The sequence below is a fragment of the Limimaricola soesokkakensis genome (genome assembly GCF_900172345.1).
In the GTDB taxonomy this organism is placed as follows: Bacteria; Pseudomonadota; Alphaproteobacteria; order Rhodobacterales; family Rhodobacteraceae; genus Limimaricola; species Limimaricola soesokkakensis.
Genome location: NZ_FWFY01000010.1, coordinates 1 through 110903 on the forward strand (window position 1 = coordinate 1; position 110903 = coordinate 110903).

Sequence of the window (110903 nt, forward strand, 5' to 3'; positions counted from 1 at the left end):
AGCCCGGCCTCCTGTTCCTTCAGCATTCCAATGATCTGCTCTTCCGCGAAACGCGATCGCTTCATGTCCGTCTCCTGAGTTGGACGGACTCTACCCCAAACTGGAGGAGGAACAGGGTCTCAGGTCAAGAGCGAAGACGACGCGGAGGCGGTCGACGATCTGGAAGAGGAACTCCGCGAGATCCGTGACGAGTACAAGGATGCCATCCGCGAGTTGAAGGACGAGATCGCCGACGTCGGTGATGATGACGACGAGGCCCGCAGCGAACTCGAGGACGCCCTCGCGGAGATCGAGGAGGAGGAGCGCGAGGCTCTGGCCGAGCTGGAGGACGAACGCCGAGGCATCGATCGGGACTTTGCGGAGGCCCTGCGCGAACTCGAGCAGGAGTTGAGGGACGCCGATCCGGGCGACCGCGCCGACGTGGAAGAGGAACTTCGCGAACTGGAAGCGGAAAAGGCCGACGCCCTCGCCGAACTCGAGGAAGAGAGCGAAGGCATCCTGAACGAGAAGCGCGAGGCCATCGCGGACCTGACCGAGGAACTTGCGGGGATCGACGAAGACAACGACGAGGCACGAGCCGAACTGCGCGAGCGGCTTCGCGAACTGAAAAAGGAACAGCGCGAAGCGATCCGGGACCTCGAGGAAGAGGCCGAGGATGTTGATCGTGATCGCGAGGAGGACGAGGAGGACTTCGAAGAAGACGATCACGAGCACGACGAGAGCGACCACGACGAGGACGATCATGACGAGGACGACCACGACGAGGACGACCACGACGAGGATGAGGACGACCGCGAGGACGTCACTGATGGCTCGGGCGCCACGGTCGAGAAGAAGAGCAAGCGCGAGCTGAAGGCCGAGAGGCGCAAGCAGCGCAGGGCCAGCGAGGATGAGGACGACCGCGACGAGGACGAAGACGATCGCGATGAGGAAGTCGATGGCGACTCCGACACCAAGGTCGAAAAGAAGAGCAAGCGCGAACTGAAGGCCGAGAAGCGCGAGAAGCGCAAGGCCGCGAAAGAGCGGCGTGAGCTCAAGAAGGCGGAACGTCGGAACAAGCGCAAGCAGAAGGACAGCGACGACGAATAAGTCACCATCAAGCCAAATTAACTGCGGCGGCGCTCATGCGCCGTCGCCGTCGTTCGGAAGCGAGCAGCCACGCAGCCATGCCGCAACATGGCAGTGAGGAAACGGAAAAGCGCTCCATGGGAGGGGGCGCTTTTCGTATTTCGGCCAAGATGTTTGACCCACTTCGGACACGTGGTCCTAATAGGGACAATCCCGGTCCGGGGCCGCATGCTTCGGAGCCCTGCACGGTCACGCCGGGGAGCGGGTCGACGGTGGCGCCGACGCGTGCGAGGTTGGCGCGAAGCCGGCGCGTTCCGGATGACGGTCTTGGGGAGATGCGCGAGAAGATGAAGGACAGGGTGGTCGAACTCTATCAGGGCGCGACGCCGCGCGCGCATCGCTTTCGCTATTGGCTGCTCGGCTTCGACATCGTCGCGATCCTGTTCGTCGTGGTCACCTCCTTTACCGCCTATGGCCCATGGGTTCAGGGGCTCGACCTGCTCTTCGGCACGGTGATCCTTGCCGATCTTGCCGCGCGGCTGTGGATCGCGCCCCGGCGGTGGCGGTTCCTGTGCTACCCAACCACGCTGGCCGATCTTGTCAGCGCAGCCTCTTTCTTCGCGCCGCTGGCGGGCGAGGGCTTTGCCTTCCTGCGGATTCTGCGCACCTTGCGGCTCTTGCACATGTTCCAGACCAAGGACCGGCTCAGGGCCGATTTCCGGTTCTTCCGCGACAATGAACAACTGCTCGTGGCCGCGACCAATCTCGGGGTGTTCATCTTCGTGATGTCGGGCTTCGTCTTCGCGACCCAGCATCGGGGCAGCGCCGATATCGGCAACTACGCCGATGCGCTCTACTTCACCGTCACGGCGCTGACGACCACGGGGTTCGGCGACATCACCCTCTCGGGCACCGGCGGGCGGATGATCTCGGTCGCGATCATGATCTGCGGCGTCACGCTTTTCCTGCGGCTGGCGCAGGTTCTGTTCCGCCCCAGCAAGGTGCGGGTGACCTGCCAGACCTGCGGGCTTTTCCTGCACGATGCCGACGCGGTACATTGCAAGCATTGCGGCAACACCATCAACATCAAGACAGATGGCCAGGTCTAGCCTTTCCCTGATGGCGACGCTCAACCCTGCCGGTCGACCGCCAGGGCGTCGAGATAGATCCGCACCGCGTCCTGCACGTGCCGGAAGCGGTCGCCGCCCAGATGCTTGCCGCCATACCAGCGGGTCACGATGATGAGGTGGTCGTGCAGCCCCTCGCGCTCGAGCATGCGCAGGATCACCATGCCGGCCCCGCTCTCGCCGTCATCGTTCTTCAAGGGACCGTCCGCCGCCAGCAAGGCCCAGCTGTTATGGGTGGCCTTGGCGAATTTCTTGCGGCGCTGCAGTTCCTTCAGAAACAGCTTGGCCTCGGCGTCGGAGGTGCAGGGCGCGCCCGAGACGGCGTATTTCGAACCACGGTCGCTGATGATGTTCTCGAGGACGCGCATGGGTGGGGCCTAGTATGCGGGGACATCGGGGATCAAGCCGTTTCACCGGCGAGAGCCCGCTTCTGTGGGGCGCACGGCTCGCTCTTTCGGCGACCACCGGTGAACTGCTGCGCGACGCGGGCGGTCTCGTGGTGATCGCGGCGCATCCCGGTGACGAGATCCTGGGCTGCGCGGCGCTGATCCACGGCGCGGTCCGGGCCGGGCTGCCGGTTCGGGTCGTCTGCCTGACGCGCGGCACCGCCGTGGCGGCCCTGCAGGACGACTCGACCGCTCTATCGGGCCTTGCGCCGGAGGCGGTACTGCATTGCTTTGACGAGCGGGAGGGGATGTTGCCCTCGGGCGGGCGGCCCTTCGACCTCGTCGCCGCGAAGGTCGCGGCCTGCATTCCGGAGAAGGCCGCGGTGCTGCTACCTTGGCGCGAGGAGGCGCATCCTGACCGGCAAAGAAGCCATGCGATCGGCCGGGCCGCCATGAGCGAGGCGCATCGGGCTCTGGCCTATCCGCTCGCGGCGCGGTTTCAGGCGGCCGCGCCGGTGCCGCGTGCCATGCGTCTTCTCTCGGCGCCGCCCGCCGCGATCGCCGCCAAGCGCCGGGCGCTGGGCCTCCTGTCGACGATCCCGCTGGAGGAGATCGACGGCGACGTGCCACCGCTGAGTGAGCATTTCCTGACCCAGCCCGAGATCTTCATCCTCGATTGACGCGTGCGGACGACCCCGGTGCGCGGGGCCTGACCGGTTCACCCTGGACGGGACACGACGAGATGCACCGAGACATAGCTCAAAGCGAGACGGCCATCCGGCAAGGCATGCTCGGCGCGCCAGCGCGCCTCTGCGGTGCGCAGGGCGGCCCGCCCCCAGCCGGCGCGGGCGTTGCCGGTGACACCTGTGGCGCGCAGATGGCGCAGCAGCTGCGGCAGGTCGTTGAAACCCATCACCTCGCGCCGGGCTTCGATCGCGGCGATCCGCAAGCCGGGCGGCAGCAATTCCGGCCACTCCTCGGGGTCGGCATAGGAGAGCGGCGCGGGCGCGCCCAAGGCAGCGATCTCCGCGAAATGTCCGCGCCCGAAGCCGCCGAGCAACAGGAATCCGCCGGGGGCGAGATGCGTGCAGAGCCGCGACAGCAGCGCCGCGGGATCGGCGATCCACTGGATCGTGGCGCCGGAGGCGATCAGATCGAAACGCCCGTCGAGCGCCAGCCGCTCCACCGGCCCGGCGCAAAAGCCCGGGCGCAATTCTGGCGGCAGATGCGCCGCTGCCTCGGGAAGAAGGTCGTTGCTGCGGTAATCGCCGATCTCGAAGCGGGCGCGCAGCGCCTGAGTCAGCAGCCCGGTGCCGCAGCCGAACTCGAACACCCGATCAATGCGTGGTCCCGCCCCCTGCTCGGCCAGCATCTCGGCCAGGCGCGCGGCGCTGCGGGCCTGTACCCGCGCCTCGGCATGGTAGCTCGACAGCCCTCGGCGAAACGCCCGAGCGACACGCTCGCAGGACGGGGTCACGCGAGCACCTCGTCCCAACTCGTCCAGCCGCAAAATGGCGCGTGCGGCGCCTCGACCTCGCGCAGCGGCACATCGGCGAAGGCCCGGCGCAGATTGGGGGCCGGAAAGACATGGTCGCGCGTCGCGATCAAAGCCGCGTCCCATGCCGCAACAGGGGCCGGGCCGCGCGCCGCGACGGCGTCCAGCTCGGTGCGCAGGGCGTCGATGTCGGGGGCCGTCAAGGGAGGCGCACCGGCACGGTCGAGAAACGCCGCGAGCGTCACCTCGTCCAGGCTATCGCGGGTGCGCGCGAAGATCGCGGGCGGGATGCCGAGGCGGCGGTCGACCGGGTTCGGGCTGCCGCAGACCGCGACACGGCGATGGAACGGGTCCGCGCGCCCGGCCTGCCAATGGGCATAGGCCGCCACGCCGAACGACCATGCGACTAGGCTGCGCCGTGCATAACCCGATAGCGAAGGCAGCTCGGCGTCGAGATCGCGCCAATCCTCGACGAACAGGACGTCGCGGTCATCGCCGAGATGCCGGAACGGTGCCGCGCCGGCGGCCCAGCCGCCGAACAGCACCACCACCTGCCCTGCCCGGTCCGGTCCGCTGAGCCAGCGCCAGCGCATCGGCCTAGAGTATCTCCGCGAGGCGGATCATCGCAGCGCTCACCTGCCCGACCTCTTCCGGCGACAGGATATAGGGCGGCATGGCATAGATGTTGCGCCCGAAGGGCCGCAGCCAGACCCCGGTTTCGCGCGATATCGGATGCGCGCGGTCGGCGCTGACCTCGTGGTCCATCTCGATCACCGCGATCGCCCCCAGCACCCGCACATCCGCGACGCCCGGCAGCGCTTTCGCGGGCGCAAGCTCGACCTCCATCTGCCGGGCGATGCCGGCCACGCGGTCGCGCCATTCGCCATCCGCCAGCAGGTCGAGGCTGGCGCAGGCGGCGGCGCAGGCGAGCGGATTGCCCATGAAGGTGGGCCCGTGCATAAAGAGCCCCGGCTCACCGGAGCCGATGCGCCGCGCCACTTCGCCCGAGGCCATCACAGCGGCAAAGGACAGGTGCCCGCCGGTCAGCGCCTTGCCCAAGCACATGATGTCCGGGGTGACCCCGGCCAGATTGGCCGCGAACAATTCGCCGGTGCGGCCGAAGCCAGTGGCGATCTCGTCGAAGATCAGCAGGACCCCCAGCTCATCGCAAAGCTTGCGCGCACGGCGCAGATATTCGGGGTGGTAGAAGCGCATGCCCCCCGCCCCCTGCACCACCGGCTCCAGGATCAGACCCGCGATCTGGTCGCCATGCTCGTGCAGCAGCCGCGACAGCGCCGCGACGCCGTTGGCCTCGTCGTCCTCGGGCCAGTCCTCTGACATGGTCACCGGCGGCTGCGGTGCGAAATACTGGATGTTGAGCGCACCCTCGAACAGGTGGTGCATGCCGTTCACCGGATCGCAGACGCTCATCGCCTTCCAGGTATCGCCGTGATAGCCGCCGCGCGGCGTGGCAAAGCGGGTGCGTCCCGGATTCCCGGCGGCGAGCTGGTGCTGCACCGCCATCTTCATCGCCACCTCGACCGCGACCGAACCGCTGTCGCAGTAGAACACGTGGTCGAGCCCTTCGGGCGTCATCTCGACCAGCCTGCGCCCCAGCTCGACCGCCGGGCGATGAGTGAGCCCGCCGAACATCACATGCGGCAAGTGGTCGATCTGCGCCTTCATCGCCGCCGTGATCGCGGGGTGCCGATGGCCGTGGATCGCGCACCACCACGACGACATGGCGTCGATCATCCGCGTGCCGTCGTCGAGCGTGATCCACGCCCCTTCGGCGTGCTCGACCATGTAGGTCGGACCCGGCGCCATGACGTTGGTGTAGGGGTGCCACAAATGGCGGCGGTCAAAATCGGCGTCGGTCATGCCGCCCCCATCGCGCGGCGGATCGCGGCGATGTCGATCGCCGCGAAGGCATCCCGCAGGCTGTCGCCATCGAGCGGATCGAGCGGCCCAACCCGGCCTAGATGGGCCACCTCGCCCATCTCGGCGATGGTGCGCTCGACGCGGGGCGCGGCCTCGCCCGAAAAGATCAGACCGGCCACCGGCACCCCGGCCCCGCGCAGCGCCGCCAGCGACAGCAACGAATGGTTGATGGTCCCGAGCGCGGTGCGCGCGACCAGCACCACCGGCGCGCCCCAGCGGGCAAAGAGATCGAGGAAGGTGGTCTGGTCGTCGAGCGGCACCATCAGCCCGCCCGCCCCCTCGACCACCAGCGGCCGGGGGGAGTCGGGCAGCCTCAGCGCCTCGACGTCGATCCGCACCCCTTCGGCCTCGGCCGAGATATGCGGGCTGGCCGGGAGTTCGAGCCGCACCGCCTCTGACAGCACCGGCGCACCGGCGAGCCGCGCCACGATCTCGCTGTCGGTCTCCTCTTCAAGGCCCGACTGCACCGGCTTCCAGTAATGCGCGCCGAGGGTCTGGACGAGGCCCGCCGAGACCACGGTCTTGCCGATGCCGGTATCGGTGCCGGTGACGACGATCGGTTTCATGCGGCGGCCTTTCGGATGTCCGCGAGATCGGCGAAGAGCGCGTCAATCTCGTCCTTGCTGACATTGGGGGTGATCGAGACGCGCAGCCGTGCCGTGCCGCGCGGCACGGTGGGCGGGCGGATCGCGCGCACGTCGTGGCCGCGCGCCTGCAAGGCCTGGGCCAGCGCCAGCGCCTCGGCATCGTCGCCGATCAGCACCGGCAAGATCTGCGTACCGAACGCGCCGAAGCCGCCGCGCCGCGCGGCCTCATGTGCATGGGCAATGTTGCGCCAGGCCGCCTCGCGCAACTTGGGCCGCTCCGCGACGAGCCGCAGCGCCGCGCGCATGACAGCGGCGTCGAGCGGCGATGGCGCGGTAGAGAAGATGAAGTTGCGGGCGCGGTTGATCAGTGTGTCGATCAGCATCGGATCGCCGCAGATCAGCCCGCCGGCCCCGCCGAGCGCCTTGCCGCAGGTGTGCAGGCTGAGGAGATCGACCGAAGGGTCGAGCCCGTGCGCCCGGCCCTGCCCCTGCACTCCATAAAGCCCGGTCGCATGCGCCTCGTCGACGACCAATACCGCGCCGTCCTCGGCCGCGACGGCGGCGAGATCGTCGAGCGGCGCGAGATCGCCCTCCATCGAATAGAGGCTTTCGCAAGCGATCCAAGCCCGGCCAGTACCACCGGCGGCGCGCCATGACCGCAACGCGTCGCGCGCGGCATCGGCGTCGTTATGAGCAAAGCTCTGCGTCTCGGCCCGGCCGAGCCGCAACCCGTCATGGGCGCTGGCATGGACCAGCGCGTCGTGCAGCACGAGATCGCCCTGCATCGGCAGGCTCGAGAAGATCGCCACGTTGCCGGGAAACCCCGCCCCCATGTAGAGCGCAGCCGGCGCCCCGAAGAACGCCGCCGCCTCTTCCTCCAACGCCACGTGCTCGGCATCATTCCCGCGCAACAGCCGCGAGCCGCCTGAACCCGTGGCCACGCCCCGATCGAGCGCCGCGCGCGCCGCCGCGCGCAGCAGCTCGGAACTTGCCAGCCCGAGATAATCGTTCGAGGAAAAGTCCCGCCCCGCACGGGGCATCAGCGCCCGCCTGCGGCCGCGCACGCCGAGCGCCTCGAGCGCCTCGGCGTGGCGCGGAAAGCCGGGGCGGCCCCGTGAGGCCGCCGCGCTCATCGTGCCCCGGTCTCGCCCAGTTCCATCGGCTCCAAACCGAGCCGCCCGAACAGGACAGAATCCTTGTCCTCCCCCGGGTTCTCGGCGGTGAGCAGCACGTCGCCCGAAAAAATCGAGTTGGCGCCTGCGAAGAAGCACAGCGCCTGCGTCTCCTCGCTCATCGCGGTGCGCCCGGCCGAGAGCCGCAGATGCGCCTTGGGCATCAGGATGCGCGCCAGAGCGATCACGCGGACGAAGTCGATCCCGTCGACCGGCTCGGCCTCGGCGAGCGGCGTGTCGGGCATCGGCATCAGCTGGTTGATCGGCACACTGTCGGGATGCTCTGGCAGGTTGGCCAACGCCAACAGCATGTCGATCCGGTCCATCTCAGTCTCGCCCATCCCGAGGATGCCGCCCGAGCAAACCTTTATCCCAGCCTCGCGCACGCGGTTGAGCGTGTCGATCCGGTCGGCGAAGGTGCGGGTGGTGATCACCTCGGGGTAATACCGCTCCGAGGTGTCGATGTTGTGGTTGTAGTAGTCGAGCCCCGCGCCCTTGAGCCGAATCACCTGGTCGTCGTCGAGCATGCCCAGCGTCATGCAGGTTTCCATGCCCATGGCGCGCACGCCCTCGACCATGGCGACGAGCTGGTCCATGTCGCGCTCCTTGGGCGAGCGCCAAGCCGCGCCCATGCAGAATCGGGTCGAGCCCTGCTCCTTGGCGCGGCGCGCCTCGGAGAGCACGCGCTCGACCTCGATCAGCTTGGAGGCCGGCAAGTGCGAGCCGTTGCGAGCCGACTGGCTGCAATAGGCACAATCCTCGGCGCAGCCGCCGGTCTTGATGTTCGACAGCCGGCTGCGCTGAACCTTGTTGGGATCGAAGTTCTGCCGATGCACGGTCTGCGCCTGGAACAACAGGTCGTTGAACGGCTGGTCGAAGATCGCCTGCGCCTCGGCGCGGGTCCAGTCGTGGCGGATGGGGCTGGCGTCGGTCAAGGCAGTTCCCGCTCTTCTCGGAAGTGTTTCCGACTTCTAGGCCCCCCTGTGCTGCGGGTCAAACGGGTTCGACCCGCAGCACCCCGGCGCCCTGCCCGCCCCGGCGCCCACTGACGGCGCTGGGAAAGCCCCGCGGCCTGCGCTAGTGAGGCCCGAGGACCCACGCTGCGGTTGAAGAGCACGCAGAGATGACCCCCAGCATCGCCCGGCCATCGGACACCGCGCCGCTCTATGCCGCCCTGTGGATGATGGGCGCAGTGACGGCCTTCACCTCGATGGCGGTGGCGGGTCGGGCCGTATCGATCGAGCTCGACACATTCGAGATCATGGCGTGGCGGTCGCTGATCGGCATGGCGATCGTCGCTCTCGTCCTGAGCCTCGGCCGCCGCTGGCACGAGGTGACGCCGCGCCACCCCGGCCTGCATCTGGCGCGCAACATCGCCCATTTCAGCGCCCAGAACCTGTGGTTCTACGCGCTCGCTGCGCTGCCGCTGGCGCAGGTCTTCGCCTTCGAGTTCACCGCACCGCTTTGGGTGCTGGTGCTGTCGCCGCTGCTCCTGGGCGAAAGGCTGACGCGGCCGCGCGCCATCGCGGCGATCCTCGGCTTCCTCGGGATCGTGATGGTCGCGCGTCCCGGCGCCGCACCGCTCAGCCCTGCGCTTCTGGCCGCGGCGGGCTGCGCCGTGGGCTTCGCCTTCACTTACATGCTGACCCGGCGCCTTACGGCGGAGGCCCCGGTGGCCCGCATCCTGTGGTGGATGACCGCGAGCCAGACGGTGCTCGGCTTTGCCTGCGCCGGGATCGACGGCGCCATCGCCGCCCCGTCGCAGGCGGCCCTGCCATGGATCGGCGTGATCGCCGCGGCCGGGCTCGGCGCGCATTTCTGCATCGCCAACGCGCTGCGCCTCGCGCCTGCGACGCTGGTGATGCCGTTCGACTTCCTCCGCCTGCCGGTCATCGCGGTGGTCGGGCTGGTGCTCTACGGCGAACCCGTCGGGCCGCTGATGCTGATCGGCGCCACGCTGATCCTTGGCGGCAATTATCTGAATATTCGAGCCGAAGCGCGGCGCCCGACTAACGCCTAGGTAGATCCGAAGCACCCGGGCCGCGTCGCATCGAACAGCGCTCGACGATCGAGCCAGATTGGCAGCGGTCTGTCTTACGATAGATGGGGAAATGGCGCACCCGAGAGGATTCGAACCTCTGGCCTCTGCCTTCGGAGGGCAGCGCTCTATCCAGCTGAGCTACGGGTGCCGATGCGGGATCGATAGGGGAAAGCGGGAGCGGGCGCAACGGCTTTTCGCACCCGCCCCCGCGTCAAGCGATGCTCATGCAAAGAGCTCGTGGCACAGCTCCAGCGCCTCGACCAGGCGATCGATCTCGGCTTCGGTGTTGTAAAGGCCGAAGGAGGCGCGGCAGGTGGCGCCGAGGCCCAGATGCGCCATCAGCGGCATCGCGCAATGGGTGCCCGCGCGCACCGCGATGCCCTTCTTGTCGAGCACGGTCGAGATGTCATGCGCATGCGCGCCGCCCTCGATGCTCAGCGAGAAGATCGCGCCCTTCCCGGCCGATGTGCCTTGGATGTCGAGCCAGTTGAGCCCCTTGAACCGACCGATCGCATGATCGCGCAGGCGCCGCTCATGCGCGGCGATGTTCTCCATCCCCACGCCCATCATCCAGTCCAGCGCCACGCCCATGCCGATGGTCGAGACGATCGAGGGCGTGCCGGCTTCGAACTTCATCGGCGGCACGTTGTAGGTGACCGTGTCGCGCGTGACCTGGTCGATCATGTCGCCGCCGCCCATGAAGGGCCGCATCTCGGCCATGCGCTCGCGCCGCGCGTAGATCGCGCCCGAGCCCGAGGGGCCATAGAGCTTGTGGCCGGTGATCGCGTAGAAATCGCAGCCGATCTCCTGCACATCGACCGGCATGTGCACCGCCGCCTGGCTGCCATCGACCAGCACCGGCACGCCCTTCGCGCGCGCGCCGTCGCAGATCGCCTTCACGTCGACCACCGTGCCCAACACGTTCGACATGTGGGTGACGGCCACGAGCTTCGTCTTCGGCCCGATCGCGTCGATCACCGCCTGCGGGTCGAGGTCGCCATTGGCATCCACGTCCACCCATTTGATCACCACGCCCTGCCGCTCGCGCAGGAAGTGCCACGGCACGATGTTGGCGTGATGCTCCATGATCGACAGCACTATTTCGTCGCCGGGCTCCATGCGCGGCATCGCCCAGCCATGAGCGACCATGTTGATGCCCTCGGTGGTGCCGGTGTTGAGGATGATCTCCTCCTGGCTCGCCGCGCCGAGAAACTTGCGCACGACATCGCGGGTGCCCTCGTATCTCTCGGTCGAGATGGTCGAAAGCGTGTGCAGCCCGCGATGCACGTTGGAGTATTCATGCGCATAGCCGCGGGTGATCGCGTCAATCACCACCTGCGGCTTCTGCGCCGAGGCGCCGTTGTCGAGATAGACCAAGGGCACGCCGTTGATCTCGCGCGAGAGGATCGGGAACTGGGCCCTGATCTCTTCGACATCATACATTGGTCAGTCCTCCCTGGGCGGTCAGCCCGGTGAGCGCCAGCAGCAGCGCGAGCGCCGTACCGATGGCGATGAAGGCAAGAAACAGAGCCACCGTGGCGCGGCCGACGCTCTGAAAACCGTGCAGCACCTGAACGAAGCGCGCGAGGCACCAGAACAGCCAGACCAGCCCGGCCAGCCCGACCAGCCCCGCAAGCGGCGGCAGAACCAGGATCAGCACCCCCTGCACCAGCCGCAGCGCCATGGCCAGCACCTCGAGCCAGACCACGAGCGCCAAGGCGGGTCCGAAACTCCCGACCCCGCCCAGCAACCGGCCCGTAGCGGTCACGCCGCCGGCGAGCAGCACCAGAGACGCGCCGAGAAGCCCCGCATAGCCGAAGGGCGAGAGGCCGAACGCGCCCTCGGCGTCCATCGGCATCACCGGCATCGCGCCTTGGATGAGCGCGGTCACAACGACGCTGACGCAGGTGACGAGCACCAAGGCCTGCCAGGTGGCGGTCGAACCGGGAAACCCGCGCAGGAGCCGCGCCGCGGCTTCGGCCGGGGCGCGCAGGCTCAGCCGCAAAAGATCCGTCAGATAGCCCCACATGGTCTCAGCCCCGCCCCGTGACGGCAGCACGCAGACCCTGCGCCCAGAACCAGAAAAAGGCGGCGATCCAGATCGCGCCCACGAGCTGCGCGGCCGGCCCGAACCCGTTCAGGCCGGTCTGCAGCCCGTAGAGGAGCCCTGCCGGGGTGGCCGCGAGAAAGGCCCAGAACAGCGCAAGGCGCGCCGAGAAGCCAGAGATCCCGCGCCCCACGAACCGCAATGCGAGAAAGCTCAGCCCCGCGATGGCATAGAACATCAGGGGCCAGAAGAAGATCCAGGCCACAAGCTCGTAGGCGACGAGCTTCGACAGCTCGTCGCCCGTCTCATGCGCCACCCGCGCCAGACGCGGCCATTGCGCCACGAAGATCAGCCCGCAGCCCGCCATCAGGAAGGCGATGGCCCGATCCTCGCGCCGCCCCTGGTCGAGCAGGTCGGCCACGACCCGGCGCGGGTGGCGCCAGGTCCTCAGGATGTCCGAGGACACCGCCATCTCAGCGGCGCCGCTCGAGCCAGCCCGCGAGCTGCGTGCGCAGCGTCTCGGCCAGATCCTCGTCCTCGATCTCGGCCAGCGCCTCGGCAACGAAGGCCAGAACCAGCAGGTCCTGCGCCTTGTCCTCGGGGATGCCGCGCGACTTCAGATAGAACAGCGCCGTCTCGTCGATCGCACCCGAGGTCGAGCCGTGGCTGCACTGCACGTCGTCGGCATAGATCTCAAGCTCCGGCTTGGCGAGGAAGTTGGCGTCCTCGTCCAACAGCAGCGACTGGCTGATCTGGTAGCCATCGGTCTTCTGCGCGTCCGGCTGCACGAGGATCTTGCCCTGGAACACGCCGGTGGCACCGTTCCGAAGCACCTTCTTGAACACCTGACGGCTTTCGCAGTTCACCGCGTCATGGGTGATGAACACGGTATCGTCGTGGTGGAAGTCGCGCCCGTCGCCAAGCGCGGCACCGGCCACATGCGCCACCGCGTCGTCGCCCTTGAGCGTGATGATCACCTCGTTGCGGGTCATCATGCCATTGAGCGACAGCGTGAAGCTCTTGAAGGTGCTCTCTTCGCCCAACCGCGCGAACACATGAGTGGCGGCGCGACGCTCGTGGTCGCGGCCCTGCATCCGGACATGGTGGAACACGCCGCGATCGGCGATGTCCACTTCCAACCCGGTGTTGAGCCGCGAGGCCCCGACACCGCTTTCCAGAAGCGTCAGCTCGGCCCCGTCCTCGACGCGCACCATGTGCCGCAGCACCGCCTCTGCCGTATCGTCCGAACGGCGATACTCGACATGCACGGGCTTCGACACCTTGCCGGTGGCGCGCAGAACCACACCGTCCTCGGCAAAGGCGGTGTTGAACGTGGCGAAGGGCCGATCGACGCGATCCTGACCAGCCGTCTCAAGAACGCCCAGCAAACCCTTGATCCAATGAATGTGCTTGGTCACGGCATCGGCGAAGCGCTCGATCTCCAGACCTTCCTGCGATAGCGCGTCGGAGGCCTCGGCGTCGAACACGCCGTCGGTGAAGACCACACGCAGAACGTCCGTATCATCGAAGCCCGGCGCGTCGAGCGCGATCTCGGCGCGCGGCGTCTCGGGTTTCAGGAACTCCGCCGGGTTGGTGAAGCGCCAGTATTCGTCGCGGCGCTGGGGCAACCCCATGCCGGTCAGGCGGTCCAGCGCGTCCTGCCGCGCTGCGCGTGCCCAGCCCGCGCCGCCCTCGGGGATTTGCATCCCCGACAGGCGCGCCTCGGTGGCGTCGGATTTCGCTTGTGCGAGCGCCATTACTGCACCTCGTCCATCAGGTCGGCATAGCCGTTCTTCTCAACCTCGAGCGCCAGTTCGGGACCGCCCGACTTCACGATGCGGCCATTCGCCATGATGTGGACGACATCCGGCGTGATGTGGTCGAGCAGGCGCTGGTAGTGGGTGATCACGAGGAAGCTGCGGCCCTCGTTGCGAAGCGCGTTCACGCCGTCGGAAACGAGCTTCATCGCGTCGACGTCGAGGCCCGAGTCGGTCTCGTCGAGGATGCACATCTTCGGCTCGAGAACCGCCATCTGCAGGATCTCGTTGCGCTTCTTCTCACCACCCGAGAAGCCGACATTGACGGGACGCTTCAGCATCTCGGCGTCGATCTTCAGGTCCTTGGCTTTTTCGCGCACGATCTTGAGGAACTCGGCCGCCGATGCCTCTTCCTCGCCCCGCGCCTTGCGCTGAGCGTTGTAGGCGGTGCGCAGGAAGGTCATGTTGCCGACGCCCGGGATCTCGACCGGGTATTGGAAGGCGAGGAAGAGACCGGCGGCGGCGCGCTCCTCGGGCTCCATGTCCAGAAGGTCGACGCCTTCCAGCTCGGCCGAGCCCTCGGTCACTTCGTAGCCGTCGCGGCCCGACAGCACGTAGGACAGCGTCGACTTGCCCGAGCCGTTCGGCCCCATGATCGCATGCACCTGGCCCGCGCCGACCTCGAGGTCGACGCCCTTCAGGATCTGCTTGTCTTCTTCTTCAAGTTTGACCTTCAGGCCGCTGATCTTAAGCATCTAATTCTCCTTCCGCATCACTTCCTGCGGGTAAATGTCTCGAGGATCCAGGTCAGGTCACCTGCCGGGATCGGTGTGGGTTCGAGGGCGAACTCGGCCATGCGGCCATGCATCGCCACCGGGGCACCGTAGCGTTCGATCTCGTGGTAGATCGGCCGCTCGGCATAATCGTCGAAGAACAGCCGCACCGGACGGGTGATCCGGAACAGCGTGGTCAGGAAACAGGCCGCGCGAAAGCGCCCGTCGACCAGCACCACGTCGGGATGGACGAAATCGTCGCGGTCCCAGACCGTGGTCGGATAGCGGTGGAACCGCCGCCAAGTCGCGGCCTCGTCCGCCGGCTGGCCCCACTTGCCCGTGGGGCCGATATCGCCGTGATGCAGATGCACCGTGGCCTCCGGCGGGCTGGCCTCGAACCAGCGGTTCAGCCGGGCGATGAAGCCGCGATCGCTTTCAACGGCGAAGACGGTCCGTCCCGGCAGCAGCGCCGCCAGCGCGGTCGAGCCGCCCGAGCCGTATTCAAGGATCGTGGTCGCACCCTCATAGGCCGCGCCAAGGGCACGGGCCTCCGCCTCCGGAAAGGCGAAGTCCGGGGGCGCGACCAGATCCATCAGCCGACCGAGCCTTCCAGCGAGATCGCGACGAGGCTCTGCGCTTCCATGGCGAACTCCATCGGCAGCGCCTGCAGCACCTCCTTGCAGAAGCCGTTGACCACGAGGGCCACCGCCTCCTCCTCGTCCATGCCGCGCTGGCGGCAGTAGAACAGCTGCTCGTCATCGACCTTCGAGGTGGTTGCCTCGTGCTCGACGCGGGACGAGTTGTTCTTGACCTCGATGTAGGGGACGGTGTGCGCCCCGCACTTGTCGCCGATCAGAAGGCTGTCGCACTGGGTATAGTTGCGGCTTTCCTTGGCCTTGGGGTGCATCGAGACGAGGCCGCGATAGGTGTTCTGCGCCTGGCCGGCCGAGATGCCCTTGGAGACAATGCGCGACTTGGTGCGCTTGCCCAGATGGACCATCTTGGTGCCGGTGTCCGCCTGCTGGTGGTTGTTGGCGATGGCGATCGAGTAGAATTCGCCTTGGCTGTCGTCGCCGCGCAGGATGCAGGACGGGTATTTCCAGGTCACGGCGGAGCCGGTCTCGACCTGCGTCCACATCACCTTCGCCCGGTCACCACGGCAATCGGCGCGCTTGGTGACGAAGTTGTAGATGCCGCCCTTGCCGTTCTCGTCGCCCGGATACCAGTTCTGCACCGTGGAGTATTTCACCTCGGCGTCTTCCTCGACGATGATCTCGACCACGGCGGCGTGCAGCTGCGCGGTGTCACGCTTGGGCGCGGTGCAGCCTTCGAGGTAGGACACGTAGGAGCCCTTGTCGGCGATGATCAGCGTCCGCTCGAACTGGCCGGTGTTCTCCGCATTGATGCGGAAATAGGTCGAGAGCTCCATCGGGCAGCGCACGCCCGGCGGCACGTAGACGAAAGAGCCGTCCGAGAACACGGCCGAGTTCAGCGTGGCATAGAAGTTGTCGGACTGCGGCACCACGGTGCCGAGATACTTCTTCACCAGCTCGGGATGCTCGCGGATCGCCTCGGAGATCGAGCAGAAGATCACGCCCGCCTTCTCAAGTTCCTTCTGGAAGGTCGTGCCGACCGAGACGCTGTCGAAGACGGCATCCACGGCGACCTTACGCTCGCCATCGGCCGGTGCGGCGTTCTCGGCGCCTTCGACGCCGGCGAGGATCATCTGCTCCTTCAGCGGAATGCCGAGCTTCTTGTACGTCTCGAGCAGCTTGGGATCGACCTCGTCGAGCGATTTCGGCTTCACCTCCATGCTCTTGGGGCGGGCGTAGTAGAAGATGTCCTGGAAATCGATTTTGGGGTATTTGACCATCGCCCAGTTCGGCTCGTCGAGCTTTTCCCAGCGCGCGAAGGCCTGCAGACGCCATTCGGTCATCCACTCGGGCTCTTCGTTCTTGTCCGAAATCAGCCGCACGATGTCTGGGTTCACGCCCTTGGGCGCGTAATCCATCTCGATCTCGGTGTTCCAGCCGTGCTTGTAGGCACCCGACAGCTTCGCCACGGCATCGACAGTCTCCTGATCGACGCCTTCCTTGGCTTCCTTGGTCATGTCCTGCTCGAGGATCGCCATGACGGTCTCCTTTTCCATCTCACGCCGCGCGGGCGCGCATTTTCCTGTAGGCCGAACTCCAGGCCTCCGCGAAACGCGAAACCTCGTCCTCGGTCGTTTCCACTCCGAGCGAGACGCGGATCGCCGATCCTGCAAGCTCGCTGTCGTATCCCATCGCGGTGAGCACCCGGCTGGCGCGCACCTTGCCGCTCGAACAGGCCGATCCGGCGGAAATCGCGATTCCGGCGAGGTCCATCGCCATCACCTGGGTCTCGCCCTTCCAGCCCCGGGCCGCGAAGCAGCTCGTATTGGGCAGACGCGCGGCGCCTCTGCCCGCAAAGATAAGATCGGGCGCGGCGTTTTCCACCGCCCCTTCCAACTTGTCGCGCAGGGTTGAAACCCTGTCCCAGACACCGGTTTCGAGGTCGCGCTGCGCGGCCTTGGCCGCCGCCGCCATGCCGGCGATGCCGATCACGTTCTCGGTGCCGGCGCGCCGGCCCATCTCCTGCCCGCCGCCCCTGATCCGCGCCGCCAGATCGGTGCCGCGCCTGAGGATCAGCACGCCGACCCCCTTGGGTCCGCCGAACTTGTGGGCCGAAAGGATCGCCATGTCGACCCCCGACCAGTCGAAGGCGAAGGGCACGCGGCCGAAGCCCTGCGTGATGTCCGCCAGGGCGAGTCCCCGGGGCAGATCCTGCAGCACGCCGGTCTCGGAATTGGCAAGCTGCAGCACCGCGCGGCCGGGCTCGGCCACCTCGACATGGCCCTGCCCGTCCACCGGCAGCGCGTCCGAGACCCATGCCGCGATGGCATCATGTTCGACCGCCGCGCCATCGAGATCGCGCCCCTCGAGCGCCAGAGCCGCCGCCTCGGTGGCGCCGGAAACAAAGACGATATCGGCCGCGGCAGCGCCCGCCGCCTCGGCGATTTCCGCACGGGCGCGCTCCACGATTGCCTTGGCGGCGCGGCCCTCGGCATGCACCGAGGACGGGTTGCCGGTGACGTCCATCGCCGCGAGCATCGCCTCGCGCGCCTCGGGCCGCAGCGGCGCGGTGGCGTTGTGATCGAGGTAGATCCGGCTCATCCGTCCACCACCTGAAACAGGTTTGGCACGGCGGGACAGGGCGCGAGCCCGTTGCAGGTCACGTCCGAAAGCCGGGTCTGGTGCAGGAACACGTAGACATGCGCCGACAGCCCCTCCCACAACCGGTTGGTCAGGGACTGGGCACGGCTGCCCGAGGCGCCGCCGGAGGCGCCCGCGCCCTTGTGCATGGCGCTTACCGTTTCGTCGACCGCGGCGAGGATCTCGACCACGCGGATCTCCGAGGATGGCCGCGCCAAGCGATAGCCGCCACCCGGCCCGCGCACCGACTCGACCAGACCGTCGCGCCGCAGCTTGACGAAAAGCTGCTCGAGATAGGGAAGCGAGATGTCCTGACGCTTGGAGATCTCTCCGAGCGTGATCAGCGTGCCCGCAGGCTGGAGAGCCATGTCGGCCAGCGCCACCATGGCATAGCGCCCCTTGGTCGACAGCTTCATCGCGTACCGCTCCGTTCCGACACCCGCAGGGGCATTCCCGCCCCCCGCTGGGGCATATCTCACCCTCTAGAAGGGCAATCTCATTGACGCCGCTGGGGGGTCTGGTTAACTCCCAACAGCCGCTCCGACGCAACCGCTTTCGGAGTTAGAACCGTTCTAAGGTGCCCGATGGTTTCTGTCAAGAAACTGTCACAGGCACCGCAGCCGCAAGGGACGTCCATGCCCGAAGTCATCTTCCCCGGCCCCGAGGGCCGGCTCGAAGGCCGCTACCACCCGCAGAAAGACCGCGATGCGCCGATCGCCATCGTGCTGCATCCGCATCCGCAGTTCGGCGGCACGATGAACAACCGGGTCGTGTACAACCTGCACTATGCCTTCTACGAGATGGGCTTCACGGTGCTGCGCTTCAATTTCCGTGGCGTCGGCCGCAGCCAGGGCGAATACGACCAGGGCGTGGGCGAGCTCTCCGACGCCGCCTCGGCGCTCGACTACCTGCAGTCAATGAACAACAATGCCAAGCATTGCTGGGTCGCGGGCTTCTCTTTCGGCGCATGGATCGGCATGCAGCTCCTGATGCGCCGCCCCGAGATCACCGGCTTCGTGTCGGTGGCGCCGCTGGCCAACATGTATGATTTCTCGTTTCTGGCGCCCTGCCCCTCCTCGGGGCTGATCATCAACGGCTCGGCCGACCGCGTGGCCCCGCCCGCCGACACGGTGGGCCTCGTCAACAAGCTGCACGACCAGAAGGGCATCACCATCACCCATGAGGTGGTCGAGGGTGCCGGGCACTTCTTCGAAGACCCGCATATGGACACCCTCATCGGCTCGGTGAAGGGCTATGTCGGGCGGCGTCTGACCGAGAACACCCGCTGATGGGCATCACCGAGGATCTCGCCGACGCGCTGGCGCGCGACGCCATCGCTGCCGCCGAGAGGCTCGGTGACGACACGGTGATTTCCGAGGTTTCCGACGAGCTGGGCGCCTCCTCCACCACGGTGCAGGAGGCGTTCCTGACGGCGGTTCGCGTGCGTCTCGCCGAACAGCGGGCGCGACGGCATCTCGACGAGCGGCTGCGCCGCGGCCCCAGCGCATGAGCCGCCTCGACGCGCAGCTGGCCTTCCTCGCGGAGGCCGACCGGCTGAAATCGGTGCTGCGCGCCACCAGCCTGCACGACTGCTCGCGCCGCGAGAACTCGGCCGAGCACAGCTGGCACGTGATGCTGCACGCGCTGGTGCTGTCCGAGCACGCCGCGCGCCCCGTCGACGTGTCCCGGGTCATGACAATGCTGCTCCTGCATGATCTGGTCGAGATCGACGCGGGCGACGCGCCGATCCATGGTGACCACGATCCGGCCCGGCAGGAGGCGCTCGAACAGGCCGCCGCCGAGCGGATCTTCGGGCTGCTGCCCGAGGATCAGCGCGCCGAGATGCGCGCGATCTGGGAAGAGTTCGAAGCCGCCGAGACCGATGACGCGATCTTCGCGAAATCGATCGACCGGGTGCAACCGGTGCTGTCGAACCTCGCCAGCGATGGCGGCACTTGGCCCGAATACAACGTCACGCCGGAACAGTTGGAAACCCGTGTCGGCAGCAAGGTCACGCGCGGCGCGCCGGCAATCTGGACCGGGCTCAGATCCCGCATCGACGCGTGGTTCGACGGGCGCTGAACGCGTCCATCCGGTAGTAAAAAATCTTGAACTCCGCGCCCGGCCTCAGCCGCGCGGCGTCACGTCGCGCATCCCCGCCTCGGCCTCACGCTCCAGATGCTCGCGCAGGATCGCCGCGTTGCGCAGGTTCGCCTTGAAGCCGAAATCGACGAGGTCGCCGATCACCGGGATTGAGCCTACCACGTAGTCGACCCCGGTATTCACCGCCATCCGGCCGATCTTGCGCTTCGGCACGCCGAGCTGATGCGCCCGCCAGACCAGCCAGGCCGATGGCGCGAGCGAGATCGTGTCGCCGATGCCCGGGATCAGCCCGAGCAGGCTGTCATAGCCGAAGCGGAAGCCGAACAGCTTGAACCGCGCATCCATCAGATGCGCGAGACGGTCGAGCCGGGCCAGTTCCTCGGCGTGGCGGATCGCTCCGGTGGTATCCTTGGGCATGATCGGGCTCCTTTCGTCCCCCAACCCGCGAAACCGGGCGAAGTTCGACCGTATACGAGTGTATGCCGTCTTCCAAAGCGCCGCGAGACGCGTTATGCCCCGGCGCGAGACAGCATAACAATTGCGGAGGCCCCCGTGACCAAGATCAAAGTCGAAAATCCGGTCGTCGAGCTCGACGGCGACGAGATGACCCGGATCATCTGGGACTTCATCAAGCAGAAGCTGATCCTGCCCTATCTCGACATCGACCTGAAATACTACGACCTCGGCATCGAGGCCCGCGACGAGACCGACGACCAGATCACGGTCGACGCGGCCCACGCGATCCAGAAATACGGCGTCGGCGTCAAATGCGCGACGATCACCCCCGACGAAGCCCGCGTCGAGGAGTTCGGCCTGAAGCGGATGTACCGTTCGCCCAACGGCACGATCCGTAACATCCTCGGCGGCGTGATCTTCCGCGAGCCGATCATCTGCCGCAACGTGCCGCGCCTGGTGCCGGGTTGGACCCAGCCAATCGTCGTCGGCCGTCACGCCTTCGGCGACCAGTACCGTGCCACCGACTTCCGCTTCCCCGGCAAGGGCAAGCTGACGATCAAGTTCGTCGGCGAGGATGGCGAGACCATCGAGAAGGAGGTGTTCGACGCGCCTTCCGCCGGTGTGACCATGGCGATGTACAACCTCGACGATTCGATCCGCGACTTCGCCCGCGCCTCGATGAACTACGGCCTCGCCCGCGGCTGGCCGGTCTACCTGTCGACCAAGAACACGATCCTCAAGGCCTATGACGGTCGCTTCAAGGACCTGTTCCAGGAGGTGTTCGACAACGAGTTCGCCGAGGAATTCAAGAAGAAGGGCATCACCTACGAGCACCGCCTGATCGACGACATGGTCGCGGCGGCGATGAAGTGGTCGGGCGGCTATGTCTGGGCCTGCAAGAACTACGACGGCGACGTGCAGTCCGACACCGTGGCGCAGGGCTTCGGCTCGCTCGGTCTGATGACCTCGCAGCTGATGACCCCGGACGGCAAGATCGTCGAGGCCGAGGCCGCGCACGGCACCGTGACCCGTCACTTCCGCCAGCACCAGCGCGGCGAGCAGACCTCCACGAACTCGATCGCCTCGATCTACGCCTGGACCGGCGGCCTCAAGCACCGCGCCAAGCTCGACGGCAACGACCAGTTGCGGAACTTCGCCGAGACGCTCGAGAAGGTCACCGTGCAGGCGGTCGAAGACGGTCACATGACCAAGGACCTCGCGCTGCTCGTCGGCCCCGATCAGAAGTGGCTCACCACCATGGGCTTCCTCGAGAAGATCGACGAGTACCTCAACAAGTCGCTCGCCTGAGCGCGATGCGCCTGATGCGCAAGCTGAAATGGACTGCGGCGGCCCTTCTCGGGGCCGCCGTTCTCCTTCCCATGGCCCGGGACCGCCTCGGCCCCGAACGGCTGCCCGTGGCCGATGACTGCATCTCGGCGGTGCGCACCAATCGCTGCGACGTCGATCTCGTGGTACAGGCCGGCGACATGGCCACCGGACGCCGGATCTGGCTGCCGCCGGGCCGGACCCTGCCGCAAGGCGCCGAGCCGCCCTACCACGCCTGCGAGATACCGACCCTGCCCGCGCAACTGCCTCATCGCTTCATTCCCGCGGCCACGGTCTGGGGCTGCGAACTGCCGCCACGCCTCAAGGGCGACTGAGCCCACTGGACAGGTCAGCATTCCTGCCCTAGATGGCGCGCATGCGCCGCGCCTCCACACCCACCCGCCACTCCGCCCTCGAGGACCTTCAGGGTCTCGGCATCGGCATCTTCGCCTGCTCGATCGGGCTGCACGTGCTGACCCAGGTGGGGCTCATCACCGGCCAGACCGCGGGCGTCGCGGTGATCATCTCCTATCTGACGAGCTGGTCCTTCGGTGCGGTGTTCTTCGTCATCAACCTGCCCTTCTACGTCCTGGCATGGTTCCGGCTCGGCCCCGAATTCACGCTGAAATCAATCGTCTCGGTGACGCTGTTGTCGCTCCTGACCGAGCTGCTGCCCGCGCATTTCGAGATCGTCCGGCTAGACACTTGGCTTGGCGCCATTATCTTCGGCACGCTGACCGGCCTCGGCCTTCTGGGCGTGTTCCGCCACAATGGCAGCCTCGGCGGTCTGGGCATCGTGGCGCTGATCGTGCAGGACCGCTATGGCTTTCGCGCGGGCTACGTGCAGCTCGCGGCGGATGCCGCGATCTTCGCCACCGCGCTGGCGCTGTTTGACGCGGCGACGGTTCTGTGGTCGCTTCTGGGGGCCGTGATCCTCAACACCGTGATCGCCTTCAACCATCGCCGCGACCGTTACATCGCCACCTGAGGTGCCGCCCATGCCTTGGATCGTCCTGCTGTTCGCCATCGCCAGCGAAACCATCGCCACTACGGCCCTGCATGCCAGTCAGCAGTTCACCCGCATCGGCCCGGCCCTCGTGGCGGTACTGGGCTATTGCCTGTCCTTCTACCTGCTGTCGCTGGCCCTCAAGGCGATCCCGGTGGGCATCGCCTACGCGATCTGGGCGGGACTGGGCATCGTGCTGATCGCCGCGATCGGCTGGAGCCTGTTCGGCCAGAAGCTCGATGCGGCGGCGGTGATCGGCATGTCGCTGATCCTGTCGGGCATCGTCGTGATCAACGTGTTTTCCGGCGCCAACCCGCATTGAGCGCCGCCCGCTGCGCGCAAACCCGCCTTGATGCCGCAACGCGGCGACAAGGCTAGCCAGCGGCGGCCTTTTGCTGTAAAGGCGCGCTGACCCCTGAAAGAGTGAATTGAATGGATATCCGCAACATCGCGATCATCGCGCACGTTGACCATGGCAAAACGACGCTGGTGGACGAGCTCCTGAAACAGTCCGGCGCCTTCCGCGAGAACCAGGCCGTCTCCGAGCGCGCCATGGACAGCAACGACATCGAGCGCGAGCGCGGGATCACCATTCTCGCCAAGGCGACCTCGGTCGAATGGGGCAACACCCGGATCAACATCGTCGACACCCCCGGTCACGCCGATTTCGGCGGCGAGGTCGAGCGGATCCTGTCGATGGTCGATGGCGTGGTGCTGCTGGTCGACGCCGCCGAAGGCCCGATGCCGCAGACCAAGTTCGTGACCTCCAAGGCGCTGGCACTGGGCCTGCGCCCGATCGTCGTGCTCAACAAGGTCGACAAGCAGGACGCCGAGCCCGACCGCGCACTCGACGAATGCTTCGATCTCTTCGCCAATCTCGGCGCCGATGACGATCAGCTCGATTTCCCGGCGATGTACGCCTCGGGCCGTTCCGGCTGGGCCGACATGGAGCTCGACGGGCCGCGCAAGGACCTGACGGCGCTGTTCGACCTGATCGTCAAGCACGTCCCCGCGCCGAAGCAGCAGGCCGCCAAGTCCGAGCCGTTCCGCATGCTCGCCACCACCCTCTCGGCCGACCCGTTCCTGGGCCGGATCCTGACGGGCCGGGTCGAAAGCGGCACGCTGCGCGCCAACGAGACCGTCAAGGCACTGTCGCGCAAGGGCGAGAAGCTCGAGCAGTTCCGCGTCTCCAAGATCCTTGCCTTCCGCGGCCTCGGCCAGCAGCCGATCGAGGTTGCCGAGGCCGGCGACATCGTGACGCTCGCGGGCATGTCCAAGGCCACCGTGGCCGACACGATCTGCGATCTTTCGGTCGAGGAGGCGATCCCGGCCCAGCCGATCGATCCACCGACCATCACCGTGACCTTCGGCATTAACGACAGCCCGCTGGCTGGCCGCGACGGCAAGAAGGTGCAGTCCCGCGTGATCCGCGAGCGGCTGCACAAGGAAGCCGAGTCGAACGTCGCGATCCGCATCGACGACACGCCGGGCGGCGAGGCCTTCGAGGTCTCGGGCCGTGGCGAATTGCAGATGGGCGTGCTGATCGAGAACATGCGCCGCGAGGGCTTCGAGCTGTCGATCTCGCGTCCGCAGGTGATCTTCCGCGAGGAGAACGGCGTCCGCATGGAGCCGGTCGAGGAAGTCACCATCGACGTCGATGACGAGTACACCGGCGCCGTGGTCGAGAAGCTGACCGGCGCGCGCAAGGGCGACCTGGTCGAGATGAAGCCCGCCGGCGCCGGCAAGACCCGGATCATCGCGCATGTCCCCTCGCGCGGCCTGATCGGCTATCACGGCGAGTTCCTGACCGACACGCGCGGCTCGGGCGTGCTCAACCGGATCTTCCACGGCTGGACCCCGCACAAGGGCCCGATCCAGGGCCGTCGTCAGGGCGTGCTGATCTCGATGGAGAACGGCACCGCCGTGGCCTATGCGCTGTGGAACCTCGAGGATCGCGGCAAGATGTTCGTGCATCCGCAGGCCCCGGTCTACGAGGGCATGATCATCGGCGAGCACAGCCGCGACAACGATCTCGAGGTGAACCCGCTCAAGGGCAAGAAGCTCACCAACGTGCGGGCTTCGGGCACCGACGAGGCCGTGCGCCTGACGCCGCCGATCGAGATGAGCCTCGAGCAGGCCATCGCCTATATCGATGATGACGAGCTGGTGGAGGTCACCCCGAACGCGGTGCGCCTGCGCAAGCGGTTCCTCGATCCGCATGAGCGCAAGCGTCAGGCCCGCGCCAGCTGATCGCCACGACATAAGACATGAAAACGCCCGGTCGAAAGACCGGGCGTTTTTCGTTCCGTTTCGGCGGATTTCAAACCGGGGTGACGGTACCGCCCCGCTCCAGTCGCCCCGGCTCGACCACCTCGCAGCACCAGCCACCATGGCCGCGCATCGCGTTGTAACCGCCCTCACCCAGCGCCGTCTCCATCCGCGAGCACGGCGCGCAAGGCACGGAAAAGCGCAACAAGGCGGTCCCGACGCGCAGCAGCCGATGCCGCGCCGCCGTGAGGTTCAGCCCGGAGACGACGATGTTGCGGCGCAGGGTTTCCGGCGCGAGGGCGTCATGCCCCGACAGCGCGGCGATGACCGGCAGATGCTCGGCCTGGATTAGTGTCACCGCCCGCTTGCCGGGGCGGGCGTGATCGCCCGCGAGGCCGGATTCGGTGATCTCGGCGCTCTCGACATGGAGAAGGCCCGCGCGTCGCGCGGGCCTCAATCCGATCCATTCGATTCGACCGGGGCGCGGAAACCGCGCGGTCAGGCTTGCGACCGTCTCCAGCCTCAGACCTCCTCGACGATCACGAGGTCGCGCTCGGCCGCATTGCGGGCATAGCTCAGCGCCTCCTGATAGGCCGCGGAATGGTAGCAGTCATGCGCCGCCTGCAGGCTCGGGAACCGCGCCACGACATTGCGCGGGCGGTCCTTTCCCTCGAGCTGCTCATAGGCCCCGCCGCGCGCGAGGAAGACGCCGCCGTGATCGGCGATCGCCCCCGTGGCACGCGTGGCGTACTCCTTGTACGCCGCCTCGTCGGTGACCTTCACATGGGCAATCCAGAGCGCGCTCATGCCACGCCCTCCGCCGCCTGTGCCAGAACCGCCTCAGCGGCCTTGATCGCAGCCTCGGCGTTGTCGGCGCTCGCCGCGCCGCCCTGTGCCATGTCGGGACGGCCGCCGCCGCCCTTGCCGCCAAGCTCGGCCACCGCCGCGCGCAAAAGCTCGACCGCCGAGACGCGGTCCTTGAGATCGTCGGTGACGCCCGCCGCCACCGCCGCCTTGCCACCGGTATCGGCGATGAGCAACACCGCGCCGGAGCCGATCTGCGCCTTAAGCTGGTCGATCAGCGCCGGGAGGTCCTTGCCGGTCACGCCCTTGAGCACCTGGCCCTGGAACTTCACGCCGCCGACCTCGACCGGCTGGGCGCCGGCGCCGCCGGCGCTGCCGCCCATCGCCATTTCGCGCTTGAGCTGGGCGATCTCGTTGGCGAGGCGGCGGCGCTCGTCGGCCAGCGCCTTGACGCGGTCGAGCACCTCGGCCACCGGCGTCTTCAGGATCTGCGCCACTTCGGACAGGGTCTGGCCCTGCTGTGCGAGATGTTTCAGCGCCTCGCGGCCCGTCAGCGCCTCGACCCGGCGCACGCCCGACGAGGACGCGCTGTCCGACAGCAGCACGAAGGCGCCGATATCGCCGGTCTGACGGACATGGGTGCCGCCGCAGAGTTCGATCGAATAAGTCGCCTGGTCGGTGCCCTTGCCCGAACCGTCGAGCTTGCCCATCGACACGACGCGGACCTCGTCGCCGTATTTCTCACCGAACAACGCCTGCGCGCCCAGGCCCCGCGCCTCATCCGGGGTCATCACCCGCGTCTCGACGGTGGAGTTCTGCCGGATCATCTCGTTGACCTCGTCCTCGATCTTCTCGATCTCGGCCGGGGTCAGGGCGGCGCTGTGGCTGAAGTCAAAGCGCAGACGGTCATGCGCGTTGAGCGAGCCGCGCTGCGCGACGTGATCCCCAAGCGCGCGGCGCAGCGCCTCGTTCAGAAGGTGCGTGGCCGAGTGGTTGGCGCGGATGCCGGTGCGGCGGTCGTGATCGACTTTCAGCTCGGCGCCCTGCCCGCGATCCACATGGCCCTCGGTCACTTCGCCGACATGGACGAAGAGCCCGGCGATGCGGCGGCAATCCGAAACGCGCACGAGACCGGTCTCGGTGCGGATCGTGCCGGTGTCGCCGACCTGGCCGCCGCTCTCGGCGTAGAACGGCGTCTGGTTGAGGACGACCTGCACCTTGCGGCCGGCTTCGGCCTTCTCGACCTGCTCCGCGCCGTCGAGCACGGCGAGGATCTGGCCCTCGGCCTCCTCGGTGTCATAGCCGAGGAACTCGCTGGCGCCGTGCTTGTCGGCGAGATCGTACCAGTGGCTCGCATCGGCCACCTCGCCCGAGCCGGCCCATGCGGCGCGCGCCTTGGCCTTCTGCTCGGCCATGGCGGCGTTGAAACCTTCGGTGTCAACGGTCCGGCCTTTTTCGCGCAGCGCGTCCTGCGTCAGGTCGAGCGGGAAGCCATAGGTGTCGTACAACTTGAACGCCGCTTGGCCCGGCAGCGCCGCGCCCTCGGGCAGGTTCGACAGCTCGTCGTCGAGCAGCCGCAGGCCGCGATCGAGCGTCTGGCGGAACCGGGTCTCCTCGGCGCGCAGCGTCTCCTCGATCAGCGCGCGGGCTTGCCCCAGCTCGGGATAGGCCGCGCCCATCTCCTGCACCAGCGCCGGCACCAGCCGGTGCATCAGCGGGTCCTGCGCGCCGAGCAGATGCGCGTGGCGCATGGCACGGCGCATGATCCGGCGCAGCACGTAGCCGCGCCCCTCGTTTGAGGGCATGACGCCGTCGGCGATCAGGAAGGAAGTCGAGCGTAGGTGGTCGGCGACCACGCGGTGGTGAACCTTGCCGTCGCCGTCCGGGTCGGACGAGGTCGCATGGGCCGAGGCCTCGATCAGCGACCGCATCAGGTCGGTGTCGTAGTTGTCATGCTTGCCCTGCAGCAGAGCGCCGATCCGCTCCAGCCCCATGCCGGTGTCGATCGACTGCGCGTCGAGGTCGCGGCGGGTGCCGTCCTCGAACTGCTCGTACTGCATGAAGACGATGTTCCAGATCTCTATGAACCGGTCGCCGTCTTCCTCGGGCGAGCCCGGAGGGCCGCCCCAGATCGATGGGCCGTGATCGTAGAATATCTCGGAGCAGGGTCCGCAGGGCCCCGTGGGCCCCATCATCCAGAAATTGTCCGAGGTCGAGATGCGGATGATCCGCTCGTCCGGCAGGCCGGCGATCTTCTTCCACAGGTTCGCCGCCTCGTCATCGGTGTGAAACACCGTAACCAGAAGCTTGTCGGGGTTCAGGCCGAAATCGCGGGTCAGCAGCTCCCAGGAATAGCGGATCGCTTCTTCCTTGAAGTAGTCGCCGAAGGAGAAGTTGCCCATCATCTCGAAGAAGGTGTGGTGCCGCGCGGTATAGCCCACATTGTCGAGATCGTTGTGCTTGCCGCCGGCGCGCACGCACTTCTGCGCCGTGGTGGCGCGGCTGTAGTCGCGCGTCTCGACCCCGGTGAACAGGTTCTTGAACTGCACCATGCCCGAATTGGTGAACATCAGCGTCGGGTCGTTGCGCGGCACCAGCGGCGAGCTGGGCACCACGGCGTGGCCCTGCCGCCGGTAGAAGTCCAGGAAGGTGGAGCGGATATCGGCGAGGCTGGTCATGTCGTCTCCTTCGGGTCGCGGCGTCCACGTCCTATCCCCGCCCATGCATCGCGTAAAGTCCCGCGCGCATGCGGGGCACGCAAAGGCGAGGGGCCGAAGCTTGCGCCCCGGCCCCTTCCATCATCCCGTGTCACCCCGAAGGGGTGGCATCACATGTCGACGAGATCGTCGTCGCTACCGGAACCGCCATCATCGTCGGACATCACGAATTCAAGACCATGCGCGGCGCGGATCTTGTCCTCGATCTCGGTCGCGACGGCGGGGTTCTCCTTGAGGAATGTCTTGGCGTTCTCGCGGCCCTGGCCGATCCGCTGGTCGCCATAGGAGAACCAGGAGCCGGACTTGTCGACCACGCCCGCCTTGACGCCGAGGTCGAGCAACTCGCCGGTCTTGGAGATGCCCTCGCCATACATGATGTCGAACTCGACCTGCTTGAACGGCGGCGCGACCTTGTTCTTGACAACCTTCACGCGGGTCGCGTTGCCGACCACCTCGTCGCGATCCTTGATCGCGCCGATGCGGCGGATGTCGAGGCGCACGGAAGCGTAGAACTTGAGCGCGTTGCCGCCGGTCGTGGTCTCAGGCGAGCCGAACATGACGCCGATCTTCATCCGGATCTGGTTGATGAAGATGACCATGCAGTTGGAGCGCGAGATCGAGCCGGTGAGCTTGCGCATTGCCTGAGACATCAGGCGGGCATGCACGCCGACCGAGCTGTCGCCCATGTCGCCCTCGAGCTCGGATTTCGGCGTCAACGCCGCGACCGAGTCGACCACGACCATCGACACCGCGCCGGAACGCACCAGCGTGTCGACGATCTCGAGCGCCTGCTCGCCGGTGTCGGGCTGCGAGATCAGCAACTCGTCGAGGTTGACCCCGACCTTCTTGGCGTATTGCGGGTCGAGCGCGTGCTCAGCGTCGACGAAGGCGCAGACGCCGCCCTTCTTCTGCTCCTCGGCGACGGCGTGCAGCGTCAGCGTCGTCTTGCCCGAGCTTTCAGGGCCGTAGATCTCGATGATCCGGCCCTTGGGCAGGCCCCCGATGCCCAGCGCGATGTCGAGACCGAGCGAACCGGTCGAGGTCGCCTCGATGTCGGGAAAGGCGTTTTCGCCTCCCAGCTTCATGATGGAGCCCTTGCCGAACTGCCGTTCGATCTGGGCCAAGGCGCTGTCGAGCGCCTTCTGCCGGTCTGCCGTGCGCTTGTCGCTCATCTGGAGAAGATCTGCCATTGCCATTGTCCGCAATCCTTATCCCACACCCGCCACATGGCGGCAATCATTGCGTCGTTCATGTCTTGTTCACTACCCGCCATATGAGACCATAATGGGAACATTGCAAGTGAAACCTGCCGCCAGTTTCCCTCGAGAGCGGTTAATGTAAGGTTGAGGCGATCACGTCACGGAGAGCTCGATGCTGGTATTCTGGAAAGAGCGGCTGATCCTTCTGGCGGTGCCCAAGACCGGCACCACCGCGCTCGAGGGGGCGCTGGCGCCGCGCGCGCAATTCGTGCTGCGCGACCCGCCGCAGATCAAGCACGCGCCGCTCTACCGCGCCCGGCGCTTCGTGGTGCCGTTGATCGAGGCGGCGGGCGGATCGGGATTCGAAACCGTGGCGGCGGTGCGCGAGCCGGTGGACTGGCTCGGCAGCTGGTGGCGCTACCGCCAGCGCGACGATCTCGCAGGGCAGGTCAACTCGACGCGCGGCGTGGGCTTCGACGATTTCGTCGACCAGTTCGCGCGCGGCAAGCCCGCCCCCTATGCCGCCGTGGGCAGCCAGGCGCGCTTCGTCGGCGATGGCGAGGGCAATGTCGCGGTCGACCACCTGTTCCGCTACGAGTCGATGGAGCTTCTGGTGGGCTTTCTCGAGGAGCGGCTCGCGACGCGGATCGACCTGCCTCGGGTCAACGTCTCGCCGGAGCATCCGATGGATTTGCCGGAACACGTCGCCTCGAAGCTGCGCCGCAAACGCGCCGCCGAGTTCTCGGTCTGGGAGCAGGCGCGCGCCTAGGCGGCGGATTCGCTCTCCCCGCCCAGCGCCGCGCCCAGCGCCGCCGCCCGCTCGGGATCCATGCCGCGCTTGAGCGCGCTTTCATGCACCGCCTCGCGCAGCGCCGGGCTGCGCCGCAAGAGCCGCAGGAACCGCGCCTCGTCGAGCTCCAGCAGCACCCCGTGGCTGAGCGCCCGCACCTCGGCGCGGCGCCGCTTCGGGCTGAGTAGCGCCAGCTGGCCGAACATCTCGCCACGGCCGAGCCGGATCTTCTGCCCGGCGGTCTCGATCTCCACGGCACCCGAGGCGATAAAACTCACCGATCGAGCTGGCGCGTCGCGCGCCTGAAGCACCTCGCCCGCGGCCACGAAGCGGGTTACCAGCGCCTTGGCCAGCCGCTGCCGTACCGCCTCGTCGAGATCGGCGAAGAGCGGGAATTGCTGCACCAGCACCGCCTTTTGCACCGCGAGATCGAGCTTGGGCCGGGCTTCGGCCTCGCCGCGCTGCGCCTCGATCTGCGCCAGCAGCGTCGCGTGCAACTCTGGCCCGATCAGCCCGTCCTCGCGCAGCGCGGCGTATTCACGCTCCTCGATCCGGAGCGCAGTGCGACGGATGAACCGGCGCTCCAGCTCCTCGGCATAACCCGGATACTGGAGCCTGAGGCCGTCGAGAGCCTGTGCCACCTGCTCGGCCCTGCGTCCGATCAGCTCGTGCAGAAGTTCGGCCACGCGGCGGCCATGGATGCGGCGGATCCGGCTGTCGATGAAGCCGTCGAGATCGCGCAGCACCAGCCCTTGGGTCAGCAACAACTCGAAGCGGTCGGCGGTGAGCCGCGCCAACGGCCCCGAGATATGCAGCCGGTTATGCAGGAAGGCGGCCATGCGAACCTGCCCGCCCTGCCCGAGGCTTTCGCGCGCCGCGCGCCGATAGCCCGAGCGGCCGCCGGTGCGGGTTGTCTCGATGAGCCGGTCGGCCTCCGACAGCGCCCGCTCTGCCTGCCGGTTGGAGATCGCCCGGTCCCGGAACAATTGGAGAACATGCTCGCGCTCGGCACCGGCCAGCGCGATCAGCCCCAGCGTGATCCGGTCGCGATCCAAGATCGCCTCTCCCTCCTCGGCCCTCTCGACCGCCCGATCGAGCCGCTCGGCAAAGAGCTTGGCCTCGGAGCGCACCGTCTCGCGGGTCAGGCCGTAATTCTCGGCCGCCTCGCTCACGGCCTCCCGCACGCTTTGCAGCGCCACGGCGACCACCTGCCGGGCCAGCGCGGCGTCGAGCGGCGACAGCTTCTCCAGCCCCAATCGCTTGATCAGCGGGCGCAGCGTCACGCCCTGCACGATCAGCGTGAACAGCGTGAAGCCGGTGGCGAGGATGCCGGTGAGGCGGCGCACGTCTTCCGGCACGCGCAGGCTCTCGGTCACCGCCAGCGCCAGCGCCAAGGTGATCGCACCGCGCAGGCCGCCCCAGAGGATCGCGGTGCGGTAAGGCCGCTCCACCGGAGGCGACAGCTTCAGCAGGCTCAGCAGCGGCAGCAGCCCCCACAGGATCGCCGCGCGGGCGCCCAGCGCCGCCACGATGACGACGGCAACGAGGGCGAAATCCACCGGCCGCACCCCGTCGAGCAGGCGCGGGATCAACAGCGCCGCGAGCAGAAAGATGAAGGCCCCGGCCCAATGCGCCAGCAGGTCCCACACCTCGCGCATGTTGGTCCATGCCATCGGTGACAGCCGCCCCGGCGCCGCGAGGTTGAGCGTGAGCCCAGCGCCGACCACGCCGATCACCCCGGAGGCGCCGACCAGCTTCTCGGCCGCGACATAGGCGAGATAGGGCAGCGCCACCGAGATCGAGATCTGCGCCAGCGGGAACCGCCCGAGCCAGCGCATCAGCCGTACCGCGATCTGCGCCATAACCCAGCCGGTGAGACCGCCGGCGCCAAGCAGATAGGGAAACTGCGCCAGCCCCTGCAGCATCTCCGGGTTCGGCACGCCGCGCATCACGAAGCCCATGAACAGGCCGAACAGCGCGATCGCCGCGGCGTCGTTCAGAAGGCTCTCGCCCTCGATGATCCGGCTGAGCCGACGCGGTGCCGCGAGGTTGCGAAAGATCGAAACCACCGCCGAGGGATCGGTGGTCGAGACGATCGAGCCGATCAGCAGGCAGGCCATCAGCGGCAGAACCCCGGTAAGGAACAGCGCGTAGCCCACCGAGAGCGTCGCCACCACCACCGCGACCACGGCGAGCGTCAGGATCGGCACCCAGTCATCGAGCATCCGCCGCAGGTTCACCCCCAGCGTCACCTGGAACAGCAGCGTCGGCAGGAACACGTAGAGGAACACGTTCGAACGGATCGGCAGGTTCAGGATCGCCTCGGCCACCGGGTTCAGCGCATCGGTGAGCTGGGTGTTCAGGAAGAAGGTCGCGCCGGCACCCGCCGCCAGACCGAACCCCGCGAGGATCACGTTGTAGGGCAACCGCAATCGCGCGGCGAGCGGCTCACCCAAACCGATCAGGAAGAAGAAGACAGCGAGGATGACGGTGGCGATGATGATGTCCATGGCCATGCGATACAGCCTTGGCGCGGCTTGGGAAACGGGTCTCGGTCCGGGATCGGCGGCAAAGCGTCGCGCCAGCGGATCCCCCCTGCGAGGCGGTCAGGAAACATGACCAACGCGCTTGCCAGATCCGCCCCCCTCATGCAGTCTCCTGCCCAGCAGGGCGACCGGGGAGGGTCGTCGCAACGGGAGGATTTCATGACCATCAGCACCATTCTCAAGGGCGCCGCCGCAGCCACCGCGCTCGTCGCCACGCCGCTCGCCGCGAACGCGCAGGAGTTCATCAACATTCTAACCGGCGGCACCTCGGGCGTGTATTACCCGCTCGGCGTCGGTCTCTCGAACATCTATGGCGAGAACATCGAGGGCGCGCGCACGCAGGTGCAGTCGACCAAGGCCTCGGTCGAGAACATGAACCTGCTGCAGGACGGCCGCGGCGAGCTGGCCTTCGCGCTGGGCGACACCGTGGCGATGGCTTGGGAAGGCAACGCCGATGCGGGCTTCACCGCGCCGCTCGACCAGATCCGCGGCATCGCGGCGATCTATCCCAACTACATCCAGGTCGTGGCCTCGGCCGAGAGCGGCATCACCGAATTCGCCGATCTCGCGGGCAAGGGTCTCTCGGTCGGCGCGCCGGCCTCGGGCACCGAGCTCAACGCCCGCGCGATCTTCGGCGCCATGGGGATGAGCTATGACGATCTCGGCAAGACCGAGTACCTGCCCTTCGCGGAGTCGGTGGAGCTGATCAAGAACCGCCAGCTCGACGCGACGCTGCAATCGGCGGGGCTCGGCGTGGCCTCGATCCGCGATCTCGCCTCCTCGATCGACATCAACGTGGTGGCGATCCCGACCGAGACCGCCGAGAGCCTCGGCGCGCCCTATATCGCCGCGACCATCCCCGCCGGTACCTATGACGGGCAGGAGGAGGACGTCTCCACCGTCGCCGTGTCGAACTACCTCGTCACCCATGCCGGCGTCTCGGACGATCTCGCCTACCAGATGACCAAGCTGCTCTACGAGAATCTCGACACGCTCGAGGCGAACCACATGGCCGCCGCCGACATCAAGATCGAGAACGCGCTCGAAGGCATGCCGATCCCGCTGCATCCGGGCGCGGAGCGCTATTACCGCGAGCAGGGCATGATCGACTGATCGGCCAGACCCGCCCGGACGCCCCGAGACGGTGGCGTCCGGACCCCGATCCCGATCCCGCCCCGCCATCCCCCCGGATGACGGGGCTTTTCGCACCAGACCGAAGGCACGCCGCATGACCGCAACGCCCGATCCGCTCACCGACATCCCCGCCGAGGCGGGCGGCCCCGACCACCACATCTCGGGCTTTCCCCCCGGCGCGACCGGACGGCTCCTGTTCTGGATCGCCGTGGTCTTCTCCAGCTTCCAGATCGTGACGGCGGCGCATCTCGTCGACCTGCCGAGCCAGGTCACCCGCGCCCTGCATGTCGGCTTCCTGATGCTGATGACCTTCCCGCTCGTGGCCGCGGCGCGGGGGCGCGGCACGGGGCTCAAGACGGTGGCCTGGGGCTTCGCGCTCGCGGGCGTGGCCGTGGCCCTCTACCAGTGGTGGCAGTACGAGCCGTTGATCATGCGCGCGGGGCGGCCGTTGCCGATGGATTTGGTGATCGGCGTCGTGGCGCTCGTCACAGTCTTCGGCGCGGCGCTGGTGCTGATGGGCCCGGCGCTGCCGATCATCTCGGGCGTCTTCCTCGCCTACACGCTGTTCGGGCAGCTGCTGCCGCCGCCGCTCATCCATCGCGGCTATGATTTCGAGCAGGTGATCGACCACATGGCCTTCGGCACCGAGGGTATCTACGGCATCCCGATCTACGTGTCCTCGACCTATATCTTCCTGTTCATACTGTTCGGCGCCTTCCTTGAAAAAGCCGGGATGATCCGGCTCTTCACCGATGTGGCACTCGGGCTCTTCGGTCATCGTCAGGGCGGCGCGGCCAAGGTGGCCGTGGTCTCCTCGGGCCTCATGGGCACGATCTCGGGCTCGGGCGTCGCCAATGTCGTCACCACCGGCCAGTTCACGATTCCGCTGATGAAGCGCTTCGGCTACCGCGCCGCCTTCGCGGGCGGCGTCGAGAGCACCGCCTCGATGGGCGGGCAGATCATGCCGCCGGTGATGGGCGCCGTGGCCTTCATCATGGCCGAGACGCTGGGCGTCGAATATGTCGAGGTGGTCAAGGCCGCGATCGTCCCGGCCCTGCTCTATTTCCTCTCGGCGTTCTGGATGGTGCATCTGGAGGCGGGCAAGCACGGGCTGCGCGGGCTCTCCAAGGCCGAGCTGCCCTCGGCGCTGGGCGCGCTCAAGGAAAACTGGATGCTGATCGTCCCCTTGGGCATCCTCGTCTACCTGCTTTTCGCGGGATACACGCCGCTCTTCGCGGGGACCGTGGGTCTCGGCCTCACCGTGCTGCTGATCCTCGGCGGCTCGATCGCGCTCGGCCTGCCCAGCGCGGTGCTGCGCGCGATCATCTGGGTCGGCCTCGGCCTCGTGGCGGCGGCGTTCCTGCAATGGGGCATCGAGGTGCTGGTCGCGGCGATCCTCGTGCTGATCGCGGTCTGCCTGTTCTTCAAGGGCGGGCGCGAGACGCTGCTTTTGTGCCGCGACAGCCTTGCCGACGGCGCGCGCACCGCGCTGCCCGTGGGCGTGGCCTGCGCGCTGGTGGGCGTGATCATCGGCGCGATGACCCTGACGGGGGCGGCCAACACCTTCGGCCAGTTCATCGTCGCGGTGGGCCAGAACAACCTGTTCCTGAGCCTCGTGCTGACGATGATCACCTGCCTACTTCTGGGCATGGGCATCCCGACCATCCCCAACTACATCATCACCTCCTCGATCGCGGGGCCCGCGCTTCTGGCGCTGGGCGTGCCGCTGATCGTCAGCCACATGTTCGTGTTCTATTTCGGCATCCTCGCGGATCTCACGCCCCCGGTGGCGCTGGCCTGCTTCGCCGCCGCCCCGATCGCGCGCGAGAACGGGCTGAAGATCTCGATCGAGGCGATCAAGGTGGCGGCGGCGGGCTTCGTGATCCCCTTCATGGCGGTCTATTCGCCGGCGCTGATGCTGCAGGGGGGCGGGCCGCTGGCCGAGGCGATCGGCTACTGGCCCGCCGTGGCCTGGATCATCACCAAATCGGTCTTCTCGATCGGGCTGTGGGGCGCGGCCGTGATCGGCTGGGTCGGGCGACCCCTGCCCGCATGGCTCCGGGTGCTGGCGATGATCGCGGCCTTCACTCTGGTGGCGGCATGGCCGATCACCGACTGGATCGGCCTCGGCCTCGCCGCACTCACCGCCGTCCTGATCGCCCGGCGGCCGGTCGCGGCAACGGCATGAGCGCCTGCCTGATGATTGGCGCTACGGCGCTGGGCCTCGCGACCGGCGATTTCGACCTGAGCTGGACCCATTCCGTCGAGAAGGTGGAATGGCGCGAAAGCTGGCGCGTCGAGGGGGATGCGCTGCGTCTGGTCGAGGCGCGGGTGCGCGGATCGGGCGCGGGAATGGAGCCCGGGTCCGGGGCCGTGCTGCTGGATGGCTGGTGGGTCTGGTCGCCCGGCCTCGCCGTGCCCGCGCTCGCCCTCGCGGCCTCCGGCGCAACCGGCGCTGGCTGGACGCTCTGCGCCGACGGGAGCTGTCGCGAATTCGGCACAGAGGCGGGGGAGACGCTGCACCTCACGCCCTGTTGAGGGACCTCGGCGGCGGCGTCCCCGTTAGGTTGGCGAAAGGTCGCCCACGGGGTGCCGCTTTTTCGCCCGGCGGCTGTCGCCATGCGCGTGCAGCCTTGAAGAATCGCTACCGCCGGAGTGTAGCGGCACCGCATGAGGCGGCCTGAGCGAAGGCCGCAGACAAGGAACGCGACATGCCGAGCAACACCACGTCCAAAGACGCCCCAGCGCAGCCCCGCCAGGGTCAGAAGCCCCCCGCCAAGCCGATGTTCCGGGACTTCGCGGCGATCTGAGCCCCGGGCCCCGGCCAAGCCGCGCTTTCGCGGCGCGGCGCGGCGGGCTAGAACGGTCGGACCGCTTCCTGGACGGAGTTTTCCGATGCGTTACAGCCGCCGCGCCGCCCTTGGCCTATCACTGGCTGCCCTTGCCGCCTGTGGCCGACGGCAGCCCGAGCCCGCCGAGCTTTATCCCAACGAATCGCCACAGATCAGGCGACTGATCAACGCCTATGCCGATGCCTACAAGGTGCCGCGCGATCTGGTGCATCGGGTGGTGCAGCGCGAAAGCTCCTACAACCCGCGCGCGCGCAACGGGTCCTATTACGGGCTGATGCAAATCAGCCCCGAGACGGCGCGCACCATGGGCCATCGCGGCCCCGCCTCCGAACTTCTCGATCCGGCAACCAACCTGCGCTACGCGGTGAAATACCTGCGCGGCGCCTGGATCGTCGGCAACCGCAACCGCGACGCGGCGGTGAAGTGGTACAGCCGGGGGTACTATTACGAAGCGCGCGATCGTTGCCTGCTGGTCGAGACCGGCCTGCGCGACAGCGAAGTGAAGTGCTGAGCCGGTGAGCGTTTCGGACCCGGTACGGCTGCGCGAGATCGTCGACGAGATCTGCGAGCGCATGGCGGGCGAGACTGAGCGCGGCCGCGTCGCCGACTACATCCCCGAACTGGCCAAGATCGATCCCGGCCGCTTCGCGCTGGTGCTGTCGACCGCCGAAGGCAACGTGATCGCCGGTGGCGATGCCGATACCCGCTTTTCGATCCAGTCGATCTCCAAGGCCTTCGCGCTCGCGGTGGCGCTGGGACGGATCGGCGATCAGCTCTGGACCCGGGTGGGCCGCGAGCCATCGGGCGATCCGTTCAACTCCATCGTCCAGCTGGAGCACGAGCGCGGCATCCCCCGCAATCCCTTCATCAATGCCGGGGCCATCGCGGTGACCGACGCGATCCTGTCGCGCTCCGAACCGCGAGAGGCGCTGGGCCAGATCCTGCAATTCGTCCGCTTTCTCGCCGATGACGACGACATCGCCATCGATCCGGCGGTGGCGAAATCCGAGACCGAGACCGGCTGGCGCAACGCGGCGCTGGCTAATTTTATGCGCGATTTCGGAACGATCCAGCGCCACCCCGAAAAGGTGATCGGCACCTATTTCCACCATTGCGCCATCGCGATGACGCCGCGCCAGCTGGCGCAGGCCGGACGCTTTCTCGCCTTCGACGGCGCGCTGCATCCGGGCGGGCCGCGCGCCATCGCGCCGCGCATGGCGCGCCAGATCAACGCGCTGATGCTGACCTGCGGCCATTACGACGGCTCGGGCGAATTCGCCTTTCGCGTGGGCCTGCCGGGCAAGAGCGGCGTCGGCGGCGGCATCCTCGCGGTGGCGCCGGGCCGCGCCGCGATCGGCTGCTGGTCGCCGGGGCTCAACGCGGTCGGCAATTCGCAGCTCGCCTCGATGGCGCTGGAGATGCTGGCGGATCGCACCGGCTGGTCGGTCTTCGCCTCGAATTGAGCGCGGCCGGAGAGGTCGCACATCCCCAATCAGGGCATGCGGACGTGATCGCACCGCCGATGCTGCGGCGCCGTGGTTCAGGCATCTGACAGTCCGGAGTTTCAACCGGTCGCTCGCTGAACCTCGCGTCCTTCAAATGCGCCCGGTGATCGGATAGGGCCTATGCCGGATCGAATGACAAGGGTCGAGGACAGCATGCTCCCGTGGATTCATCTGGCGACGGCGACGGCTCCGCAAGGGGACACGCTCAGGCTGCTGCGGCGGGGCGAGGAGTTCTCGATCCGTCTCGGCGACGGGAACGAGCTGATGAGCAGCCGCCTCAGCGGCTCCGAGGAAGCCCTCGCCAGTTTCGCTTTCGAGCGCTTGGCCGGTCGCCCCGCCCCGCATATCCTGATCGGGGGGTTGGGCATGGGCTTCACCTTGCGGGCGGCGCAGGCGATCGCGCCGCCCGACGCGCGGTTGATCGTCTCGGAAATCGTTCCTGAGCTGGTCGACTGGGCGTCGCGCCACATGGGATCGGTCTTCGGTGACTGCCTGTCGGACCCGCGGGTCGAGATCCAGCTCGGCGATGTCGGTCAGGAGATCCGCGCGGCGTCCGACACCTACGACGCGATCCTGCTCGACGTCGATAATGGTCCGGATGGGCTGACGCGCGAAGGCAACGACGCGCTTTACGGCAAGGCCGGGCTGCGCGCCGCGCACCGCGCCCTGACCCCCGGCGGGGTTCTCGCCGTCTGGTCCGCTGCGCCGGACAGGAAATTCTCGGAGAGGCTGTCCCTGAGCGGCTTCGAGGTGGATGCGAAGACGGTCCGTGCCGGCCGCACCAAGCGCGGGGCCCGGCACACGATCTGGACGGCCATTCGCGCTGGCGCCTGAACCGCTCGATCAGGTTCGCCGGAGAAGCTGGACGCTTTTGGCGGTGCGGGATGGCGACCACGACTGACCGCTGTCGCCTGCGTCGATGACCCCCGCATCGTCGTGGCCGAGGGCCGACGAAGCGATAAGGATTTTCGCCGCTGCCTGCCTTCTCGTCTGCCCGAAGGCGTTCACGAAAAAGGGCCCGCGCGATGGCGGGCCCTTCGGTCGTTGCGAAACGAGGTGGCCTTAGCCGACCAGTTCGAGGCCCGAGAAGAAGAAGGCGATCTCTTCCTTGGCGGTCTCGGGGGCATCCGAGCCGTGCACCGAGTTCTCGCCGACGCTCTCGGCGAACTCGGCGCGGATGGTGCCGGCGGCGGCGTCGGCGGGGTTGGTCGCGCCCATCACTTCACGGTTCTTGGCGATCGCGCCTTCGCCTTCGAGCACCTGCACGACGACCGGGCCGGAGGCCATGAATTCGGTCAGCTCACCGAAGAAGGGACGCTCCTTGTGGACGGCGTAGAACTGGCCGGCCTGGTCCTGGGTCAGCTGGATCCGCTTCTGAGCGATGATGCGCAGGCCCGCATCTTCGAACTTGGCGTTGATCTTGCCGGTCAGGTTGCGCTTGGTGGCGTCGGGCTTGATGATCGAGAGCGTGCGTTCGGTGGCCATGATGTCCCTCATTTGAACGGGTTGCAGCAAGGGGGCGCGGATATGCGCCTCCGGTCGCCGCGCGCCCTAGCACGAGCCGGGCGAGGTGAAAAGACGCCGGATGTGCATGGGGTTCAGGCAGCGCCTCTTGGTCCGCCTTCGGGATCTGCGTATTTGAGGAAAGATGAACCGGAAGAGGCGCCGCCCCCGTTCATCTTTCTTCAAATACGCATGGCGCCCCCGAGCCGCCTGGGACCCGCCCCGTTGACCTCGCGCCCGGCATCGGGCAAGGCCCGTCCATGTTGCGCATCACAGACATCTCCTATTCCGTCGAGGGCCGCCCGCTTCTCGAACATACCTCCGCCGTGATCCCGGCCGGCCACAAGGTCGGCGTCGTGGGCCGCAACGGCACCGGCAAATCCACGCTGTTCAAGCTGATCCGGGGCGAGCTGACGCTCGACACCGGCGAGATCGAGCTGCCGCGTGGCGCCCGCATCGGCGGCGTCGCCCAGGAGGTGCCGGGCAACGAGGTCTCGCTGATCGACACCGTGCTGGCTGCCGATACCGAGCGCGCCAGCCTGATGGCCGAGCAGTCGAGCGACCCGTCGCGGATCGCCGAGATCCAGACCCGGCTCGCCGATATCGACGCTTGGTCCGCCGAGGCGCGCGCCGCGACGATCCTCAAGGGGCTGGGCTTCACCCATGAAGAGCAGCTCATGCCCTGCTCCGCCTTCTCGGGCGGCTGGCGGATGCGCGTGGCGCTGGCGGCGGTGCTGTTCTCCGAGCCCGACCTCCTGCTGCTCGACGAGCCGACCAACTATCTCGACCTCGAAGGCGCGCTCTGGCTCGAAAACTACCTCGTGCGCTACCCGCACACGGTGCTGATCGTCTCCCACGACCGCGAGCTTCTGAACCGCTCGGTCGGCGGCATCCTGCATCTGGAAAACCGCCAGCTAACCTACTGGTCCGGCAATTACGACCAGTTCGCCAAGGCCCGCGCCGCGCAGCGCGCCGTGCTGGTCGCCGCCTCGAAGAAGCAGGATGCCCAGCGCGCCCACCTGCAAAGCTTCGTCGATCGCTTCAAGGCCAAGGCGTCCAAGGCCAAGCAGGCCCAGAGCCGTGTGAAGATGCTCGAGAAGATGGAAACGATCCGGGTGCCCGAGGACGCGGCCCGCACCGTCTTCACCTTCCCCGAGCCCGAGGAGCTGTCGCCGCCGATCATCGCCACCGAGGGCGTCTCGGTCGGCTACGACGACAAGGTGGTGCTCTCGAAGCTCGATCTCAGGATCGACCAGGACGACCGGATCGCGCTTCTGGGCCGCAACGGCGAAGGCAAGTCGACGCTGTCGAAGCTCCTGTCGGACCGACTCGCGCCGATGGGCGGCAAGATCGTGCGCTCGAACAAGCTGCGCATCGGATTCTTCGCCCAGCACCAGGTCGACGAATTGCGCGTCGAGGAGACGCCGCTGCAGCACATCCAGCGCGCCCTGCCCGACGTGATGCCGCCCAAGCTGCGGGCGCGGCTCGCGGGCTTCGGCCTTGGCGCGGCGCAGGCCGAGACCGAGGTGGGCCGGCTCTCGGGGGGGCAGAAGGCACGGTTGTCGCTGCTGCTTGCCACCATCGACGCGCCGCATCTGCTGATCCTCGACGAGCCGACCAACCACCTCGACATCGAGAGCCGCGAGGCGCTGGTCGAGGCGCTCACCGCCTATTCCGGCGCGGTGATCCTCGTCAGCCACGACATGCATCTTCTGTCGATGGTCGCCGACCGGCTCTGGCTCGTGAAGGACGGCCGCGTCTCGGCCTATGAGGAAGACCTGCAGGCCTATCGCAAGATGCTGCTCAGCGGCGACAAGCCGGCCGATAAGCCGAAAGCCGAGAAGCCCAAGGTCGAGAAACCCTCTCGCGAGGCGATCCTGACGCTGCGCTCTGAGGCCCGCAAATGCGAGGAGCGGGTGAACAAAATCAACGAGATGCGCGACAAGCTTGCCAAGAAGCTCGCCGACCCCGCGCTCTACGAGGATGGCCGCAAGGGCGAACTCGAGACTTGGAACAAGAAATACGCCGAGGCCATGGAGGCGCTGGGCCGGGCCGAGGCGATGTGGATGGCGGCGCTCGAGAAGCTGGAGCGCGCCGAGGCGGCCTGACCGGGTTTCGGGGGCGCTGCCCCCGGGCCTGCGGCCCTCCCCCGGCGTATTTGAAGAACAAAGTCATGGGCGATGCCGCGTCATTTCCGGCGCGGCCTTGCCCCAAGGAGCGTCGCCCGGCACGGTGCGACAGGAACGCGGGTCCGGCCCGCCGGCAGGCCCGAGGACCCGACCGTGATCGAAATCGCCACCCTCGTCACCGCTTTCACCACGCTGTTCGTGATCGTCGATCCGATCGGTCTCGCGCCGCTTTACGTCGCGATGACGGCGGGAATGTCTCCGGCGCAGCGGCGCGGCGTGACCTTCCGGGCGCTGTCGACCTCTGCCGTGCTGATGCTGCTGTTCCTGGTGCTTGGCGACGCGGTGCTGCGCTTCATCGGCATCTCGGTCCCGGCCTTCCGCATCGCCGGCGGGGTGCTGCTGTTCCTGACGGCGCTCGACATGCTGTTCGAGAGACGGCAGGCACGACGCCGCGACAATGCCGAGGAAGGGGCCGAACCCGATCAGGATCCTTCGATCTTTCCGCTGGCGCTGCCGCTGATCGTCGGTCCCGGCGCGATCACCACGCTGATCCTGCTGACCGCCGAGGCCACCGGCCCGCTCGGCTACGCCGCGATCTACGGCGTGGCCCTATCGGTTCTGGCGACCGTCTGGATCGCCTTCGCGCTGGCCGATCCGCTGGCGCGGGTGCTGGGCTCAGTGGGGCTCAACGTGGTGACGCGGGTGCTCGGCATGCTGCTCGCGGCGCTCGCGGTGCAGTTCATCATCGACGGTCTGCACGGTTCCGGTTTCGGACTGCCTTTCCCTGCCGAAAATTGATACCATATTAGGGCGATGAGCCCAGACAACCTCGCCAGCCTTGCCTATCTCGGCCTCCTCGGCGCCGCCATCGCCGGTTGGTTCCTCGTGCAGAATCGCGACCGGCTGGGACAGGTCGCGCAGCAGGCCGCCGTCTGGACGCTGATCTTCATCGGCGCCATCGCCGCCGCCGGGCTGTGGTCGGACATCCGCGAGGATGCGATGCCGCGCCAAACCATGATCGGCGCCGAGGGCATCGAGGTGCCGCAGGCGCGCGACGGGCATTACTACCTGACGCTCGAGGTCAACGGCGCGCCGATCGATTTCGTGGTCGACACCGGCGCCACCGACATGGTGCTGGGCCGCGAGGACGCGCGCCGCGCCGGAATCGACCCCGAAGAACTCACCTATCTGGGCTCCGCCGTGACCGCCAACGGCACGGTGCGCACCGCGCGGGTGCGGCTCGACAGCGTCGCGCTGGGCCCGATCAAGGATGAGGGGCTGAGCGCCGTGGTCACCGATGGCGACCTCGCCGGATCGCTCCTTGGCATGGGCTACCTGCGGCTCTTCGGCCGCATCGAGATCGAGAACGGCACGCTGGTCCTGACGCGCTGAGCCTCGTGACTTTGTTCCCGAAATACGCAGATTCCCGGCCCGCCCCGGGGCGTCACCCCTCGGCCTTCTTGGTCCAGCGGCCGCCCTCCTGCGCCCAGTACTGCGCGGCGCAGCCCGCGCCGGTCAGCCGCTTCCATTGGCCGCGCGCCGCCTGAACCGCCGCCTCGTCGAAACCGTCGAACAGGATGCAGGCGCGCTCGGCCGCCTGCACCTCCTCGGGCGCGATCTCGGCGCCGTCGAGACAGATCACGCAAGGCAGCTTCGGCGCCGCCTCGCCCTCGGCGGTGAGAAGGATCGGCTGCATCCCGTCATGCGGCCCGCCGGCACGCCCATGCGCCAGAAAGCTCTCGGGCGGTCCCATGCGCCACAGCGCCGCGTCGAGCCGGTCCATGGCGCGGGCGGCGCGGCCCCTAATCTCCACCCGCCAGCCCTGTTTGCCCGCAAGCCCGAGGAGCTGCGGCAGCAGCTCCTCGGCCGGTCCCTCGGTCAGGTGATAGAAAAAGGCCGCGCCCATCGTCTCAGCCCTCGTAGCGATCGGCCACGAGGCGGTTGAGCGCCATCACGCCCCAACCAGTTGCGCCCTTGGGGCCAAGCGCCGAATCCGACTTCAGCGACGCGGTCCCGGCGATGTCGAGATGGATCCAGGGCGTGCCGTCCTGCACAAAGCGCTTGAGAAACTGCGCCGCGGTGATCGATCCGCCCTCGCGGCCGGTGCCGACGTTGCGCATATCGGCGACCCGACTCTTCAAGACCTTGTCATAAGCCTCGCCCATCGGCAGCCGCCACGCGCCCTCGCCCTCGGCCTGCGCCGCCGCCAGGAGCGCCTCGGCAAAGCCGTCCTCGTTCGAGAAGACCCCCGCATTCTCGTGGCCCAGCGCCACGATGATGGCGCCGGTCAGCGTCGCGAGATCGATCATGCCCGAGGGCTTGAACCGCTCCTGCGCGTACCACATCACGTCAGCCAGCACGAGCCGGCCCTCGGCATCGGTGTTGATCACCTCGATCGTGTCGCCCTTCATGGAGCGCACCACGTCGCCGGGGCGGGTGGCGTTACCCGAGGGCATGTTCTCCACGAGTCCCACAAGGCCCACGACATTGGCCTTGGCGCGGCGCAGCGCCAGCGCCCGCATCGTCCCCGCGACGGTGCCCGCGCCGCCCATGTCCATGGTCATGTCCTCCATGCCGGCGGCGGGCTTGAGAGAGATGCCACCGGTGTCGAACACCACGCCCTTGCCCACCAGCGCCAGCGGCGCCTCGTCGCCGCCACCCTGCCAGCGCATCACCACCACCTTGGAGGGGCTGTCGGAGCCCTGGCCCACGGCAAGCAGAGCGCCCATGCCAAGACGCTTGAGCTCGTCCTCTTCAAGGATCTCGACCTCGAGCCCCAGTTCCTGCATCGCAGCGAGACGCGCCGCGAAATCGTCGGTGGTCAGCACGTTGGCGGGCTCGTTGACGAGATCGCGGGTGAAGGCCACGCCCTCGGCAATCGCGGCCATCGGACCGGCCTCGCGCGCCAGCGCCTCGGCATCGTCGGAAATGAACCGCACGCACCCATCCGGCTCGGCATCGGGGTCCTGCTTCTGATGCGCGTCGAAGCGGTAGGCGCGCAGCGCGAGGCCCAGCGCCACCTCTCCGGCATGGCGCAGCCCCGAGGCCAGCACCGTCAGGTCGCCGCGCCCGGCACTGGCGGCGATGGCGCCACCGGCGCGGCGCATCGCGAGACGGTCGGTCTCGGCATCGTGCTTCACCACCAGCACCGCCTCGGCGGCAAGGCCCGCGGGCACGGCGATCTCGACCACGTCGCCGGTACCGGCCCGGCTCCAGCGCCGCCCCCCGGCCAGCCGCGCCAGCGCCCCGCCCATCGCCTCGTCGAGCGCACGCACCGCCTCGGTCTCGGGGCCGTCGGGACCCATGAAGACGGCGACTCGGCCCTGCGCGGCGGTGAGATCCTGCGCGTCATGGGGATGGAAATCGATGCGGGGGGTGCGGGACATGCCGGCTCCTTGGTCGTTGTCGGGGATCATTGGCTCTGGCGGCGGAGCCTAGCCGCCGAGACCGGCAAAGGCCAGATCGCGGTTCAACCCGCCCGCACCCTCGGCTAGGATGTGCGAAGACGGGCGGCCACCTCGGCGGCCATGGATGGACGAGGGACCGGTGGCGCGATTCGACAGGTACATGCTGTCGCAGCTGATGATGCTGTTCGGCTTTTTCGCGCTGGTGCTGGTGCTGGTCTACTGGGTCAACAGCGCCGTGCAGCTGTTCGACCAGCTGGTGGCCGACGGGCAGAACCTCTCGGTGTTCCTCGAACTCACCATGCTCACCCTGCCCTCGCTGATCCGGCTGGTGCTGCCAATCGCGGGCTTTGCCGCGGCGCTCTACGTCACCAACCGGCTGAGCTCGGACAGTGAGCTCACCGTGATGCAGGCCACCGGCTTCTCGCCGTTCCGGCTGGCGCGGCCGGTGTTGGCCTTCGGCATCGTGGCCGGGCTGCTCACCGGCGCGCTGACGGTGGTGATCAACCCGCTCGCCAATGCAAGGCTCGCCGACCGGCAGGCCGAGATCGCGCGCAGCGCCACGGCGCGGCTGCTGCAGGAGGGCGAGTTCCTCTCGCCGATCTCGGGCATCACCCTCTACATCCGCGACATCACTCCCGAGGGCGAGCTGCGAGACCTGCTGATCTCGGACAGCCGCGACCCCGAGGAGACCGTCACCTACACCGCCTCCAGCGCCTATCTGGTGGAAACCGCGACCGCGCCGCAGTTGGTGATGATCGACGGGCTGGTGCAGGTGCTGCAACCCGAGGCGGCGCGGCTTTCGACCACCCGCTTCGAGGATTTCGCCTATGATCTGGAGCCGCTGACCCGCGCCTCGGACAGCGGTCGCAGGCGCACCCGCGAGGTCTCGACGCTAGAGCTGCTGCGCCCGACGCCCGAAACCCTGGAGGCGACCGACCGCAACGCGGCGCAGCTCGCTGTGGAGGCGCATGACCGCGTCGCGGCGGCGCTCCTGTCGGTGGCGGCGCCGCTGATCGGCTTTGCCACCCTGCTGATCGGCGGCTTTTCGCGCTTTGGCGTCTGGCGCCAGATCCTCGGCGCGATCGGGCTGATCATCCTCGTGCAGTCGCTGGAATCCGTGGTCGCCTCGGCGCTGCGCGGCGATCCCTCGCGCTGGCCGCTGGTCTATGTTCCCGCCATCGCGGCCCTGGCCATCGTCGCCGTGGAGCTGGTGCTGGCGGGTCGGCCGCGCCGCAAGTACCGAAGGGGTGTTCCGGCATGATCCTGCACCGCTATTTCGCCCGCCGCTACATCATGGCGTTTCTCGGCACGCTCGGCATCTTCTTCGCGATGCTGACGATGATCGATTTCGTCGAGCAGGCGCGGCGCTTCGGCGGCACCACCGGCATCGGCGAGCTTCTGGCCGTGAGCATGCTCAACGCCCCGGCCCAGCTCTACGAGATCCTGCCGCTGATCGTGATCATCTCGGGCATCGCGCTGTTTCTCGGCCTCGCCCGCTCCTCTGAGCTGGTGGTCACCCGAGCCGCCGGCCGCTCGGCGCTCGCGGCGCTGATCGCCCCGGTCGTGGTGACGCTGCTCCTCGGCGTCGCCGCCGTGGCGCTGATCAACCCGCTGGTCGCCGCGACCACCCGCGCCTACGAGGCCCGCACCGACAGCCTCAAGGGCGAGGAACGGGTGATCACCCTCTCGGATGATGGGCTCTGGCTCAGGCAGGGCGACAGCGAGGTGCAGACGGTGATCCGCGCCAAGGGCAGCAATCTCGACGGCACCGTGCTGCGCGAGGCGAGCTTCCTGACCTTCGACACCGAGGGCCGCCCGCGCGAGCGGGTCGAGGCGAGCCTGGCCGAGCTGCAGACCGGCCACTGGCTGCTGCGCGGGGTCAAGCGCTGGCCGCTCTCGGCCGATAACCCCGAGACCGCCGCCGAGCGGTTGCCACAGATGACGCTGGCCTCGTCGCTCACCGCCACCCAGATCCGCGACAGCTTCGGCGATCCGGCGGCGATCTCGGTGTGGAAGCTGCCGGGCTTCATCGACCGGCTGAAGGAAGCGGGCTTCACCGCGCGCCGCCACCAGGTGTTCTTGCAGACCGAGCTGGCGCAGCCCGCCTTCCTGACCGCGATGCTGCTGATCGGCGCGGGCTTTACCATGCGTCACCAGCGCGGCGGCCGGGTCGGCGTCATGGTGCTGGGCGCGATATTGCTGAGCTTCGGCGTGTACTTCCTGCGCAACTTCGCGCAGATCCTCGGCGAGAACGGACAGATCCCGCCCGCGCTCGCGGCCTGGGCTCCGCCCGTCGCGGCGATCCTGTCGTCGCTCGGCCTGCTGCTACACCTGGAGGATGGATGATCCGACGCCTGCTTGCGGCCCTGATGGGGCTGATGCCCGCCATGACGCCGCTGCCCCTCGCCGCGCAGGGTCTCGCCCAGCTCGTGGCCGACAGCGTCACCGTCACCGCGCAGGAGGTGCTGGTGGCGCGCGGCAATGTCGAGGCCTTCTACGACGGCACCCGGCTCAGCGCCTCGGCGATCACCTATGACCGCGCCGCCGACCGGCTCAGCGTCACCGGGCCGATCCTGATCACCACCCCCGATGGCGAGGTGTTCACCGCCGAGGCCGCCGAGATCGATCCGCGGCTCGAAGCCGGGCTGCTGCGCGGCGCGCGGCTGGTTCTGGACCGGCAGCTTCAGGTCTCGGCGGCACGGATCGACCGCACCGGCACCGGGCTGACCGCGCTCACCCGCACGGCGGCGACCTCGTGCCGGGTCTGCGGGACCGAGGCGCCGCTGTGGGAGATCCGCGCCGCGCGGGTGGTGCATGACGAGATCGGCCAGCAGCTCTATTTCGACGACGCGACCTTCCGCGTCGCCGGCGTGCCGGTGTTCTGGTTGCCGCGGATGCGCCTTCCGGACCCGACGCTGGATCGCGCCTCGGGGCTCTTGGTGCCGCAGCTCTTCTCCTCGGACACGCTGGGCTTCGGGCTGAAGCTGCCCTATTTCATCCGCCTCGGCGGCCGCCGCGACCTGACCGTGACCCCGTGGATTGCCACCGGGGCCCGCAATCTCGAACTGCGCTACCGGCAGGCCTTCCGCAGCGGCTGGACCCAGATCGAGACGCACCTCGCCGAGGATGACGGCGCGGTCTCGCCGCGCTATGCGCTCTTCGCCGAGGGCGCCTTCGCACTGCCGCGCGACATCCGGCTCGAATTCGATCTCGAAGCCGTGTCGGACGAGGCCTTCCTCCTCGATTACGACCTCTCCGATCAGGATCGGCTCGACAGCAGCCTGCGCGCCTACCGGCTGCGCGACGACGGCTACGCGCTGGCCGAGATCGCCTACTACGAAAGCCTGCGCGAAGATGAATCCAGCGCGTCGCTGCCGCCGCTGGTGGCGCGGGTCGAGCGCGAGGCGGTGCTGCGCCCGGCTCCGCTGGGGGGCCGGCTGCGCCTGCGCGCCGACGCCGACGCGCTGTGGCGCGACGGCGACCCGGGTGACCCGGAGGCGACGCGCGACGTCACCCGCGGCGGCGTTTCCGGCGACTGGTACGGCGATGTCATCATCGGCCCCGGCCTGCAGTTCACCACCGAGCTGCGCGGCCGGCTCGACGCCTATGCCATCGACGATGACCCCGAATTCGACGACACGGTGCTGCGGGCGGCGCAATCGGCCGGGGTGACCCTGCGCTGGCCCCTGCTTCGGCGCAGCGACGACGGCACCGCCCAGATCATCGAGCCGGTGGCGAGCCTTGCCGGCGTGGCGACGCAGGGCGGCGACGTGCCCAACGAGGATTCGCGGCTGGCCGAGTTCGACGCGGCCTCGCTCTTCGCGCTCGACCGGCTGCCGGGCGAGGATCTGCAGGAAACCGGTCTCAATGCCGGACTCGGATTGCGCTGGAGCCTGCTCGGCGCCGATGGTCGGAGCCTGTCGGTGCTGGGCGGGCGGCTGCTGCGCGACGAGGCGCTTCAGGGAATCGACGACATCACCGGGCTGACCTCGACCCGCTCCGACTGGCTGATCTCGACAAGGCTCGATCTCGGACAGGATCTCGGGCTCGAGGCCTCGACCACCTTCGATGACGATTTCGGCATCTCCACCGCCGAGGCGCGGCTCGGCTTCGACCGCGAGAGCTTCGATTTCACCGCCGCCTATCTGTGGCTCGAGGAGGGACCGGCTGAGGACCAGCCCCGGATCTCCGAGATTGCGTTCGACACGGTGCTGAATCTGGGCCCGCGATGGAGCCTCTCGGCCGAGGCGCGCTACGACATCGCCGCCGACGCGCCGGTGCGCGCCGAGATCGGCGCTGGCTGGCGCAACGAATGCGTCACGGTGGACCTTTCGGCATCGCGCCGCTACACCGATACCGATGACGTGGACCCCTCCACGAGCTTCGGGCTCTCGGTCAATCTCGCCGGCTTTTCAACCGGTCAGACGGCCATGCCCGCGGCGCGAAGCTGCGAGGGTTGAGACGGAACGTTCGGACGAGGATGGGAGCCGGAATGCGGGCTTTTGATGTCGTGAAGGCCGTGGCGCTCGCCACTGCCCTGGCTGCGCCGGTGGGCGCCGCCGCGCAGGGGCTGTTCGCCCCGGCGGTCACGGTGAACGGCAGCGCCGTCACCAATTACGAACTCGACCAGCGCGCCAAGCTGTTGGCCGCGTTCAACACGCCGGGCGATCTCGGCGCGGAGGCGCGCAAGCAGCTGGTCGAGGAAAAGCTCAAGCTGCAGGAGCTGAACCGCGCCGGGATGCAGCTCACCGAGGAAGGTCTCGAGGCCGCGATGGCCGAGTTCGCGCAGCGCGCGAACCTGTCGCTCGACGCCTTTCTCGCGCAGCTCGCCACGCAGGGCGTGGCGCGCGAGACGCTGCGCGATTTCGTGCGGGTCAACGCCTCGTGGCGCGACTATATCCGCCGCCGCTACGGCTCGGGCGTCGATATCTCCGAGGCCGAGATCGACGCGGCGCTGGCACGGACCGGCGGGCCGGAATCGGTCGAGCTGCTGCTCTCAGAGATCATTATCCCGGCGCCGCCGCCGCGCGCCGCCGCGGCGATGGCCCGCGCCGAGGCGATCTCGAAGCTGCGCTCCACCGCCGCCTTCGAAGCCGAGGCCCGCGTGGTCTCGGCCCTGCCCTCGCGCACTCAGGGCGGCCGGCTCGACTGGGCCGCGCTGAGCGATTACCCGGCCGGGCTGCACGGGCTGCTTCTGTCGCTCGAGCCGGGCGAGGTGACGCCGCCGATCCCGATCCGCAACGGCGTCGCGCTGTTCCAGCTACGCGACATCCGCGAGGCGCCGAAGGCCCCGGCCGCGATCGCCGAGATCGACTACGCGCAATTCGCGATCCCCGGCGCTGGCACCGCGCAGGCGCTGGCCGAGGCGGCGCGGATCGACGGCCTCGTCGATACCTGCGACGATCTCTACGGCGTCGCCAAAGGCCTGCCCGAGGAGCGGCTGGTGCGCCAGAGCGTCGCGCCCGCGTCGCTGCCGCAGGATCTCGGGCTCGAACTGGCGCGGCTCGATCCCGACGAGGCCTCGTGGAACCTGAGCCAGGACGGCACGCTGCTCTTCACCATGCTGTGCTCGCGCACGCCGGTGGCGGCCGAGGGCGTCGATCGTGAGGCCGTGCGAAACCAGCTCCTGAGCCAGAAGCTCTCTGCCCGCGCCGACATCCTGCTCGCCGAGCTGCGCGCACAGGCGCGTATCGGCCAGTGAAGCCGGTCGCGATCTCCTGCGGCGAACCCGCGGGTATCGGCCCAGAGATCGCGGCCCGCGCCTGGGAGAAGTTGCGCGGCGAGATCCCGCTCCTCTGGCTCGGAGATCCGCGCCACCTGCCCGAGGCGCTGCCATGGCAAACAGTGAGCGGGGCTTCCGAGGCGGCGGATCTGAGCGGAACCGCGCTGCCGGTGCTGGCGCGCGATTTCGGCCCGCCTGCCGTGCCGGGACGACCCGATCCGGCCCATGCGCAGGGCGTGATCGACGCGATCCGCGACGGGGTCGACTTGGTGCGCTCGGGGGACTGTTCGGCGCTGTGCACCGCGCCGATCCACAAGGCCGCGCTGATCGACGGCGCGAATTTCGCCTATCCGGGCCATACCGAGTATCTCGCGGCGCTGGCTGGCGTGGACGAGGTCGTGATGATGCTCGCCTGCGACGCGCTGCGCGTCGTGCCCGCCACCATCCACATCCCGCTGTCGCAGGTGCCCGAGCGGCTCACGCCGGAACTGCTCGAGGCCACGATCCGTATCACCCGCGACGCGCTGATCCGCGATTTCGGGATCGAGGCCCCGCGCATCGCCATCGCCGGGCTGAACCCGCATGCGGGCGAGGACGGCAAGATGGGCCATGAGGAGATCGCCATGATCGCGCCGTTGATGGCGCGGCTGGGCGACGAGGGCTTCGATCTGCGCGGGCCGATGTCGGCCGACACGATGTTTCACGCGGGCGCACGCGCGGGCTATGACGCGGCGATCTGCATGTATCACGACCAGGCGTTGATCCCGATCAAGACCATCGATTTCTCGGGTGGGGTCAACGTCACGCTCGGCCTGCCCTTCATCCGCACCTCGCCCGATCACGGCACCGCCTTCGGTATCGCCGGACAGGGGCTCGCGGACCCGTCGTCGATGATCGCCGCGATCCGCATGGCCGCCGATATGGCGCAGGCGCGCGGCGCGCGCTAAGGGAACGGCGCGGCGGTCCCCGGCGGAGCGCCATGCGTATTTTCAGAAAGATGAACGAGGGATCGCCCCCATGGCCGCTATCGACGATCTGCCGCCCCTGCGCGAGGTGATCGAGACCCACGGCCTGCGCGCCAAGAAGACGCTGGGCCAGAATTTCCTGCTCGATCTCAACCTCACCGCGCGGATCGCGCGGGCGGCGGGGGATCTGGCGGGATCGGACATTCTCGAGATCGGGCCGGGCCCGGGCGGACTGACGCGCGGGCTCCTGGCCGAGGGCGCGCGCCGGGTGCTCGCCATCGAGAAGGATGCGCGTTGCATGCCCGCGCTCGAGGAGATCGCCGCGCGCTATCCCGGGCGGTTGCAGGTGATCGAGGGCGACGCGCTCGAGATCGACCCGCTGGCGCATCTGACGCCGCCGATCCGGGTCGCTGCGAACCTGCCCTACAATGTCGGTACCGAGCTTCTGGTGCGCTGGCTGACGCCGAAAGAGTGGCCACCCTTCTGGGAGAGCCTGACGCTGATGTTCCAGCGCGAAGTGGCCGAGCGGATCGTCGCCGCGCCGGGCTCCAAGGCCTATGGTCGTCTCGCGATCCTCGCGCAGTGGCGCGCCAGCGCGCGCATCGTGCTCGACCTGCCGCCGCAGGCCTTCGTACCCGCGCCCAAGGTGTCCTCGGCGGTGGTCCACCTCACCGCCCTGCCCGCGCCGCGCTTTCCGGCCGATCCCGCGGTGCTGAGCCGCGTCGTGGCGGCCGGGTTCAACCAGCGGCGCAAGATGCTGCGCGCCTCGCTCAAGGGGGTGGCGCCGGGGATCGAGGATCACCTCGCCGCCGCCGGCATCCCGCCGACCGAGCGGGCCGAGCAGGTCGGGCTCGAGGCGTGGTGCGCGCTGGCCCGGTCGGTGGCTGCCGCGCAATGACGAAAAAGGCGGCGCCCGGACCCGGGCGCCGCCTTTTCTTCATCCTGTCGGAGCGGGCCTACTCGGCCGCTTCGGCCGATCCGCTCTCCGCCTTGGCGGCGGGCTTGGCGCGGCGCGGACGCGGCGCCGGCTTTTCGCCCTCGGGCGTGTCGCGCTTCACGCGCGGCTTGCGCGGCCGCTTGGGCTTGTCCTCGGCCTTGGGCGCCTCGGCGCCGGGCTGGGCCTCCGCGGGCTGCGCCGGGATCTCTCGCGCGGGCTCGCGGTTCTCCGGGGTCTCAACCAGATCGCTGGCGGGCTCCTCGGCCTGCCGCGCCTCGTGCCGCTCCTCGTGACGGGGCTCGCGCTGCGGCTCGGGCTGCTGATGCTGCGCCGCCGCCGCCTCTTCCTGCGCCCGCAGGCGGGCCGCGCGTTCGCGGTCGCGCTCGGCCTGGCGGTCGCGCTCGGCCTGACGCTCGCGGTTCTGGGCCTCGGCTTCCTCGCGCTTGGCCTCGATTTCCTTCTGCGCCTCGGCCAGCATCCTCAGGTAATGCTCGGCGTGCTGGGCGAAGTTCTCGGCCGCGACACGATCGCCCGAAAGCTGGGCGTCACGGTGCAACTGGGTGTATTTCTCGATGATCTGCTGGGGCGTACCGCGCACCTTGCCATCGGGGCCCGAGCTGTCGAACACGCGATTGACGATGTTCCCGCCCGAAGGACGGTTGTTGTTGCGGTTCTTGTTGCCGCGCGAGCGTGACTTCGATGATCTCATGTGATTCTTCGGTTCCGGCCTGGCTCAGGCGTTGCGCTTTGACCCGGTCTGCGCGCGCGATGCGCGCTGCTGCGACGTCGGGGCCTGCGATGATCTGGCAGCGTGTCGGGGCGGGAGGGCGCGTGCGCCTTCCTCCGTCCGATGCCAAGGACTAACCATGCAGACCGCCCGGTGACAAGTGGAAACTGCGATCTCAGCCGAAAGAGCGGCGTTTTTCGCGCTCAGAATCCCGATTGCGGCAATCCCAGCACGATCACCCGATCGCGCCCGTCTAGATCGGGAATGAGCGCGACGGGCGCAAAGCCGCGGGCCACGGCGAGGCTCCCCACCGCCTCGGCCTGCCCCACGCCCAGCTCCATCACCAGCCGCCCGCCCGGCGTCAGAACCTCGGTCGCCCCGTCGAGGATCGCGCGATAGCACGACAGCCCGTCGGCGCCGTCGGTGAGCGCGCCCGCAGGCTCCCAGTCGCGCACCTCGGGGGCAAGCCCTTCCATTTCGGCGCGCGCGATATAGGGCGGGTTCGACACCACGAGGTCGAACATCCCCTCGACCCGGCTGACCCAGTCAGAGACCTGGATATGGGCCCGGTCGGCAAGTCCCAGCGCCATGGCATTCTCGCGCGCCACGGCGCAGGCGGCCTCGGACAGATCGACGCCGACGCCGCGCGCATCCGGCATTTCCGCCAGCAGCGTCAGCAGGATGCAGCCCGAACCGACGCCGAGATCGAGCACGTGGCCGAACGGTTCGGACAGGGCCGCCTCGACCAGCATCTCGGTCTCGGGGCGAGGGTCGAGCACGTCGCGCGTCACCTTGAAGCGGCGGCCGTAGAAGGCGCGGCTGCCGGTCAGGTGCGACACCGGCTCGCGCGCGGCGCGCCGTTCGATCAGCGCCTCGAACTCGGCCAGCTTCCCGCCATCGACCGGCTCGGGCAGCACTAGCGTCAGCCGCCCCGGATCGACGCCGATCGCGTGGCTGAACAGCCGCCGCGCGTCGCGGCCCGGATCGGGCACCCCCGCCTCGGCCAGCCGGCGCGTGGCCGAGACCAGCGCCGCGGCGCCGGTCAGCGGGCCGGATGGCAGCGGGCTCATGCCTCCATCTCCGCCAGCAGCGCCGCCTGCGCCTCCGCCGTCAGCGCGTCGATGATCTCGTCGAGATCGCCGCCCATCACCGCGTCGAGCTTGTAGAGCGTCAGGTTGATGCGGTGATCGGTCAGGCGGCCCTGCGGAAAGTTGTAGGTGCGGATTCGCTCGGACCGGTCGCCCGAACCGACCTGCGCGCGGCGATCGGCCGAGCGCGCGCCCTCGACCCGCATCCGCTCGGCGTCGAAGAGCCGCGAGCGCAGCACCTCCATCGCCAATTCGCGGTTGCGGTGCTGCGATTTCTGGCTCGACGTGACGACGATACCGCTGGGAATATGGGTGATCCGCACCGCCGAGTCGGTGGTGTTGACGTGCTGGCCGCCGGCGCCGCTCGCCCGCATCGTGTCGATGCGGATATCTGCGGGATCGATCTTCACGTCCACCGCCTCGGCCTCGGGCAGCACCGCCACGGTGGCCGCCGAGGTGTGGATGCGGCCGCCGCTCTCTGTCTCGGGCACGCGCTGCACCCGGTGCACGCCGGATTCGTACTTCATCCGGGCGAAGACGCCCTCACCTTCGATCCGCGCCACGACCTCCTTGATCCCGCCCAGCTCGGTCGCCTGCTCCTCGATGATCTCAAAGCGCCAGCCCCGCGCATCGGCATAGCGCATGTACATGCGCAACAAGTCGGCCGCGAAGAGCGCGGCCTCGTCGCCGCCGGTGCCGGGCCGGATCTCGATCATCGCCGGGCGCGCATCGGCGGCGTCCTTGGGCAACAGCGCAAGGCGCAGCGCCGTCTCGGCGGCCTCCAGCCGTTCGCGCAGGCCGGGCAGCTCCTCCTCGGCGAGGTCGCGCATCTCGGGGTCGCGCAGCATCGCTTGCGCCTCGGCGATCTCGGCCTCGAGGCGGGCATGCTCGGCGGCGGTCTCGACCACCGGTTTCAGCTCCGCGTATTCGCGGCCCAGCTCGGCGATCTCGCCGCCCGAGGCGCCCGACGACATCTTCGCCTCGAGAAACTCGAAGCGGGCGGTGATCTGGTCGATCTTGTCCTGTGCGATCATGGATCACCCATCCTCCATCGCCACTTAGGCGTCAAGTGACGCTCAGCGGCGCGGCAGACGATCTTCGAGCGCGGCTATCCACGCCTCGACCCGCTTGCGGTTCACGCCCATGTCGGCGACCCCGAAACGCTGCCGCGCCCAGATCATCAAGGCGGCGCCGCCGGCCTCGGGGACCGCCTTGACGCTGGTATAGTCAGGGAAGCCGGCGACGGGCGAGCGGGTGACATAGGTCACGCGCCCCTCCGCCGGGCTTTCGAACAGGGCCCGTGTGCGCGGAGTCGCCCGCGCGATCTCGTCGAAGGCCGAGAGCAGCGTCGCCGGGTCGGTGTCGAAGACCGACGGCGCGGCATTGGCGGGGCCGGTGCGCACCAGCCAGCCGCCACGGCGCGGCGCCTGCGGCACCCGTTCGACCTCCATGGGATCGACGTGCCAGCGCGCCACATCCGCCGGTGCGATGCGCACCCAAGCCAGTGGCGCCGCCAAGGCAGCCGTGGTCGCCAGAGCCATTATACCCATCGTTTTCAACCACCTGACCGCCGCTTTTCAACCTCGTTTCAGACACGGCCGCCGTGCTGCAACGGCCGCGCCCTCGGCTCAACCGCGCGCGGGCTGCGCGCGTTCGACCAGCCGGGCGAAAAACGACGCGCCGTAGGGGGCCGTCTCGTCGTTGAAGTCGTATTCGGGGTGGTGCACGCCCGCCGTCTCCCCATTGCCGATGAAGAGATAGGCGCCGGGCCGCGCCTCGAGCATGAAGGAGAAATCCTCGGCACCCATGGCGCGCTGACTGTCGGCGTCACAGCCCAGCCCGACCTCCTCAGCCACGCCAGCGGCGAATCCGGCCTTCCCGGCATCGTTCACCGTGGCCGGGTAACCGAGATTGTAGTCGAGATCGGCACGCACGCCGTAGGCCATGGCCTGCCCCTCGCAGATCTCGCGCATCCGCCGCATCACCATCGCCTGCACCTGCTTGTCAAAGCTGCGCACCGTGCCGTTGATCCAGGCGGTGGCTGGGATCACGTTGTCGGCGCTGCCGGTATGGATCTGCGTGACCGAGATAACCAGATCCTCGCGCGCGTCGTGGTTGCGGCTGACGATGGTCTGGATCGCGGTGACGATGCCGCAGGCCGCGACCACCGGATCGGTCGCGTCGTGCGGCATGGCGCCATGCCCGCCCTTGCCGGTCACGGTGATGGTGAAATCATCCACCGCCGCCATGATCGGCCCCGGTGCAGTGCGGAACTGCCCCACCGGCAGACCCGGTTCGTTGTGCAGGGCAAAGACCTCGTCGATGCCGAAGCGCTCCATCACCCCTTCCTCGACCATCACACCGGCCCCGCCGCCGCCCTCTTCGGCGGGCTGGAAAATCAGCGCCACGGTGCCCGCGAAATTGCGCGTCTCGGCAAGGTACTTCGCGGCCCCCAGCAGCATCGTGGTGTGGCCGTCATGGCCGCAGGCATGCATCCGGCCCTTGTTCGCCGAGGCATGCGGCAGCCCGGTCTGCTCGTCCATCGGCAGCGCGTCCATGTCGGCGCGCAGCCCGATCACCGGGCCCTCGCCCCGGCCCCGGATCAGCGCCACCACCCCGGATGTCGCGATGCCCTCGTGTATCTCGTCGACGCCGAATTCGCGCAGCCGCGCCGTGATGAAGCCCGCCGTCTCGTGGCAGTCGAAGCCGATCTCGGGCGCGGCGTGAAGCTGGTGGCGCCAGCCCTTCATCTCCTCGGCGAAATCGGCGATGCGGTTGATGACGGGCATGTCTGGCGCTCCGGGCTTTGAAATCCTAGCCTGCGGCTTGCCATCGACAGGAGCCCTGCGCAATGCCCCAGACCGAGCCCGAGATCCGTGACACCGACCTGGACGCCGCCCGCGAGATCGCGCGGCTGTCTGCAATCATGCGGGCGCTGCGCGACCCCGATCACGGATGCCCATGGGATATCGAGCAGGACTTCGCCTCGATCGCCCCCTACACGATCGAGGAAGCCTACGAGGTGGCCGACGCCATCGCCCGCGAAGACTGGCCCGAGCTTCGGGGCGAGCTGGGCGACCTGCTGCTGCAATCGGTCTACCACGCGCAGATGGCGCGCGAGGCCGGGCATTTCGATCTCGCGGCGGTGGCGCGCGCGATATCGAACAAGATGATCGCGCGTCACCCGCATGTCTTCGGCGAGGAGGATCGCGACCGCACCGCCGAGGAGCAGACCCACGCTTGGGAGGCGATCAAGGCGGCCGAACGCGCGGGCCGTGCCGAAACCGGCGTGCTCGACGGCGTGGCGCTCGGCCTGCCGGCGCTGATGCGCGCGGCCAAGCTGCAGAAGCGCGCCGCGCGGGTGGGATTCGACTGGCCGCAAACGGCGCAGGTTCTCGACAAGCTGGTCGAGGAGGCACACGAGTTGGTCGAGGCGCGCGACCGTCTGAGCCTCGACGAGATCGAGGCCGAGATGGGCGACCTCCTGTTCGTCATGGCCAACCTGTCGCGGCATCTCGGCGTCGATCCGGAGGTGGCCCTGCGCCGCTCAAACGACAAGTTTACACGCCGATTCAAGTATATAGAGAACGAACTTCACAGGCGCGGCAAGCGTCCGGTCGAAAGCGACCTGGCCGAGATGGACGCGCTATGGAACGAGATCCGGAGGGCGGAAAAAAACGCCGACTGAAAAACTCGGGTATTGACCTGATCAAATTGCTCGGATTTAAGCGCCGCCAACGAAAACGCTGATTTGGAGCGCTACATGACCCTTCGTCCCGTCCTCACCATCGCCGCCGCGCTGGCCGGCACCTCCGCTCTGGCCGACGTCAACGTCTACACCACCCGTCAGCCCGAGCTGATCCAGCCGGTGGTCGATGCCTTCACCGAAGAGACCGGCATCGCCGTCAACCTCGCCTTCGTCGAGGATGGCATCGTCGAGCGGCTCGAGGCCGAGGCGCAGCGGTCGCCCGCCGACCTCGTGATGACCGTGGACATCGCCAACCTGCGCCAGATCGTCGATGCCGGCGTCACCCAGCCGGTCGAGAGCGAAGTGCTGAACGAGGCCGTGCCCGCCAACCTGCGCGGCGAGAACGGCGAATGGTTCGGTGTCACCACCCGCGCCCGCATCGTCTATGCCAGCAAGGAGCGCGTCGCGGACGGCGAAGTCACCACCTACGAGGATCTCGCCTCGGACAAGTGGGAAGGCCGGATCTGCACCCGCTCGGGCCTGCACGACTACAACCTCGCCCTCGTCTCCGCGATCGTCGCGCATCACGGCGAAGAATATGCCAAGGAATGGGCGCAGGGCGTGAAGGACAACCTCGCGCGCAAGCCCGAGGGCAACGACCGCGCGCAGGTCAAGGCGATCTGGGCCGGTGAGTGCGACATCTCGCTCGGCAACACCTACTACATGGGCAAGATGCTCGAGGATCCCGAGCAGACCGAATGGGCCGAGTCCGTGCGCATCGTCTTCCCGACCTTCGAGAATGGCGGCACCCATGTGAATGTCTCTGGCGTCGCGCTGACCCAGGCCGCGCCGAACAAGAAAGAGGCGGTCCAGTTCATGGAATACCTCGTCTCGCCCGAGGCGCAGGAAATCTACGCCGAGGCGAACTACGAATACCCGGTGCTGAGCGGCGCCGAGGCTTCCGAGCTGGTCAAGGGCTGGGGTGAGTTCACCGCCGACGAGACCGATCTGCCGACCATCGCCGACCACCGCGCCACCGCGCTGCGGATCATGGAAGAAGTGAACTTCGACGGCTGATCTCGCCCCGAGCGAAAGAAAAGCCCGCCTTCGTTCCGAAGGCGGGCTTTTTTAATTTATAACAGAGGCTTGAAATTCAGACCCCGGCCTTCTCCTCGAGCTCCAGCCACTCGGTTTCGGCCGCGTCGAGCGCCGCCTGACGCTCGGCCATCGCCTCGGTCGCCTTGCGGAACTTCACCGGCTCGCGGGTGAACAGTTCGGGGTCGGCAAGCAACTCCTCGAGCTTGGCGATCTCGGCGGTGAGCCGGTCGATCACCTTCGGCAATTCGTCCAGCCGATGCTTCTCGGTGAAGCTGAGGCCGGATTTCGGCGCGGCCGGTTTCGGCTTCGGCGCGCTCGGCGTCGGGCTCGGCGCGCTTCCCCGCGGCGCGGGGGCCTGCGCCGGCGCGGGCGTCTCGTTGAATTTCCGCTGGCTTTGGTAGTCGCTCCAGCCACCGGCATAGAGCGTCGCCCGGCCGTCGCCCTCCATGGCGATGGTCGTGCTCGCCACCCGGTCGAGGAAATCGCGGTCGTGGCTCACGAGCAGCACCGTGCCGTCGTAATCGCCTAGCAGGTCCTGCAGCAGGTCCAGCGTCTCGATGTCGAGATCGTTGGTCGGTTCGTCGAGCACCAGCACGTTCGAGGTCTGCGCCATGATCCGCGCCAACAACAGCCGCGCCTTCTCGCCGCCCGAGAGCGACTTGACCGGCGCGCGGGCCTGCCCTTCGTCGAACAGGAATTCCTTGAGATAGCCCACCACGTGCTTGGGCGTACCGTGCACCATCACTTGGTCCGAGCTGCCAGAAACCGCCATCAGCGGGTCGTTGGTCAGGCTGTCCCAGAGCGTCGCCTCGGGATCGAGCCGGGCACGGGCCTGGTCGAACACCGCGATCTCGAGGTTGGTGCCGTGCTTGACGCTACCCTCGTCAGGTTCAACTTCGCCAAGCAACATCTTGATCAAAGTGGTCTTTCCGACACCGTTTGGCCCGACGAAGGCGATCCGATCGCCGCGCATCACCGTAAGGTCGAAACCCGAGACGATGCGCTTGCCCGCGTATTCCTTGCTCAGACCGAAGGCCTCGACGACCTTCTTGCCCGAGGTCGGACCCTCGCCGAGCGCCATCGCCGCCGTGCCCTGGCGGCGGATCTGGTTCGCCCGCTCGGCGCGCAGATCCTGCAACGCCCGCACCCGCCCCTGGTTGCGCTTGCGCCGGGCCGAGATCCCCTCGACCGCCCAACGCGCCTCGGACTTGATCTTGCGATCGAGCTTGTGGCGCGCCATGTCCTCGTCTTCCCAGGTCTTGTCGCGCCAGGCCTCGAAGCCCTCGAAGCCGGTCTCCTGCCGCCGCACCGCGCCCCGGTCGATCCACAGCGTCGCGCGGGTCAGGGCCTTGAGGAAGGCGCGGTCGTGGGAAATCAGCACGAAGGCCGCGCGGGTCTGGCGAAGCTCCGCCTCGAGCCAGGCGATCGCCTCGATGTCGAGGTGGTTGGTCGGCTCGTCGAGCAGCATCAGCTCCGGCGCCTCGGCCATCAGCCGCGCCAGCGCCGCGCGGCGCCGCTCGCCGCCCGAGGCCGTCGCCGGGTCGCGATGCGGGTCGAATTTGAGCCCTTCGGCCACCACGTCGAGCTTGTATTCCTCGCCCATGTCGAGGTTCTGCGCCGCCCATTCGCCCAAGGTCGCAAAGCCCGCGAAATCGGGGTCCTGCTCCATGTAGCCCACGGAGGTCGCGGGGGGCACCGCGCGGGTGCCGCGATCGGGCTCGACGAGGCCGGCCATCACCTTCATCAAGGTGGACTTGCCGGAGCCGTTGCGGCCCACGAGGGCGACGCGGTCGCCCTGCTGGACCGCGAGCGACAGCCCGTCGAAGACGGGATCGCCGCCGAAGGTGAGGGAAATATCGGTGAGCTGGAGAAGGGGTGCGCGTGCCATGCTCGCCAGCTAGAGGGCGCCGCGCGGCTTATCAAGGGCCGAATGCAAGGGCGCGCAGCGCCCGGGCGCGGGCCGCGGGGATCGCCGCGACATCGAGCATGCACAGCACATGGATCGTGTTCATCACCCGATCCACCACCGCGTGATCGCTGACCACGGCGCCCATGCCGAGATAGCTGCGCAGCAGCGGCGGCAGCCCCGCCGGCGCGGCGTGGGGCGCGCCCGCCGTCCCGGCGAGATCAAACGTCTCCGCCTTCCCGCGCCGCCCGGGCCGCAGTCCGACGGGAGCCACGTGACGCGCGCCGAGCCAGGCCAGCGCCGCGCGGTGCGGGCGCGGGTCGGTGCCGGGAAACGAGGCGCAGCCGAACAGCAGCTCGACCCTTTCGCGCAGCACCAGCCGGGTCAGCGCCCCCAGCGCCAGCCTGAGCGCCTCGCCGTCGCGGGCCTCGGGCGCGGTGCAAAAGCGACCGATCTCCATCGACCGCACCGGCCGCGCCGCCAGCGGGCCGAGATCGTAGCTCTCGGCGCTCGCGGCCAGCCCGACCTCGCCCGGCGCGAGAACGCGCCAGCGCAGCGTGCAGAGCGCCCGGCCCGCCGCGTCCTCGACCAGCAGGTGCCGGGCCCGCGCGTCGTGCCCGTCGGCGTCGCGCAGCGCCCCGCCCAGATCGACGAAGCAACGCGCGCGCAGCGCCGTGGCGCGGGCCAGCGCCTCGCCCTGCGCCGTGCGCGCGACCAGCCGGCCACGCCGCAGGATCACGCCCATGCCGGGCCCCGCTGGCATCCGGCGCGGTGCTGACTACATAGGTGAACGAGATCACGGAGGACCCGATGGACAAGATCACCAAAACCGACGCGCAGTGGCGCGAGGAGCTGTCCGAGCTCGAATACAAGGTGATGCGCAAGCACGGCACCGAGCGTGCCTTCACCCATGACGATTTTCCGAAACAGCCCGGCACCTTCGCCTGCAAGGGTTGCGGCCGACCACTGTTCTCGGCCGAGACCAAGTTCGACAGCGGCACCGGCTGGCCCAGCTTCTACGCCCCGATCAGCGATGAGGCAGTGGGCGAGAAGACCGATCGCAGCTTCTTCATGAAGCGCACCGAGGTACATTGCGCGGCTTGCGAATCGCATCTCGGACACGTCTTTCCGGACGGGCCGGCACCGACCGGGCTGCGCTACTGCATGAACGGCGTGGCGCTCGAGTTCAAACCGGCGACCTCCGACGAGAGCGCGGCCTGAAACCGGGCTCATTCGTCGTCGATCAACATGCTCGGGTCGAAATTGCCCGCCGCCCCCGCCAGTTGCCGCAGGAAGGTGCCGTTCTGGACGCTGTCCTCGGTGACCCGGCGGGTCAGCGGCACGATGCGGCCATCGCTGAGATCGAAGCGCTCGACATTGCTGACGCCGCCCGAGGGCGCGAAGCTTATCGCGACCACCTCGCGGCTCACCTCCTCGGGGGCGAAGAACCCGTAATGGCGGAACACCGAGCGGATATAGAAGATGTCGTTCTCGCCGAGCACCCCGTTGGTGGTCGGCGGACCGGCCTTCTCGATCACCGAGGCGCGGTCCTCGCCGAGCGAGATCGTCGACAGCACCGCCTCGGCCGGCACGTAGCCGTGGAACCGCTCGGTCGGGCTGCAGGCCGCGAGCCCCGCGAGTCCCAGAATGGCTGCGCCGCGGCGAACCCCGCGGCCGGTCCTGTCACGGCCGGTTTTCATGCCCATCTGCGACTGCCCCTGCTCTTGCCTCAAGCCCTTGCGGCTTCTAAAGCCGCTTACAACAACCCCATGCATATCTTCAAGGAAGGAAGCGGACCATGGCCGACGCGACCCCTCTCCCGCGCCAGGTGATCCGTCTGGGCGATCTGTCGCAGCGCCGCGCCACCGAGCTGGTGATCGAACCCGACGCTGCCGGGCGCGCCGCCGTGGCGGAGGCGCTGGATATCCGCGGCGTACGCAAGCTGCGCTTTCGCGCGCGCCTGTCGCCCGAGGGCCGCGATGGCTGGCGGCTCGACGGCGATCTCGGTGCCACCGTGGTGCAGGATTGCGTGGTGACGCTCGAACCGGTGGTGACGCGGATCGACGAAACCGTGATGCGGCGCTACCTCGCCGACGTGACGGAACCCGAGGGCACCGAGGTCGAGATGCCCGAGGACGACACGATCGAGCCGCTACCCTCGGCGCTGGACCTCGGTGCGGTGATGATCGAGGCGCTGGCGCTGGCCCTGCCCGACTATCCGCGCGCCGAGGGCGCCGGAACCGGTGACGTCAGCGTGACCGAGCCCGGGGCCGAGCCGCTCACCGACGAGGACGTGAAGCCGTTTTCCGCCCTCAAAGGGCTGCGCGAGCGTCTGAAAGGCGACGAAGACGGCGAGGAATAGCACCTTCCCCTTGCTTTTCGTCGCGACCGCAGTATTTTCGCGGCCTCTTTCCATTCCACGGCTCGACAGCCCGGTTCTTATCGCCTAAGACCCGCCGGACGTCGCGGGATGGATCCCCTGACCGGGGCCATGCGCCCACCCGCCAGCCGGGCCGGACCCGTTCCGCGCCCATTGAGACTAGAGCCAGTATTACTTCGAGGTTGTGACATGGCCGTTCCGCAGAACAAGATCTCCAAGTCGCGCCGCAACCAGCGTCGGGCCCATGACGGCCTGACCGGCGCGAACCCCAATGAATGCCCCAGCTGCGGGGAGCTCAAGCGCCCGCACCACGTCTGCCCGTCCTGTGGCAACTACGCCGATCGCGAAGTGATCGCGCGTGCCGCCGAGACCGATCTGGACGACGACGCGGCGTAAGCCCGTTGCCGGGCTTTGGCGCGGGACGGGCATGGTCCCGGACCGCGCCGCCCCTCGGGGGCCAGCCCGGATGTCTGCCGCAGCGAGACCGGCGCGCGTCAGACGACCGCGCCCAAGCATCGGGGCCGCGATGACGGGCTTGTCCCAAGACAGATCCATCACGCTTTCCGTCGACGCCATGGGCGGCGATCAGGGCCCGGCCGTCGTGGCCGCCGGCGTGAAACGCTTTCTCCAGTCCGATCCGACCGCGCGCGTGCTGCTGCACGGCCAGCGCGACAAGCTCGAGCCGATCTTCTCGGGCTCGGTCCTGGCCGATCGTCTCGAGATCATCCATGCCGAGGGCGTGGTCGCGATGACCGACAAGCCCAGCCACGTCATGCGCGGCGGCAAGTCGACCTCGATGTGGTCGGCCGTCGAGGCGTTGCGTGATCGCCGCGCCGATGCCTGCGTGAGCTGCGGCAATACCGGCGCGCTGATGGCGGTGTCGATGATCCGGCTGCGCAAGGCCGAGGGCGTCAACCGCCCCGCCATTGCCTGCCTCTGGCCCTCGCGCAACCCGCAGGGCTTCAACGTCATGCTCGATGTCGGCGCCGATATCCGTGCCGACCAGGACGACCTGCTCGCCTATGCGATGATGGGCGCCTCCTATGCGCGCAACGGGCTCGGACTGGCGCGCCCGCGTGTCGGGCTGCTCAATGTCGGCACCGAGGAGCACAAGGGCCGCGCCGAGCTGAAGGTCGCCGGCGAGATGATTGGCGCCGCCGCCGACAAGGGCGATTTCGACTATGTCGGCTTCGTCGAAGGCGGCGACATCCCCTCGGACCGGGTCGATGTCATCGTCACCGACGGCTTTACCGGCAATGTCGCGCTGAAGACCGGCGAAGGCACCGCCACGCTGATCTCGGGGCTCATGCGCGAGGCTTTTCTCTCCTCGATCGCCTCCAAGATCGCGGCGCTGCTGACGCGCGGCGCCATGGCCGGGCTCAAGGCGCGGATCGATCCACGTCAGGTCAATGGCGGCGTGTTTCTCGGGTTGGGCGGACTCGTGGTAAAAAGCCACGGCTCGGCCGATGCCACCGGCGTATGCGCCGCGCTCAGCCTCGCCGCGCGCCTCGCGCGCTCCGATTTTTCCGAGCGGCTGGCGCATCGCATCGCCGGCGTCTCGGCCCTGCATCAGGACGCACCCAAGGAGATCAAGGCATGACCATTCGCGCGGTCGTCAGGGGCGTGGGCCACTACCTTCCCGAACGGGTGATGGAGAACGTGGAGTTCGAGGCGCTCGTCGACACCTCCGACGAATGGATCCGCACCCGCTCCGGCATCGAGAGGCGCCACATCGCCGCCGAAGGCCAGACCACGTCGGATCTCGCCACCCGCGCCGCCCGCGCCGCGCTGGCCGATGCCGGGATCGAGCCCGAGGGAATCGACGCGATCATCCTCGCCACCTCGACCCCCGATTTCACCTTTCCCTCTGCCGCGACCATGGTGCAGCGCGAACTGGGCATGACGCATGGCTTCGCCTTCGACGTTCAGGCGGTCTGCGCCGGTTTCATCTACGCCCTGACCACCGCCAACGCGATGATCCTGACCGGTCAAGCCAAGCGGGTGCTGGTGATCGGCGCCGAGACCTTCAGCCGGATCATCGACTGGACCGACCGCGCCACCTGCGTGCTGTTCGGCGACGGCGCCGGCGCGCTGGTGCTCGAGGCAGCCGAGGGCGATGGGCTGTCCTCGGATCGCGGCATCCTCGCGGCGGATCTGAACTCGGACGGGCGCCACAAGGACATCCTGCATGTCGATGGCGGCGTCTCGACCGGGACCACCGGTCATCTGCGCATGGAAGGCCGCGAGGTGTTCCGCCACGCGGTCGAGAAGCTGGCCCAGACCGCGCATCTGTCGCTCGAGAAGGCGGGCCTCACGGCCGAGGACGTCGACTGGGTGGTGCCGCACCAGGCCAATATCCGGATCATCCAGGGCACCGCCAAGAAGCTGGGCCTGTCGATGGACAAGGTGGTGACCACGGTTCAGGACCACGGCAACACCTCAGCCGCCTCGATTCCGCTGGCGCTCTCGGTCGGGCGCGCCAACGGTCAGATTCGCGAAGGCGACCTCGTGGTCACCGAAGCGATCGGCGGCGGCCTCGCCTGGGGCTCCGTGGTCCTGCGCTGGTAGGCCAGTGTCCGCACTGCAACTGTGCCATCCATCTTCTTGAGATTGACTTGAAATTGCCGCTGCCCTTAAGGTTGCGACAGAGCAGGGAGATCAAGATGGCGGACAAGACATTGACGCGAATGGATCTCGCCGAGGCTGTGCATGAGGAGCTGGGACTCTCCCGCAACGACAGCGCCGAGCTGGTCGAGGCGGTATTGGGGCATATCTCCGATGCGCTCGTCGCCGGTGAGCAGGTCAAGATCAGCTCCTTCGGGACCTTCTCGGTGCGCGACAAGGCGGCGCGGATCGGCCGCAATCCCAAGACCGGCGAAGAGGTGCCGATTCATCCGCGGCGGGTCCTGACCTTCCGCTCTTCGCACCTGATGAAGGACAAGGTCGCCTCGGGCAACAGAAGCTGAGGCGGGCCTGATGGCGAAATCGGCTCACGCGTTCCGCACGATCGGCGAGGTGTCCGAGGCGTTGAACACGCCCGCGCACGTATTGCGATTCTGGGAAAGCAAGTTCGCGCAGGTACGTCCCGTGAAGCGCGCCGGCGGGCGCCGCTATTACCGCCCCGAGGATCTCGACCTGCTCGGCGGCATCAAGGCGCTACTGCACGACCAGGGCATGACCATCAAGGGCGTCCAGAAGCTGCTGCGCGAAAAGGGCGTGCGCCACGTGGCCGATCAGGGCCGCGATCTGGTCGCCGAGCCGGAAGCGCGCAGCGCGCCGCCACGCCCGAACCGGCCGGATTCGTCGCAGGCCGAGGACGCGGTCCTCGTGCTTGACCATGCGACCGATTTGGCGCCGCTGCTGCAACGCCGCAGCGCGCCCCCGGCCCCCGCCGAGGCCGCGTCATGCGCGCCGCTGGCGCTGCTGCACGCCGCCGGACCCGCCTTCCTCGAGACCCGCGCCGCCCGCATCGCACCGCTTGTCGCGCGGCTCGAAAGCCTGCGCGGCCGCATGGTCGCCGCCCGCGACGGCAAGCGCTGATCGGGCGAATTTTTTCCGCAAATCGGCTTGCCCCCGCCCGCCAGTTCGGGCATTAGCAGCCTCAGTCGGGCTATAGCGCAGCCTGGTAGCGCGTCCGTCTGGGGGACGGAAGGTCGCAGGTTCGAGTCCTGCTAGCCCGACCATTCATGACCGCCCGCCGCTCCAAAGCGGCGGGCGTCGTCATGTCAGCAGGAGGCTAAAGAGTGATCGGAGTTCTGCCCCGTCAGGGCATCGCCCAGCTGATCGAAAGCGGTGCGATCACCGCCGATCAACCCATTGCTTCCGAGCAGATCCAGCCCGCCAGCCTCGATCTCAGGCTTGGCCGCGTCGCCTACCGGGTGCGCGCTTCCTTCCTCGCCGGCGATGGCCGCAGGGTCGAGGACCGGCTGGCCGAATTCGAGATGCATCGCATCGATCTCGACCGGGGCGCGGTGCTGGAGAAGGGCTGCGTCTACGTGGTGCCGCTGATGGAGCGGCTCTCCCTGCCCGACGGCATCCAGGCCGTCGCCAACGCCAAGAGCTCGACCGGCCGGCTCGACCTGCTAACCCGGCTGATCGCCGATGGCGGTACCGAGTTCGACCGGATCGCGCCCGGCCATGATGGGCCGCTCTATGCCGAGATCTGCCCGCGCAGCTTCTCGGTGCTGGTGCGGCCGGGGATGCGGCTGAACCAGATCCGGTTCCGCGCCGGGCAAGCGGTGCTCGACGACGCCGCCCTGACGGCGCTGCACGCGCAGGAGCCGCTGGTCGATGGCGAGGCGCTGATCTCCGAGGGTCTGGGCTTCTCGGTCGATCTCTCGCCCGCGCTGGCCGCCTGTGCGGGCTTTCGCGCCAAGCCCCATGCCGGGGTGATCGATCTAGACCGGATCGGCCATTACGACCCCGCCGAGTTCTGGGAGGTGGTGCCCAGCCCGCGCGGCAGCATCATCCTCGATCCCGGTGCCTTCTACATCCTGGTCAGCCGCGAAGCGGTGACCATTCCGCCCGCCTATGCCGCCGAAATGGCGCCCTACCTCGCCATGGCGGGCGAGTTCCGGGTGCATTACGCGGGCTTCTTCGATCCGGGCTTCGGCCACGCGGCGGCGCAGGGCAAGGGCTCGCGCGGGGTGCTCGAGGTGCGCTGCCACGAGGCGCCCTTCGTGCTCGAGCACGGGCAGGTGGTGGGCCGTCTGGTCTATGAGCGGATGGCCGAGATTCCGGACCAGCTCTACGGCGCGGGCATCGCTTCGAACTACCAGGGTCAGGGGCTCAAGCTGTCGAAACAGTTCCGCGCCCCCTGACACTTCCCGCGCGGTCGAGGCGAGGCGCGCACAGACCAGCCGCAGCCGTCAGGTGCCGAACAGGCTGTCCTGCGCCTCGTCCTCGGCCCCCTCGTCTTCGCCGCCGGCGCCCGGCGGCGGCCGGTTGTCAAGGAGACCGGCGGCGCGCAGCTCGCGCAGCCCGGGCAGGTCGCGGGCGCTTTGCAGCCCGAAATGATCAAGGAAGCCCTCGGTCACGACGAAGGTCACCGGCCGGCCCGGCGTCATCTTGCGCCGCCCCAGCCGCACCCAGCCCATATCGATCAGCTGGTCGATGGTGCCGCGGCTCACCGTCACGCCGCGCACTTCCTCGATCTCGGCGCGGGTCACCGGCTGGTGATAGGCGATGATCGCCAGCGTCTCGGTGGCGGCGCGGCTGAGCTTGCGGGTCTCGACCGCGTGGCGCTCCAGCAGGTGGCCGAGATCGGCGGCGGTGCGAAACGCCCAGGCATCGCCGATGCGGCGCAGCTCGACGCCGCGACCCTCGTAGCGGGCTCGCAGCGCCTCCAGCGCGCCCGCCACGTCGGTGCCCTCCGGCAACCGCCGCGCCATCTCGGCCGAAGCCAGCGGCTCGGCGCTGGCGAACAGCATCGCCTCGAGCATCCGCTCGGCCTCTTCACGCGACGGCGCGTCGAACTGGGCGGTCTCGGGGATCTCGGTCATGCGCGGTCCTTCCGGCGAATCTCGATGGGGGCGAAGCTCTCGCCCTGGCGGATCTCGATCCGGCCCTCCTTGGCCAGTTCGAGCGAGGCCGCGAAGGTCGCGGCGGTGGCGGAGCGGCGGCGCTTGGGCGCGGCGCGCCAGTCCTCGGGGAAATAGGCCGAGATATCGGCCCAGTCGGCGGCCTCGCCGACCATGGCGCGCAGCCGGTCGAGCGCCTGCTCCATGGTCATCAGGTCGCGCCGGTCCATCACGAAGGGACGGAACTCGTCGCGCGTCTTGACCCGGGCATAGGCCTGCATGAGGTCGAGCAGCGAGGCGTGGTGCACGGTCGAACGATGCACCGTCACCGCCTCGGCGGCGCCGCGCGCGAAGACCTCGCGACCCAGCCGCGGCCGCGCCATCAGCTGCGCCGACGCCTCGCGCATCGCCTGCAGCCGCTCCAGCTGGAACGCCAGATGCGCCGCGAGATCCTCGCCCGAGGGCTCCTCGCCCTGCGGGTCGGGCGGCAGCAGCAGCCGCGACTTCAGGAAGGCGAGCCACGCCGCCATGACAAGGTAGTCGGCGGCCAGCTCGATGCGCAGCTCGCGCGCCCTCTCGACGAAGCCGAGATACTGCTCGGCCAAGGCGAGGATCGAGATCTGCCGCAGATCGACCTTCTGGGTGCGTGACAGCACCAAGAGCAGGTCGAGCGGCCCCTCGAAGCCCTCCACGTCGACGATCAGCGCCTCGGCGGCGCGGCGCTCCTCGACCGAGGCATGGCTCTGCCGGTCCGCGAAATCCTGCCCGCCATCCATCAGGCGTCTTCCCCGGTGAGCGCGCCGAGTTCGTCGCGCAGCGCCTCGAGATCGGCCGCATCGGGCGCACGGCGCTGCGCCAGCGCCGCCTCGGCGCGACGGATCGCCTCCGCGCCCATCGCGCCGCAGGCCGCAACCACGGCTTCCATCTCGTCGCGATCGCCGTTGCAGTGCAACACCACGTCGCAACCCGCCGCGATGCTGGCGGCGGCGCGCGCGTCGATCTCGCCCGAAAGCGCCTCCATCGACAGGTCGTCGGTCATCACCAGCCCATCGAAGCCGATCTCCTCGCGGATCATCCGCATCGCCGTAGCCGAGGTAGTGGCGGGCCGCTCGGGATCGACGGCGTCGAGCACGATATGCGCGGTCATGCCCATCGCCATGTCGTTGAGCGCCGCGAAGGGCGCGAAGTCACGGTCGCGCAGCTCATCCAGCGGCACCGAGACGCGCGGCAGCGCCTTGTGGCTGTCGACGCTGGCGCGGCCATAGCCAGGGATATGCTTGAGCACCGGCAGCACGCCGCCCGCGAGAAGCCCCTCGGCGGCGGCGCGGGCGGCAGCGACCACGCCATCGACCGTGTCGCCATAGAGGCGGTTGCGCAGGATGTGATGAGTCTGCGGCTCCACCAGATCGGCCAGCGGCGCGCAGTTCACGTCGATGCCGACCTCGTGCAGCTCGGCCGCGATCAGCCGGTGTCGCAGCCATTGCGCGCGCAGCGGGTCGCTGGCGCGGCGCATCTGGTCCAGCGCCGGCAGGTAGGCATGCCAATGCGGCGGCCGCATCCGCTGCACGCGCCCGCCCTCCTGGTCGATCAGGATCGGCGCCTCGCGGCCTACCGCGTCGCGCAGGTCGGCGGTGAGACGGAGCAGCTGCGCTGGGCTCTCGACGTTGCGGGCGAAGAGGATGAAGCCCCACGGATCGGCGTCGCGAAAGAACGCCGCCTCGTCGCGGCCAAGACGCGCGCCTTCGGGTCCGAGGATCGACGCGGAGGTCATCGCACCACCACCGGGATGCAGGCCGCGTCCTCGGCCACCAGCGCCGAGCAGAAGCGCCGTGCCTCGGCCAAATCGGCGAAACCGGTGGCGCGCAGCCGGAAGAAGGTGCGCCCGCCGCTCATCGCCTCCTGCACCAGCCGCTCGCGCCCCGACAGCAGCTCGCCGAAGCGGGAGGTGAGACGCGCCCATTCCTGGCCCGCGACCTCGGGGCTCTCGAAGGCGCCGAGCTGCACGAGGCTGGTGCCGGGCGCGATCTCGCGGGTGTTGACCGCCACAGGGGCGATCTCGGGCTCAGGCGCGGATGCGGCGGCGGCGGCCATGGCGGTGGCGGGGCGCAGCGCGGTGGGCCGCAGCGCCGGGCGCGCCGGCGGCACCGGTCCGGCGGCGGCACCAGGTGCCGCGAGCGCGGGATCCGCGGCGGCGATCACCGAAGGGTCGGGACCGGCCACGGTGCCCGGGTCGGGCGCCTCGGCGGTACCCAGCGGCACCGTGCCCGCGACGATGCGGTCGGCGAGATCGGCGACGTCGTCCACCGACATCGGACGGTTCGGGTCGAAGGCCGGCGCCGTGCCGGCGAGATCCTCGCCGGGCCGCAGCTCGCCCGCCTCGGCGGTGGGCTGGACCATCAGGTCCTCCTCGGTCAGGCCCGGCCCCTGCGGCGCCAGCACCAGCCGTTCCTCGGGACCGGCCGCCTCGCCCATCGCGGCGATGTCGTTCACCGCGAGACCGGTATGCAGCGCGATCTCGCCGCCCGGATTCTTCGGCGCCTCGCGCATCGGCCCCTGCATGGCGCGCACCACCGGGATGCCGGTGACGTCGCGCATCCACAGCTTGTAGCCCCAGATCGCGAGGCCCAGCACCAGCGTTAGCGACAGGATCGCCCCCGCATAGCGGAACGCCAATGCCGTCACCGCCGCCAGCCGGCCCGGCCCCTGCGGATCGCTCGGTTGTGCCATCTCAGCCTCTCTGCCGCTCGATTTGTTTCGGGGATCGCGCGTCCCCGTGGCCTTGCCCGACCGCCCGATCGCGCTCAGCGCATCTCCTCGACCGGGGTGACGCCAAGGATACCAAGCCCTTCCCCGATCACAACGCCGACGGCGCGGGCGAGCGAAATCTTGCTCTGGGTCGTGGCCGTCTCGCCCTCCTGCACGAAGCGCAGCGCGGGCTCGTCATTGCCACGGTTCCACAGCGCGTGGAAGGCCGAGGCAAGATCGTAGAGGTAGAAGGCGACGCGGTGCGGCTCGTGGCCCTTGGCGGCGATCTCCACAAGCCGCGGCCATTCGGCGAGGCTGCGCATCAGCGCAAGCTCCGCCTCGTGGTCGAGCGCCGAAAGATCGGCCCCGGCCAGCGTCGCGTCATCCACGGCGATGCCCATGGCATCGGCCTTGCGCAGCACCGAGTTGATCCGCGCATTGGCGTATTGCACGTAGAAGACCGGGTTCTCGCGGCTCTGCTCGAGCACCTTGTCGAAATCGAAATCGAGCGGCGCGTCGTTCTTGCGGGTCAACATGTGGAACCGCACCGCGTCCGGGCCGACCTGATCGACCAGATCGCGCAGCGTGACGAAGTTGCCGGCGCGCTTGGACATCTTGAACGGCTCGCCGTTCTTCCACAGCTTGACCAGCTGGATCAGCTTGACGTCGAGCGGCACCTTGCCCTCGGAGAGCGCCGAGACGGCCGCCTTCATCCGCTTGACGTAGCCGCCATGATCGGCGCCGAACACGTCGATGAGCTGGGTGAAGCCGCGCGTCACCTTGTCGTGGTGATAGGCGATGTCGGGGGCGAAGTAGGTCCAGGCGCCGTCCGACTTCATGATCGGCCGGTCGACGTCGTCGCCATGTGCGGTGGAGCGGAACAGCGTCTGCTCGCGCGGCTCCCAATCCTCGGGGGTCTTGCCCTTGGGCGGCTCGAGCGTGCCGCGATAGATCAGCCCCTTGGCGCGCAGGCTCTCGATCGCCTCCTCGATCCGGCCGGTGCCGTAGAGCGACTTCTCCGAGAAGAACACGTCCATCGTCACGCCGAGCGCCGCGAGGTCGTCGCGGATCATCTCCATCATCGCCTCGGTGGCGATTTCGCGGGCCTCGTCGAGCCACTCGGATTCCGGGCTGTTGAGCACCCGCTCGCCCCAGATCTCCTTGAGCTTCTCGCCCACCGGCACGAGGTAGTCGCCCGGGTAGAGCCCCTCGCCGATCTCCGGCGTCATGCCGCAGGCCTCGCGGTAGCGCTCGAAGGAAGAGCGCGCCAGCACGTCGACCTGCGCGCCGCCGTCATTGACGTAGTATTCCTTGGTCACGTCGTGACCGGCATAGGCCAGGAGCCGCGCCAGCGCGTCGCCGAACACCGCGCCGCGGGCGTGGCCCACATGCATCGGCCCGGTGGGGTTGGCCGAGACGTATTCGACGTTGACCTTCTCGCCCTGCCCCATGGTCGAGCGGCCGAAGCCCTCTTCGGTCAGTGCGGCGCGCACGATGCCCTGCCACAGCGACGGCGCGAGGCGGAGGTTGATGAAGCCCGGCCCCGCCACCTCGGCGGAGGCGATGCGGTCATCGGCACCGAGCCGCTCGGCCAGCTCCACCGCGATGTCGCGCGGCTTCTTGCCCGCGGGCTTGGCCAGCACCATCGCGGCGTTGGTTGCCATGTCCCCATGCGCCGCGTCGCGCGGCGGTTCCACCGTCACGGCGCCGGTCTGCATCCCCTCGGGGATCGCACCGTCGCGCGCCATCGCGTTCAGCGTGTCGAGCACAAGCGCCCGGATGTCGGTGAAGAGGTTCATGCGCAGTCCTTTCGGCCAGTCGTGCCGCGAGATCGGCCCGCGACCCTTTACCACGGCGGCGCCGCGCGTCAACGCGGCGCGCGCCGTACCGGACCGGTCTCAGCCGCCGCGCGTCATGCCGCGCGGGGCGGCTTGCCATCCGGTTTGCGCGGCTTGGCGCCGGGCTTTGCCCCGCCGGGCCGCCAGAGGCTGCCGGGTTTCGGGCCCCATGCCTTGACCCCGGCCATGCTGCCGCTCTTGCCGGGGGGCTTGCCATTGCCATTGCCCTTGCCGTGGTTCTTGGCGGCCTGCTTGGCGATCTCGTGGCCGGCCTCGGGATCGGTGCCCTTCTCCTCGCCCGGCGGCAGCAGCGAGATGATCCGCACGTCGGGCGCGGGGCGGATGTCCTCGTCCTCGCGGATGAACTCGGTGGTGCCCTGCGGCCCGACCCGGGCCACGACCTTGGCGTGGGGCCGCTTGGCGCGCCACTCCTCGAGACCGTATTCCTCGGTCAGCCGGGTGACGCGGAAGCTCCAGCCCTCCTGCATCATCTTCTCGAGCCCGTTATAGCCTTCCTCGGGACCGAATTCGCGGCCCGTCAGGCTGGAGGACAGCGCGTGGCGCGCGCTCTCGTTCTTCTGACGGGTGATCTGGTAGACGTTGTCGCGGCCGAATTCCGGGCCGAGATCGGTGGCGACCAGCGTGTTGTAGGCGTCGTTCTCGGTCGCGGCGACGACCACGTCGTAGCTCACCAGCTCGAGGAAATGCTCGGCCGATTCCGACAGGATGTCGCCGGAATAGGTCGGGATGCCCTCCGAGCGCGCGGCGCGCAGGTTGTTGTGGTTCGGATCGGCCATCAGCACCGGCACCTCGATCTTGCGAAGCGCCTCGGCCAGACCGCGGGTGAAGCGCGAGCCGCCGATCAGCAGCACGCCCGGCACGGTGCCGCCCGACAGGCCGAGCGCCCGCGCGAAGGGCACCAGCGTGAAGCCGTGCACCACCACCGTGAAGGCCACCAGCACGAAGGCCAGCGGCGCCACGACATGGCCGTCCGGCACACCGAGATCGGCCAGCCGTTCGCCGAACAGACCCGCGACAGCGACGAGCACCACGCCGCGCGGCCCGGTCAGCGCCACCAGCAGCTGTTCGCGCCACGGCACGCCGGCACCCAGGAGCGACAGCCAGACGGTCAGGGGCCGCACCACCAGCACCACCGCCAGCACGAAGACCACCGCGCGCCAGTCGAGCGCGGCCAGCGTCTCGAACTCGATCGCGGCGGCGAGCAGGATGAACACGCCCGAGACCAGCAGGATCGTCGCGTGTTCCTTGAAGCGGCGCAGCTCGGCATAGGACGGCAGGTCGGCATTGGCGATGCCGATGCCCATCACCGTCACCGCCAGCAGGCCGCTTTCGTGCAGCACCGCGTCGGAGACCGCGAAAACCGCGAGCAGCAGTGAGAACAGCACCGGCACCTTCATGTATTCCGGCACCCGCCCCTTGCGGAAACCCCAGGCCACCACCGCCGCGCCGGCCGCGCCCAGCGCCAGTGCCACGACGATGCCCAGCGCCAGCTCCCACACGGCGCTGCCGACGGTGACCGCGGTGCGCAGCACCAGCACCACCTCGAAGGCCAGCACCGCTGCCAGCGCCCCGATCGGGTCGTTGACGATCGCCTCCCATTGCAGGAGCGAGGCCGGTCGGCGCGCCAGCCGCGCGGTGCGCAAGAGCGGCGCGATCACCGTGGGTCCGGTGACGATCATGATGCCGCCGAACACCGCCGAGCTTTCCCAGCTCAGCCCCGCGCCGTAGCGCAGCGCCAGCGCCGAGAACAGCCAGCCCAGCGGCGCGCCGATGAAGACCAGCCGGCTCACCCCCTTGGCCTCGTCGCGCAAGGAGCGGAAGTTGAGCGTCAGGCCGCCCTCGAACAGGATGATCGCCACCGCGATCGAAATCATCGGCTTGACCAGCTCGCCGATGTCGCGCTCCGGCACGAACCAGCCCAACCCCGGCCCGATGACCAGGCCCGCCGCCAGCATCAGCACGATCGCCGGGAGCCTGAGCCGCCAGGCCAGCCATTGCGAACCCACACCGATCGCGCCCACGAGCGCGAAGGCCATGACCGGGCTCAGCGCCACCGCCTGCTCCGTTGCCGTTTCAATCGCCACTCCAGGCCCCCGCGAGATTTGTCTTTTCGAGTATGTCGGAACCGGTCAGCCGCGCGTGCTCCTGCAGCGCGAAGCGATCGGTCATCCCGGCAATGTAGTCCGCCACGATCCGCGCCAAGGCGGTTTCGCCGGAGGCCTCTGCCACGTCCTTGCGCCACTGCTTGGGCAGGTGCTCGGGATGGGCCATGAAGAGCGGGAACAGGTCGTGGATCACGCCGGTCACCCGCTCGCGCATCACCACTACCTCGGGGGCGCGGTACATGCGGTGGAACAGGAAGTGCCGCAGCACCTTCAGGTCGCTCCACAGGCCGGGGGTGAAACGCACCATCATCCGCCCCGCCTCGCGCACGTCGCGCGCCGATCTCGGATCGGCCTCGGCGAGATTGGCCCGCGCCACGCCGATCACATCCTCGACCAGCACGCCGAAGAACCGGCGCAGCGCTTCGTGACGGCGGCGGTAGTAGTTCAGCCCGGGATACTTGCGGTCCACCTCGGCGAAGCAGTCCCGCAGGATCGGCAGCTCCGCGAGCTCGTCGGTCGAGAACAGCTCGGCCCTGAGCCCGTCATGAAGGTCGTGATGCGAATAGGCGATGTCGTCGGCCAGCGCCGCGACCTGCGCCTCGGCGCTGGCATGGGTGTGCAGCTCCAGGTCGTGCAGCGCCACGTAGTCGGCCAGCGCGTAGGGAATGTCACCCGTCACGGGGCCGTTGTGCTTCGCGATGCCCTCCAGCGTCTCCCATGTCAGGTTCAGCCCGTCAAACTCCGCGTAGTGCCGCTCCAGCGAGGTGACGATGCGGATCGCCTGCGCGTTGTGATCGAAGCCGCCATAGGGCGCCATCAGCGCATTCAGCGCGTCCTCGCCGGTATGGCCGAAGGGCGGGTGGCCGAGGTCATGCGCCAGCGCCACCGCCTCGGTCAGCTCGGTGTTGAGCCCGAGCACGCCGGAAATGGTCCGCGCCACCTGCGCCACCTCGATCGAATGGGTCAGCCGGGTGCGGAAATAATCGCCCTCGTGCTCGATGAAGACCTGCGTCTTGTGCTTCAGGCGCCGGAACGCGCTCGCATGGATGATGCGGTCGCGGTCGCGCTGGAATGGCGAGCGGAAGGCGCTCTCTTCCTCGGGGTGGAGCCTGCCGCGCGTGTCGCGCGGGTCGGAGGCGTAGGGAGCCGTCATGTGATCCGCCAGCTTGTCGTCACTATTCACCTTACCTATATGGGTCGGGAAGCCGCCCGGACAGGGAATTCGCACGGATTCCCGAACCCGGACCCGGTCAATGACCCTGCCCATGGATAGGTTCCACATGCTGACGCTGCCCCCCAAGGTCACCCCCCGCGCCTGGGAACGCCTCGCCGAGATCGGCGCGCAGGCCCAGGGCAAGGCGCTTCGCGTCGCGGTCGAGGGCGGCGGCTGCTCGGGCTTTCAATACGAGATCGCGCTCGACGAGCCCAAAGAGGACGACCTCGTGCTCGAAGGCGCGGGCGAAAAGGTCGTGGTCGACAGCGTGTCGCTGCCTTTCCTCGCCGACGCGGTGATCGATTTCGCCGACGAGCTGATCGGCGCGCGCTTCGTGATCGAGAACCCCAACGCCACCAGCTCCTGCGGCTGCGGCACCAGCTTTTCCATTTGATCGCTTTTGGGTGGGCTGCGGCCGCTTGACGCGGCCCGGTCCTCGCCTACCCTCCGGGGCTGACAGCACCGGAATTCCAATATCATGACAGACGACAAGATGCCCGACCGCCCCGAACATGCCGCTGAGGGGACTGGCCCGGAGCCTCTTGCCGAACCGCGCGCGCACGCGGCCGGGGCCGCGCCCGAGACCGATCTCGCGCAGGCCGCGCGCGCCTTCTGGGCCGCGCTGATGCGGGCGTTGGGGCGTGGCGGGCGTGGCATCGGTCGCGCGGCGACCGCCGGGATCGACCAAGGGAGCAAGGCCCTGAATGGGCTCTCGGCCAAGGCAGCGCAGGGCGGCGCCGCCGCGGCGGAACGGCTGCGCGCCCGCCGCGACCGGCCCGAACCCCAGACCGCCTCTGATATGGGCACCGGCACGTCCGCGCCGGATACCGAGGTCGCGCCGCGCCGTTCGCTCGCCGCCCGCGCGGCGCAGGGCTGGCGCGACGCCTCGGCGCGTCGCCGTGCCCGGCTCGACCAGCGCAAGCTGCGCCCGGCCGCCACGGTGCGGGCGACGCGCTGGATCTGGCGCACCGTCTTCGGTCTTGCCTTCCTGCTGCTGCTCGGCATCGTTCTGGCCGGTGGCATCCTCGTCTGGGCGGTGCGGGACCTGCCGCTGGCCGACATGCTGCCGCCGCTCGAGGAGCCGACGCTGACCGTGCAGGACGAGGCGGGCGACACGCTGTTCACCCGCGGCGCCTATCGTGCGGGCTACGTGCCTCTCGACCAGATGCCGGAGCATCTGCCGCAGGCGGTCTCGGCGATCGAGGACCGGCGCTTCTGGGATCATCCGGGCGTCGACATCGAGGGCATCGGCCGGGCGATGTGGCGCAATTTCTCCTCCGGCGGCGTGGTCGAGGGCGGCTCGACCATCACCCAGCAGCTGGTCAAGGTGCTCTATCTCGACCCCGACCGGACCTACAAACGCAAGCTGCAGGAGATGGTCCTCGCGCTGGGGCTGGAGCGCCAGCTCGGCAAGGACCGGATCATGGAGCTCTACCTGAACTCCACCTATCTCGGCGCCGGTGCCTGGGGCATGCCCGCCGCGGCGCAGCTCTATTTCGACAAGCCGGTGCAGGAGCTGAGCCTCGCGCAATCCGCGATCCTCGCCGCGACGATCCGCGCGCCCTCGGTGATCAACCCCGAGGCCGATCTGGAGCGCGCCCGCGAACGCGGCCTCGTGGTGCTGTCGGTGATGCGCGATCTCGGCCGCATCGACGAGGCCGCCTTCGAGGCCGCCAGCGCCGAGATGGCCACGATCGAGCCCTCGCCGCCCCCCGCCCGCGCCGGCAGCTACTTTGCCGACTGGGTGCTGGGCGAGGCGCAGGAGCTGTCGGGCGCGGTGGACGGCCCTCTTACCGTCACCGCGACGCTCGACATGGAGCTGCAGGCCAAGGCCGAGAAGATCCTGCGCGACGCCATTTCCGGCCCCGGCGCGCAGGCCGGCGCGAGCCAGGGCGCCATCGTCGCGATGACCCCCGACGGGCGGGTCCGCGCCATGGTAGGCGGCGTCGATTACGGCGAAAGCCAGTTCAACCGCGCCACCGACGCGCTGCGCCAGCCCGGCTCGACCTTCAAGCTGCCGGTATTCCTCGCAGCCCTCGTCATGGGTGCCGACCCCGAGACCCGCCTGCCGGACGAGCCGATCGACATCAACGGCTACAAGCCCGAGAACTTCAACGGCCAGTATGCCGGGGTGGTGACGCTGCGCGAGGCCTTCGCACGCTCGCTCAACGCCGCCACGGTGCGGCTGGCGCAGGAGGTCGGCATCGACCAGGTGATCGAGGTGTCGCGCCAGCTCGGCATCGAGGGCGAGCTGACGCCGACACCGAGCCTCGCGCTGGGCACCTCCGAGGTGTCCCTGCTCGACATGACCGAGGCCTATGCCGCGATCCTCGCGGGGCGCGCGCCGATCAAGGCCACCGGCATCGCCAGTCTGAAGCTGGGCGATACGGGCGTCGCCCTGTCTGTCTCGGGCTCGGACCCCAACGCGGTGCAGCTCAACCGCACCCGCGACCCGATGCTTTCGATGCTGCGCGCCGTGGTCACCGACGGCACCGGCAAGCGGGCGCAGATCCCCGGCTTCGCCGCCGGCAAGACCGGCACCAGCCAGAACAGCCGCGACGCCTGGTTCATCGGCTTCACCGACAAGCTGGTGGTGGGCGTCTGGATCGGCAATGACGACAACTCGCCGATGGACCAGCTCACCGGCGGCAGCCTTCCGGCCGAGATCTGGCGCGAGGTGGTGCAGGCGGCGGGCGGCGCGAGCGCGGCGCGGGCACCCAGTGCCGAGAGCCAGACGCCGGTGCGGGTGCGTCGTGGCACCCAGGTCGAGACCACCCGCGCCGACCGGCTGCGGCGGCGGGCGGCGGCGCAGGGCCAGCCGCAATGCGACGTGCGCGCCTGTTCGCGGGCCTACCGCTCGTTCCGCGCCTCGGACTGCACCTTCCAGCCCTATTCCGGCCCGCGCAAGCTCTGCACCCGCTAGCCTTGCCCGCCCGGCCCCGCCTGCTACAAGCCCCGGGACCCCGCCAAAGGATGCCCGCATGAAACTCGCCACCTTCAACATCAACGGCGTCAAGGCGCGGATCGGCGCGCTCTCGGACTGGCTGCAGGAGCAAAAGCCCGACGTGGCGCTGCTGCAGGAGATCAAATCCGTCGACGAGCAGTTTCCGCGAGAGCATTTCGAGGAGATGGGTTACACCGTCGAGACCCATGGCCAGAAGGGGTTCAACGGGGTCGCGATCCTGTCGCGGCTGCCGCTCGAGGACATCAGCCGCGGCCTGCCGGGCGACGAGACCGACGAGCAGGCGCGCTACATCGAGGCCACGGTGATCGGCGAGACGCGGCCGGTGCGGATGGGCTGTCTCTATCTGCCCAACGGCAACCCGGCGCCGGGTCCGAAATACGACTACAAGCTGGCCTGGATGGAGCGGCTGCGCGACCGCGCCCGGGCGCTGCTGGCGCTCGAGGAGCCGGCGCTGCTCGCCGGCGACTGGAACGTGATCCCGCAGGCCGAGGACGCGGCCCGGCCGGAGGCCTGGGTCGAGGACGCGCTGTTCCGCCCCGAAACCCGCGCCGCCTATCGCCGGATCGAGACCCTCGGCTTCACCGACGCGTTCCGCGCCCGGGTGCGCGGCGCCGGGCACTACTCCTTCTGGGACTACCAGGCAAACTCCTGGGAACGGAACAATGGCATCCGCATCGATCACCTGCTGCTGTCGCCACAGGCCGCGGATCTGCTGCGCGACGCTTGGATCGACCGCGAGGTACGGGGCCGCGACAAGCCCTCGGATCACGTCCCGGTCTGGGTCGAACTCGACGCCTGATCCCGAACCGGAACCTGCGAAAGGGGCGCGTGGCAAAAGCCGCGCGCCCCTTTCGCATGATCGGCGCCCCCGCGCAGGGGCACTGCGGAGACAATGCCGCCCCACCGCACAGGCGCAGCTTCACCGGCGCACACACTGAACTGTTCAGTTCACCATCGGATGTCCCTATCTACCTCTCATCGCAAGAGACTGGAGACACCCCGAACGACCACAAGACCACGGCGCGCGGCAATAACCGAAAGGACATTCCGCGAGGCAGACAGGAGGTTTCGACCCGTGTTTGTCGCCGCCTGTAACGGTACCGCCGCTTGCGACAGCTTGCGACAAAGCCGTGTTGGTCATCCGCCGCCCGGGGCGCGATATCCGATCTTGCAAGGCGTGCCGCAGCCCGCGGTCGCCACCAGAACAGTCCATTGCCCCACCTCCCCGGGGCTGCATTTTAAAGGAAGACACCATGAAAAACCTGACCTTTGCCGCCGCCATCGCCGCTGCCCTGACCGCCGCCCTGCCCGCCGCCGCCCTGACCGACAACCTCGGCGCCCAGCGTGCCGTCGCCGATGCGGGCCATGTCGAGCTGGACCGCGTGACCAGCGCCACCGGCGGCTATGTCGAAATCCTCGACGGCTCCAGCATCGAGACCGGCGTGCTGCTGGGCTCCGAGGATGTCCGCGCCGGGCTCGAGACGGACGTGCGCGTGCAGTTGATCCACCGCCCCTACCGCGACAACGTGATCGCCGTCCTCTACGACGCCGACGGCCAGGTCACCGCGACGCGCGAACTGCGCGTTCAGAACTGATCGCGCTTCGGGGGCCACGAGGCCCCCTGCTCTGCTCCAGTGGAGAACGGGCCCGTCATCTACGCGATGGCGGGCCTTTCCCGTGTCACGTCATGCGCATGCAGCCACGCCATGCGCGCGGTGAACCGGTCCGGCGCCAGCCGGCCGATCGCGCCGAGCCCAGCATGGGCCAGCCATCGCGCGGGACCCGAGAGATGGTAGTTGCGCGCATTGACCTCGGCCGCCGCGATGGCGCGCCGCACCCGTGGCCCCCGCGTCTTGGCATAGAGATCCAGCCCCGCGTCGAGATCGGTCTCTGCCTCCAGCGCGCGCGCCAGCACCCAGCCATCCTCGACCGCCAAGTTGGCGCCCTGCGCGAGGAAAGGCAGCGTCGGATGCGCCGCGTCGCCCAAGAGCACCAACCGGCCGCTGTGCCAGCGCTCGGGCACCGGGTGCCGGAACAGCCCCCAGAGCCGCACCACCTCGACCCGCTCCAGCAGCGCCCGCAGTTCCGGCGCGGCGTCCGAGAAGACCGCGCGCAGCCGCGCCGGATCGTCGTCATGGTCCCAGCCCTCGGGCGCCCAGCCCGGCTGTTCGCGTACCGCCACCATGTTGAGCCGCCCGCCGGGCAAGGGATAAGTCACCACGTGCCGTCCCGGCAGCATCCAGATCCGCGCCAGCGGGGCAGCGCCGGGCGCGTCGATCACCATGCGCCAAGCCACCTGGCCGGTGAAGACGGCCTCGCTGCCGGGAGCGACGAGGGGCCGCAACGCCGAGCGCAGCCCGTCGGCCGCGACGATCAGATCGGCCGCAGCTGGGGCCCCCTGTTCGAAATGAAGCTGTCCCGCATGCGGCTCGGCCGCCGTCACCCTCCGCCCGGTGGTGATGCGGATACCGGCCTGCCGCGCGGCCTCGGACAAGAGATCGACGAGCGCGGCGCGATGCAGGAAACGATAGGGATATGCGCCACGATCGAGCGCGAAGCGGGCGATGGCGCGACCGGAACGGCCATCCATGGGCTGCACCGCCTCGGCGCGGATCGATGCGGCATCGAGCGCTGGGCCAAGGCCCAGTCGCTCGAGCACCGCGGCGCCGTTCGGCGTGATCTGCAATCCGGCGCCGATCTCTCGCAGTGCCGGTGCGCGTTCGAAGATATGGACTTCGTGCCCCGCACGCGCGAGGCAGAGTGCGGCGGTCAGGCCGCCGATCCCGGCGCCCGCGACGGCGATCCGTCGGGAGGGGCCGGGACTCACCGGATCAATCGTCGCGGTGCACGCGCTCGCGGCGTTCGTGGCGCTCCTGCGCCTCGAGGCTCATCGTTGCGATCGGACGGGCGTCGAGGCGGCGCAGCGAGATCGGCTCCCCAGTGATCTCGCAGTAACCATACTCGCCCTCGTCGATCCGCCGCAGCGCAGCGTCGATCTTCGAGACCAGCTTGCGTTGACGATCCCGGGTGCGCAGCTCCAGAGCCCGGTCGGTCTCTTCGCTGGCGCGGTCGGCGATGTCGGGAATGTTACGCGTCGCGTCCTTCATCCCCTCGATGGTGTCGCGGCTGTCCGACAGGAGTTCTGCCTTCCATGCCAAGAGTTTGCGACGGAAATATTCGAGCTGCCGCTCGTTCATGAACGGCTCGTCCTCGGCGGGCCGGTAGGTGTCGGAAAGAAAGGACTCGGCTTTCATGTCTGCTCCCGTTGAAGGGCCAGCGCCGGGTCCCCAATCACCCCGCTACCGGCGTACCCTTTATGCCGCCCTCCTACTCCCTGCGTCACCTCCTGTCACCCCTGTTTCTGCACCGCCGTGTCGCGGCGGCAACGGCGACTGGGGCTTTAAAATCAGGCGTTTCACAAATTCGTCATGCCGAAACACCCTGCCCGTGTTACTTGTTTGCAACATAACGTGTCTCATCCGGGGGATGAAAGTGACGATGCGGCAGCTCGCCGCGACGCTGCGACGCGGCGCGGGTGCTGGACAGGCGCCGCATGCGCAGGCTAGGGACGGCGTCGCGGTCAGGTTCGGCCGCGTCCCGCGCGGAGAGCTTGCGATGATCCTTCCCCTGACCGGCCTCCTGATCGGCGCCATCCTAGGTGCGTGGCGCGCGCGCCGTCATGGCGGCGGCGCCGCCGACATGGCGCAATGGGGAGCCGCGCATGGTGTCGCGCTCGGCGTCGTGGGGTTGTTCCTGCTGCTGCTCGTGAGCCGGCTCGCCGGCTGAGTTACACGGGATCGTGCCGGGGATCAGCCGGCCCGCTCCTCGCGACGCTTGTCCTGCTCTTGGCCGCGCGCCTGCAACTGCCGAAGCAGTTGGTTCAGGCGATCGGGGACGTCCTGCTCGAGCGGGAAGGCCCGCTGCAACGCCGCGTCGCGTATCTTGTGGTCGAATTGCTCGAAATTCATGGTTGCCTCGTTCAGTTGGACAACCCCCCTGACATGGTGACAATAGCATTAGACCGGATTTGGTTCCCCAAGGGTTAATCACACTTGACGCAATCTGTGGCGTATCGGCCGCATGTGATCCGCAAGAGACGGTGCTTGCGGCGCCTCGTTCCCACCACCATATTCGCCAGATGCTGAAGTTTTCGCCGCTCATATTGGCCCTGCTCTACGGGTTCGCCGTCTACCAGGTTTCGGTCTGGCGCACCCGTCGTGCGCTTGACAGCCAATCGACCGAGCTGGCCGAACCGCGGCTGCGCGCGGCTTGCGAGAAGCTTGCCCGCGCGCTCGAGCTGCCCCGGATCAAGGTGCATGTCTACGAGATCGCGCCGGTCAACGGGCTGGCCGCGCCAGACGGACGGATTTTCCTGACCCGTGGCTTCCTTCAGAAATTCACTGCGGGTGAGGTCACCGCCGAGGAGATCGCCTCGGTCATCGCGCATGAGCTGGGCCACGTGGCGCTGGGTCACTCGCGTCGCCGCATGGTCGATTTCTCGGCGCAGAACGCGCTGCGCACCGCACTGGCGGCGCTCCTGTCGCGCATCATTCCCGGCATCGGCGGCCTGATCGCCAGCGGTCTGGCGCGGCTCGTGGCGGCGCGGATCAGCCGGGTCGACGAATACGAAGCCGACGCCTATGCCTCGGCGCTGATGATCAAGGCGGGCTTTGGCACCGGGCCGCAGAAATCGTTGCTGTCCAAGCTCGACAGGCTGGCGGGCGTCGGCGGCGCCACCCCGGCCTGGCTGATGAGCCACCCCAAGACCGAGGCGCGGCTGAAGGCGATCGAGGCCAACGAGGCGAAGTGGCTCGGCGCCTAGCCCGCCGCCTCGACAGATTTGCCGAACCGGTTCAGCCGCGCCTTCTTCAAAAGCCGGCGCGGCGTCCATTCCTCGCCCGAGAGGCGGCTCGCCTCGGCCACGACGCCGGCCACCACCTGGCCGACCGGGCCCGGGTTCGCCTCGAACAACCCCAGCAGGAAATTGTCCGGATCGGCGCGCGACAGCCCCTCCTCGGCGAGGATGTCGCGCGGGAAATCCTTGGCGTTCATGGTCAAGATCACGTCGCAATGCCCCGCCACCGCGCTGGCCAGCACGTGGATGTCGTCCGGGTCGGGCAGCCAGAGCCGGCGCTCCAGATCCGGGGCCACGGCGACCTCGGCGCGCGGGAAGCGCGCGCCCAGCACCGCGATCTCGCCGCGTGCGATCGCCTCGCCCCCCGGCCCCAGCCGCGCCGCCGCCCGCGCCCATTCCTCCGAGATCCGCGCGCTCCAACGCGGCTCGTATAGCCCCCGCCCGGCGCAGCCGAGCAGCAGCTCGCGCATCACCGTGGGATAGAGGACGCAGGCGTCGAGCAGGACCCTCACAGCCGGAACACGAGCGCCTTGAGATAGCCGCCCTCGGCCAGCTGCGGCAGCACCGGGTGGTCGGCCCCGGCGAAACCGGTGTAGCAGATCGCGCCCTTGCGCCCGGCCTTGCCGATGCCGCGCGCCGAGGCGGCGCGGAACTTCGACAAGTCGGCCGCGTGGGAACACGAGCATAGCACGAGGTAGCCGCCCTCCTCGACCAGCGGCGCCGCGAGCCGTGCGATCCGCTCATAAGCCCGAAGCCCCGGCTCCAGCGCGGATTTCGACGGCGCGAAGGCGGGTGGGTCGCAGACCACCACCTCGAAACGGCGGCCTTCCTTGTCGAGCGCGGCCAGCGTGTCGAAGGCGTCGCCCTGCCGGGTCTCGAACCGGTCGGCAAGTCCAGAGGCCTCCGCCCCCTTGCGCGCCAACTCCAGCGCCGGGGCCGAGCCGTCCACGGCCAGCGCCGAGGCCGCGCCCTGCGCCAGCGCCGCGAGCCCGAAGCCGCCGACATGGGAGAAGACGTCGAGCACGCGCGCATCCTTGGACAGGCCGGCGGTAAAGGCGTGGTTCGGACGCTGGTCGTAGAACAGCCCGGTCTTCTGGCCACCCATCAGATCGGCCATGTAGGTGGCGCCGTTCATCGGCACCTCGACCGGCCCCTCGGGCGCCTCGCCGCGCAGCATCCGAAGCTCCTCGCCCAGACCCTCGAGCCCGCGCGCCCGGCCCGAACCGTTGAGCACGACGCGGCGGATGCCGGTCGCGGCCAGAAGCGCGTCGGCGATAGTCTCGGCCCCGGCATCGGCCCAGGCGGCGTTGGGTTGCAGCACCGCGATGTCGCCGAAGCGGTCGATCACCACGCCCGGCAGCCCGTCGGCCTCGGCATGGACCAGCCGGTAGAAGGGCTGATCGAACAGCGCCTCGCGGTGGCGCAGCGCGCGCACCAGCTTCGCGGCGATCCAGTCGCCGTCGATCACCGCCTCCGGGTCGCGGTCGAGCACGCGGGCCGCGATCTTGGAGCCGAGATTGACCGTGACCACGGCCATCGGCCGGCGCTCGGCATCCTCGAGGATCGCCAGCGCGCCGGGGGCGAGCGCCTTGGTGCGGCGGTCGAGAACCATCTCGTTGGCGAAGACCCAGGGAAAGCCGTGGCGGATCGCGCGGGCATCGGCCTTGGGCATCAGCCGGACGGTGGGATAGGGCGGGAGGTGCGGAAAGGGTGTCATGCGCTCTCCTACCCCGAGCGCCCGTCCACGAAAAGCCGCACCGCACGAAACCGGGCCACCCATGCGCGGGTTTTTCCTCTAGGCGCCACCGGTCCTGCCGGACCAGACCAGCGGGACAGGTTGTTAGCGCTAACGATCCGTGCTAACTGCGCGGCAACCCGATTACCGACAGGAGCTGCCAGATGGCCCTCAACCGCACGCTCGAAGCCGTCACCGACCGCATCCGTGCCCGCAGCGAAGGCCCGCGCCGGACCTATCTCGACACCATGGCCGCCGCCGCCGCCGAGGGCCCGCGCCGCGCCCACTTGACCTGCGGCAACCAGGCCCATGCCTATGCCGCCACCGGCCCCGACAAGGATGCGCTGGCAGAGGGACGGGTGCCGAATATCGGCATCATCACCGCCTATAACGACATGCTCTCGGCGCATCAGCCGTTCGAGACCTACCCGGCGCTGATCCGCGAGGCGGCGCGCAAGGCCGGTGCCACGGCGCAGGTCGCGGGCGGCGTACCGGCGATGTGCGACGGCGTGACCCAGGGCCAGACCGGGATGGAGCTGTCGCTGTTCTCGCGCGACGTGATCGCGCTCGCCGCCGCGGTGGGCATGTCGCACAACGTGTTCGACAGCTCGGTCTATCTGGGCGTCTGCGACAAGATCGTGCCGGGCCTCGTCATGGCCGCCGCCACATTCGGCTACATCCCGGCGGTGTTCCTGCCCGCGGGCCCGATGACCTCCGGCCTGCCCAACGACGAAAAGGCCCGGGTGCGCCAGCAATTCGCCTCCGGCGAGGTCGGCCGCGACGCGCTGATGGCGGCCGAGATGGCCTCCTATCACGGGCCGGGCACCTGCACCTTCTACGGCACCGCCAACTCGAACCAGATGCTGATGGAGTTCATGGGGCTCCACCTGCCCGGCGCCAGCTTCGTCAACCCGAACACGCCGCTGCGTGACGCGCTGACCGTCGCCGGCACCGAGCGGGCGGCGCAGATCACCGCCCTGAGCAACGAGTTCACCCCGGTTTCGGACGTCCTCGACGAACGCGCCTTCGTGAACGGCATCGTCGGGCTGATGGCGACGGGCGGCTCGACCAACCTCGTGCTGCACCTGCCCGCCATGGCCAAGGCGGCGGGCGTGATCCTCGATCTCGAGGATTTCGCCGAGCTCTCGGCGATCACCCCGCTGATGGCCAAGGTCTACCCCAACGGCCTCGCCGACGTGAACCATTTCCACGCGGCCGGCGGCCTCGGCTACATGATCGGCGAGCTGTTGAACGCAGGCCTGCTGCACCCCGACACGCGCACCGTCGCGGGCGAAGGGCTCGAGCTCTACACCCAGGAGCCGAAGCTGCAGGAGGGCCGCGTCGCCTATGCGCCCGGCACCCGCGAGACGCTCAACGACAAGATCCTGCGCCCGGCCACCAACCCGTTCCAGAAGACTGGCGGGTTGCGCCAGCTCACCGGCAATATCGGCCGCGCCGTGATCAAGACCTCGGCCGTGTCGCCGGAGCGCCACGTGATCGAGGCCAAGGCGCGGGTCTTCCACGACCAAGAATCGGTGAAGACCGCGTTCCGCAACGACGAGTTCAAGGAGGACACGATCGTCGTGGTCCGCTACCAGGGCCCGAAGTCCAACGGCATGCCCGAGTTGCACAACCTGACCCCCACCCTCGCGGTGCTTCAGGATCGCGGCCTCAAGGTGGCGCTGGTCACCGATGGCCGGATGTCGGGTGCCTCCGGCAAGGTGCCGGCGGCAATCCACGTCACGCCCGAGGCCGCCGATGGCGGTGCGATCGCGCTGATCCGCGACGGCGACATGGTCAGGCTCGACGCGCCGGCGGGCACGCTCGAAGTGCTCGAAAGCCTTGATGGCCGCGAGCCCGCCCCGGCCGATCTGGCCGGCAATGGCAACGGCGTCGGCCGCGAGCTGTTCGAGACCTTCCGCAAGAACGTGGGCGGCGCGGCCTATGGCGCCGCGGTGGTGGTCTGATCAATCGGTGGTCGCATGGAACTGGCCCGTCAGGACATGCGGCTGATCGGTGAAGGGCGCGGTGAGGATCGTGCCCGACACCGGCCCCGCCAGCGCCCGGCCGCGCGCGCCGCGCAGCGGGCTCTCGAGGCCGATGTCGAGGCGGCGCGCTTCGCCCGCGAGCGACAGCTCCGCGCCGAACCCCGCCGCGACCGCCCCGCCTTGCCGGTCCAGCACCATGCGGCCGCCGCCCGGCACCATCTCCAGCGCGTCGATCCGCAGGTCTTCTCCGAGGAAGCTGCCGGTGATGTCGTGCAACTCGCCACGGATCGGCAGCGTCGCGGGCACTTCGGCAAAGTCGAGCTCGATCGTCACGCCGCCCTCGATCCGTCCGCTGGGCGTGACGTCGCCCTGTCGGATATCGGCGACGAAGCCGCCATCGTAGCGGGCGCTTCCGCTCTGCGGCAGATCGGTAGCGGGGGGCAACGCCGACAGGCGACCGAACGCCGCGCGATCGAACTGCGACGACGGCAGGTGTGCCTCAGACCCGCCGCCGCCGCATCCGGCAAGAGTGATGGCGCTCGTGAGGGCACCCGCAAGACCCCTCAAACCGCCGCGCGCCATTGCCTTCCTCCTCCAGCCACCCCAGTCTGCCGCCAAAGGGTTAACCACACGTTAACGGCGAACAGATTTAGTAGAATTCATCCTAAAAGCGATAGGACCGCATCATGACTCCCGAACATGCCTCCGAACTGACCGCCAAGGTCTGCGCCCTCGCCCCGGTGATCCCGGTGCTGGTGGTCGAGGATGCCAGCCGCGCCGCCGATCTCGCCCGGGCACTGGTCGAGGGCGGGCTGCCCGCGCTCGAGGTGACGCTGCGCACCCCCTCCGCGCTCGACGTGATCCGCGAGATGGCCTCGGTCGAGGGCGGTGTCGTCGGCGCCGGCACGCTGCTGTCGCCCAAGGATGTCGAGGCAGCCAAGGAGGCCGGCGCGACCTTCGGCGTCTGCCCCGGCGCCACCGACCGCATCCTCGACGCCTGCGAGGCCAACGACCTGCCGCTGCTGCCCGCCGCCGCCACGGCGTCCGAGGTGCTGCGCCTGCTCGACCGCGGCTACAGCGTGCAGAAGTTCTTCCCGGCCGAGGTCAATGGCGGCGTGCCCGCGCTCAAGGCGATCGGCGCGCCGATCCCGCAGGTTAAGTTCTGCCCCACCGGCGGCGTCAGCCTGAAGAACGCGCCCGAATACCTCGCGCTGCCCAACACGCTCTGCGTCGGCGGCAGCTGGGTCGCGCCCAAGGAAATGGTCAATTCCGGCGACTGGGCCGGGATCACCCGGCTTGCAGCGGAGGCCGCGCAGCTCGCCCGCTGAGATGCCCGACGCGCGGCGGCTCAGCCCGTCGCGCGGCCTGCGCGCCCGCCGCGCCTGCGCGGTTCGGGCGAAACGTCGAGCCCCTCGGTCAGCACCCGGGTCATCGGGTGCCCCTCGGGCGCGGTGGCGTGGCGCTCCAGCAGCCGCCGGATCGCCATGCCGCTCTCCTGCCCCTCGGGCAGCGACAGCGCCCAGTCGAGAAAGATCGAGCGGCATTCCTCGATGCTGATGCCGTCGATCCTGTAGGCCTCGCGCACCAGCCCCTTGGGGTCGATCCCGTCCGTCATCGCGCCTCTCCCGGCTCCACGCCCTTCAGGGCTTCCGAAATCACCCCCTCTGCCCGCGCGGCGGCCGCGTCAAGGGCGCGCTTGAGATCGGCCAGATCCTCGCAGCCGCTTTCGCGCAGCAACAGCCGCGCGCCGCCCTCGGCCGGTTCCTCGGGCAGCGTGCCGCCGCCGGTGAGCAGCCGCGCCACGCATTGCACCCGCCGCAGCAGGCCGGCGGTCTCGCGCAGCACTGCCTCGGCCTCCTCGTCGATCAGCCCGGCCTCGCGCCCGGCGGCGATCTGCGCCTGCACCTCGCGCGCGGGCGAGCCTGCGCGCAGCGCGAGGCTCTGGGCGAACAGCTCGACATCCTGTAGCCGACCCGCCCCGTCGCGCAGGTTCCAGCCGCCGCTGGCGGGCCGCGCCTCGGCCAGCCGCGCCCGCATCGCCGCGAGGTCGGCGAGCACGGTCTCGCCCGCGGCCTTGGCCGCGATCAGCTCGCGGCGAAACGCCTCGATCTCCGCACCGAGGCTTTGCTCCCCCGCCACCGGGCGCGCCCGGGTCAACGCCAGATGCTCCCAGGTCCAGGCCTCGTCCTGCTGGTAGGATTTGAAGGCCGGCAACGCCGTCGCCACCGGACCCTGCCGTCCCGAGGGGCGCAGCCGCATGTCGACCTCGTAGAGCTTGCCGTCGGGCATCGGCGCGGTGAGCGCGGTGATCAGGGCTTGGGTGAAGCGCGCATACCATGTCCGCGCCGCGAGCGGGCGTGGGCCATCGGAGGATTCGACCCCTTGGGCGTCGTAAATCACGATCAAATCGAGATCCGATGACGAGCCCAGCCGCCCGGCGCCGAGCGAGCCCATGGCCAGCACCGAGAGCCCGCGCCCGGGCGGCGGGCCGTGGCGGCGCGAGATCTCGTCGATCACCACCGGGACTAGGGCCGCGACCACCGCCTCGGCCAGCTCGGCATATTCGCGCCCTGCCCGCTCCGCGTCGATCAGCCCGCGCAGATGGTGCACGCCGATCCGGAAATGGATCTCCTTGGCCCAGATCCGCGCCGCGCCCAGCCGCGCCTCGTGGTCGGGCTGGCGCGCCAGCCGGTCGGCCAGCTCCGAACGCAGCGCCTCGGTGCCGGGCCAGTCGGCGAAGAACCCGCCGCCGATCACCGCGTCGAGCACGCCCGAATTGCGCGACAGGTACTGCGCCAGCCCCGGCGCGGTGGCGCAGATATCCACCAGGAGCCGGGTCAGCTGCGGGTTGGCCTCGAACAACGAGAACAGCTGCACGCCGGCGGGCAGCCCCGCGAGAAACGCGTCGAACTGCGCCAGCGCCTCCTCGGGGCGGGCGGCCTCCGACAGCGTCTTGAGGATCTCGGGACGCAGCCTGTCGAAGATCTCGACCGCCCGGTCCGAGCGCAGCGCCGGGTAGCCGGGCCAGCGCGCCGTCACCTCCTGCCCGAAATCGGGCACCTCCGAGCTGGAATGACCGGGGGCGAAGAAATCCTCGGTCAGCGCGTGGACCTGCTCCAGCCGCTCGGTCAGGTCGGATTTCAGATCGTCGAGATCGCGGTCCATGAAGGCCGCGAGCCGCTCGAAACCTTCCTCCGAGGCGGGCAGCATGTGGGTCTGCTGGTCGCCCACCATCTGCACCCGATGCTCGACCTCGCGGTGAAAGCGGTAGTGGCGGGTCAGGGCCTCGGCCGTGTCGCGCTCGATCCAGCCCGCCGCGGCCAGCCGGTCGAGCCCCTCGACGGTGCCGCGCACCCGCAGGCTCGGATCGCGCCCGCCCGAGATCAGCTGCCGCGTCTGGGTGAAGAACTCGATCTCGCGGATGCCGCCGCGCCCGAGCTTCATGTCGTGACCCGGCAGGCTCAGAGCGCCGCCCAACCCCTTGTGATCGCGGATCTTCAGCCGCATGTCATGCGCGTCGCGGATCGCGTGGAAATCGAGATGCCGGCGCCAGACGAAGGGGCGCAGCGTCTCGACGAAACCGGCCCCCGCGGAGAGATCGCCGGCGCAGGGCCGGGCCTTGATCCAGGCGGCGCGCTCCCATGTCCGACCGACGCTCTCGTAATACTGCTCGGCCGCGGCCATCGACAGGCAGACCGGCGTCACGGCGGCGTCGGGACGCAGCCGCAGGTCGGTGCGGAACACGTAACCCTCGCCGGTGATGTCGCCGATCAGCGCCGCGAGCTTGCGCGTCACCCGCACCAGAACGGCGCGCGCCTCGTGCTGGTCGCTGCCCTCGTAGCGGGTCTCGTCATAGAGGCAGATCAGGTCGATATCCGAGGAGTAGTTCAGCTCGAAGGCGCCCATCTTGCCCATCGCGAAGAGCGCCATGCCGGCGCCGCTCTCGATATCGGCCTCGCCCATGCCGGGCAGCTTGCCGCGCGCGATCTCGGGCGCGATCAGCGCCTCGAGCCCCGCCTGCAGCGCCGCGTCGGCGAGCCGGGTCAGGCTGCCGGTCACCTCTTCGAGCGGCCAAGCGCCGCCGAGATCGGCCAGCGCCGCGATCAGCGCCACCCGCCGCTTCGCCTGCCGCAGCCTCGGCCCCAGCGCTGTGGCGTCCCGGCCCTTGAGATCGGCCAGCTCGGCCGCCACCGCCGCTTCGGGATCGGCGCAGGCGGCCTCGAGCCAACCCGCCTCGCGCGAGATCAGCCCGGCGAGATAGGGGCTGCATCCGGCGGTGCCGCCGATCAGCTCGGCGGTGGCCGGATCGGCCCAGCCGCAATGCTGTCGGGCCTCGGCGGCCATGTCGGAATCGTAGGGGCGCGGGGCGCGGCGCAGGCGCGAGGCGAGATCGGTCATGACCGGACCGTGGCGCGCCGCGCGGGGGTCGTCAATCGGCCAGCCGCGCCGGGCCCACGCGAAAAATGTTAATCTTGTTCACATCACCCCTTGAAGTGCCGCCCCGCCCCGCCCATCTGCGGTAATGTGAAGCACATTCACATTCCACCGGCCCGGCAGACGGGCCCCTTCCACGAAGGAGTTCCTCGATGTCCACGACCGACATGCCCCTGTCACGCCACGTCGAGCGCCCCGGGTTCAAGGACTGGCTCGTCCGCGCCGAAAGCTGGCTCGACGCCCGCGGCAAGCCTGCCTGGATCGCCGCCATGGTGCTTGGCTTCATCGCCTTCTGGCCCCTGGGCCTCGCCATCCTCGCCTACATGATCTGGAGCAAACGCATGTTCAGCAAAACCTGCCGCAGCCGCGGTGCCCGCGTCTCGCCCTTCACCGCCATGCGCTCCTCGGGCAACACGGCCTTCGACGCCTACAAGGCGGAGACGCTGCGCCGGCTCGAAGAGGAGCAGCGCGCCTTCGAGAGCTTCCTCGAGCGGCTGCGCGAGGCCAAGGACAAGGCCGAGTTCGACCAGTTCATGGAAGACCGCGCCGCCAAGGCCCGTACCGCCCGCCAGGACGACGAAAACGGCAATGGCGACAAGGACGCGGCCTGACCGTGACGCCATCCCCGCGCGGCCCCTTCGGGGGCCGCCACCCTTGCCACCGACCCGCCCCGCATGAGAGGATCGCGACATGACCGCCACCCCGACATTCGCCGCCCGACTGCGCGGCCTGCCCGACCCAGAGACGAGCCCCGAATGCTATGACGGCGTCGCGCTCAAGCGCGCCATCGCCTGGCTCGTCGACGTTACCGTGATCGCGGTGATCTGCGCGCTCCTGGTGCCGCTCACCGCCTTTGTCGGGCTGTTCTTCTTTCCGCTGATGATGATGGTGGTGGGATTTGTCTACCGGGTCGCCACGATCGCCTCGGGCTCGGCCACCTGGGGCATGCGGCTGATGGCGATCGAACTGCGCGACGGCGACGACCGGCCGCTCGACACCACGCAGGCCTTCCTGCACACCGCCGGCTATGCCGTGTCGATGATGGTGTTCCCGCTGCAGTTGGTCTCGATGGCGATGATGCTGCTGACGCCTCACGGTCAGGGCCTGACCGACAGCGTGCTGGCCACCACGGCGCTGCGCCGCCGCCGCTGACACGAAGGGGCCCGGCCGGACAACGCAGCCGGACAACCCGGGCGGGCAACCGCGCGCCATGTCCCTTCGGGGACTTGGCAGCTGCCCGGTCGGGCGCTAGCTTTGCTCGGGATAAGGAGCCCGAGCCCTTTTTATGCGCCATTCACTGCCCTTCGCGCCGCAGTTCTACGTGACGGCCCCACAGCCCTGCCCCTATCTGGCGGACAGGATGGAGCGGAAGCTGTTCACCGCGCTGCAAGGCGAGCAGGCCGAGAAGCTCAACGACGCGCTGTCGAAGCAAGGCTTCCGGCGCAGCCAGAACGTGCTCTACCGCCCCTCCTGCGCCGAATGCACCGCCTGCCTCTCGGCGCGGATCGACGTGAACCGCTTTACCCCCTCGCGCAGCCAGAGCCGCGTGCTCAAGCGCAACCGCGACCTCGCGCGCCGCGCCACATCGCCCTGGGCCACCGAGGAGCAATACGCGCTGTTTCGCGACTATCTCGACAGCCGCCACGCGACCGGCGGCATGGCCGACATGGACATGTTCGAATTCGCCGCGATGGTCGAGGAGACGCCGGTGCGCTCGCGACTGGTGGAATACACCGACCCCGAGGCCGCGCATGACGCGCGCCACGGGCTGCGGGCGGTCTGCCTGACCGACATCCTCGATGACGGGCTGTCGATGGTCTATTCCTTCTTCGACCCGGCCGAGGACCGCCGTTCGCTCGGCACCCACGTGATCCTCGACCATGTGCGCATCGCGCAGGAGATGAAGCTGCCTTACGTCTATCTCGGCTACTGGGTGCCCGGCAGCCCGAAGATGGACTACAAGGCGCGCTTCGCGGCGCTGGAACTCTACCGAGGCGGCCGCTGGCAGCCGATGGGCGACCGCGACGATTATTCCGCCGAGACGCATCCGCTCTCGGTGGCCCCGATCTCCGAGCAGGTGGCGCGCATCACCCTGCCCGACACCCGCCCGGTCACCAGCGGCTGAACCGCCGCATCGCGCACGGGGCCTCAGGCCCGCTCGCCGTCGATCCTGAACCAGCGATAGCCATAGCCCGGCAGCGCGATCTCATCGCCGGGCGCGAGCGGGTCGCCGGTCGCCTCGTCCGGCCCGCCGAGCAGCGCAACCAGATGGCTCGCCCCCTCGATCTCGGGGGCGCAGGTCACGGCCTCCTCCGACAGGTTGTGCAGCGTCAGCACGCGCGAGCCGCGCCAGGACGACACCAGCCCCAGCAGCGCCTCGGGCAGGCCGTCGATGACCGCCGTGTCGCCCCAGCCGATCTCGGGACAGGCGCGGCGGCAGCGTACCAATTGCTGCACCCGGGTCAGCAGGCTGCCGGGACGACCGCGCTGTGCCGCGACCGAGGTCTCGTGAAAGCCGAACGGCCCGTCCTCGACCAGCGGCCGCACCGGTTCGCAATCCGCGCGTGAAAAGCCGCCGCGATGCTCGTCGGCCCATTGCATCGGCGTGCGCACCGCATTGCGCTCGGACAGCGACAGATCCTCACCCTGCCCGATCTCGTCGCCATACCACATCACCGGCGTCCCCGGCAGCGCGAACAAAAGCGACTGCGCCAGCGCAACCCGATCGATATCGCCCAGCATCGGCGCGAGGCGGCGGCGCAGCCCGCGCCCATAAAGCTGCATATCCTCGTCGGGGCCGAAGGCGTCGAACACCTCCTGCCGCTCCGAGTCCGAGAGCTTGTCGAGCGACAACTCGTCGTGGTTGCGCAGGAAGGTGGCCCATTGCGCCTGGGCGGGCGCCTCCTGCGGACGCGAGCCCAGCGCCTCGACGATCGGTGCTGCCTGCGACCGGGCCAGCGCCAGGAACAGCGCCTGGTTCAACGGAAAGTCGAGGATCAGGTGCATCCGCTCGTCGGCGCCGAACTCGCGGCCGCCGAAATAGTCGGGCGCCTTGTCGCGGGTGATGTTGGCCTCGGCCAGCATGATCGCCCCGGCGCGCCGCCATGACAGGAAATCGCGCATCTCCGACAAGAGCAGCAGCGGGTCGCGGTCCGGCTCCTCTTCAAGACCCTTGTACTCGACCAGGAACGGCACCGCGTCGATCCGAAAGCCCCAGACCCCCAGTTCGAGCCAGTAGCCCATGATCTTCAGGATCTCCTCGCGCACCGCCGGGTTGGCGATGTTGAAATCGGCCTGATGCTCATAGAAGCGGTGCAGGTACCACGCCCCGGCCTGCTCGTCCCAGGTCCAGACCGCCTCCTGCACGCCGGGAAAGATGATGCCGTCGGTGATGTCCTCGGGCTTCTCCTTCGACCAGACGAACCAGTCGCGATAGGGGCTGTCGGGATCGGAGCGGGCCGACTGGAACCACGGGTGATCGATCGAGCAGTGGTTGACCACCAGATCGACGATCACCTTGAGGCCGCGATCGGCGGCGGCGCGCGCGAAGCCCACGAAGTCGCCCGCATTGCCCGATCGCGGATCGATGCCGTAGAAATCGGTGATGTCGTAGCCGTTGTCGCGGTTCGGCGTCGGGTAGAACGGGTTGAGCCAGATCGCCGTGGCGCCCAACCCCTCGATATGATCGAGCCGGTCGGCCAGGCCCCTGAAATCGCCGATGCCGTCGCCATTGGCATCCATGAAGGTCTCGACATCGAGACAGTAGATCACGGCGTTCTTGTACCACAGGTCGATCATCGCGGCCTCCCTTTCCACGCCAGTTAGGCCGCGCGCCCGCTCCGGCGAGAGCGGCTGCGAAAAGGGCGGCCCGGATCGCTCCGGGCCGCCCCACCTCGCCGATCAGCGGATCAATCAGCCGATCACGGCGCCGTCGGTGCGGCGGATCGCGATGATCGAGGAGCGCGGCAGCGCGTCGGCATCGGGGAAGTTCATCGGGTGCTGGATGCCCACGAACATGGTCTTCCGATCCGTGGAGAAGGTCGCGCCGGTGACCTCCGCGCCGTTCGGCCCGGTCATGAAGCGCGCGATCTCCCCGGTTTCCGGGTCGCCGCAGAGCATCTGGTTGTTGCCCATCCCGGCAAAGTCGTCCTCGTTGCTGTCGTCGCCATCGGTCTGGATCCAAAGCATGCCCTGGCTGTCGAACTTCATCCCGTCGGGGCTGTTGAACATGTTGCCGGGGGTGACGTTCCCGGAGCCCGCATAGGCGTCGTCATGCACCTCCGGGTTGCCCGCCATCACGTAGAGATCCCAGTCGAAGCCGTCGGCGGCGTGATCCTCGCCGGCCGGGCGCCAGCGGACGATCTGGCCGTAATTGTTCTCGGCCCGCGGGTTCGGGCCAGTGGCCGGGGTCTCGTCGCCGCCGGCATTGGGCTTCACGGCGCGGTTCTTGTTGTTGGTGAGCGCGCAGTAGGCCTCGGCCTTCAGCGGGTTCACCGCGACCCATTCGGGCCGGTCCATGGTGGTGGCGCCCACGGCCGAAGCGGCCTGGCGGGTGTGGATATGGATCATCGCGCGATCCATGCCGGTGGCCTCGGGGGTCAGCGCCAGCCATTCGCCGGTGCCGTCCTCGTGGAACTTGGCCACGTAGAGCTGGCCGTCATCGAGCAGCGTCGAGGTATCCCCGCCCTCCTCGTAGGTGCCGTTCGAGACGTAGCGGTAGAGGAACTCGCCGCGCTCGTCATCGCCCAGATAAACGACCACGCGGTTGTCGGCGGCCAGCGTCACCTCGGCGTTCTCGTGCTTGAAGCGGCCCAGCGCGGTGCGCTTCACCGGGGTCGAGCTGGCGTCGGCGGGGTCGATCTCGACCACGTAACCGGCGCGGTTCGGCTCGTTGGGGGTCTTGGAGATGTCGAAGCGCGGATCGAACTTCTCGTAGTCGTAACCCGATTCCAGCTCGATGCCGTAGCGAGCAAAGCCTTCGGGGCGCTCGAACGCAGGCTCGGTCGAGCCGAAGTAGCCGTTGAAGTTCTCTTCGCAGGTCAGGTAGGTGCCCCAGGGCGTGCGGCCGGCACCGCAGTTGTTGAAGGTGCCCAGCGCCTCGGTGCCCGTGGGATCGGCCTCGGTCTTGAGCAGGTCGTGACCGGCGGCGGGGCCTGCGATGCGCATCGGCGTGTTGTGGGTGATGCGGCGGTTATAGGGGCTGTCGATCACGATCTCCCAGCCATTCTCGCCCTCGGTCACCTCGAACACCGCCACGCCCTGCGCGTCTTGGATCTTGCGCACGTCATCGGCGGAGACCGGCGCGCCCTCGTCGTTCTGCGGCAGGTTGATGTCGAGATTGGCGTATTCGTGGTTCACCGCGATCACCTCCCGGCCATCGATCGAGAACAGCTCCATGCCGTCGGTGTTCTCGCCGAAGGCGCGGGCCTGGCCCTCGACCGTGGTGCCGGTGACGGGATCGAAGGCGGGCGCGTCCGAGAACAGCGGGTCGCCCCAGCTCGCCACGGTCTTCCACTCGTAGCCATCGGGGACGTGGACGGTGAAATCGGTCTGCGCGGCGATCGGGGTGAAGGCGAAGCGCGAGGCGCCCTGCGCCAGCGCCGTCGACCCCTTGAGCAGGCCCGAGCCCATCACGGCTGCACCCGAGCCGAAAGCCACCAGACCCGACAGGAAGCCGCGACGCGACACGGCGCCCGCGACCACGCGGTCGAAATCGGTGGTCTCGGGCGTCGGACGGCGCAGCTCGTCGAGCTCGTCCCAGCTGATCTTGTTGATGTTGAAGCGCTTCATGGCATGTCCCCTTGTTGCCGGACGGCTTGTGCCGCCCTGCTAGTGTCCGGCCTTGAAGGGGATGCGACGGTTTTGTGAGAGTTTTGTATCAGGGCCGGTTTCGGCGGGAACCCGCGGGAACGGCCCCGGTGCTTTCACGTTGACGTGTCAAGAAACATCATCGGAGGCCCGACATGGCGCATGCGAAGAACCCAGACGCCCATCCGGGCGACATCAACAAGCCCGGCTGGTTCGCCACCCTCAAGCGGGTCTATTCCGAGATCGGCGACGACCATGTCAGCCTGATCGCCGCCGGCTGCGCCTTCTACGGCCTGCTGGCAATCTTTCCCGGCATCGTCGCCGCCATGGCGATCGCCGGGCTGTTCTTCGAGCCCTCGACCGTGGTCGACCAGCTGCAGGCGCTCTCGGGCTTCCTGCCGCAGCAGGCCGCCGAGATCGTGCTGAGCCAAGCCAAGGAGGTCGCGGGCTCCGAGGAGGGCGGGCTCGGCCTCGCCGCGCTATTCGGTATCCTCGTGGCGATCTACTCCGCCTCCAAGGGCGTGCAGTCGCTGATGGAGGGGCTCAACGTCGCCTTCGAGGCCGAGGAGAGCCGCGGGCTGGTGAGGTTCAACCTCGTCAAGCTGGCGCTGACGCTGGGCATGATCCTCGGTTTCCTGCTAATCGTCGCGGTCGCGGCGCTGCTGCCGGCGGTGCTGGGCGTGCTGCCCTGGGGCGCGACAACCGAGTGGATCATCAACCTTGTGCGCTGGCCCGTGCTGCTGATCCTCGTCGCGCTGGGTCTGGCGATCCTCTACCGCTACGGCCCCGACCGGGGCGACAAGAAATGGCGCTGGATCACGCCGGGCGCCGGGCTGGCCTGCCTGCTGTGGCTGGTCGGATCGATCGGCTTCGCCTTCTACGTCCGCAATTTCGGCGGCTACAACGAGACCTTTGGTGCGCTGGGCGGGGTGATCGTGCTGCTGATGTGGCTGTGGCTGTCCTCCTTCATCGTGCTGATGGGCGCTGAATTCGACAGCGAGATGGAGCGTCAGGCCAAGCACGACCCGCAGCCCGAGGACGCCAAGAACGACCCCCTCATGGACGATGCCAAGGCCGAGGCCGGCAAACCTGCCGCGCAGAGCTGAATCCTTTGCGGATCGACCGGGAATAGCCGTGAAGCGTTAAGAAAGTTTCTCGCGCCGTGCAGTCCGCGACATTTTCTCCGCCGTTTGCGGTTGACCCCCGCGCCCGCCCGTGCATATCTGCGCGGGCGGAACGGAAAGGACCGGAGAAGATGGATCTCCTTCTTGTAATCGGTGAGGCAGGGCGCGTGGGCCGGTAACGGCAGGGACCATGACGGTCGACCATGCGCCCCCGGATCACCGGGGGCTTTTTTGTGCGCAGGGCGCGACAGACAGACAGGGAAACGGCACGATGACAGGGCAGACGCAATCGGCGCAGACCGGCAGGCAGATGACGGGCGCGAAGATGGTCGTGCAGGCGCTGAAGGATCAGGGCGTCGACACGGTGTTCGGCTATCCCGGCGGCGCGGTGCTGCCGATCTATGACGAGCTGTTCCAGCAAAACGACATCCGCCACGTGCTGGTGCGCCACGAACAGGGCGCGATCCACGCCGCCGAAGGCTATGCCCGCTCCACCGGCAAGCCCGGCGTCGCGATCGTCACCTCCGGCCCCGGCGCCACCAACGCCGTCACCGGCCTGACCGACGCGCTTCTGGACTCGATCCCGATCGTCGTGCTGTCGGGTCAGGTCCCGACCTTCATGATCGGCTCCGACGCGTTCCAGGAGGCCGACACGGTCGGCATCACCCGCCCCTGCACCAAGCACAACTGGCTGGTGAAGGAGACCGACCGGCTCGGCCAGACCCTGCACGAGGCGTTCCACGTCGCCACCGCCGGCCGCCCCGGCCCGGTGCTGGTCGACATCCCCAAGGACGTGCAGTTCGCCACCGGCAGCTATGGCGGCAAGGAAACCCGCTCGACCCGCTACGCGCCCCCCGTCAAGGGCGACCGCGCCGCGATCGAGGCGCTGGCGCGGGCCATGGAAACCGCCAAGCGCCCGGTCTTCTACACCGGCGGCGGCGTCATCAACTCGGGCCCCGAGGCCTCGAAGCTCCTGCGCGAGCTGGTCGCGGCGACCGGCTTCCCGATCACCTCGACCCTGATGGGTCTCGGCGCCTACCCGGCCTCGGGCGAGCAGTGGCTCGGCATGCTCGGCATGCATGGTCTCTACGAGGCCAACATGGCGATGCATGGCTGCGATCTGCTGATCTGCATCGGCGCCCGCTTCGACGACCGGATCACCGGCCGCATCGACGCCTTCTCGCCGAACTCGATCCGCGCCCATATCGACATCGACCCCTCTTCGCTCAACAAGGTGATCCGCACCGACATCCCGATCATCGGCGACGTCGCCCACGTGCTGAAGGACCTGCTCGAGGCGTGGTCGGCGGGCGGTCGCAAGACCGACCGCGAGGCGCTGGCGCAATGGCAGGCTCAGATCGGCGAGTGGCGGTCCAAGGACTGCCTCTCCTTCCGCAACTCCGACAAGGTGATCAAGCCGCAATACGCGCTGCAGCGGCTCGAGGCGCTGACCAAGGACCGCGACCGCTACATCACCACCGAGGTCGGCCAGCACCAGATGTGGGCGGCGCAGTATCTGGGCTTCGAGGATCCGAACCGCTGGATGACGAGCGGTGGCTTGGGCACGATGGGCTACGGTTTCCCGGCCTCGGTCGGCGTGCAGATGGCGCATCCCGACAGCCTCGTCATCAACGTCGCGGGCGAGGCATCGTGGCTGATGAACATGCAGGAGATGGGGACGGCGGTGCAATACCGGCTGCCGGTCAAGCAGTTCATCCTCAATAACGAGCGTCTGGGCATGGTGCGCCAGTGGCAGGAGCTGCTGCATGGCGAGCGCTACTCTCAGAGCTGGTCCGAGGCCCTGCCCGATTTCGTCAAGCTGGCCGAGGCCTTCGGCGCCAAGGGCATCTTGTGCAAGGACCCGGCCGATCTCGACGACGCGATCATGGAGATGCTCGATTATGACGGCCCGGTCATCTTCGACTGCCTCGTGGAAAAGCACGAGAACTGCTTCCCGATGATCCCGTCAGGCAAGGCCCACAACGAGATGCTGATGGGCGAGGTCTCCACCGCCCACGCCATCGAAGCCGGCGGCGCGGTGCTGGTATGAGCGCGTTTCCTTGCAAGGAAACGCCCCGGAAAATTGGAATTTTCCGGCCCCGCGCCGGACAGGGAGCATGACATGCTGAACATCAAGGAAGGCTCGACCAGCCACTCCGCTTACAACCTGCGCTCCACCTTCTCCGACGTGGAGGAGCGCCACACCCTCGCGGTGATCGTCGAGAACGAGCCCGGCGTGCTGGCCCGCGTGATCGGCCTGTTCTCGGGCCGAGGCTACAACATCGAAAGCCTCACCGTGGCCGAGATCGACCATACCGGTCACATGTCCCGGATCACCCTCGTCACTTCCGGCACGCCGCAGGTGATCGAGCAGATCAAGGCGCAGTTGGGGCGCATCGTGCCGGTGCACGAGGTGCACGACCTCACCGTCGAAGGCCCGACGGTCGAGCGCGAACTGGCGCTGTTCAAGGTGCGTGGCGAGGGAGAGCACCGGGTCGAGGCGCTGCGCCTCGCCGACATCTTCCGCGCCAACGTGGTCGACTCGACGCTCGAGAGCTTCGTCTTCGAGATCACCGGCACCCCGGACAAGATCGACGCCTTCGCCGATCTGATGCGGCCCTTGGGCCTGACCGAGCTGGCCCGCACCGGCGTCGCCGCCCTGTCGCGCGGACCCGAGGCGCGCGTCTGAGGCTTGCGCGGACACGCTGACGCCGCGCGAGGCTTGCCCCCGCGCGGCGTTCCTGCCTTGCTGTGGGCCTGAGCGACGGAGGACCGCATGGCGCAGAAGATCATCATCGATACCGACCCCGGCCAGGACGACGCCGTGGCAATCCTGCTGGCGCTGGCCTCGCGCGAGATCGACCTGCTGGGGATCACCGCTGTCGCCGGGAACGTGCCGCTCGACCTGACCCAGCGCAACGCGCGGCAGGTGGTGGAACTCGCGGGCCGCGTTACCCCCGTCTTCGCCGGATGCGACGCGCCGCTCGCTCGACCTCTCGTCACGGCTGAGCACGTGCATGGCAAGACCGGCCTCGACGGCATTGCCCTGCCCGAGCCCGGCCTGCCGCTGCAGTCCCAGCACGGCGTCGATTTCATCATCGAGACGCTGCGCCGCGAGGCGCCGGACAGCGTCACGCTCTGCGCGCTCGGGCCGCTCACCAATATCGCCACGGCGTTCGAACGCGCGCCCGACATCGTCGAACGGGTGCAACGCATCGTGCTGATGGGCGGTGGCTGTTTCGAGGGCGGCAATATCACTCCCGCGGCCGAGTTCAATATCTATGTCGACCCCGAGGCCGCGAAGATCGTCTTCGGCTGCGGCCGCCCCATCACCGTGCTGCCGCTCGATGCGACGCACAAGGCGCTGACCTCCAGGGATTGGATCGCCACGATGCGCGGCATGGGCCGGATCGGCGAGGTGGTGGCGAGCTGGACCGATTTCTTCGAACGTTTCGACGTGGCGAAATACGGCTCGGAGGGCGCGCCGCTGCACGACCCCTGCGTCATCGCCTGGCTGCTGCGCCCCGAGCTCTTCAAGGGTCGCGAGATCAATGTCGAGATCGAGACCGGCTCGGAGTTGACGCTGGGCATGACCGTGGCCGATTGGTGGGGCGTCACGGACCGACCCGCGAACGCTCTGTTCATCGGCGATGTCGATCGCGACGGCTTCTTCGACCTGCTGACCGAGCGGATCGGGCGGCTCTGACCGGTCCCCGGCGTGCCTGCCACCGCCCGGTCGCTATGCGTATTTAAGGAACAAAGTGGCCCGCGACGCCGAAATCGGCAGCGCTCCGCTTGGTTCGGCGGCGCGACGGCATAGATCGGGGACATGAGCCTGCACATCGCCTTCGACAACAGCTACGCCCGCCTGCCCGACCGCCTGTTCACCCTGCAGGCACCGGTTCCCGTTGCCGCGCCGGGCTGGATCGCCCTCAATGACGGGCTCGCCCGCGAGCTCGGGCTCGACCCGGACGCGCTGCGCTCCGAGGAGGGGCTGGCGATGTTCTCCGGCAACGCCGTGCCCGAGGGCGCGGCGCCGTTGGCCCAGCTCTATGCCGGGCACCAGTTCGGCAGCTGGAACCCGCAGCTGGGCGACGGGCGCGCGATCCTTCTGGGCGAGGTGGTGGGCGCGGACGGCATCCGCCGCGATATCGCGCTCAAGGGATCGGGGCGCACGCCCTATTCCCGCATGGGCGACGGTCGGGCTTGGATCGGCCCGGTGATCCGCGAATACCTGATGAGCGAGGCGATGCACGCGCTCGGCGTGCCGACCACCCGCGCGCTCGCCGCCGTCACCACCGGCGAGGAGGTGATCCGCGAGACCGCCCTGCCCGGCGCGGTGCTGACCCGCGTGGCGCAGAGCCATATCCGCGTCGGCACCTTCCAGATCCTCACGGCGCGCGGCGATCTGGAGGGGCTGCGCGCGCTGGTCGATCACGCCATGGCGCGGCATTACCCCGAGGCCGGTTCGGTGCCCGAAATGCTGGCGCAGATGGTGGCGCAGCAGGCCGATCTGATCGCGCAGTGGATGAGCCTCGGCTTCATCCACGGCGTCATGAACACCGACAATTGCTCGGTCGCGGGCGAGACCATCGATTACGGCCCCTGCGCCTTCATGGATGCCTACCATCCCGGCCGCGTCTTCTCCTCGATCGACGCCTATGGGCGCTATGCCTATGGCAACCAGCCGCAGGTGGCGCTGTGGAACATCGCGCAGTTCGCCACATCGCTGGTGCCGCTGATGCCGGACCAGCAACGCGCCGTCGACGACTTCACCGCGATCATCAACCGCTTCGCGGATCTCTACCAGAAGGCGTGGATCGCCCGGTTCGGGGCCAAGCTCGGCCTGCCGGACCCGCACCCCGAGGATCGCCCGCTGATCGAGGGGCTGCTCACGGCCATGACCGGCGCCGAAACCGATTTCACCAATGGCTTCCGCGCGCTGGCCGAAGATGCGCCGGAGCGTGCCGGCGCCACTCCGGAGTGGATCGCCCAGTGGCGCGCCCGCGGGCCCGATCTCGGCATCGCTGCCGCCGCCAACCCGGTGGTCGTGCCGCGACTGCACCTGATCGAGGCCGCGATCACCGCCGCCATGGCCGGCGATCACGCTCCGTTCCACGAGATGCTCGGCGTCGTCACTCGGCCATTCGATCCGAACCCGGCGCTGGCGAAACGTTACGTAGCGCCACCGCAGGAACACGAGAAGGTCGACAAAACTTTCTGTGGCACCTAGAAACGACCGGATCATTCGCCATTTCCCGACAGGACCCGCCCTATGCCGGTCCCGACCAAGAGGCCGCCTGTGAAAGACGTCTCCGATCACTCGGCCGAACGACGCGCGGATGCGATCCGCACGCTCGGAATCATGGACAGCGAGGACGAGGCGGATTTCGACGAGATCACCGCCTTTGCGGCCGAGATCTGCGGCGCGCCGATCTCGCTGGTCACGCTGGTGAGCACCGATCGGCAATGGGCGAAATCCGCTTTCGGCACCGAGCAGCGCGACTACAGCATGGACGAGTCGATCTGCTCGCATGGGCTCACCGGGCCGGATTTCCTCGAGATCGAGGACACCGCCACCGATCCGCGCACTTGCGACAACCCTCTGGTCACCGGCCCAGAGGCGATCCGCTACTATGGTGGCGCCATCCTCAAGCTGAACGACGTCACGCCGATCGGCGCCCTGTGCATCCTCGACCACAAGCCGCGCCGCCTGTCCGATGAGACCAAGCGCCTGCTGATGATCCTCGCCCGTCAGGTGACGCGGCGCATGGAACTGCGCCGGGCGCTCGCGGTGCAGGAGACACTGGCCAGCGAAGTCGACCACCGGGTCAAGAATTCGCTGCAGATGGTCACCGCGCTGGTCCGGATCCAGCGCGCGCAGGCGCAGAGCGACGAGACCCGCGACGCGCTCGCGGTGACGATCGACCGGCTCTCGGCGATCGCGCTGCTGCATGCCGAGCTGCACAAGGTCTCGGCCCGCAACGAGATCGCGCTGCACCAGTTCCTGCCCGACATCATCCGCCATCTCGACACCACCCTGCCCGACAACGTGGTGATCTCGCACAGCCTGGTGCCGATGCTGGTCCGCTCCGAGGTCGCGACCTCTCTGGCGCTCCTGGTCAGCGAGGCGATCACCAACGCTGCCAAGCACGCCTTTCCGCAGGCGCGCGCGGGCCGGATCACGGTGGCGCTGGAGTTGAGCGGCGCGGTGGGCCGGCTTACGGTCGCCGATGACGGCGTCGGCAGCGACAGCCTGACGGCCGAACCCGAGAGCGGCAGCGGCCTCGGTCGGCAGATCATCGACGCCTCGGTGGCCCGGATCGATGGCGAGATCCACCGCAAAAGCGGCCCGGGCGGCACCGCGATCGAGGTGCGCTTTCCGGCGCCGCGGCTGCTGCCGCACGCCTAAGGGAACGTCGCGGCCCGCGCATGGGGCCGCGACGCCGGGCGCGTCACTCGGTGACGCGCACCTCGCGCATCACGTCGGGCTCGCCGATCACCGCGCCGTTCGGGCCCTCGCCGCGCTTGATCGCGTCGAGCACCTCCAGACCTTCGGTGACCTGCCCCACAACCGTGTACTGGCCGTTGAGGAAATCGCCCGGGGCGAACATGATGAAGAACTGGCTGTTGGCCGAGTTCGGGTCCTGGCTGCGCGCCATGCCGACGGTGCCGCGCTCGAACGGGATGTCCGAGAACTCGGCCTCCAGATCGTCGCGCTCCGAGCCGCCCATGCCGGCCATGGCGGCGTCGCCGCCCTCGCCGCCGAACTCGACATCGCCGGTCTGCGCCATGAAGCCGTCGATCACGCGGTGGAACATCACACCGTCATAGGCGCCCTCGCGCGCCAGCGCAGTGATCTGCTCCACGTGGTTCGGCGCGACCTCTTCGAGGAGGTCGATCTTGATCGTGCCATTGGCCTGCCCCGCGACATCGATCTCGAGCCCGGTGGCGGCGGCGGGGCTGGCGGCGAGCGCCAGCAGAACGGCGAACTTACGCATCGGCGGCCACCTTCACGCTGATCATCCGGTCGGGATTCGCCGGCGGCTCGCCCTTGGTGATGGCGTCGACATGCTCCATCCCCTCGATCACCCGGCCATAGACGGTGTACTGGCCGTTAAGGAAGTGGTTGTCCTTGAAGTTGATGAAGAACTGCGAGTTGGCCGAGTTCGGGTTGGCCGAACGCGCCGCGCCCAGCGTGCCGCGGTCATGCGGCAGCTTCGAGAATTCGGCCGGCAGGTCTGGCTTGTCCGAGCCGCCGGTGCCGGCGCGGCGCGGGTTGTAGTCCTTTTCCATGTTGGCGTGCTGCACGTCGCCGGTCTGCGCCATGAAGCCGTCGATCACGCGGTGGAAGGCGACGTTGTCATAGGCGCCGGCGCGGGCCAGCTCCTTCATCCGCTCGGCGTGCTTCGGCGCCACGTCGGGCAGAAGCTCGATCACCACGCGGCCGTCCTTCAGCTCGATGATGATGGTGTTCTCGGGGTCCTTGATCTCGGCCATCGCCGGTCCTCCTGCTGCTTTGCTCCCGACATAAGGCCGTGCGACGACTAAGCCAATGGCTTGAGAGCCCGGGCCCCCGGCGCTACCTATTCGGCAACGCGAAACGGAAAGGACGCCGCATGGGCTGGAAGACGATCGACGAGATGGACCTCGCGGGCAAGCGGGCCCTCGTGAGGGTGGACGTGAACGTGCCGGTCGAAGCGGGCCGCGTCACCGACGCGACCCGGATCGAGCGCATCCTGCCCACCGTGAACGACATCGCGGACAAGGGCGGCCGGGTGATCCTGCTGGCGCATTTCGACCGGCCCAAGGGCCGCGTGGTGCCCGAGATGTCGCTGAAGCAGATCGTGCCGACGCTCGAGGAAAAGCTCGGCCGCAAGGTTGCCTTCGCCGAGGATTGCGTGGGCGACGCGGCGCAGGCGGCGGTCGACGCGCTGGGCGACGGCGAGGTGCTGCTGCTCGAGAACACCCGCTTCCACCCCGGCGAGGAAAAGAACGAGCTGGAATTCGCCGAGAAGCTCGCGCATCTGGGCGATCTCTACGTCAACGACGCCTTCTCGGCGGCGCATCGCGCCCATGCCTCGACCGAGGCGCTGGCGCGGCTGCTGCCCGCCTGCGCCGGCCGGCTGATGGCCGAAGAACTCTCGGCGCTCGACAAGGCGCTGGGCAATCCCGAGCGCCCCGTCGTCGCCGTTGTCGGCGGCGCCAAGGTCTCGACCAAGCTCGACCTGCTGTCGAACCTCGTCGAAAAGGTCGACACGCTGGTAATCGGCGGCGGCATGGCCAACACCTTCCTCGCGGCCCAGGGGCTCGATGTCGGCAAGTCGCTGTGCGAGCACGACCTGACCGGGACCGCGAAGGAGATCGCGCAGAAGGCCGCCGAGAAGGGCTGCACCATCCTGCTGCCGCGCGACGTCGTCGTGGCCCGCGAGTTCAAGGCCGGCGCTGCGAGCGAGGTCGTGAAAGCCGAGGACACGCCCGCCGACGCGATGATCCTCGACGCCGGCCCCGACAGCGTCGCGCATGTCGAGATGGCGCTCGAGAACGCCAAGACTCTGGTCTGGAACGGGCCGCTGGGCGCCTTCGAGATCGCGCCCTTTGATCGCGGCACCGTCGCGGCGGCGAAGAAGGCGGCCGAGCTGACCAAGGCCGGCAAGCTGGTCTCGGTCGCGGGCGGCGGCGACACCGTGGCCGCACTCAACGCCGCGGGTGTCGCGCAGGACTTTTCCTACGTCTCGACGGCAGGCGGCGCCTTCCTCGAATGGATGGAAGGCAAGGTGCTTCCGGGCGTGAAGGCGCTGGGCGCATGAGCGGGAGCACGCAGATGAACCACGCCCGCACCGATCTGGTCCCGCAAAGCCGCGGCTGGACGCTGATCACCGGGGCCTCCTCCGGTCTCGGCGTCGAGTTCGCCCGCATCGCCGCGCGCGGCGGCCGCCGCCTGATCCTCTCGGCCCGCTCCGAGGACAAGCTCGAGACGCTGGCCGCCGAGCTGCGCGAACGCGTCGAGGTTGTGGTGATCCCTGCCGATCTTGCCCGTCCCGGCGCCGCCGAGCGGTTGTGGCGCGAGGCCTCCGAGGGCCGTCGCATCGAGATCCTCGTCAACAATGCGGGCCTCGGCCTCCAGCGCCGCTTCGGCGATGGCGGCACCGAGGAGGTCGAGAACCTCGTTGCGGTCAACGTCTCGGCCGCCACCGTGCTGATGCAGGCCGCCGTCGCGCATATGCGCAAGGAGGGCGCCGGCCACATCATGAACGTGGCCTCGGTCGCGGCCTTCATCCCCGGCCCCGGCATGGCGGTCTACCACGCCACCAAGGCCTACCTGCTGTCGCTCTCGGACGCCGTGTCGAGCGAGCTGTCGGGCGAGGATATCGACGTCACGGTCACCGCGCTCTGCCCCGGCCCGGTCGATACCGGCTTCTTCGAGGCGGCCGGCATGGCGGCGGGCGGCCCCTCGGGCCCGATGCGCCCGGCGCGCGCCCGTGACGTGGCGCAGGCCGGCTGGGAGGCGATGCTGGCGGGGCGCCAGACCGTGGTGCCCGGCGGCATGACCCGGATCGCGGCCTTTGCCGGGCGGGTGCTGCCGCGCGGCCTGACCGCGCGGATCGCGGGTCGGGCCTACGGCCGGTCCTGATCCGGAAACCCCGTGCGATCACGGGGGTTTGGTGGCGCTAACAGTGCCGCCCGGTGGCGCTAACAGGATTGTGAGCCGCCGGGCGGAGCCCTAGGTTTGCCGCAACCGCAAACCGAAAGGCTCCCCATGCAGACCACCGAAACCGTCCGCGACATCCTTCGCAACTACGAGGGCGAGACCCCCGGCGTGAAGGCCAACCTCGCCCGGATGCTGATGGCGGGCAAGCTGGGCGGCACCGGCAAGATGATCATCCTGCCGGTCGATCAGGGCTTCGAGCACGGCCCGGCCCGCAGCTTCGCGCCGAACCCCGAGGGCTACGACCCGCATTACCACTACCAGCTCGCCATCGATGCCGGGCTCAACGCCTATGCCGCGCCGCTGGGCATGATCGAGGCTGGTGCCGATACCTTCGCCGGCCAGATTCCGACCATCCTGAAATGCAACAGCGCCAACTCGCTGATGTCCGGCACCGCCGGCAAGAACCAGGCCGTCACCGCCAGCGTCGACGACGCGCTGCGGCTCGGATGCTCGGCGATCGGCTTCACGATCTATCCGGGCTCGGACTGCGCGCTCGAGATGTTCGAGGAGATCGTCGAGATGCGCAAAGAGGCGGCGGCCAAGGGCGTGGCCACCGTGATCTGGTCCTACCCGCGCGGCGAGGCGCTCGACAAGGATGGCGAGACCGCGATCGACATCGCGGCCTATGCCGCGCAGATCGCGGCGCTGATCGGCGCCCATGTCATCAAGATCAAGCTCTCGACCGATCACCTGTCCCTGCCCGAGGCCAAGAAGGTCTACGAGGCCGAGAACATCGACATCTCGACCCAGACGGCGCGGGTGAAGCATTGCGTGCAGTCGGCCTTCGGCGGCCGCCGCCTGATGGTGTTCTCGGGCGGTGCCAAGAAGGGCGCGGATTCGGTCTATGACGACGCCCGCGCGATCCGCGACGGCGGCGGCAACGGCTCGATCATCGGCCGCAACTCGTTCCAGCGTCCGCGCGCCGAGGCGCTGGAGATGCTCGGCAAGCTGCAGGACA

Annotated in this window: 110 protein-coding genes and 2 tRNA genes (1 of these 112 running past the window's edge); 59 read left to right on the forward strand and 53 right to left on the reverse strand. The window is 68.6% G+C overall.

The features are described from left to right. Nucleotides 1-213 precede the first annotated feature (213 nt). Both LOS8367_RS18875 and LOS8367_RS14330 read left to right on the forward strand, forming a co-directional pair. Nucleotides 214-1089: a hypothetical protein gene (locus tag LOS8367_RS18875; RefSeq protein WP_085897216.1), complete on the forward strand. Its 876-nt coding sequence runs from the start codon at nt 214-216 to the stop codon at nt 1087-1089. Nucleotides 1090-1403: 314 nt separating this feature from the next. Next, nucleotides 1404-2177 (forward strand): potassium channel family protein, encoded by a 774-nt coding sequence (locus LOS8367_RS14330; protein WP_242665610.1) that lies wholly within the window; start codon nt 1404-1406, stop codon nt 2175-2177. A 20-nt stretch (nt 2178-2197) separates the two neighbouring features. Here LOS8367_RS14330 and LOS8367_RS14335 read toward each other — a convergent pair whose 3' ends face one another. Next, nucleotides 2198-2563, reverse strand: a complete 366-nt coding sequence (locus LOS8367_RS14335; protein ID WP_085897217.1) for a YigZ family protein — start codon at nt 2561-2563, stop codon at nt 2198-2200. 14 nt (nt 2564-2577) lie between these two features. Between LOS8367_RS14335 and LOS8367_RS14340 the strand changes: the two genes are divergently transcribed. Then, nucleotides 2578-3261 (forward strand): PIG-L deacetylase family protein, encoded by a 684-nt coding sequence (locus tag LOS8367_RS14340; RefSeq protein WP_085897218.1) that lies wholly within the window; start codon nt 2578-2580, stop codon nt 3259-3261. A 38-nt stretch (nt 3262-3299) separates the two neighbouring features. Here LOS8367_RS14340 and LOS8367_RS14345 read toward each other — a convergent pair whose 3' ends face one another. Genes LOS8367_RS14345 through bioB form a run of 6 tightly spaced genes read right to left on the reverse strand, consistent with a single transcriptional unit; the run spans nt 3300 to nt 8711 of the window. Continuing rightward, entirely contained in the window at nt 3300-4058 is a 759-nt protein-coding gene (locus tag LOS8367_RS14345; RefSeq protein ID WP_106535095.1) for a methyltransferase domain-containing protein, read from the reverse strand. After that, a complete protein-coding gene (locus LOS8367_RS14350; RefSeq protein WP_085897219.1) occupies nt 4055-4669 on the reverse strand; it encodes a pimeloyl-ACP methyl esterase BioG family protein in 615 nt (204 codons plus the stop codon). The genes LOS8367_RS14345 and LOS8367_RS14350 overlap by 4 nt, the downstream gene beginning before the upstream one ends. A gap of 4 nt (nt 4670-4673) precedes the next feature. After that, nucleotides 4674-5957 (reverse strand): adenosylmethionine--8-amino-7-oxononanoate transaminase, encoded by a 1284-nt coding sequence (gene bioA / locus LOS8367_RS14355; protein ID WP_085897220.1) that lies wholly within the window; start codon nt 5955-5957, stop codon nt 4674-4676. Continuing rightward, the gene (gene bioD / locus LOS8367_RS14360; RefSeq protein WP_085897221.1) at nt 5954-6583 is read right to left on the reverse strand and encodes a dethiobiotin synthase; all 630 of its coding nucleotides are present in this window, start codon (nt 6581-6583) and stop codon (nt 5954-5956) included. The genes bioA and bioD overlap by 4 nt, the downstream gene beginning before the upstream one ends. After that, nucleotides 6580-7737, reverse strand: coding sequence for an aminotransferase class I/II-fold pyridoxal phosphate-dependent enzyme (locus LOS8367_RS14365; protein WP_085897222.1), 1158 nt, complete (start codon nt 7735-7737; stop codon nt 6580-6582). Before LOS8367_RS14365 ends, bioD begins: the two co-directional genes overlap by 4 nt. After that, nucleotides 7734-8711 (reverse strand): biotin synthase BioB, encoded by a 978-nt coding sequence (gene bioB, locus LOS8367_RS14370; RefSeq protein WP_085897223.1) that lies wholly within the window; start codon nt 8709-8711, stop codon nt 7734-7736. The genes LOS8367_RS14365 and bioB overlap by 4 nt, the downstream gene beginning before the upstream one ends. Nucleotides 8712-8899: 188 nt before the next feature. Here bioB and LOS8367_RS14375 point away from each other — a divergent pair, with 188 nt between their 5' ends. After that, nucleotides 8900-9796, forward strand: coding sequence for a DMT family transporter (locus tag LOS8367_RS14375; protein ID WP_085897224.1), 897 nt, complete (start codon nt 8900-8902; stop codon nt 9794-9796). A 92-nt stretch (nt 9797-9888) separates the two neighbouring features. On the opposite strand, the gene LOS8367_RS14380 is transcribed toward LOS8367_RS14375, so the two are convergent. From LOS8367_RS14380 to iscR, 10 genes are all read right to left on the reverse strand, one after another. Further along, a tRNA-Arg gene (locus tag LOS8367_RS14380) sits at nt 9889-9965 on the reverse strand. A 74-nt stretch (nt 9966-10039) separates the two neighbouring features. Continuing rightward, nucleotides 10040-11260, reverse strand: a complete 1221-nt coding sequence (locus LOS8367_RS14385) for a cysteine desulfurase (protein ID WP_085897225.1) — start codon at nt 11258-11260, stop codon at nt 10040-10042. After that, nucleotides 11253-11846 (reverse strand): YIP1 family protein, encoded by a 594-nt coding sequence (locus LOS8367_RS14390; RefSeq protein ID WP_085897226.1) that lies wholly within the window; start codon nt 11844-11846, stop codon nt 11253-11255. Before LOS8367_RS14390 ends, LOS8367_RS14385 begins: the two co-directional genes overlap by 8 nt. 4 nt (nt 11847-11850) lie before the next feature. Next, nucleotides 11851-12336: a hypothetical protein gene (locus tag LOS8367_RS14395; RefSeq protein WP_085897227.1), complete on the reverse strand. Its 486-nt coding sequence runs from the start codon at nt 12334-12336 to the stop codon at nt 11851-11853. A 1-nt stretch (nt 12337) separates the two neighbouring features. Next, entirely contained in the window at nt 12338-13621 is a 1284-nt protein-coding gene (sufD, locus tag LOS8367_RS14400) for a Fe-S cluster assembly protein SufD (RefSeq protein WP_085897228.1), read from the reverse strand. Continuing rightward, the gene (sufC, locus tag LOS8367_RS14405; RefSeq protein ID WP_085897229.1) at nt 13621-14376 is read right to left on the reverse strand and encodes a Fe-S cluster assembly ATPase SufC; all 756 of its coding nucleotides are present in this window, start codon (nt 14374-14376) and stop codon (nt 13621-13623) included. The genes sufD and sufC overlap by 1 nt, the downstream gene beginning before the upstream one ends. 17 nt (nt 14377-14393) lie before the next feature. Next, nucleotides 14394-14987 carry a class I SAM-dependent methyltransferase gene (locus LOS8367_RS14410; protein ID WP_085897230.1) on the reverse strand — a complete coding sequence of 198 codons (594 nt, stop codon included), beginning with the start codon at nt 14985-14987 and terminating at the stop codon, nt 14394-14396. Then, entirely contained in the window at nt 14987-16525 is a 1539-nt protein-coding gene (sufB, locus tag LOS8367_RS14415; RefSeq protein WP_085897381.1) for a Fe-S cluster assembly protein SufB, read from the reverse strand. The genes LOS8367_RS14410 and sufB overlap by 1 nt, the downstream gene beginning before the upstream one ends. A 19-nt stretch (nt 16526-16544) precedes the next feature. Then, nucleotides 16545-17588, reverse strand: a complete 1044-nt coding sequence (locus tag LOS8367_RS14420; RefSeq protein ID WP_085897231.1) for a cysteine desulfurase family protein — start codon at nt 17586-17588, stop codon at nt 16545-16547. Continuing rightward, nucleotides 17585-18043 carry a Fe-S cluster assembly transcriptional regulator IscR gene (iscR, locus tag LOS8367_RS14425; RefSeq protein ID WP_085897232.1) on the reverse strand — a complete coding sequence of 153 codons (459 nt, stop codon included), beginning with the start codon at nt 18041-18043 and terminating at the stop codon, nt 17585-17587. The genes LOS8367_RS14420 and iscR overlap by 4 nt, the downstream gene beginning before the upstream one ends. Before the next feature lie 219 nt (nt 18044-18262). On the opposite strand from iscR, the gene LOS8367_RS14430 reads away from it, so the two are divergent. Genes LOS8367_RS14430 through LOS8367_RS14440 form a run of 3 tightly spaced genes read left to right on the forward strand, consistent with a single transcriptional unit; the run spans nt 18263 to nt 19709 of the window. After that, complete coding sequence (locus tag LOS8367_RS14430) at nt 18263-18916, forward strand: alpha/beta hydrolase (protein WP_085897233.1); 654 nt, start codon at nt 18263-18265, stop codon at nt 18914-18916. Further along, nucleotides 18916-19137: a hypothetical protein gene (locus LOS8367_RS14435; protein WP_085897234.1), complete on the forward strand. Its 222-nt coding sequence runs from the start codon at nt 18916-18918 to the stop codon at nt 19135-19137. The genes LOS8367_RS14430 and LOS8367_RS14435 overlap by 1 nt, the downstream gene beginning before the upstream one ends. Continuing rightward, nucleotides 19134-19709, forward strand: coding sequence for an HD domain-containing protein (locus LOS8367_RS14440; RefSeq protein ID WP_085897235.1), 576 nt, complete (start codon nt 19134-19136; stop codon nt 19707-19709). Before LOS8367_RS14435 ends, LOS8367_RS14440 begins: the two co-directional genes overlap by 4 nt. A gap of 45 nt (nt 19710-19754) precedes the next feature. On the opposite strand, the gene LOS8367_RS14445 is transcribed toward LOS8367_RS14440, so the two are convergent. Further along, nucleotides 19755-20147, reverse strand: coding sequence for a DUF4112 domain-containing protein (locus tag LOS8367_RS14445; protein WP_085897236.1), 393 nt, complete (start codon nt 20145-20147; stop codon nt 19755-19757). A 135-nt stretch (nt 20148-20282) separates the two neighbouring features. Here LOS8367_RS14445 and LOS8367_RS14450 point away from each other — a divergent pair, with 135 nt between their 5' ends. The 5 genes from LOS8367_RS14450 to typA all read left to right on the forward strand — a co-directional run bounded on the left by LOS8367_RS14450 (nt 20283) and on the right by typA (nt 24768). Next, nucleotides 20283-21494: an NADP-dependent isocitrate dehydrogenase gene (locus tag LOS8367_RS14450; RefSeq protein ID WP_085897237.1), complete on the forward strand. Its 1212-nt coding sequence runs from the start codon at nt 20283-20285 to the stop codon at nt 21492-21494. 71 nt (nt 21495-21565) lie between these two features. Next, complete coding sequence (locus tag LOS8367_RS14455; RefSeq protein WP_133056341.1) at nt 21566-21847, forward strand: hypothetical protein; 282 nt, start codon at nt 21566-21568, stop codon at nt 21845-21847. 41 nt (nt 21848-21888) lie between these two features. Continuing rightward, entirely contained in the window at nt 21889-22500 is a 612-nt protein-coding gene (locus LOS8367_RS14460) for a YitT family protein (RefSeq protein ID WP_085897382.1), read from the forward strand. 10 nt (nt 22501-22510) lie between these two features. After that, nucleotides 22511-22840 (forward strand): DMT family transporter, encoded by a 330-nt coding sequence (locus LOS8367_RS14465; protein ID WP_085897239.1) that lies wholly within the window; start codon nt 22511-22513, stop codon nt 22838-22840. Nucleotides 22841-22950: 110 nt separating this feature from the next. Beyond that, nucleotides 22951-24768 (forward strand): translational GTPase TypA, encoded by a 1818-nt coding sequence (gene typA / locus LOS8367_RS14470; RefSeq protein WP_085897240.1) that lies wholly within the window; start codon nt 22951-22953, stop codon nt 24766-24768. Nucleotides 24769-24838: 70 nt separating this feature from the next. On the opposite strand, the gene LOS8367_RS14475 is transcribed toward typA, so the two are convergent. The 4 genes from LOS8367_RS14475 to recA all read right to left on the reverse strand — a co-directional run bounded on the left by LOS8367_RS14475 (nt 24839) and on the right by recA (nt 29503). Continuing rightward, the gene (locus tag LOS8367_RS14475) at nt 24839-25249 is read right to left on the reverse strand and encodes an MOSC domain-containing protein (RefSeq protein ID WP_242665612.1); all 411 of its coding nucleotides are present in this window, start codon (nt 25247-25249) and stop codon (nt 24839-24841) included. Between the two features lie 59 nt (nt 25250-25308). Then, complete coding sequence (locus LOS8367_RS14480) at nt 25309-25593, reverse strand: DUF1330 domain-containing protein (protein ID WP_085897242.1); 285 nt, start codon at nt 25591-25593, stop codon at nt 25309-25311. Continuing rightward, nucleotides 25590-28268, reverse strand: a complete 2679-nt coding sequence (gene alaS, locus LOS8367_RS14485; RefSeq protein ID WP_085897243.1) for an alanine--tRNA ligase — start codon at nt 28266-28268, stop codon at nt 25590-25592. The genes LOS8367_RS14480 and alaS overlap by 4 nt, the downstream gene beginning before the upstream one ends. Nucleotides 28269-28417: 149 nt before the next feature. Beyond that, complete coding sequence (gene recA / locus LOS8367_RS14490; RefSeq protein ID WP_085897244.1) at nt 28418-29503, reverse strand: recombinase RecA; 1086 nt, start codon at nt 29501-29503, stop codon at nt 28418-28420. 175 nt (nt 29504-29678) lie between these two features. Here recA and LOS8367_RS14495 point away from each other — a divergent pair, with 175 nt between their 5' ends. Continuing rightward, complete coding sequence (locus LOS8367_RS14495; protein WP_085897245.1) at nt 29679-30275, forward strand: gamma-glutamyl kinase; 597 nt, start codon at nt 29679-29681, stop codon at nt 30273-30275. Here the strand turns inward: LOS8367_RS14495 and LOS8367_RS14500 are convergent. Continuing rightward, nucleotides 30272-32806 (reverse strand): cation:proton antiporter, encoded by a 2535-nt coding sequence (locus LOS8367_RS14500; RefSeq protein ID WP_085897383.1) that lies wholly within the window; start codon nt 32804-32806, stop codon nt 30272-30274. The genes LOS8367_RS14495 and LOS8367_RS14500 overlap by 4 nt on opposite strands. Nucleotides 32807-33001: 195 nt before the next feature. Between LOS8367_RS14500 and LOS8367_RS14505 the strand changes: the two genes are divergently transcribed. The 6 genes from LOS8367_RS14505 to LOS8367_RS14530 all read left to right on the forward strand — a co-directional run bounded on the left by LOS8367_RS14505 (nt 33002) and on the right by LOS8367_RS14530 (nt 39167). Continuing rightward, nucleotides 33002-33955, forward strand: coding sequence for a TAXI family TRAP transporter solute-binding subunit (locus LOS8367_RS14505; protein ID WP_085897246.1), 954 nt, complete (start codon nt 33002-33004; stop codon nt 33953-33955). Between the two features lie 115 nt (nt 33956-34070). Next, a complete protein-coding gene (locus LOS8367_RS14510; RefSeq protein WP_085897247.1) occupies nt 34071-36164 on the forward strand; it encodes a TRAP transporter permease in 2094 nt (697 codons plus the stop codon). Then, the gene (locus tag LOS8367_RS14515) at nt 36161-36514 is read left to right on the forward strand and encodes a DUF1850 domain-containing protein (protein WP_085897248.1); all 354 of its coding nucleotides are present in this window, start codon (nt 36161-36163) and stop codon (nt 36512-36514) included. Before LOS8367_RS14510 ends, LOS8367_RS14515 begins: the two co-directional genes overlap by 4 nt. A gap of 357 nt (nt 36515-36871) precedes the next feature. Next, nucleotides 36872-37339 carry a lytic transglycosylase domain-containing protein gene (locus LOS8367_RS14520; protein WP_085897250.1) on the forward strand — a complete coding sequence of 156 codons (468 nt, stop codon included), beginning with the start codon at nt 36872-36874 and terminating at the stop codon, nt 37337-37339. Between the two features lie 4 nt (nt 37340-37343). Next, entirely contained in the window at nt 37344-38291 is a 948-nt protein-coding gene (locus LOS8367_RS14525) for a glutaminase (RefSeq protein WP_085897251.1), read from the forward strand. A 195-nt stretch (nt 38292-38486) separates the two neighbouring features. Beyond that, nucleotides 38487-39167, forward strand: a complete 681-nt coding sequence (locus tag LOS8367_RS14530) for a spermidine synthase (protein WP_085897252.1) — start codon at nt 38487-38489, stop codon at nt 39165-39167. Between the two features lie 228 nt (nt 39168-39395). Here LOS8367_RS14530 and ndk read toward each other — a convergent pair whose 3' ends face one another. Next, the gene (ndk, locus tag LOS8367_RS14535; RefSeq protein ID WP_085897253.1) at nt 39396-39818 is read right to left on the reverse strand and encodes a nucleoside-diphosphate kinase; all 423 of its coding nucleotides are present in this window, start codon (nt 39816-39818) and stop codon (nt 39396-39398) included. 278 nt (nt 39819-40096) lie between these two features. On the opposite strand from ndk, the gene LOS8367_RS14540 reads away from it, so the two are divergent. From LOS8367_RS14540 to LOS8367_RS14550, 3 genes are all read left to right on the forward strand, one after another. Continuing rightward, a complete protein-coding gene (locus LOS8367_RS14540) occupies nt 40097-41944 on the forward strand; it encodes an ABC-F family ATP-binding cassette domain-containing protein (protein WP_085897255.1) in 1848 nt (615 codons plus the stop codon). Between the two features lie 174 nt (nt 41945-42118). Next, entirely contained in the window at nt 42119-42763 is a 645-nt protein-coding gene (locus tag LOS8367_RS14545; RefSeq protein WP_085897256.1) for a MarC family protein, read from the forward strand. 15 nt (nt 42764-42778) lie between these two features. Next, nucleotides 42779-43357, forward strand: coding sequence for a retropepsin-like aspartic protease family protein (locus tag LOS8367_RS14550; protein WP_085897257.1), 579 nt, complete (start codon nt 42779-42781; stop codon nt 43355-43357). A 52-nt stretch (nt 43358-43409) separates the two neighbouring features. On the opposite strand, the gene LOS8367_RS14555 is transcribed toward LOS8367_RS14550, so the two are convergent. Continuing rightward, nucleotides 43410-43871, reverse strand: a complete 462-nt coding sequence (locus LOS8367_RS14555; RefSeq protein ID WP_085897258.1) for a DNA polymerase III subunit chi — start codon at nt 43869-43871, stop codon at nt 43410-43412. Between the two features lie 4 nt (nt 43872-43875). Continuing rightward, nucleotides 43876-45351 carry a leucyl aminopeptidase gene (locus LOS8367_RS14560; protein WP_085897259.1) on the reverse strand — a complete coding sequence of 492 codons (1476 nt, stop codon included), beginning with the start codon at nt 45349-45351 and terminating at the stop codon, nt 43876-43878. A 181-nt stretch (nt 45352-45532) separates the two neighbouring features. Here LOS8367_RS14560 and lptF point away from each other — a divergent pair, with 181 nt between their 5' ends. The 6 genes from lptF to rsmA all read left to right on the forward strand — a co-directional run bounded on the left by lptF (nt 45533) and on the right by rsmA (nt 52957). Beyond that, on the forward strand, nt 45533-46633 hold the full coding sequence (lptF, locus tag LOS8367_RS14565) for an LPS export ABC transporter permease LptF (protein WP_085897384.1): 1101 nt from the start codon (nt 45533-45535) through the stop codon (nt 46631-46633). Then, complete coding sequence (lptG, locus tag LOS8367_RS14570) at nt 46630-47718, forward strand: LPS export ABC transporter permease LptG (protein WP_085897260.1); 1089 nt, start codon at nt 46630-46632, stop codon at nt 47716-47718. Before lptF ends, lptG begins: the two co-directional genes overlap by 4 nt. Beyond that, nucleotides 47715-49832 (forward strand): LPS-assembly protein LptD, encoded by a 2118-nt coding sequence (locus tag LOS8367_RS14575; protein ID WP_085897261.1) that lies wholly within the window; start codon nt 47715-47717, stop codon nt 49830-49832. Before lptG ends, LOS8367_RS14575 begins: the two co-directional genes overlap by 4 nt. 32 nt (nt 49833-49864) lie before the next feature. Next, entirely contained in the window at nt 49865-51073 is a 1209-nt protein-coding gene (locus LOS8367_RS14580) for a peptidylprolyl isomerase (RefSeq protein WP_085897262.1), read from the forward strand. Continuing rightward, complete coding sequence (gene pdxA / locus LOS8367_RS14585; RefSeq protein ID WP_085897263.1) at nt 51070-52041, forward strand: 4-hydroxythreonine-4-phosphate dehydrogenase PdxA; 972 nt, start codon at nt 51070-51072, stop codon at nt 52039-52041. Before LOS8367_RS14580 ends, pdxA begins: the two co-directional genes overlap by 4 nt. 70 nt (nt 52042-52111) lie before the next feature. Next, nucleotides 52112-52957 carry a 16S rRNA (adenine(1518)-N(6)/adenine(1519)-N(6))-dimethyltransferase RsmA gene (gene rsmA, locus LOS8367_RS14590; protein ID WP_085897265.1) on the forward strand — a complete coding sequence of 282 codons (846 nt, stop codon included), beginning with the start codon at nt 52112-52114 and terminating at the stop codon, nt 52955-52957. Nucleotides 52958-53015: 58 nt separating this feature from the next. Here the strand turns inward: rsmA and LOS8367_RS14595 are convergent, their stop codons facing one another. The 5 genes from LOS8367_RS14595 to LOS8367_RS14615 all read right to left on the reverse strand — a co-directional run bounded on the left by LOS8367_RS14595 (nt 53016) and on the right by LOS8367_RS14615 (nt 57600). After that, a complete protein-coding gene (locus LOS8367_RS14595) occupies nt 53016-53705 on the reverse strand; it encodes a DUF4167 domain-containing protein (RefSeq protein ID WP_085897267.1) in 690 nt (229 codons plus the stop codon). A 221-nt stretch (nt 53706-53926) separates the two neighbouring features. Beyond that, complete coding sequence (gene prmC / locus LOS8367_RS14600; protein WP_085897268.1) at nt 53927-54793, reverse strand: peptide chain release factor N(5)-glutamine methyltransferase; 867 nt, start codon at nt 54791-54793, stop codon at nt 53927-53929. Continuing rightward, nucleotides 54790-55845 carry a peptide chain release factor 1 gene (prfA, locus tag LOS8367_RS14605; RefSeq protein ID WP_085897270.1) on the reverse strand — a complete coding sequence of 352 codons (1056 nt, stop codon included), beginning with the start codon at nt 55843-55845 and terminating at the stop codon, nt 54790-54792. The genes prmC and prfA overlap by 4 nt, the downstream gene beginning before the upstream one ends. Nucleotides 55846-55887: 42 nt before the next feature. Continuing rightward, nucleotides 55888-56352, reverse strand: a complete 465-nt coding sequence (locus tag LOS8367_RS14610; protein ID WP_085897272.1) for a DUF1499 domain-containing protein — start codon at nt 56350-56352, stop codon at nt 55888-55890. A gap of 87 nt (nt 56353-56439) precedes the next feature. Then, complete coding sequence (locus LOS8367_RS14615; RefSeq protein ID WP_085897273.1) at nt 56440-57600, reverse strand: M20 aminoacylase family protein; 1161 nt, start codon at nt 57598-57600, stop codon at nt 56440-56442. A gap of 62 nt (nt 57601-57662) precedes the next feature. On the opposite strand from LOS8367_RS14615, the gene mazG reads away from it, so the two are divergent. Both mazG and LOS8367_RS14625 read left to right on the forward strand, forming a co-directional pair. Then, nucleotides 57663-58499, forward strand: a complete 837-nt coding sequence (gene mazG / locus LOS8367_RS14620) for a nucleoside triphosphate pyrophosphohydrolase (protein WP_085897274.1) — start codon at nt 57663-57665, stop codon at nt 58497-58499. Nucleotides 58500-58574: 75 nt separating this feature from the next. Then, entirely contained in the window at nt 58575-59576 is a 1002-nt protein-coding gene (locus tag LOS8367_RS14625) for a Fe(3+) ABC transporter substrate-binding protein (RefSeq protein WP_085897385.1), read from the forward strand. 76 nt (nt 59577-59652) lie between these two features. On the opposite strand, the gene LOS8367_RS14630 is transcribed toward LOS8367_RS14625, so the two are convergent. Together LOS8367_RS14630 and LOS8367_RS14635 are read right to left on the reverse strand one after the other, a co-directional pair. After that, complete coding sequence (locus tag LOS8367_RS14630; protein WP_085897275.1) at nt 59653-61485, reverse strand: ABC-F family ATP-binding cassette domain-containing protein; 1833 nt, start codon at nt 61483-61485, stop codon at nt 59653-59655. A gap of 31 nt (nt 61486-61516) precedes the next feature. Next, complete coding sequence (locus LOS8367_RS14635) at nt 61517-62248, reverse strand: GNAT family N-acetyltransferase (RefSeq protein WP_085897276.1); 732 nt, start codon at nt 62246-62248, stop codon at nt 61517-61519. Between the two features lie 65 nt (nt 62249-62313). On the opposite strand from LOS8367_RS14635, the gene msrB reads away from it, so the two are divergent. Beyond that, on the forward strand, nt 62314-62724 hold the full coding sequence (gene msrB / locus LOS8367_RS14640; protein ID WP_085897277.1) for a peptide-methionine (R)-S-oxide reductase MsrB: 411 nt from the start codon (nt 62314-62316) through the stop codon (nt 62722-62724). A gap of 8 nt (nt 62725-62732) precedes the next feature. Here the strand turns inward: msrB and LOS8367_RS14645 are convergent, their stop codons facing one another. Continuing rightward, nucleotides 62733-63209: an outer membrane protein assembly factor BamE gene (locus LOS8367_RS14645; RefSeq protein ID WP_165761482.1), complete on the reverse strand. Its 477-nt coding sequence runs from the start codon at nt 63207-63209 to the stop codon at nt 62733-62735. A 92-nt stretch (nt 63210-63301) separates the two neighbouring features. On the opposite strand from LOS8367_RS14645, the gene LOS8367_RS14650 reads away from it, so the two are divergent. The 8 genes from LOS8367_RS14650 (at nt 63302) to LOS8367_RS14685 (ending at nt 68703) form a co-directional block, all read left to right on the forward strand. After that, on the forward strand, nt 63302-63865 hold the full coding sequence (locus tag LOS8367_RS14650; protein WP_085897278.1) for a YceD family protein: 564 nt from the start codon (nt 63302-63304) through the stop codon (nt 63863-63865). A 207-nt stretch (nt 63866-64072) separates the two neighbouring features. Next, nucleotides 64073-64279 carry a 50S ribosomal protein L32 gene (rpmF, locus tag LOS8367_RS14655; RefSeq protein WP_085897279.1) on the forward strand — a complete coding sequence of 69 codons (207 nt, stop codon included), beginning with the start codon at nt 64073-64075 and terminating at the stop codon, nt 64277-64279. A gap of 130 nt (nt 64280-64409) precedes the next feature. Beyond that, nucleotides 64410-65483 carry a phosphate acyltransferase PlsX gene (gene plsX / locus LOS8367_RS14660; protein WP_085897280.1) on the forward strand — a complete coding sequence of 358 codons (1074 nt, stop codon included), beginning with the start codon at nt 64410-64412 and terminating at the stop codon, nt 65481-65483. After that, the gene (locus LOS8367_RS14665; protein WP_085897281.1) at nt 65480-66451 is read left to right on the forward strand and encodes a beta-ketoacyl-ACP synthase III; all 972 of its coding nucleotides are present in this window, start codon (nt 65480-65482) and stop codon (nt 66449-66451) included. The genes plsX and LOS8367_RS14665 overlap by 4 nt, the downstream gene beginning before the upstream one ends. A gap of 95 nt (nt 66452-66546) precedes the next feature. Continuing rightward, nucleotides 66547-66849 carry an integration host factor subunit alpha gene (gene ihfA / locus LOS8367_RS14670; protein ID WP_085897282.1) on the forward strand — a complete coding sequence of 101 codons (303 nt, stop codon included), beginning with the start codon at nt 66547-66549 and terminating at the stop codon, nt 66847-66849. Nucleotides 66850-66859: 10 nt separating this feature from the next. Further along, nucleotides 66860-67423, forward strand: coding sequence for a MerR family transcriptional regulator (locus LOS8367_RS19325; RefSeq protein WP_242665611.1), 564 nt, complete (start codon nt 66860-66862; stop codon nt 67421-67423). 66 nt (nt 67424-67489) lie between these two features. Beyond that, nucleotides 67490-67566: transfer RNA gene (locus LOS8367_RS14680), tRNA-Pro, on the forward strand. A 60-nt stretch (nt 67567-67626) separates the two neighbouring features. Next, nucleotides 67627-68703, forward strand: coding sequence for a 2'-deoxycytidine 5'-triphosphate deaminase (locus LOS8367_RS14685; protein ID WP_085897283.1), 1077 nt, complete (start codon nt 67627-67629; stop codon nt 68701-68703). A 48-nt stretch (nt 68704-68751) separates the two neighbouring features. Here the strand turns inward: LOS8367_RS14685 and scpB are convergent, their stop codons facing one another. The 7 genes from scpB to LOS8367_RS14720 all read right to left on the reverse strand — a co-directional run bounded on the left by scpB (nt 68752) and on the right by LOS8367_RS14720 (nt 77264). Then, the gene (gene scpB, locus LOS8367_RS14690; protein WP_085897284.1) at nt 68752-69384 is read right to left on the reverse strand and encodes an SMC-Scp complex subunit ScpB; all 633 of its coding nucleotides are present in this window, start codon (nt 69382-69384) and stop codon (nt 68752-68754) included. Beyond that, complete coding sequence (locus tag LOS8367_RS14695; RefSeq protein ID WP_085897285.1) at nt 69381-70178, reverse strand: segregation and condensation protein A; 798 nt, start codon at nt 70176-70178, stop codon at nt 69381-69383. The genes scpB and LOS8367_RS14695 overlap by 4 nt, the downstream gene beginning before the upstream one ends. Then, complete coding sequence (locus LOS8367_RS14700; RefSeq protein WP_085897286.1) at nt 70178-71173, reverse strand: glycoside hydrolase family 3 N-terminal domain-containing protein; 996 nt, start codon at nt 71171-71173, stop codon at nt 70178-70180. The genes LOS8367_RS14695 and LOS8367_RS14700 overlap by 1 nt, the downstream gene beginning before the upstream one ends. Continuing rightward, nucleotides 71170-72129 (reverse strand): SPOR domain-containing protein, encoded by a 960-nt coding sequence (locus LOS8367_RS14705; protein ID WP_085897287.1) that lies wholly within the window; start codon nt 72127-72129, stop codon nt 71170-71172. Before LOS8367_RS14705 ends, LOS8367_RS14700 begins: the two co-directional genes overlap by 4 nt. A gap of 74 nt (nt 72130-72203) precedes the next feature. After that, a complete protein-coding gene (gene argS / locus LOS8367_RS14710) occupies nt 72204-73946 on the reverse strand; it encodes an arginine--tRNA ligase (RefSeq protein WP_085897288.1) in 1743 nt (580 codons plus the stop codon). A gap of 113 nt (nt 73947-74059) precedes the next feature. Then, the gene (locus LOS8367_RS14715) at nt 74060-76042 is read right to left on the reverse strand and encodes a cation:proton antiporter (protein WP_242665613.1); all 1983 of its coding nucleotides are present in this window, start codon (nt 76040-76042) and stop codon (nt 74060-74062) included. Between the two features lie 37 nt (nt 76043-76079). Then, a complete protein-coding gene (locus LOS8367_RS14720) occupies nt 76080-77264 on the reverse strand; it encodes a deoxyguanosinetriphosphate triphosphohydrolase (RefSeq protein WP_085897291.1) in 1185 nt (394 codons plus the stop codon). Nucleotides 77265-77394: 130 nt separating this feature from the next. Here LOS8367_RS14720 and LOS8367_RS14725 point away from each other — a divergent pair, with 130 nt between their 5' ends. From LOS8367_RS14725 to LOS8367_RS14740, 4 genes are all read left to right on the forward strand, one after another. Next, entirely contained in the window at nt 77395-77718 is a 324-nt protein-coding gene (locus tag LOS8367_RS14725; RefSeq protein ID WP_490389231.1) for a HesB/IscA family protein, read from the forward strand. 84 nt (nt 77719-77802) lie between these two features. Then, nucleotides 77803-80247: a PBP1A family penicillin-binding protein gene (locus tag LOS8367_RS14730; RefSeq protein WP_085897292.1), complete on the forward strand. Its 2445-nt coding sequence runs from the start codon at nt 77803-77805 to the stop codon at nt 80245-80247. A gap of 58 nt (nt 80248-80305) precedes the next feature. Beyond that, the gene (gene xth / locus LOS8367_RS14735) at nt 80306-81088 is read left to right on the forward strand and encodes an exodeoxyribonuclease III (RefSeq protein ID WP_085897293.1); all 783 of its coding nucleotides are present in this window, start codon (nt 80306-80308) and stop codon (nt 81086-81088) included. Nucleotides 81089-81542: 454 nt separating this feature from the next. Beyond that, nucleotides 81543-81884 carry a DUF7282 domain-containing protein gene (locus LOS8367_RS14740; protein ID WP_085897295.1) on the forward strand — a complete coding sequence of 114 codons (342 nt, stop codon included), beginning with the start codon at nt 81543-81545 and terminating at the stop codon, nt 81882-81884. Between the two features lie 59 nt (nt 81885-81943). On the opposite strand, the gene LOS8367_RS14745 is transcribed toward LOS8367_RS14740, so the two are convergent. After that, nucleotides 81944-83116, reverse strand: coding sequence for an FAD-dependent monooxygenase (locus LOS8367_RS14745; RefSeq protein ID WP_085897297.1), 1173 nt, complete (start codon nt 83114-83116; stop codon nt 81944-81946). Nucleotides 83117-83120: 4 nt separating this feature from the next. Then, nucleotides 83121-83543 (reverse strand): RNA polymerase-binding protein DksA, encoded by a 423-nt coding sequence (dksA, locus tag LOS8367_RS14750; protein WP_085897299.1) that lies wholly within the window; start codon nt 83541-83543, stop codon nt 83121-83123. A gap of 361 nt (nt 83544-83904) precedes the next feature. Here dksA and LOS8367_RS19090 point away from each other — a divergent pair, with 361 nt between their 5' ends. Continuing rightward, nucleotides 83905-84075, forward strand: coding sequence for a hypothetical protein (locus tag LOS8367_RS19090; RefSeq protein WP_165761483.1), 171 nt, complete (start codon nt 83905-83907; stop codon nt 84073-84075). 23 nt (nt 84076-84098) lie between these two features. Here LOS8367_RS19090 and LOS8367_RS19095 read toward each other — a convergent pair whose 3' ends face one another. Beyond that, the gene (locus LOS8367_RS19095) at nt 84099-84257 is read right to left on the reverse strand and encodes a hypothetical protein (protein WP_165761484.1); all 159 of its coding nucleotides are present in this window, start codon (nt 84255-84257) and stop codon (nt 84099-84101) included. Between the two features lie 170 nt (nt 84258-84427). Here LOS8367_RS19095 and LOS8367_RS14760 point away from each other — a divergent pair, with 170 nt between their 5' ends. Next, a complete protein-coding gene (locus LOS8367_RS14760; protein ID WP_085897303.1) occupies nt 84428-85111 on the forward strand; it encodes a M48 family metallopeptidase in 684 nt (227 codons plus the stop codon). Here the strand turns inward: LOS8367_RS14760 and LOS8367_RS14765 are convergent. Further along, entirely contained in the window at nt 85108-85656 is a 549-nt protein-coding gene (locus LOS8367_RS14765) for an RSP_2648 family PIN domain-containing protein (protein WP_085897305.1), read from the reverse strand. The two genes, LOS8367_RS14760 and LOS8367_RS14765, sit on opposite strands and share 4 nt — an antisense overlap. Beyond that, on the reverse strand, nt 85653-86861 hold the full coding sequence (locus LOS8367_RS14770; RefSeq protein WP_085897306.1) for an RSP_2647 family RNA methyltransferase: 1209 nt from the start codon (nt 86859-86861) through the stop codon (nt 85653-85655). Before LOS8367_RS14770 ends, LOS8367_RS14765 begins: the two co-directional genes overlap by 4 nt. A 182-nt stretch (nt 86862-87043) precedes the next feature. Here LOS8367_RS14770 and edd point away from each other — a divergent pair, with 182 nt between their 5' ends. Continuing rightward, nucleotides 87044-88846 carry a phosphogluconate dehydratase gene (gene edd / locus LOS8367_RS14775; RefSeq protein WP_085897307.1) on the forward strand — a complete coding sequence of 601 codons (1803 nt, stop codon included), beginning with the start codon at nt 87044-87046 and terminating at the stop codon, nt 88844-88846. Here the strand turns inward: edd and LOS8367_RS14780 are convergent, their stop codons facing one another. Then, a complete protein-coding gene (locus LOS8367_RS14780; protein WP_133056342.1) occupies nt 88847-89311 on the reverse strand; it encodes a hypothetical protein in 465 nt (154 codons plus the stop codon). 242 nt (nt 89312-89553) lie between these two features. Between LOS8367_RS14780 and eda the strand changes: the two genes are divergently transcribed. Continuing rightward, a complete protein-coding gene (gene eda, locus LOS8367_RS14785; RefSeq protein WP_085897309.1) occupies nt 89554-90195 on the forward strand; it encodes a bifunctional 4-hydroxy-2-oxoglutarate aldolase/2-dehydro-3-deoxy-phosphogluconate aldolase in 642 nt (213 codons plus the stop codon). Nucleotides 90196-90215: 20 nt separating this feature from the next. On the opposite strand, the gene LOS8367_RS14790 is transcribed toward eda, so the two are convergent. Together LOS8367_RS14790 and glnE are read right to left on the reverse strand one after the other, a co-directional pair. Continuing rightward, nucleotides 90216-90482 carry a hypothetical protein gene (locus tag LOS8367_RS14790; protein ID WP_085897310.1) on the reverse strand — a complete coding sequence of 89 codons (267 nt, stop codon included), beginning with the start codon at nt 90480-90482 and terminating at the stop codon, nt 90216-90218. Beyond that, on the reverse strand, nt 90479-93265 hold the full coding sequence (glnE, locus tag LOS8367_RS14795; protein ID WP_085897311.1) for a bifunctional [glutamate--ammonia ligase]-adenylyl-L-tyrosine phosphorylase/[glutamate--ammonia-ligase] adenylyltransferase: 2787 nt from the start codon (nt 93263-93265) through the stop codon (nt 90479-90481). The genes LOS8367_RS14790 and glnE overlap by 4 nt, the downstream gene beginning before the upstream one ends. A gap of 188 nt (nt 93266-93453) precedes the next feature. On the opposite strand from glnE, the gene LOS8367_RS14800 reads away from it, so the two are divergent. From LOS8367_RS14800 to LOS8367_RS14810, 3 genes are all read left to right on the forward strand, one after another. Beyond that, nucleotides 93454-93912, forward strand: coding sequence for a DUF2852 domain-containing protein (locus LOS8367_RS14800; protein ID WP_085897312.1), 459 nt, complete (start codon nt 93454-93456; stop codon nt 93910-93912). Nucleotides 93913-93991: 79 nt separating this feature from the next. After that, on the forward strand, nt 93992-94453 hold the full coding sequence (locus LOS8367_RS14805; protein WP_085897313.1) for an RDD family protein: 462 nt from the start codon (nt 93992-93994) through the stop codon (nt 94451-94453). Between the two features lie 133 nt (nt 94454-94586). Beyond that, nucleotides 94587-95426 carry an arginyltransferase gene (locus LOS8367_RS14810; protein WP_085897314.1) on the forward strand — a complete coding sequence of 280 codons (840 nt, stop codon included), beginning with the start codon at nt 94587-94589 and terminating at the stop codon, nt 95424-95426. A 23-nt stretch (nt 95427-95449) separates the two neighbouring features. Here LOS8367_RS14810 and LOS8367_RS14815 read toward each other — a convergent pair whose 3' ends face one another. Both LOS8367_RS14815 and LOS8367_RS14820 read right to left on the reverse strand, forming a co-directional pair. Then, entirely contained in the window at nt 95450-97099 is a 1650-nt protein-coding gene (locus tag LOS8367_RS14815; RefSeq protein ID WP_085897315.1) for an alpha-amylase family protein, read from the reverse strand. Between the two features lie 114 nt (nt 97100-97213). Further along, nucleotides 97214-99091, reverse strand: coding sequence for a PhoX family protein (locus tag LOS8367_RS14820; protein ID WP_085897316.1), 1878 nt, complete (start codon nt 99089-99091; stop codon nt 97214-97216). Between the two features lie 173 nt (nt 99092-99264). On the opposite strand from LOS8367_RS14820, the gene LOS8367_RS14825 reads away from it, so the two are divergent. From LOS8367_RS14825 to LOS8367_RS14850, 6 genes are all read left to right on the forward strand, one after another. Next, nucleotides 99265-100215, forward strand: coding sequence for a YihY/virulence factor BrkB family protein (locus tag LOS8367_RS14825; RefSeq protein ID WP_085897317.1), 951 nt, complete (start codon nt 99265-99267; stop codon nt 100213-100215). Between the two features lie 289 nt (nt 100216-100504). Then, nucleotides 100505-102283, forward strand: coding sequence for an acetolactate synthase 3 large subunit (locus tag LOS8367_RS14830; RefSeq protein WP_085897318.1), 1779 nt, complete (start codon nt 100505-100507; stop codon nt 102281-102283). A gap of 72 nt (nt 102284-102355) precedes the next feature. Beyond that, on the forward strand, nt 102356-102922 hold the full coding sequence (ilvN, locus tag LOS8367_RS14835) for an acetolactate synthase small subunit (RefSeq protein ID WP_085897319.1): 567 nt from the start codon (nt 102356-102358) through the stop codon (nt 102920-102922). An 87-nt stretch (nt 102923-103009) separates the two neighbouring features. Further along, nucleotides 103010-103939 carry a nucleoside hydrolase gene (locus LOS8367_RS14840; protein WP_085897320.1) on the forward strand — a complete coding sequence of 310 codons (930 nt, stop codon included), beginning with the start codon at nt 103010-103012 and terminating at the stop codon, nt 103937-103939. A 123-nt stretch (nt 103940-104062) separates the two neighbouring features. Next, nucleotides 104063-105466 (forward strand): protein adenylyltransferase SelO, encoded by a 1404-nt coding sequence (locus LOS8367_RS14845; protein ID WP_085897321.1) that lies wholly within the window; start codon nt 104063-104065, stop codon nt 105464-105466. 69 nt (nt 105467-105535) lie between these two features. Then, on the forward strand, nt 105536-106645 hold the full coding sequence (locus LOS8367_RS14850) for a histidine kinase dimerization/phosphoacceptor domain -containing protein (protein ID WP_165761485.1): 1110 nt from the start codon (nt 105536-105538) through the stop codon (nt 106643-106645). 43 nt (nt 106646-106688) lie between these two features. Here LOS8367_RS14850 and LOS8367_RS14855 read toward each other — a convergent pair whose 3' ends face one another. Both LOS8367_RS14855 and LOS8367_RS14860 read right to left on the reverse strand, forming a co-directional pair. Next, the gene (locus LOS8367_RS14855; RefSeq protein WP_085897323.1) at nt 106689-107234 is read right to left on the reverse strand and encodes a peptidylprolyl isomerase; all 546 of its coding nucleotides are present in this window, start codon (nt 107232-107234) and stop codon (nt 106689-106691) included. Further along, complete coding sequence (locus tag LOS8367_RS14860) at nt 107227-107733, reverse strand: peptidylprolyl isomerase (protein WP_085897324.1); 507 nt, start codon at nt 107731-107733, stop codon at nt 107227-107229. The genes LOS8367_RS14855 and LOS8367_RS14860 overlap by 8 nt, the downstream gene beginning before the upstream one ends. Before the next feature lie 119 nt (nt 107734-107852). On the opposite strand from LOS8367_RS14860, the gene LOS8367_RS14865 reads away from it, so the two are divergent. The 3 genes from LOS8367_RS14865 to LOS8367_RS14880 all read left to right on the forward strand — a co-directional run. Then, nucleotides 107853-109043, forward strand: a complete 1191-nt coding sequence (locus LOS8367_RS14865) for a phosphoglycerate kinase (protein ID WP_085897325.1) — start codon at nt 107853-107855, stop codon at nt 109041-109043. Continuing rightward, nucleotides 109040-109867 carry an SDR family NAD(P)-dependent oxidoreductase gene (locus LOS8367_RS14870; RefSeq protein WP_165761486.1) on the forward strand — a complete coding sequence of 276 codons (828 nt, stop codon included), beginning with the start codon at nt 109040-109042 and terminating at the stop codon, nt 109865-109867. Before LOS8367_RS14865 ends, LOS8367_RS14870 begins: the two co-directional genes overlap by 4 nt. A 126-nt stretch (nt 109868-109993) precedes the next feature. Next, nucleotides 109994-110903 carry the 5' portion of a class I fructose-bisphosphate aldolase gene (locus LOS8367_RS14880; protein WP_085897327.1) on the forward strand. The gene runs 20 nt beyond the window's last position, so 910 of the gene's 930 nt are visible here — the first part of the coding sequence; the start codon lies at nt 109994-109996; the stop codon falls past the right edge of the window.

Coding starts and splice junctions, on each gene's coding strand:
- LOS8367_RS14330 (WP_242665610.1), top strand. CDS start 1,404: ATGCGCGAGAAGATGAAGGACAGGGTGGTCGAACTCTATCAGGGCGCG.
- LOS8367_RS14335 (WP_085897217.1), bottom strand. CDS start 2,563: ATGCGCGTCCTCGAGAACATCATCAGCGACCGTGGTTCGAAATACGCC.
- LOS8367_RS14340 (WP_085897218.1), top strand. CDS start 2,578: ATGCGGGGACATCGGGGATCAAGCCGTTTCACCGGCGAGAGCCCGCTT.
- LOS8367_RS14350 (WP_085897219.1), bottom strand. CDS start 4,669: ATGCGCTGGCGCTGGCTCAGCGGACCGGACCGGGCAGGGCAGGTGGTG.
- bioA (WP_085897220.1), bottom strand. CDS start 5,957: ATGACCGACGCCGATTTTGACCGCCGCCATTTGTGGCACCCCTACACC.
- bioD (WP_085897221.1), bottom strand. CDS start 6,583: ATGAAACCGATCGTCGTCACCGGCACCGATACCGGCATCGGCAAGACC.
- LOS8367_RS14365 (WP_085897222.1), bottom strand. CDS start 7,737: ATGAGCGCGGCGGCCTCACGGGGCCGCCCCGGCTTTCCGCGCCACGCC.
- LOS8367_RS14375 (WP_085897224.1), top strand. CDS start 8,900: ATGACCCCCAGCATCGCCCGGCCATCGGACACCGCGCCGCTCTATGCC.
- LOS8367_RS14385 (WP_085897225.1), bottom strand. CDS start 11,260: ATGTATGATGTCGAAGAGATCAGGGCCCAGTTCCCGATCCTCTCGCGC.
- LOS8367_RS14390 (WP_085897226.1), bottom strand. CDS start 11,846: ATGTGGGGCTATCTGACGGATCTTTTGCGGCTGAGCCTGCGCGCCCCG.
- LOS8367_RS14395 (WP_085897227.1), bottom strand. CDS start 12,336: ATGGCGGTGTCCTCGGACATCCTGAGGACCTGGCGCCACCCGCGCCGG.
- sufD (WP_085897228.1), bottom strand. CDS start 13,621: ATGGCGCTCGCACAAGCGAAATCCGACGCCACCGAGGCGCGCCTGTCG.
- sufC (WP_085897229.1), bottom strand. CDS start 14,376: ATGCTTAAGATCAGCGGCCTGAAGGTCAAACTTGAAGAAGAAGACAAG.
- LOS8367_RS14410 (WP_085897230.1), bottom strand. CDS start 14,987: ATGGATCTGGTCGCGCCCCCGGACTTCGCCTTTCCGGAGGCGGAGGCC.
- sufB (WP_085897381.1), bottom strand. CDS start 16,525: ATGGCGATCCTCGAGCAGGACATGACCAAGGAAGCCAAGGAAGGCGTC.
- LOS8367_RS14420 (WP_085897231.1), bottom strand. CDS start 17,588: ATGAGCCGGATCTACCTCGATCACAACGCCACCGCGCCGCTGCGGCCC.
- iscR (WP_085897232.1), bottom strand. CDS start 18,043: ATGAAGCTGTCGACCAAGGGGCGCTATGCCATGGTGGCGCTGGCCGAC.
- LOS8367_RS14430 (WP_085897233.1), top strand. CDS start 18,263: ATGCCCGAAGTCATCTTCCCCGGCCCCGAGGGCCGGCTCGAAGGCCGC.
- LOS8367_RS14435 (WP_085897234.1), top strand. CDS start 18,916: ATGGGCATCACCGAGGATCTCGCCGACGCGCTGGCGCGCGACGCCATC.
- LOS8367_RS14440 (WP_085897235.1), top strand. CDS start 19,134: ATGAGCCGCCTCGACGCGCAGCTGGCCTTCCTCGCGGAGGCCGACCGG.
- LOS8367_RS14445 (WP_085897236.1), bottom strand. CDS start 20,147: ATGCCCAAGGATACCACCGGAGCGATCCGCCACGCCGAGGAACTGGCC.
- LOS8367_RS14455 (WP_133056341.1), top strand. CDS start 21,566: ATGGCCCGGGACCGCCTCGGCCCCGAACGGCTGCCCGTGGCCGATGAC.
- LOS8367_RS14460 (WP_085897382.1), top strand. CDS start 21,889: ATGCGCCGCGCCTCCACACCCACCCGCCACTCCGCCCTCGAGGACCTT.
- LOS8367_RS14465 (WP_085897239.1), top strand. CDS start 22,511: ATGCCTTGGATCGTCCTGCTGTTCGCCATCGCCAGCGAAACCATCGCC.
- typA (WP_085897240.1), top strand. CDS start 22,951: ATGGATATCCGCAACATCGCGATCATCGCGCACGTTGACCATGGCAAA.
- LOS8367_RS14480 (WP_085897242.1), bottom strand. CDS start 25,593: ATGAGCGCGCTCTGGATTGCCCATGTGAAGGTCACCGACGAGGCGGCG.
- alaS (WP_085897243.1), bottom strand. CDS start 28,268: ATGACCAGCCTCGCCGATATCCGCTCCACCTTCCTGGACTTCTACCGG.
- recA (WP_085897244.1), bottom strand. CDS start 29,503: ATGGCAATGGCAGATCTTCTCCAGATGAGCGACAAGCGCACGGCAGAC.
- LOS8367_RS14495 (WP_085897245.1), top strand. CDS start 29,679: ATGCTGGTATTCTGGAAAGAGCGGCTGATCCTTCTGGCGGTGCCCAAG.
- LOS8367_RS14500 (WP_085897383.1), bottom strand. CDS start 32,806: ATGGACATCATCATCGCCACCGTCATCCTCGCTGTCTTCTTCTTCCTG.
- LOS8367_RS14505 (WP_085897246.1), top strand. CDS start 33,002: ATGACCATCAGCACCATTCTCAAGGGCGCCGCCGCAGCCACCGCGCTC.
- LOS8367_RS14510 (WP_085897247.1), top strand. CDS start 34,071: ATGACCGCAACGCCCGATCCGCTCACCGACATCCCCGCCGAGGCGGGC.
- LOS8367_RS14515 (WP_085897248.1), top strand. CDS start 36,161: ATGAGCGCCTGCCTGATGATTGGCGCTACGGCGCTGGGCCTCGCGACC.
- LOS8367_RS14520 (WP_085897250.1), top strand. CDS start 36,872: ATGCGTTACAGCCGCCGCGCCGCCCTTGGCCTATCACTGGCTGCCCTT.
- LOS8367_RS14530 (WP_085897252.1), top strand. CDS start 38,487: ATGCTCCCGTGGATTCATCTGGCGACGGCGACGGCTCCGCAAGGGGAC.
- ndk (WP_085897253.1), bottom strand. CDS start 39,818: ATGGCCACCGAACGCACGCTCTCGATCATCAAGCCCGACGCCACCAAG.
- LOS8367_RS14540 (WP_085897255.1), top strand. CDS start 40,097: ATGTTGCGCATCACAGACATCTCCTATTCCGTCGAGGGCCGCCCGCTT.
- LOS8367_RS14550 (WP_085897257.1), top strand. CDS start 42,779: ATGAGCCCAGACAACCTCGCCAGCCTTGCCTATCTCGGCCTCCTCGGC.
- LOS8367_RS14555 (WP_085897258.1), bottom strand. CDS start 43,871: ATGGGCGCGGCCTTTTTCTATCACCTGACCGAGGGACCGGCCGAGGAG.
- LOS8367_RS14560 (WP_085897259.1), bottom strand. CDS start 45,351: ATGTCCCGCACCCCCCGCATCGATTTCCATCCCCATGACGCGCAGGAT.
- lptF (WP_085897384.1), top strand. CDS start 45,533: ATGCTGTCGCAGCTGATGATGCTGTTCGGCTTTTTCGCGCTGGTGCTG.
- lptG (WP_085897260.1), top strand. CDS start 46,630: ATGATCCTGCACCGCTATTTCGCCCGCCGCTACATCATGGCGTTTCTC.
- LOS8367_RS14575 (WP_085897261.1), top strand. CDS start 47,715: ATGATCCGACGCCTGCTTGCGGCCCTGATGGGGCTGATGCCCGCCATG.
- LOS8367_RS14580 (WP_085897262.1), top strand. CDS start 49,865: ATGCGGGCTTTTGATGTCGTGAAGGCCGTGGCGCTCGCCACTGCCCTG.
- rsmA (WP_085897265.1), top strand. CDS start 52,112: ATGGCCGCTATCGACGATCTGCCGCCCCTGCGCGAGGTGATCGAGACC.
- LOS8367_RS14595 (WP_085897267.1), bottom strand. CDS start 53,705: ATGAGATCATCGAAGTCACGCTCGCGCGGCAACAAGAACCGCAACAAC.
- prmC (WP_085897268.1), bottom strand. CDS start 54,793: ATGAGCCCGCTGCCATCCGGCCCGCTGACCGGCGCCGCGGCGCTGGTC.
- prfA (WP_085897270.1), bottom strand. CDS start 55,845: ATGATCGCACAGGACAAGATCGACCAGATCACCGCCCGCTTCGAGTTT.
- LOS8367_RS14610 (WP_085897272.1), bottom strand. CDS start 56,352: ATGGCTCTGGCGACCACGGCTGCCTTGGCGGCGCCACTGGCTTGGGTG.
- LOS8367_RS14615 (WP_085897273.1), bottom strand. CDS start 57,600: ATGCCCGTCATCAACCGCATCGCCGATTTCGCCGAGGAGATGAAGGGC.
- mazG (WP_085897274.1), top strand. CDS start 57,663: ATGCCCCAGACCGAGCCCGAGATCCGTGACACCGACCTGGACGCCGCC.
- LOS8367_RS14625 (WP_085897385.1), top strand. CDS start 58,575: ATGACCCTTCGTCCCGTCCTCACCATCGCCGCCGCGCTGGCCGGCACC.
- LOS8367_RS14630 (WP_085897275.1), bottom strand. CDS start 61,485: ATGGCACGCGCACCCCTTCTCCAGCTCACCGATATTTCCCTCACCTTC.
- LOS8367_RS14635 (WP_085897276.1), bottom strand. CDS start 62,248: ATGGGCGTGATCCTGCGGCGTGGCCGGCTGGTCGCGCGCACGGCGCAG.
- msrB (WP_085897277.1), top strand. CDS start 62,314: ATGGACAAGATCACCAAAACCGACGCGCAGTGGCGCGAGGAGCTGTCC.
- LOS8367_RS14645 (WP_165761482.1), bottom strand. CDS start 63,209: ATGGGCATGAAAACCGGCCGTGACAGGACCGGCCGCGGGGTTCGCCGC.
- LOS8367_RS14650 (WP_085897278.1), top strand. CDS start 63,302: ATGGCCGACGCGACCCCTCTCCCGCGCCAGGTGATCCGTCTGGGCGAT.
- rpmF (WP_085897279.1), top strand. CDS start 64,073: ATGGCCGTTCCGCAGAACAAGATCTCCAAGTCGCGCCGCAACCAGCGT.
- plsX (WP_085897280.1), top strand. CDS start 64,410: ATGACGGGCTTGTCCCAAGACAGATCCATCACGCTTTCCGTCGACGCC.
- LOS8367_RS14665 (WP_085897281.1), top strand. CDS start 65,480: ATGACCATTCGCGCGGTCGTCAGGGGCGTGGGCCACTACCTTCCCGAA.
- ihfA (WP_085897282.1), top strand. CDS start 66,547: ATGGCGGACAAGACATTGACGCGAATGGATCTCGCCGAGGCTGTGCAT.
- LOS8367_RS19325 (WP_242665611.1), top strand. CDS start 66,860: ATGGCGAAATCGGCTCACGCGTTCCGCACGATCGGCGAGGTGTCCGAG.
- scpB (WP_085897284.1), bottom strand. CDS start 69,384: ATGACCGAGATCCCCGAGACCGCCCAGTTCGACGCGCCGTCGCGTGAA.
- LOS8367_RS14695 (WP_085897285.1), bottom strand. CDS start 70,178: ATGGATGGCGGGCAGGATTTCGCGGACCGGCAGAGCCATGCCTCGGTC.
- LOS8367_RS14700 (WP_085897286.1), bottom strand. CDS start 71,173: ATGACCTCCGCGTCGATCCTCGGACCCGAAGGCGCGCGTCTTGGCCGC.
- LOS8367_RS14705 (WP_085897287.1), bottom strand. CDS start 72,129: ATGGCACAACCGAGCGATCCGCAGGGGCCGGGCCGGCTGGCGGCGGTG.
- argS (WP_085897288.1), bottom strand. CDS start 73,946: ATGAACCTCTTCACCGACATCCGGGCGCTTGTGCTCGACACGCTGAAC.
- LOS8367_RS14715 (WP_242665613.1), bottom strand. CDS start 76,042: ATGGCCTTCGCGCTCGTGGGCGCGATCGGTGTGGGTTCGCAATGGCTG.
- LOS8367_RS14720 (WP_085897291.1), bottom strand. CDS start 77,264: ATGACGGCTCCCTACGCCTCCGACCCGCGCGACACGCGCGGCAGGCTC.
- LOS8367_RS14730 (WP_085897292.1), top strand. CDS start 77,803: ATGACAGACGACAAGATGCCCGACCGCCCCGAACATGCCGCTGAGGGG.
- xth (WP_085897293.1), top strand. CDS start 80,306: ATGAAACTCGCCACCTTCAACATCAACGGCGTCAAGGCGCGGATCGGC.
- LOS8367_RS14740 (WP_085897295.1), top strand. CDS start 81,543: ATGAAAAACCTGACCTTTGCCGCCGCCATCGCCGCTGCCCTGACCGCC.
- dksA (WP_085897299.1), bottom strand. CDS start 83,543: ATGAAAGCCGAGTCCTTTCTTTCCGACACCTACCGGCCCGCCGAGGAC.
- LOS8367_RS19090 (WP_165761483.1), top strand. CDS start 83,905: ATGATCCTTCCCCTGACCGGCCTCCTGATCGGCGCCATCCTAGGTGCG.
- LOS8367_RS19095 (WP_165761484.1), bottom strand. CDS start 84,257: ATGAATTTCGAGCAATTCGACCACAAGATACGCGACGCGGCGTTGCAG.
- LOS8367_RS14760 (WP_085897303.1), top strand. CDS start 84,428: ATGCTGAAGTTTTCGCCGCTCATATTGGCCCTGCTCTACGGGTTCGCC.
- LOS8367_RS14770 (WP_085897306.1), bottom strand. CDS start 86,861: ATGACACCCTTTCCGCACCTCCCGCCCTATCCCACCGTCCGGCTGATG.
- edd (WP_085897307.1), top strand. CDS start 87,044: ATGGCCCTCAACCGCACGCTCGAAGCCGTCACCGACCGCATCCGTGCC.
- eda (WP_085897309.1), top strand. CDS start 89,554: ATGACTCCCGAACATGCCTCCGAACTGACCGCCAAGGTCTGCGCCCTC.
- LOS8367_RS14790 (WP_085897310.1), bottom strand. CDS start 90,482: ATGACGGACGGGATCGACCCCAAGGGGCTGGTGCGCGAGGCCTACAGG.
- glnE (WP_085897311.1), bottom strand. CDS start 93,265: ATGACCGATCTCGCCTCGCGCCTGCGCCGCGCCCCGCGCCCCTACGAT.
- LOS8367_RS14800 (WP_085897312.1), top strand. CDS start 93,454: ATGTCCACGACCGACATGCCCCTGTCACGCCACGTCGAGCGCCCCGGG.
- LOS8367_RS14805 (WP_085897313.1), top strand. CDS start 93,992: ATGACCGCCACCCCGACATTCGCCGCCCGACTGCGCGGCCTGCCCGAC.
- LOS8367_RS14810 (WP_085897314.1), top strand. CDS start 94,587: ATGCGCCATTCACTGCCCTTCGCGCCGCAGTTCTACGTGACGGCCCCA.
- LOS8367_RS14815 (WP_085897315.1), bottom strand. CDS start 97,099: ATGATCGACCTGTGGTACAAGAACGCCGTGATCTACTGTCTCGATGTC.
- LOS8367_RS14820 (WP_085897316.1), bottom strand. CDS start 99,091: ATGAAGCGCTTCAACATCAACAAGATCAGCTGGGACGAGCTCGACGAG.
- LOS8367_RS14825 (WP_085897317.1), top strand. CDS start 99,265: ATGGCGCATGCGAAGAACCCAGACGCCCATCCGGGCGACATCAACAAG.
- LOS8367_RS14830 (WP_085897318.1), top strand. CDS start 100,505: ATGACAGGGCAGACGCAATCGGCGCAGACCGGCAGGCAGATGACGGGC.
- ilvN (WP_085897319.1), top strand. CDS start 102,356: ATGCTGAACATCAAGGAAGGCTCGACCAGCCACTCCGCTTACAACCTG.
- LOS8367_RS14840 (WP_085897320.1), top strand. CDS start 103,010: ATGGCGCAGAAGATCATCATCGATACCGACCCCGGCCAGGACGACGCC.
- LOS8367_RS14845 (WP_085897321.1), top strand. CDS start 104,063: ATGAGCCTGCACATCGCCTTCGACAACAGCTACGCCCGCCTGCCCGAC.
- LOS8367_RS14855 (WP_085897323.1), bottom strand. CDS start 107,234: ATGCGTAAGTTCGCCGTTCTGCTGGCGCTCGCCGCCAGCCCCGCCGCC.
- LOS8367_RS14860 (WP_085897324.1), bottom strand. CDS start 107,733: ATGGCCGAGATCAAGGACCCCGAGAACACCATCATCATCGAGCTGAAG.
- LOS8367_RS14865 (WP_085897325.1), top strand. CDS start 107,853: ATGGGCTGGAAGACGATCGACGAGATGGACCTCGCGGGCAAGCGGGCC.
- LOS8367_RS14870 (WP_165761486.1), top strand. CDS start 109,040: ATGAGCGGGAGCACGCAGATGAACCACGCCCGCACCGATCTGGTCCCG.